The organism is Bacillus sp. FSL K6-0042, from assembly GCF_038006685.1.
Classification (GTDB): Bacteria; Bacillota; Bacilli; order Bacillales; family Bacillaceae_G; genus Bacillus_A; species Bacillus_A pseudomycoides.
In genome coordinates, this window is record NZ_JBBOVS010000003.1 from 1 (window position 1) to 89,337 (window position 89,337).

Annotated in this window: 79 protein-coding genes and 5 pseudogenes; 61 read left to right on the forward strand and 23 right to left on the reverse strand. The window is 34.8% G+C overall.

Translation table 11 applies throughout. The annotated features are described in order from the left end of the window. On the forward strand, positions 1-1,881 hold a 1,881-nt coding region (gene acnA / locus MHH45_RS26305; protein WP_340863618.1), incomplete at its 5' end, for an aconitate hydratase AcnA. A 94-nt stretch (positions 1,882-1,975) separates the two neighbouring features. Here the strand turns inward: acnA and MHH45_RS26310 are convergent. From MHH45_RS26310 to MHH45_RS26320, 3 genes are all read right to left on the reverse strand, one after another. Beyond that, entirely contained in the window at positions 1,976-2,302 is a 327-nt protein-coding gene (locus tag MHH45_RS26310; protein ID WP_016131798.1) for a YmzC family protein, read from the reverse strand. A gap of 23 nt (positions 2,303-2,325) precedes the next feature. Continuing rightward, entirely contained in the window at positions 2,326-2,538 is a 213-nt protein-coding gene (locus MHH45_RS26315; protein WP_016131797.1) for a hypothetical protein, read from the reverse strand. A gap of 114 nt (positions 2,539-2,652) precedes the next feature. Continuing rightward, positions 2,653-3,243: a YjdJ family protein gene (locus MHH45_RS26320; RefSeq protein WP_016131796.1), complete on the reverse strand. Its 591-nt coding sequence runs from the start codon at positions 3,241-3,243 to the stop codon at positions 2,653-2,655. A 199-nt stretch (positions 3,244-3,442) separates the two neighbouring features. Here MHH45_RS26320 and MHH45_RS26325 point away from each other — a divergent pair, with 199 nt between their 5' ends. From MHH45_RS26325 to tlp, 5 genes are all read left to right on the forward strand, one after another. Beyond that, a complete protein-coding gene (locus MHH45_RS26325; protein ID WP_016131795.1) occupies positions 3,443-4,018 on the forward strand; it encodes a redoxin domain-containing protein in 576 nt (191 codons plus the stop codon). Positions 4,019-4,134: 116 nt separating this feature from the next. After that, positions 4,135-5,082, forward strand: coding sequence for a 3'-5' exonuclease (locus MHH45_RS26330; protein ID WP_016115718.1), 948 nt, complete (start codon positions 4,135-4,137; stop codon positions 5,080-5,082). A 271-nt stretch (positions 5,083-5,353) separates the two neighbouring features. Further along, entirely contained in the window at positions 5,354-5,497 is a 144-nt protein-coding gene (locus MHH45_RS26335; RefSeq protein WP_077294947.1) for an FbpB family small basic protein, read from the forward strand. Positions 5,498-5,540: 43 nt separating this feature from the next. Next, positions 5,541-5,675, forward strand: a complete 135-nt coding sequence (gene sspN, locus MHH45_RS26340) for an acid-soluble spore protein SspN (RefSeq protein ID WP_003199081.1) — start codon at positions 5,541-5,543, stop codon at positions 5,673-5,675. 107 nt (positions 5,676-5,782) lie between these two features. After that, positions 5,783-6,007 carry a small acid-soluble spore protein Tlp gene (gene tlp / locus MHH45_RS26345; RefSeq protein ID WP_003199079.1) on the forward strand — a complete coding sequence of 75 codons (225 nt, stop codon included), beginning with the start codon at positions 5,783-5,785 and terminating at the stop codon, positions 6,005-6,007. A 16-nt stretch (positions 6,008-6,023) separates the two neighbouring features. On the opposite strand, the gene MHH45_RS26350 is transcribed toward tlp, so the two are convergent. Further along, entirely contained in the window at positions 6,024-7,316 is a 1,293-nt protein-coding gene (locus MHH45_RS26350; RefSeq protein WP_016131794.1) for a LysM peptidoglycan-binding domain-containing protein, read from the reverse strand. A gap of 109 nt (positions 7,317-7,425) precedes the next feature. Here MHH45_RS26350 and MHH45_RS26355 point away from each other — a divergent pair, with 109 nt between their 5' ends. Continuing rightward, complete coding sequence (locus tag MHH45_RS26355; protein WP_016115715.1) at positions 7,426-7,845, forward strand: acyl-CoA thioesterase; 420 nt, start codon at positions 7,426-7,428, stop codon at positions 7,843-7,845. 26 nt (positions 7,846-7,871) lie between these two features. On the opposite strand, the gene MHH45_RS26360 is transcribed toward MHH45_RS26355, so the two are convergent. Both MHH45_RS26360 and plsY read right to left on the reverse strand, forming a co-directional pair. Further along, a complete protein-coding gene (locus MHH45_RS26360) occupies positions 7,872-8,162 on the reverse strand; it encodes a HesB/YadR/YfhF family protein (RefSeq protein ID WP_016131793.1) in 291 nt (96 codons plus the stop codon). 108 nt (positions 8,163-8,270) lie between these two features. Beyond that, positions 8,271-8,867: a glycerol-3-phosphate 1-O-acyltransferase PlsY gene (gene plsY / locus MHH45_RS26365; RefSeq protein WP_088094275.1), complete on the reverse strand. Its 597-nt coding sequence runs from the start codon at positions 8,865-8,867 to the stop codon at positions 8,271-8,273. A gap of 226 nt (positions 8,868-9,093) precedes the next feature. On the opposite strand from plsY, the gene MHH45_RS26370 reads away from it, so the two are divergent. The 8 genes from MHH45_RS26370 to MHH45_RS26405 all read left to right on the forward strand — a co-directional run bounded on the left by MHH45_RS26370 (position 9,094) and on the right by MHH45_RS26405 (position 20,394). After that, positions 9,094-10,950: an anaerobic ribonucleoside triphosphate reductase gene (locus MHH45_RS26370; protein WP_016131791.1), complete on the forward strand. Its 1,857-nt coding sequence runs from the start codon at positions 9,094-9,096 to the stop codon at positions 10,948-10,950. Then, positions 10,947-11,399: an anaerobic ribonucleoside-triphosphate reductase activating protein gene (gene nrdG / locus MHH45_RS26375; protein WP_016115712.1), complete on the forward strand. Its 453-nt coding sequence runs from the start codon at positions 10,947-10,949 to the stop codon at positions 11,397-11,399. Before MHH45_RS26370 ends, nrdG begins: the two co-directional genes overlap by 4 nt. Positions 11,400-11,417: 18 nt before the next feature. Next, the gene (locus MHH45_RS26380; protein WP_003199064.1) at positions 11,418-12,095 is read left to right on the forward strand and encodes a response regulator transcription factor; all 678 of its coding nucleotides are present in this window, start codon (positions 11,418-11,420) and stop codon (positions 12,093-12,095) included. Positions 12,096-12,805: 710 nt separating this feature from the next. Then, entirely contained in the window at positions 12,806-14,035 is a 1,230-nt protein-coding gene (locus MHH45_RS26385; RefSeq protein ID WP_016115711.1) for a S1C family serine protease, read from the forward strand. Positions 14,036-14,107: 72 nt separating this feature from the next. Next, the gene (locus tag MHH45_RS26390) at positions 14,108-14,521 is read left to right on the forward strand and encodes a CoA-binding protein (RefSeq protein WP_016115710.1); all 414 of its coding nucleotides are present in this window, start codon (positions 14,108-14,110) and stop codon (positions 14,519-14,521) included. A 375-nt stretch (positions 14,522-14,896) separates the two neighbouring features. After that, entirely contained in the window at positions 14,897-16,861 is a 1,965-nt protein-coding gene (parE, locus tag MHH45_RS26395) for a DNA topoisomerase IV subunit B (RefSeq protein ID WP_016115709.1), read from the forward strand. A 1-nt stretch (position 16,862) separates the two neighbouring features. After that, a complete protein-coding gene (parC, locus tag MHH45_RS26400; protein ID WP_016115708.1) occupies positions 16,863-19,286 on the forward strand; it encodes a DNA topoisomerase IV subunit A in 2,424 nt (807 codons plus the stop codon). A 457-nt stretch (positions 19,287-19,743) separates the two neighbouring features. Continuing rightward, the gene (locus MHH45_RS26405) at positions 19,744-20,394 is read left to right on the forward strand and encodes a hypothetical protein (protein ID WP_016115707.1); all 651 of its coding nucleotides are present in this window, start codon (positions 19,744-19,746) and stop codon (positions 20,392-20,394) included. A gap of 43 nt (positions 20,395-20,437) precedes the next feature. On the opposite strand, the gene MHH45_RS26410 is transcribed toward MHH45_RS26405, so the two are convergent. From MHH45_RS26410 to MHH45_RS26420, 3 genes are all read right to left on the reverse strand, one after another. Further along, entirely contained in the window at positions 20,438-20,788 is a 351-nt protein-coding gene (locus MHH45_RS26410) for a hypothetical protein (RefSeq protein WP_016115706.1), read from the reverse strand. Between the two features lie 235 nt (positions 20,789-21,023). Continuing rightward, positions 21,024-21,449, reverse strand: coding sequence for a thioredoxin family protein (locus tag MHH45_RS26415; RefSeq protein ID WP_016115705.1), 426 nt, complete (start codon positions 21,447-21,449; stop codon positions 21,024-21,026). Continuing rightward, a complete protein-coding gene (locus MHH45_RS26420) occupies positions 21,446-21,886 on the reverse strand; it encodes a disulfide oxidoreductase (RefSeq protein ID WP_016115704.1) in 441 nt (146 codons plus the stop codon). Before MHH45_RS26420 ends, MHH45_RS26415 begins: the two co-directional genes overlap by 4 nt. Before the next feature lie 460 nt (positions 21,887-22,346). On the opposite strand from MHH45_RS26420, the gene MHH45_RS26425 reads away from it, so the two are divergent. Further along, positions 22,347-23,375: an oxidoreductase gene (locus MHH45_RS26425; protein WP_016115703.1), complete on the forward strand. Its 1,029-nt coding sequence runs from the start codon at positions 22,347-22,349 to the stop codon at positions 23,373-23,375. A gap of 117 nt (positions 23,376-23,492) precedes the next feature. Here MHH45_RS26425 and MHH45_RS26430 read toward each other — a convergent pair whose 3' ends face one another. After that, the gene (locus tag MHH45_RS26430) at positions 23,493-24,128 is read right to left on the reverse strand and encodes a TetR/AcrR family transcriptional regulator (RefSeq protein WP_098116703.1); all 636 of its coding nucleotides are present in this window, start codon (positions 24,126-24,128) and stop codon (positions 23,493-23,495) included. Positions 24,129-24,265: 137 nt separating this feature from the next. Between MHH45_RS26430 and MHH45_RS26435 the strand changes: the two genes are divergently transcribed. From MHH45_RS26435 to MHH45_RS26480, 10 genes and pseudogenes are all read left to right on the forward strand, one after another. Continuing rightward, positions 24,266-25,159, forward strand: coding sequence for an ABC transporter ATP-binding protein (locus MHH45_RS26435; RefSeq protein WP_016115701.1), 894 nt, complete (start codon positions 24,266-24,268; stop codon positions 25,157-25,159). After that, positions 25,152-25,958 carry an ABC transporter permease subunit gene (locus MHH45_RS26440; protein ID WP_016115700.1) on the forward strand — a complete coding sequence of 269 codons (807 nt, stop codon included), beginning with the start codon at positions 25,152-25,154 and terminating at the stop codon, positions 25,956-25,958. The genes MHH45_RS26435 and MHH45_RS26440 overlap by 8 nt, the downstream gene beginning before the upstream one ends. A gap of 430 nt (positions 25,959-26,388) precedes the next feature. Then, positions 26,389-26,922: an RNA polymerase sigma factor gene (locus MHH45_RS26445; protein ID WP_016115699.1), complete on the forward strand. Its 534-nt coding sequence runs from the start codon at positions 26,389-26,391 to the stop codon at positions 26,920-26,922. 12 nt (positions 26,923-26,934) lie between these two features. Continuing rightward, complete coding sequence (locus MHH45_RS26450; RefSeq protein ID WP_033671857.1) at positions 26,935-27,933, forward strand: hypothetical protein; 999 nt, start codon at positions 26,935-26,937, stop codon at positions 27,931-27,933. Positions 27,934-27,994: 61 nt separating this feature from the next. Continuing rightward, a complete protein-coding gene (locus MHH45_RS26455; RefSeq protein WP_016115697.1) occupies positions 27,995-29,044 on the forward strand; it encodes an LCP family protein in 1,050 nt (349 codons plus the stop codon). Positions 29,045-29,133: 89 nt separating this feature from the next. Further along, positions 29,134-29,450, forward strand: a pseudogene (locus MHH45_RS26460) (cation:dicarboxylate symporter family transporter); the annotation flags it as partial. Positions 29,451-29,803: 353 nt separating this feature from the next. After that, a complete protein-coding gene (locus tag MHH45_RS26465; protein WP_016131787.1) occupies positions 29,804-31,510 on the forward strand; it encodes a peptide ABC transporter substrate-binding protein in 1,707 nt (568 codons plus the stop codon). Positions 31,511-31,890: 380 nt separating this feature from the next. Further along, positions 31,891-33,603 (forward strand): peptide ABC transporter substrate-binding protein, encoded by a 1,713-nt coding sequence (locus MHH45_RS26470; protein ID WP_016115694.1) that lies wholly within the window; start codon positions 31,891-31,893, stop codon positions 33,601-33,603. Between the two features lie 547 nt (positions 33,604-34,150). Next, entirely contained in the window at positions 34,151-35,863 is a 1,713-nt protein-coding gene (locus MHH45_RS26475; protein WP_016115693.1) for a peptide ABC transporter substrate-binding protein, read from the forward strand. A 152-nt stretch (positions 35,864-36,015) separates the two neighbouring features. Next, positions 36,016-36,735, forward strand: a complete 720-nt coding sequence (locus tag MHH45_RS26480; RefSeq protein ID WP_016115692.1) for a class I SAM-dependent methyltransferase — start codon at positions 36,016-36,018, stop codon at positions 36,733-36,735. A gap of 234 nt (positions 36,736-36,969) precedes the next feature. Here the strand turns inward: MHH45_RS26480 and MHH45_RS26485 are convergent, their stop codons facing one another. Continuing rightward, positions 36,970-37,344 carry a hypothetical protein gene (locus MHH45_RS26485; RefSeq protein ID WP_016133195.1) on the reverse strand — a complete coding sequence of 125 codons (375 nt, stop codon included), beginning with the start codon at positions 37,342-37,344 and terminating at the stop codon, positions 36,970-36,972. A gap of 137 nt (positions 37,345-37,481) precedes the next feature. Between MHH45_RS26485 and MHH45_RS26490 the strand changes: the two genes are divergently transcribed. The 9 genes and pseudogenes from MHH45_RS26490 to MHH45_RS26530 all read left to right on the forward strand — a co-directional run bounded on the left by MHH45_RS26490 (position 37,482) and on the right by MHH45_RS26530 (position 48,066). Further along, a complete protein-coding gene (locus MHH45_RS26490) occupies positions 37,482-37,817 on the forward strand; it encodes a hypothetical protein (protein ID WP_033671409.1) in 336 nt (111 codons plus the stop codon). 13 nt (positions 37,818-37,830) lie between these two features. Further along, a pseudogene (locus tag MHH45_RS26495) lies at positions 37,831-38,034 on the forward strand (P1 family peptidase); the annotation flags it as partial. A gap of 318 nt (positions 38,035-38,352) precedes the next feature. Then, a complete protein-coding gene (locus MHH45_RS26500) occupies positions 38,353-40,452 on the forward strand; it encodes a vWA domain-containing protein (RefSeq protein WP_016115688.1) in 2,100 nt (699 codons plus the stop codon). Between the two features lie 29 nt (positions 40,453-40,481). After that, the gene (locus MHH45_RS26505; protein ID WP_016115687.1) at positions 40,482-43,844 is read left to right on the forward strand and encodes a tubulin-like doman-containing protein; all 3,363 of its coding nucleotides are present in this window, start codon (positions 40,482-40,484) and stop codon (positions 43,842-43,844) included. Between the two features lie 57 nt (positions 43,845-43,901). After that, positions 43,902-44,039, forward strand: coding sequence for a hypothetical protein (locus MHH45_RS26510; protein ID WP_016115686.1), 138 nt, complete (start codon positions 43,902-43,904; stop codon positions 44,037-44,039). A 71-nt stretch (positions 44,040-44,110) separates the two neighbouring features. Next, entirely contained in the window at positions 44,111-44,356 is a 246-nt protein-coding gene (locus MHH45_RS26515; RefSeq protein WP_016115685.1) for a DUF1294 domain-containing protein, read from the forward strand. Positions 44,357-44,661: 305 nt separating this feature from the next. Further along, positions 44,662-45,603 carry an EamA family transporter RarD gene (gene rarD, locus MHH45_RS26520; RefSeq protein WP_016115684.1) on the forward strand — a complete coding sequence of 314 codons (942 nt, stop codon included), beginning with the start codon at positions 44,662-44,664 and terminating at the stop codon, positions 45,601-45,603. Between the two features lie 77 nt (positions 45,604-45,680). Next, on the forward strand, positions 45,681-46,106 hold the full coding sequence (locus MHH45_RS26525; protein ID WP_016115683.1) for a divergent PAP2 family protein: 426 nt from the start codon (positions 45,681-45,683) through the stop codon (positions 46,104-46,106). A gap of 100 nt (positions 46,107-46,206) precedes the next feature. After that, positions 46,207-48,066, forward strand: a complete 1,860-nt coding sequence (locus MHH45_RS26530; protein WP_088094229.1) for a terpene cyclase/mutase family protein — start codon at positions 46,207-46,209, stop codon at positions 48,064-48,066. Between the two features lie 80 nt (positions 48,067-48,146). On the opposite strand, the gene MHH45_RS26535 is transcribed toward MHH45_RS26530, so the two are convergent. After that, positions 48,147-48,296 carry a YfhD family protein gene (locus MHH45_RS26535; RefSeq protein WP_016115681.1) on the reverse strand — a complete coding sequence of 50 codons (150 nt, stop codon included), beginning with the start codon at positions 48,294-48,296 and terminating at the stop codon, positions 48,147-48,149. Between the two features lie 132 nt (positions 48,297-48,428). On the opposite strand from MHH45_RS26535, the gene fabG reads away from it, so the two are divergent. Beyond that, entirely contained in the window at positions 48,429-49,169 is a 741-nt protein-coding gene (gene fabG / locus MHH45_RS26540; RefSeq protein WP_016115680.1) for a 3-oxoacyl-ACP reductase FabG, read from the forward strand. 109 nt (positions 49,170-49,278) lie between these two features. On the opposite strand, the gene MHH45_RS26545 is transcribed toward fabG, so the two are convergent. Further along, a complete protein-coding gene (locus tag MHH45_RS26545) occupies positions 49,279-50,763 on the reverse strand; it encodes an aldehyde dehydrogenase family protein (protein WP_016115679.1) in 1,485 nt (494 codons plus the stop codon). A 274-nt stretch (positions 50,764-51,037) separates the two neighbouring features. Between MHH45_RS26545 and MHH45_RS26550 the strand changes: the two genes are divergently transcribed. Then, complete coding sequence (locus tag MHH45_RS26550) at positions 51,038-51,316, forward strand: YhdT family protein (RefSeq protein ID WP_016115678.1); 279 nt, start codon at positions 51,038-51,040, stop codon at positions 51,314-51,316. Between the two features lie 3 nt (positions 51,317-51,319). After that, positions 51,320-52,756 (forward strand): sodium/pantothenate symporter, encoded by a 1,437-nt coding sequence (panF, locus tag MHH45_RS26555; protein ID WP_016115677.1) that lies wholly within the window; start codon positions 51,320-51,322, stop codon positions 52,754-52,756. Between the two features lie 292 nt (positions 52,757-53,048). On the opposite strand, the pseudogene MHH45_RS26560 reads toward panF, so the two are convergent. After that, positions 53,049-53,326, reverse strand: a pseudogene (locus tag MHH45_RS26560) (hypothetical protein); the annotation flags it as partial. A 503-nt stretch (positions 53,327-53,829) separates the two neighbouring features. Here MHH45_RS26560 and MHH45_RS26565 point away from each other — a divergent pair. The 4 genes from MHH45_RS26565 (at position 53,830) to MHH45_RS26580 (ending at position 58,763) form a co-directional block, all read left to right on the forward strand. Then, the gene (locus MHH45_RS26565; RefSeq protein WP_016115675.1) at positions 53,830-54,762 is read left to right on the forward strand and encodes a nucleoside hydrolase; all 933 of its coding nucleotides are present in this window, start codon (positions 53,830-53,832) and stop codon (positions 54,760-54,762) included. A 119-nt stretch (positions 54,763-54,881) separates the two neighbouring features. After that, a complete protein-coding gene (locus MHH45_RS26570; protein ID WP_016131781.1) occupies positions 54,882-55,991 on the forward strand; it encodes a serine hydrolase in 1,110 nt (369 codons plus the stop codon). A 179-nt stretch (positions 55,992-56,170) separates the two neighbouring features. Next, positions 56,171-57,679 (forward strand): argininosuccinate lyase, encoded by a 1,509-nt coding sequence (gene argH / locus MHH45_RS26575; protein ID WP_016115673.1) that lies wholly within the window; start codon positions 56,171-56,173, stop codon positions 57,677-57,679. A 247-nt stretch (positions 57,680-57,926) separates the two neighbouring features. Then, complete coding sequence (locus MHH45_RS26580) at positions 57,927-58,763, forward strand: GNAT family N-acetyltransferase (RefSeq protein WP_016115672.1); 837 nt, start codon at positions 57,927-57,929, stop codon at positions 58,761-58,763. A 35-nt stretch (positions 58,764-58,798) separates the two neighbouring features. On the opposite strand, the gene MHH45_RS26585 is transcribed toward MHH45_RS26580, so the two are convergent. Then, positions 58,799-59,551 (reverse strand): (S)-benzoin forming benzil reductase, encoded by a 753-nt coding sequence (locus tag MHH45_RS26585; protein WP_016115671.1) that lies wholly within the window; start codon positions 59,549-59,551, stop codon positions 58,799-58,801. Between the two features lie 50 nt (positions 59,552-59,601). After that, complete coding sequence (gene ric / locus MHH45_RS26590) at positions 59,602-60,336, reverse strand: iron-sulfur cluster repair di-iron protein (RefSeq protein ID WP_016115670.1); 735 nt, start codon at positions 60,334-60,336, stop codon at positions 59,602-59,604. Between the two features lie 285 nt (positions 60,337-60,621). Here ric and MHH45_RS26595 point away from each other — a divergent pair, with 285 nt between their 5' ends. From MHH45_RS26595 to MHH45_RS26655, 13 genes are all read left to right on the forward strand, one after another. Next, positions 60,622-61,239, forward strand: a complete 618-nt coding sequence (locus MHH45_RS26595; protein ID WP_016115669.1) for an acetate uptake transporter — start codon at positions 60,622-60,624, stop codon at positions 61,237-61,239. A gap of 301 nt (positions 61,240-61,540) precedes the next feature. Next, complete coding sequence (locus MHH45_RS26600) at positions 61,541-61,852, forward strand: flavodoxin domain-containing protein (RefSeq protein ID WP_088094230.1); 312 nt, start codon at positions 61,541-61,543, stop codon at positions 61,850-61,852. Positions 61,853-62,084: 232 nt separating this feature from the next. After that, entirely contained in the window at positions 62,085-62,285 is a 201-nt protein-coding gene (cspB, locus tag MHH45_RS26605; RefSeq protein WP_001179149.1) for a cold shock-like protein CspB, read from the forward strand. A gap of 324 nt (positions 62,286-62,609) precedes the next feature. Then, positions 62,610-63,455, forward strand: a complete 846-nt coding sequence (locus MHH45_RS26610) for an exonuclease (protein WP_016115667.1) — start codon at positions 62,610-62,612, stop codon at positions 63,453-63,455. Positions 63,456-64,457: 1,002 nt separating this feature from the next. After that, positions 64,458-66,548, forward strand: coding sequence for a right-handed parallel beta-helix repeat-containing protein (locus tag MHH45_RS26615; RefSeq protein ID WP_088094232.1), 2,091 nt, complete (start codon positions 64,458-64,460; stop codon positions 66,546-66,548). Positions 66,549-66,686: 138 nt separating this feature from the next. After that, a complete protein-coding gene (locus MHH45_RS26620) occupies positions 66,687-66,875 on the forward strand; it encodes a hypothetical protein (protein ID WP_140386074.1) in 189 nt (62 codons plus the stop codon). A 242-nt stretch (positions 66,876-67,117) separates the two neighbouring features. Further along, complete coding sequence (locus MHH45_RS26625) at positions 67,118-67,666, forward strand: AarF/UbiB family protein (protein ID WP_016115664.1); 549 nt, start codon at positions 67,118-67,120, stop codon at positions 67,664-67,666. Positions 67,667-68,426: 760 nt separating this feature from the next. Then, positions 68,427-69,083, forward strand: a complete 657-nt coding sequence (locus MHH45_RS26630; RefSeq protein ID WP_016115663.1) for a PIG-L deacetylase family protein — start codon at positions 68,427-68,429, stop codon at positions 69,081-69,083. Next, positions 69,080-70,408, forward strand: coding sequence for a glycosyltransferase family 4 protein (locus MHH45_RS26635; RefSeq protein ID WP_016115662.1), 1,329 nt, complete (start codon positions 69,080-69,082; stop codon positions 70,406-70,408). The genes MHH45_RS26630 and MHH45_RS26635 overlap by 4 nt, the downstream gene beginning before the upstream one ends. Next, complete coding sequence (locus MHH45_RS26640; RefSeq protein WP_016131780.1) at positions 70,398-71,573, forward strand: carboxylate--amine ligase; 1,176 nt, start codon at positions 70,398-70,400, stop codon at positions 71,571-71,573. The genes MHH45_RS26635 and MHH45_RS26640 overlap by 11 nt, the downstream gene beginning before the upstream one ends. A gap of 5 nt (positions 71,574-71,578) precedes the next feature. After that, positions 71,579-72,634 (forward strand): phosphotransferase, encoded by a 1,056-nt coding sequence (locus tag MHH45_RS26645; protein ID WP_170927949.1) that lies wholly within the window; start codon positions 71,579-71,581, stop codon positions 72,632-72,634. A 38-nt stretch (positions 72,635-72,672) separates the two neighbouring features. Beyond that, the gene (locus MHH45_RS26650; RefSeq protein WP_016115659.1) at positions 72,673-74,001 is read left to right on the forward strand and encodes a glycosyltransferase family 4 protein; all 1,329 of its coding nucleotides are present in this window, start codon (positions 72,673-72,675) and stop codon (positions 73,999-74,001) included. A gap of 7 nt (positions 74,002-74,008) precedes the next feature. After that, on the forward strand, positions 74,009-74,185 hold the full coding sequence (locus MHH45_RS26655) for a hypothetical protein (RefSeq protein WP_170927950.1): 177 nt from the start codon (positions 74,009-74,011) through the stop codon (positions 74,183-74,185). Positions 74,186-74,405: 220 nt separating this feature from the next. On the opposite strand, the gene MHH45_RS26660 is transcribed toward MHH45_RS26655, so the two are convergent. Beyond that, positions 74,406-75,467 carry a DUF3900 domain-containing protein gene (locus MHH45_RS26660; protein WP_016131778.1) on the reverse strand — a complete coding sequence of 354 codons (1,062 nt, stop codon included), beginning with the start codon at positions 75,465-75,467 and terminating at the stop codon, positions 74,406-74,408. Between the two features lie 162 nt (positions 75,468-75,629). Next, on the reverse strand, positions 75,630-75,956 hold the full coding sequence (locus MHH45_RS26665; protein ID WP_016115657.1) for a hypothetical protein: 327 nt from the start codon (positions 75,954-75,956) through the stop codon (positions 75,630-75,632). 405 nt (positions 75,957-76,361) lie between these two features. Between MHH45_RS26665 and MHH45_RS26670 the strand changes: the two genes are divergently transcribed. After that, positions 76,362-77,273, forward strand: a complete 912-nt coding sequence (locus MHH45_RS26670; protein WP_016115656.1) for a VanW family protein — start codon at positions 76,362-76,364, stop codon at positions 77,271-77,273. 773 nt (positions 77,274-78,046) lie between these two features. On the opposite strand, the gene MHH45_RS26675 is transcribed toward MHH45_RS26670, so the two are convergent. The 3 genes from MHH45_RS26675 to MHH45_RS26685 all read right to left on the reverse strand — a co-directional run bounded on the left by MHH45_RS26675 (position 78,047) and on the right by MHH45_RS26685 (position 79,975). Next, on the reverse strand, positions 78,047-78,499 hold the full coding sequence (locus MHH45_RS26675; RefSeq protein ID WP_016131777.1) for a DinB family protein: 453 nt from the start codon (positions 78,497-78,499) through the stop codon (positions 78,047-78,049). Between the two features lie 19 nt (positions 78,500-78,518). Then, on the reverse strand, positions 78,519-79,052 hold the full coding sequence (locus MHH45_RS26680) for a GNAT family N-acetyltransferase (RefSeq protein ID WP_088094234.1): 534 nt from the start codon (positions 79,050-79,052) through the stop codon (positions 78,519-78,521). A gap of 503 nt (positions 79,053-79,555) precedes the next feature. Then, complete coding sequence (locus tag MHH45_RS26685) at positions 79,556-79,975, reverse strand: CbrC family protein (protein WP_088094235.1); 420 nt, start codon at positions 79,973-79,975, stop codon at positions 79,556-79,558. A gap of 356 nt (positions 79,976-80,331) precedes the next feature. On the opposite strand from MHH45_RS26685, the gene MHH45_RS26690 reads away from it, so the two are divergent. Further along, entirely contained in the window at positions 80,332-81,717 is a 1,386-nt protein-coding gene (locus tag MHH45_RS26690) for an FAD-binding oxidoreductase (RefSeq protein WP_016115653.1), read from the forward strand. A 36-nt stretch (positions 81,718-81,753) separates the two neighbouring features. Continuing rightward, positions 81,754-82,257: pseudogene (locus tag MHH45_RS26695) on the forward strand (SDR family NAD(P)-dependent oxidoreductase); the annotation flags it as partial. A gap of 142 nt (positions 82,258-82,399) precedes the next feature. On the opposite strand, the gene MHH45_RS26700 reads toward MHH45_RS26695, so the two are convergent. After that, on the reverse strand, positions 82,400-83,155 hold the full coding sequence (locus MHH45_RS26700; RefSeq protein ID WP_229161828.1) for a cell division protein FtsQ/DivIB: 756 nt from the start codon (positions 83,153-83,155) through the stop codon (positions 82,400-82,402). 767 nt (positions 83,156-83,922) lie between these two features. Then, entirely contained in the window at positions 83,923-84,804 is an 882-nt protein-coding gene (locus tag MHH45_RS26705) for a VanZ family protein (protein WP_016131771.1), read from the reverse strand. Between the two features lie 990 nt (positions 84,805-85,794). On the opposite strand from MHH45_RS26705, the gene MHH45_RS26710 reads away from it, so the two are divergent. The 3 genes and pseudogenes from MHH45_RS26710 to MHH45_RS26725 form a co-directional block, all read left to right on the forward strand. Next, complete coding sequence (locus MHH45_RS26710) at positions 85,795-87,906, forward strand: peptidoglycan D,D-transpeptidase FtsI family protein (protein WP_088094237.1); 2,112 nt, start codon at positions 85,795-85,797, stop codon at positions 87,904-87,906. A 77-nt stretch (positions 87,907-87,983) separates the two neighbouring features. Next, positions 87,984-88,514, forward strand: coding sequence for a signal peptidase I (lepB, locus tag MHH45_RS26715; RefSeq protein ID WP_016131769.1), 531 nt, complete (start codon positions 87,984-87,986; stop codon positions 88,512-88,514). 525 nt (positions 88,515-89,039) lie between these two features. After that, a pseudogene (locus tag MHH45_RS26725) lies at positions 89,040-89,337 on the forward strand (efflux transporter periplasmic adaptor subunit); the annotation flags it as partial.

Here is an 89,337-nt window from a genome sequence, read left to right on the forward strand (position 1 = left end):
GTAGTTGGTAAATTTGTTGAGTTCTTCGGTAGCGGACTACAGAGCATGCCTTTAGCTGACCGTGCAACAATTTCAAACATGGCACCAGAATACGGTGCAACTTGTGGATTCTTCCCAATTGATGAAATTTCATTAGATTACTTACGTTTAACAGGAAGAGACGAAGAACAAATTCGCATTGTTGAAGAATACTGTAAAGCAAACGGTTTATTCTATACAGCAGACAGCAAAGATCCAATTTATACAGATCTTGTTGAAATTGATTTAAATACAATTGAATCTAACCTTTCAGGACCAAAACGTCCACAAGATTTAATCCCTCTTTCAAACATGAAAGATGAGTTCCATAAAGCGGTTGTGGCACCAGTTGGAACGCAAGGACTTGGGTTCAATGAACAAGAATTTGATAAAGAAGTGAAAGTTGCATTAAAAGATCAAGAAGTAACGATGAAAACAGGTGCAATTGCAATCGCTGCGATTACAAGCTGTACAAATACATCTAACCCATATGTATTAATTGGTGCAGGCTTAGTTGCGAAAAAAGCAATTGAAAAAGGACTTAAAGTACCTGGTTATGTAAAAACATCATTAGCACCAGGATCTAAAGTAGTAACGGAATACTTAGATAAATCAGGCCTAACAACTTATTTAGATCAATTAGGATTCCAAACAGTTGGTTACGGATGTACAACTTGTATCGGTAACTCTGGCCCATTAGAACTAGAATTAGAAGAAGCAATTGCGGCAAATGACCTATTAGTAACATCTGTTCTATCTGGTAACCGTAACTTTGAAGGTCGTATTCATCCGCTTGTAAAAGCGAACTACTTAGCATCACCACCACTTGTTGTGGCGTATGCACTTGCTGGTACAGTCGATATCGACTTGAAAAATGATGCAATCGGTAAAGATGCAAACGGTAACCCGATTTACTTTAACGACATTTGGCCATCAGCTAAAGAAATTGAAGAAGTGGTTCAAAGCGTCGTAACGTCTGAATTGTTCAAAAAAGAATATGCACAAGTATTTAACAGCAATGAACGCTGGAATGAAATCCAAACTTCAAATGAAGCGTTATATACTTGGGATAATGACTCAACATACATTCAAAATCCACCGTTCTTTGAAGGATTATCAAAAGAACCAGGTGAAGTAGAAACCCTTTCAGGTTTACGCGTAGTTGGTAAATTTGGTGACTCTGTAACAACAGACCATATTTCACCAGCAGGTTCAATTGGTAAACATACACCAGCAGGCCGCTATTTATTAGAAAATGGCGTACAGCCAGTTGACTTTAACTCTTATGGTTCTCGCCGTGGTAATCATGAAGTTATGATGCGTGGTACATTCGCAAATATCCGTATCAAAAACCAAATCGCACCAGGAACAGAAGGTGGATATACAACTTACTGGCCAACTGGTGAAGTAACATCTATCTATGATGCTGCGATGAAATATAAAGAAGATGGCACTGGACTTCTTGTAGTTGCTGGTAAAGATTACGGTATGGGAAGCTCTCGTGACTGGGCTGCGAAAGGTACAAACCTTTTAGGAATTAAAGCAGTTATCGCAGAAAGTTTCGAACGTATTCACCGTAGTAACTTAGTACTAATGGGTGTATTACCATTACAATTTAAAGATGGCGAAAGTACAGAAACATTAGGTCTTGTTGGTAACGAATCATTTGAAATTCAAATTGATAAAACAGTTAAGCCACGTGACCTTGTAAAAGTAGTTGCAATTGACCCAGAAGGAAACGAAAAACAATTTGAAGTAATAGCACGTTTCGACAGTGAAGTTGAGATTGACTACTATCGCCACGGTGGTATCCTGCAAATGGTTCTTCGTGAGAAAGTTGAAGAATCTAAGGTGTCAAACTAAGTAAAATGTTGTAGTAAACGAGAAAAGTAAATATTTTCAATCAAAATGAGGAAGCTGACTGATGTTAGCTTCCTCATTTTATGGGCAATTATCTTTATTCTGGTTTATTGAGCTTGTATTCGTATGTAGAATAGTTTTCGGTATTAAATTCTTTTACTAATATAATCTTATTTGTGTCCGGATCATATTTGAAAATTTTGATAGTATGTCTATCACCACTTGTAGGATCATCTTCTTGTAAAGCAAATGTATTTTCTGCAATTTGTGTCATATTATTAGTTGGTACATCCATTCTTGGAGTGTCGTGATTTGTAGAGACTTCAACAACCTTCCCTCTGTCAAAAAATATAAGGACTAAAATTAAGATGACAAAACATATGCGCATATAGCGTAGTTCTTTACTAATTGGATGCTCTCCCATAGCATTCGTCCTTTCTATGATTATTATGAACTAGAGATTGTTGTAATGGAGTAAAAGCTAATAATGCCAAGTGTAGTGAATAAAATAAACGATATCAAAGCTGTATAAATGCAAACACGGCCGATTTTTCTTCTTTCAGGATCTTTACTAAATAGGGATATAATCCATCCGATAATACCAATAGGATAGAATATGAAACTGAAAATATAGAGAATAGCTTTTTCAAATGAGTGCATAAGAACCCTCCTTATTTCAAATGAAGGTATTTGAAATAAACAATAGAAAGTAGTGGTAAAATAACAAAAATAAAAGTCACAGGATGGATGAGTAATCGCAGCAGGAGTATCACCTCATGTATTTAAATTTTTACGAAAACGTATTTGAGTGAAAATTTTAGAAACGATTAGTCCGATTATATAAAGAAAGCTTAGAATAAAAATTGTGCTAGAGATAGGCGATTTTTGCGAAGCGTATAACAACCTATCAATATAATAAATTTGATTTACATCTGTAATTGATTTTGGTGAAAAGACTAAATATTTCTCCCAATTCTTTTCCACAGCAATTATCGCACCTGTAGAATGTGTGACAAGTAATGTGTAAAGAAAAATAGGAAGAACAATCATGAGTTGTAAACCGATTAATCCTGTTTTATGTTTTCTCCAGTATAACCAGCGAATTATCATAATTCCTATTAAATAGACAATGGATAATACAAAAATTGTAGTAAAAACTGGATTATACTTAAAGGCATACAACAGTTTGTCAATTTCATAAATTTGATTGGAGCCTTCTGCTGTTTGGGGAGTGAAGACGATATGTTGTTTCCAGTCCTCTGAAATACTTAAGTAGCTAGCAGTCCAGCTTGTAATAAACAATGAGAAAAATAAAATGGGGAGAATGATAACATATTGTAACCAATGTAAAACGGTTTTATTCATAAATAATGACGCCCTTTCCAAATTATAACTATTTTTATTATATGATAAAAAGAAGTGATTTTCATTTTTATTAAGAATATTCTATTTATTTTGAAGGAGAATATTTCCAAGCTTGTCCGTATAAGCTAAAATAAAGTATAAATACTATTGTTATTTTTAAGTGATATATAAAATGAGATAAGCGATAAGGATGATGTATATGTGGCGAAAGCTTACCATTGTTGTAGTGTTGCTTTGTTTAGCGAGCTATGCAGTTTATGAACAGCTCGGAAAGAATGAGAAACAAGTAAGGGAAGAACCAGTGAAAAGCGAAGCGGCGATGAAAGAAGTCATTGCAAAAAATGGGATTGAAGTAGGCAAGATTGCACCGGATTTTGAGTTATCAAAATTAGATGGCACAAAAGTAAAATTATCGGATTTTAAGGGGAAGAAAGTTATTTTAAATTTCTGGGCAACGTGGTGTGGACCTTGTCAGCAGGAAATGCCGGATATGGAAGCTTTCTATAAGAAGCATAAAGATGATGTAGAAATCCTTGCTGTAAATTATACGGTTTCTGAACGTGCTAACGGAGAAGAAAAAGTGAAAAAGTTTGCAGAAGAGAAGGGATTGACATTTCCTATTTTACTTGATAAAGATATAAATGTTACAACAATGTATAAAGTAATTACCATTCCAACTTCTTATTTTGTGGATACAAAAGGTGTGATTCAAGATAAATTTATCGGACCGATGACACAAAAAGAAATGGAGAAGAGAATTGCGAAAATAAAATAATGAAAGAGGACAGAATTGACTATTTGTCATTTCTGTCTTTTCTTTTTCATTAAGCAGCTTGTTCGTGATATGATGAAAGAAATTTCATCGAAAATAATGATTGGGGAGCGTATATTGTGGGGAATTTACCATTGACAGGAGACTATGTTGTTATTGATTTTGAAACGACAGGATTTAACCCTTATAATGATCGAATAATTCAAGTGGCAGCGGTTCGGTATCGTAATCATGAGCTGGTAGATCAATTTGTTTCTTTTGTAAATCCAGAGCGATTTATTCCTAATCGAATTACGAGTTTAACAGGAATTACAAATTATCGCGTTTCGGATGCTCCAACGATTCAGGAAGTTTTGCCGTTATTTTTAGCGTTTTTAGGAGAAGATACCATTGTTGCTCATAATGCTTCGTTTGATATGCGTTTTTTAAAGAGTAATGCAAATATGCTTAGATTGCCAGAACCTAAAAATATAGTAATTGATACCGTCTTTTTAGCGAAAAGATATATGAAACATGCCCCGAACCATAAGTTAGAAACTTTAAAAAGAATGCTCGGAATTCGTTTAAGTTCTCATAATGCACTTGACGACTGTATCACATGTGCAGCTGTGTATCAAAAATGTGCTGCTATTCAAGAAGAAGGACAAAAGAAAACAAAAAAAGAAACGGTTGAAGAAGACGAAGTGTACACACTAATAAAAGAAATGCTTGTAAAGCATAATCGCGATATAGAATGGATTCGCAATGTGAGTGTTGGAAGTTATCTAGATATAAAGGCTTTTTATCCGATTATAAGGGTGAAGGTAAAAGGGCGAAAAAAATATGTTTTAACTGAAAAGACAGAACAAGACATATTAGGAATATATCCTACTTTAAAATGTGAGCCGGCTTTAAAAAGTGAAATAGGGACAACTAGAATTATGATTGAAAGCATAGAGGACTTCACAAAGTTAGAAAATTATATTTTAGAGAGTTATGATGCAGTCATGCAAGCGCTGAATGAGTACAAAGAAATGAAAGATAATGCGGATGAAGAAATTAAAAAGTATTTAAGTATAACGAAATGATAAAGTGAAACTTTAATCAGTGGGGGAATTCTTCATCTCCTACTTAAGTTGTTTCATTTTGCTGAATTTTGAGAGGATATTACTTGTTTGTAAATAGCAGGATAAAATGTTTGGGAATCCATTAGTTGTTTAAGAACAGCTAATGGATTTTTTTGTTAACAAAAGACTTTTCTTTGACAAAACATAAAATTTTCTTGCAAATCTGATTAAAGAGTTTTTCATTTGCTTATACTAACTATAGTAAGAAAGAGAAGGAGAAAGGATGAGCAGCATGAGAAGAAATCGTCGAAGAACATTTAAAGAACTTGTGAAGGAAAATAAGCGGCAACTACTAAACGATCGTGATGCAATTGAACGGATTGAGGAACGAATCGAGAAGCGTTATGAAATGCAACTTTTTAAGCAGGCTGAATAATTCTTATCACTAGTATGATACTAGTGATAAGGAGGCGATAAGAATGGGAAATCCAAAGAAGAATTCCAAAGATTTTACACCAGATCATATTGGAACACAGTCGAAAAAAGCCGGTGGAAACAAAGGGAAGCAAATGCAAGACCAAACAGGGAAACAACCAATTGTTGATAACGGTTAAAGAAAAGGAGAATGTTTTCATTCTCCTTTTTTTTATGTGCATACATAATCTAATTCGTTTTTGGAAAACTAACATGGTATGTATATTTCAACTAGGAGGGAATTCATATGACAGAGCAATATAAAGCGAATCCAGATGACAGAAGTGATAATGTAGAAAAACTACAAGAAATGGTACAAAATACGATTGATAACTTTAATGAGGCAAAAGAAACTGCAGAGGTTTCGAATGAAAAAGATCGCGCTGCAATTGAAGCGAAAAATCAACGCCGTTTAGAAAGTATTGATTCATTGAAAAGTGAAATAAAAGATGAATCTGAATATGATGCGTAAAAAAGGCTGACAGTTGTCAGCCTTTTTTTGTAATCGAGAAATTTTCCACAAGTAAACGCCAATTTTGCGGGAAAGGAAGCCCGATTTTCCAATAGCTAATCCCGCGAATGCCTTGTTCTTTTATTAAATTAAATTTACTCTGAACAGACCTGGCATCTTCAAACCATACTTCATGCTGTACACCATTTTCATCAAAGTAATTAAAGTGTGGTGCTTGTGCTGTAAAATCATAACGAATTGGAACATTATATTTACGGGCAAGTGCAACGGCTGCGACAGAGCTAATGGCTTTTGCTGGTGGATTTCCTTCTTTAAAGGGAAGCTTCCAGTCGAAGCCATATAAATTTTGTCCCATCATAATTTTTCGCGGAGGCATTTGAGATTTTGCATATTGAATTACCTGTTTCACGGGACCGATAGGAGATATAGCCATCGGTGGTCCTCCTTGCCATCCCCAGTCATATGTCATAATCACGACAAAATCAACAATTTCCCCCTGGGCTTTGTAATCGTGTGCTTCGAAAAATTTTCCTTTTTGCTTCGAACTTGTTTTTGGGACAAGTGTGGTGCTTAACGTATATCCTTCAGGTAGTCGTGTTTTTACATTTCGTAAAAATCGGTTATATGCTTCGCGATCTTCGGGTGCAACATTTTCAAAGTCAAAATGAATATCACGCATATTATATTTTTTAGCTGTTTGGAGGATATTTGTAATGAATTTATTTTGAATAGTAGCGTTTCTTAGAAGAACAGAGGCTAATTCAGCGCTAAAATTTCCATTTTCAATATTTGTAATAACGAGCATTGGGATTGTTTGACCTTGCACTGCAATTTGAGCAATTTTTGCGGTTTCAGTCGGCTCTTTTAACGTTCCATCGCGCAATGCTTCAAAGCTAAAGTAGGCTAAATATGTGAGATAAGGATTGATGGCCCGCGTAGCATTCACTAAACTTTCTTTAATTGGAATAGTAGAAGGTTGTAAGTAGGCAATAGATTCTATCGTTCGTTTAGAGCCATTTGGTACATATAGTTGTTGACCAACATGAAGAATGGACTTTAATGATAGATTGTTAACTTTTGCTAAGCTAGCAAGAGGAACGTTATATGTTTGAGAAATTCGATAAAGACTGTCTCCGGGCTGTACATAATAATTATTACCTCTCGTATTTACAATTAGTGCCTGACCGACAACAAGTGTCTCAGCTGGATTGAGTCCGTTGTCTTTTACAATTTCTTCGGGTGTAGTGCCATATTTTGACGCTAAGCTATATACGCTATCACCACTACGAACGGTTACAATTTGAATCATATATTCGCTCCTTTCAGTAAAAAGATCCACCGTTTCTATTTTATTTTTGATTTCACTGTATTATGATTAAATGTATGTAAGGAAACAGAAGTGAGAAGGAGATAAAGATATGTTTGTAGCAGAACACGAAATCGAGATCCGCTATGCGGAAACAGATCAAATGGGCGTTGTTTACCATTCAAATTATTTAGTATGGCTTGAATTAGGGCGTACAAAATTGATACAAGAATTAGGATTTTCATATATTGAAATGGAGAAAGAAGGAGTTATTTCTCCCGTATTAGATTTGCAAATTTCATATCGGAAAGCAATGCGTTATGGAGAAAAGGCAATCGTGAAAGCATGGATTGATTCAGTTAGTCCCCTTCGTGTTATATATGGATATGAAATTTATAACGGTGATGGAGATCTTTGTATTACAGCTACAACAACAAATATTTGTGCGAAAAAAGAAGGGTTTCGTCCTGTGTCCTTTAAGAAATTATATCCAGAGTGGTATGCGAAATATGAGGAAATTAAGAAAAAATAAAAAAGCGTGGCAAAAGCCACGTTTTTTTATTTTTCGTAATTAAATTGAGGGAAGTCATCACCGTCGTTAAAGGTAACGGATAAGTCATGTCCATCAAAGAACCATTCATCATCACCTTCAACGAAGAAAGTAATGCCGTCTTCTTGAGTTTGAACAGCAGGATGTGCAGGATCGTCTTTACGGATTCCTAAAGAAAGTCCTTTTTGAACAGTACTGCAACCGCCATATTGTACGAAAAAGCGAAGTGTATCGCCAGATTGTAAGTTTAATTCATCTTTATACCAATTTACTGCTTCTTTTGTTACGGAAAGATTCATGTATAGTTCCTCCAAGTTATGTTGCTTTTTCTTTAGTATAAAAAATAACGCAAAAAGACGCTATTAATATGCTTTGCGTTTTCTTTTTGCGTTATGTGGGTCACAACCTTACTTTTGTTTCTTTGTCAAATTTGCTTTTGGTTCAGTTTTATTTATAATTCGTCCAATATTTGCACGGTGTCTATAAATAACCATACCAGCTAATAAACACATCGCAACAATGAAGATTTTATCCCCGTCAATAATTGATGCGATAACAGCTACGATAGCTGTTACCATAGAAGAAAGCGATACGTATCTCGTTGTAAATAGAAGGGTGAAAAAGATAACAGCTAATATTGCAAAAATAACTGGCGCATAGCATAAGAGTACTCCAGCAGAAGTTGCAACTGCTTTTCCGCCGCGGAATTTTGCAAAGATTGGGTATACATGTCCAAGAACTGCAGCTAATCCAAACCAAAGGGGATGGATATCTAAGACAAAAATTAACGGCAGAGCTGTCGCTAACGTTCCCTTTAAAATGTCAGCAATTGTAACGATAAAACCTGCTTTTTTCCCTAGCGTCCGAAATGTATTCGTTCCTCCTAAATTACCGCTACCATGCTCGCGAATGTCGATTCCGTAACCAATTTTTCCAACAACAAGTGCAGATGGAATCGAGCCAAGTAAATAGGCAACGATAAATAAAAGATATGTAATAAGCATGAGTTCAGTCTCCTTTATTCAAATGTGTTGATAAAGGGTAAAAAGAGTTTTTCCCATATATTGTACCATACATTTGTAAAGAGCACATTTCTTTTTTGTAAATGAAAAATTCAAAGTTTCTTAAAAAAACTTTCACAAGAATGTTACATTTCTCACAGACTCACCAGAACTATATGTTGTATCATTTTGTTAGTGAATAAACAAGATGTTGTTGGGGGTTTGAAAAATGATGAAACAAAGTGCGCGTGGAGAAGAATTAGTGAAGATGTTTGAAACAATAGTCCACGGGAATGAGCAAGATTTAATACAAGAAAATGCAAATGTTGATGGACGGTCTCCTATGGGAATGATGGGAACATTCGCATCTGAGAGCGCAAAATATTATGCAACGGAACAGTTGCTTTCTGAACAAGTGAAAAAAGCAATCAATCAAAATATATTATACCCACATGATTTAGATTTTTATGCGACAGGTACGACAACGTGTTCGCAAATTCCTTTAGCGCAAATGCTTGAGAAAGGATTTCATACTGGGCATGGACATATGAGACAACCACAAGATATTAAAAGTGCATTGGCACTTTCTTCGATTATTTTCCAAGCGAATCAAAACATGCAGCATGGTGGTCAATCATTTGCGTTATTTGATATTGATTTAGCACCGTATGTAAGAAAAACATTTGAGAGAAATAAGAAAAGATTAGGGACGTATCCGTTAACAAAAGAGCAAGTAGAAGAGTTTGCATGGAAAGAAACAGAGAATGATACGTATCAAGCTTGTGAAGCTTTTATCCATAATTCCAATAGCATGCATAGTAGAGGCGGTGGGCAAGTTCCGTTTATTTCTATTAACTACGGAACGGACACGTCGAAAGAAGGAAGATTGTTAATTAAACAATTATTACGAGCGACGCAAGCTGGATTAGGAAAAGGGGAAACACCTATTTTCCCAATTCAAATCTTTAAACTAAAAAAAGGTGTGAATTTTGAAGAAAGTGATCCGAACTATGATTTATTTGAATTGGCGTTAGAGACGACAGCAAAACGATTATTCCCCAATTTTTCATTTTTAGATGCACCATTTAATGCAGTGCATTATGATGGGCGTCCAGAAAGCGAAGTATGTTATATGGGTTGTCGTACTCGTGTTATGTCCAATATTCATGGGGAAGAGACTGCAATTGGAAGAGGGAATTTATCGTTTACTTCTATTAATTTAGTGAAACTAGCGTTGATTAGTGGCTCGAAAGAAGCATTTTTTGAAGCTTTAAATTATTATATCGATCTTGGTATTCGTCAACTACTAGAACGATTTGCTTACCAATGTACGAAAAAGGCAAGAGATTTTCACTTTTTATATTCACAAGGAGTATGGCGGGGCGGAGAAAATTTGCACCCTGAAGATTCTGTCGCTGAAATTTTAAAGCAAGGAACATTAAGTATCGGATTTATTGGTCTTGCAGAATGTTTAGTTGCTTTAAAAGGAAAACATCATGGAGAAGACAAAGATTCATGGAATCTTGGACAGGAAATTGTTGCCTTTATGAGACAGAAAATGGATGTGGCAACGGAAGAACATCAATTGAATTTCTCTTTAATTGCAACGCCTGCAGAAGGACTGTCGGGAAAATTTGTTAGAAAAGATCGAGACGAATTTGGGGTTATTAGCGGTGTAACAAATCATAACTACTATACGAATTCATTTCACATTCCGGTTTATTACAACATTCAAGCGATAGACAAAATCCGTTTAGAAGGACCGTTTCATGCGCTTTGTAATGGTGGACATATTACGTATATTGAATTAGATGGGGCCGCGGTTCATAATCAAAAAGCATTAAAACAAATCGTGCAGGCTATGGCGCAATATGGAGTTGGCTATGGATCAATTAATCACCCAGTAGATCGTTGCAAATGCTGCGGCTATCATGGTGTCATTGGAAATGAATGTCCAAGCTGTGGAAACGAAGACGAGAATCAAATAGAAAGAATCCGTCGCATTACGGGATATCTTGTAGGTGATATGTCCAAATGGAATAGTGCAAAGCGCAGTGAAGAAGAGGATCGGGTGAAACATAAATGAGAGTAATGAATATTATTCATGATAGTGTAGTAGATGGGGAAGGATTGCGGACAGTTGTGTTTTTTGCGGGCTGTCCGCATCGTTGTTTAGGATGCCATAATCCTAAGTCATGGAATATTTGTAATGGAACTGAAATGACCGTAGAAGAAATTGTGAAAGAGATTGCCAAAAATCCGCTTACTGATGTAACATTTTCAGGTGGAGATCCATTTTTTCAGGCTGCGGAAGTGAAGAAAGTAGCAAATGCGGTGAAAACTTTGAAAAAAAACTTATGGATTTACACTGGTTATACATTAGAAGAGATACAGAGTTCTCAAAATAATGATATGATAGAGTTGTTACAGTATGGGGATGTTCTGGTCGATGGAAGGTTTGAACTTGAAAAAAGAGACTTAACACTTCCATTTCGCGGAAGCTCCAATCAACGTATTATTCGATTGAAAGAGTAAAAAGGCGGGATAGGTCAGATGAACAAAACAGTATTACTTGTTGAAGACGAAAGAAGACTACGCGAAATTGTTAGTGATTATTTTCGCAATGAAGGTTTTGAAGTGATAGAAGCTGAAGATGGAAAACAAGCATTAGAATTATTTGCTGAACATACAATTGATTTAATTATGTTAGACATCATGTTGCCAGAGATAGATGGTTGGTCTGTTTGTCGTCGCATTCGAAAAGAGTCAGCGGTACCAATTATTATGCTTACAGCACGTTCTGATGAAGATGACACATTGTTAGGTTTTGAACTTGGGGCTGATGAATATGTAACAAAGCCTTTTAGTCCAAAAGTACTAGTAGCTAGGGCGAAAACTTTATTAAAACGTGCTGATGGGGCAGTAGGAGTTGCAGAAGAGAATGCACTTTCTATGGCTGGAATCGATGTGAATCGTCTTTCGCGCACGGTATCGGTAAACGGAGAAGAAATTATATTAACGCATAAAGAATTTGAACTTCTTGTTTATTTAATGGAGAATAAAGGAATCGTATTATCACGCCAACATTTATTAGATCAACTTTGGGGATATGATTATTATGGTGATGATCGTACTGTAGATACACATATAAAAAAGTTGCGGAATAAGTTAGGTGACAAAGCAAAACATATCGGGACTGTCATTCGAGTTGGATATAAGTTTGAGGAATAGTTTTTAAATACTATGTAATAGAAAAAGCGATAGAAAAGATTTCTTTTTTGGTTGGAAGAGAGAATCCGCCCATGGATAGAAGCGGTCAGTGCCTTTTTTAGCCCCAGGCCAAGTGAAAACAGAGGGGGAAAACGAGTGGAGATCTCTTTTTATTTTCATAGTCGCGAGTAGTAAAATGGTGTGAAATCAATATATAGTGGAGAACTGATAGAAAAGCTTTCCTTTTTGGTTGGAAGAGAGAATCCGCCCATGGGTAGAAGGGTTCAATGCTTTTTTAGCCCCATGCCGAGTGAAAACAGAGGGAGAAAACGAGTGGAGATCTCTTTTTATTTTCATAGTCGCGAGTAGTAAAATGGTGTGAAATCAATATATAGTGGAGAACTGATAGAAAAGATTTCTTTTTTGGTTGGAAGAGAGAATCCGCCCATGGATAGAAGCGGTCAGTGCCTTTTTTAGCCCCAGGCCAAGTGAAAACAGAAGGAGAAAATGAGTGGAGGTCTCTTTTTGTTTTTCGTAGCAGCAACTTATATGTTGAAAATATAGTACATTTACACTCTCTTTTGTAGATGAAAATGTACAAATTACAGATTTTTTGTCTACAATAATGAAAAAAAGTATTTTTTTAATTGGATTTCACGATGAGTTCACAAGAAGGACACAAAATGTGACTATACTGAAAATACGAATTCAGCAGAGAGGGGATATCAATTATGGGATATTATGACGGACCAAATATGAATGAAGAGCATAGTGAAACGAGAGAAGTAAAAAAATCAGGTAGTAAAAAAGGGTACTTTTTTACAGGTCTAGTTGGAGCAGTTATCGGAGCTGTTTCCATTAGTTTTGCAGCACCGTATATGCCATGGACAAATGGAAATGGGACGGCATTAACTTCTAATTCAAAAGTAGAGGGAACTGTGGTTCCTGTTGTAAATAAAGTAAAGGGTGAAACAGATTTACCTGGTATGATTGAAGGGGCGAAAGAAGTAGTTGTAGGTGTTATCAATATGCAACAGAACATAGATCCATTTGCAATGGAGCAAGCAGGGCAGGAACAAAAAGCTGGAACAGGATCTGGTGTAATTTATAAAAAAGTTGGGAATAAAGCGCTCATTGTAACAAATAATCACGTAGTAGACGGAGCAAACAAACTGGCAGTAAAACTAAGTGATGGTAAAACAGTGGATGCAAAATTAGTTGGGAAAGATCCATGGTTAGATCTAGCAGTTGTAGAGATTGATGGATCTAATATTAATAAAATAGCAACACTTGGTGACTCCAGTAAAATTCGCGCTGGTGAATCAGCAATTGCGATTGGGAATCCATTAGGTTTTGACGGTAGTGTAACAGAAGGAATCATTAGTAGTAAAGAACGCGAAATCCCAGTTGATATTAATGGTGACAAACGCGCAGATTGGCAAGCGCAAGTTATTCAAACAGATGCAGCGATTAACCCTGGGAACAGTGGGGGTGCTTTATTTAATCAAAACGGTGAAGTTATCGGTATTAATTCTAGTAAAATTGCACAACAAGAAGTAGAAGGAATTGGCTTTGCTATTCCAATTAATGTAGCAAAACCAGTGCTGGAATCCCTTGAAAAAGATGGAACGGTAAAACGTCCAGCGATGGGAGTAGGAGTCGCATCTCTTGAAGAGATACAACCGTATGCAGTAGATCAATTAAAGTTACCAAAAGATGTTAGAAGTGGCGTTATTTTAAGTAAGATTTATTCCGTTTCACCAGCTGAAAAAGCGGGACTTGAGCAATATGATGTTGTTGTAGCGTTAGATGGACAAAAAATTGAAAATGCGCTTCAATTCCGTAAATATTTGTATGAAAAGAAAAAAGTAGGCGACAAAATTGAAGTTACGTTCTATCGAAATGGTGAAAAAATGACAAAAACAGCTACACTAGCAGATAACTCAGCTGCTACGAATTAATAAAGAAAGTCTCTTTCGTATTGAAAGAGACTTTCTTTATCGGCTATACTAAAAGAATAGGAGGGAGTTAATATGACAATTGAAAACCCAACTCGTACGGAAATTGGTGAAGTATTAAAAAATAGTAAAACAATTGCGGTTGTTGGATTATCTAACAAACCAGAACGTACATCATATATGGTTTCAAAAGCAATGCAGGATGCAGGGTATCGTATTATCCCGGTAAATCCAGCCGTAGATGAAGTGCTGGGGGAAAAAGCTGTTCCGTCATTAAAAGACATTAAGGTGCATGTTGATATAGTAAATGTATTCCGTCGTTCCGAATTTTTAATGGACGTTGCAAAGGAATTTGTGGAGATTGATGCGGATGTTTTTTGGGCACAATTAGGAGTACAAGATGAAGATACATATAAATTTTTAAAGGAAAAGGGCTATACTGTTATTATGGATCGTTGTATAAAAGTAGAACATGCAATGACGAGGTAGTATAGACATTGTAAACGAAAGATCGATTCAGCTCGGGGTAATACTTGAAGACTGGGTAGATGAACGAGGTGTTCATCATGAGATTTTTTAAAGGCTGTTTTTGGGGATTGCTACTTGTTATCCCATTTTGGATAATTGTCATTTGGTTAATTGCCAAATGGTGGAGTGTGTAATTGGAATACATATCCATTTTTCGTTGACAAACGATTATTTTTCTGAAATAGTAGCCTAGAGGAATCCTTGTGAAAAAACAAGGATTTTTCTATTGAAAATAGTATATAAAAGACATAACATAACTTGCCAAAAGGATGGTTAAGGCGTTATTCTATAATAGAAACATATGTTCTGACTTTGATTAGGAAAGGGGCAAGGAGTTTGGCGAAGCATCAATTTCAATATAACGAAGATGCAATTCAAGTGCTTGAAGGTCTTGAAGCCGTTCGAAAACGCCCGGGTATGTATATCGGGAGCACGGACAGCCGTGGGTTGCATCATTTAGTATACGAAATAGTAGATAACTCCGTTGATGAAGCATTAGCGGGATTTGGCGACGAAATTTCTGTCGTAATACATAAAGATAATAGTATTAGTGTTATTGATAAAGGGCGCGGGATGCCTACGGGAATGCATAAACTTGGAAAACCTACACCTGAAGTGATTTTAACTGTACTTCATGCAGGGGGGAAGTTTGGACAAGGAGGTTATAAAACGAGTGGCGGTTTACACGGTGTTGGTGCATCTGTTGTAAATGCATTATCAGAATGGCTCGTTGTAACCATTAAACGCGATGGGTATATATATGAACAACGTTTTGAAAATGGTGGTGTTCCTGCAACGACACTAGAGAAAATTGGAAAAACAAAACAATTTGGAACAACGATGCATTTTAAACCAGATCCATCAATTTTCAGTACAACAAATTATAATTATGAAACGTTATGTGAGAGATTACGTGAATCTGCATTTCTGTTAAAAGGTATGAAAATCACTATAAGAGATGAACGAAATGATTTAGAAGATGTTTTTCATTATGAAACAGGAATTGAAGCATTTGTTTCTTACTTAAACGAAGAAAAGGACTCTATACATCCAGTTGTTTACTTCGCTGGTGAACAAAATGGGATTGAAGCAGAACTTGCATTTCAATTTAACGATGGCTATTCAGAAAACATTCTTTCATTCGTAAACAATGTACGTACGAGAGATGGAGGGACACATGAGGCAGGATTTAAAACAGCGATGACACGTGTCTTTAATGAATATGCTCGTAAAGTCTCTTTGCTAAAAGAAAAAGATAAGAACCTAGAAGGTACAGATATTCGCGAAGGATTAGCGGCGATTGTTTCTGTACGTGTACCGGAGGATTTATTGCAATTTGAAGGTCAAACAAAAGGTAAGCTTGGTACAAGTGAAGGACGTTCATCTGTCGATGCAATTGTTTCGGAACATTTAGCATACTTTTTAGAAGAAAATCCAGATGTAGCAACACTTCTTGTGAAAAAAGCAATTAAAGCAGCACAAGCCCGTGAAGCAGCACGTAAGGCTAGAGAAGAAGCTCGTACTGGTAAAAAGAAAAAACGTTCAGAAGGAACGTTGAGTGGGAAGTTAACACCTGCGCAATCACGTAATCCACAGAAGAACGAACTATACTTAGTAGAGGGTGACTCTGCTGGTGGCTCTGCAAAGCAAGGGCGTGATCGCCGTTTCCAAGCTGTCTTGCCACTGCGAGGTAAAGTAATTAACACGGAAAAGGCAAAGCTAGCAGATATTTTCAAGAATGAAGAAATTAACACGATTATTTATGCAATTGGTGGCGGCGTTGGAAATGAATTTGCTGTCGAGGATATCAACTATGATAAAGTTGTCATTATGACTGATGCTGATACAGATGGTGCACATATTCAAGTGTTACTACTTACGTTTTTCTACCGTTATATGAAGCCACTAATTGAAGCTGGTAAAGTATTTATTGCTCTTCCACCTTTATACAAAGTAAGTAAAGGAAAAGGAAAAAGCGAAGTTATTGAATATGCATGGTCAGATGAAGAATTAGATGGCGTAACAAAAAAGGTCGGTAAAGGATATATGTTGCAGCGTTATAAAGGTCTTGGTGAAATGAACGCGGATCAGTTGTGGGAAACAACAATGAATCCCGAAACCCGTACGCTAATTCGTGTGAAAATAGATGATGCAGCTAGAGCAGAGCGCCGCGTAACAACATTGATGGGTGACAAAGTAGAGCCACGTCGGAAATGGATTGAGCGTAATGTACAGTTTGGTATGCAAGAGGAAGGTAATATTTTAGAAAATGAAATGATTATGGAGACGGAGGTGGAATAACATGCAGGCAGAGAAGTTTCATGACCTCCCGCTTGAAGACGTGTTAGGTGACCGCTTTGCACGTTATAGTAAATATATTATTCAAGATCGCGCGCTACCAGATGCGCGTGATGGTTTAAAACCAGTACAACGTCGAATTTTATATTCAATGTATGTAGAAGGAAACGTACATGATAAAGCGTTTCGTAAATCAGCGAAAACAGTCGGTAACGTTATTGGTAACTACCATCCACACGGTGATTCTTCTGTGTACGAGGCGATGGTACGTTTAAGTCAAACTTGGAAAGTGCGTAATGTTTTAGTTGAGATGCACGGAAATAACGGTAGTGTTGATGGTGATCCGGCAGCGGCAATGCGTTATACAGAAGCACGTTTGTCACCAATCGCATCTGAATTATTACGTGATCTCGATAAAGAAACAGTAGAATTTGTGTCAAACTTTGACGATACAAGTGAAGAGCCTGTCGTACTGCCAGCAATGTTCCCGAATTTATTGGTAAACGGTTCAACAGGGATTTCAGCTGGATATGCAACAGAAATTCCACCGCATCACCTTGGAGAAGTAATTGATGCAACAATGATGCGTATCGATAAGCCGAATAGTTCCGTAGATGACTTATTAACAGTTATAAAAGGACCTGATTTCCCAACAGGTGGCATTATTCAAGGGCTTGATGGAATTAAAAAAGCATATGAAACAGGAAAAGGGAAAATCATCATTCGTGGAAAAGCGGAAGTTGAAACGATTCGCGGTGGCAAACAGCAAATTGTCATTACAGAAATTCCATACGAAGTCAATAAAGCAAACCTTGTAAAGAAAATGGATGAACTACGTCTAGATAAAAAGCTAGATGGAATTGCGGAAGTACGTGATGAGACAGATCGTACAGGTCTTCGTATTGTTGTGGAACTAAAAAAAGAAGCAAACGCAGAAGGTATTTTAAATTACTTATATAAAAATACTGATTTACAAGTTCCATATAACTTCAATATGGTGGCTATAAATAATCGTCGTCCAACATTAATGACGTTACCCAAGATTTTAGATGCGTACATTGGGCATCAAAAAGAAGTTGTTACACGTCGTTCAGAATATGAGTTGCGAAAAGCTGAAAATCGTCAACATATTGTGGCAGGTTTAATGAAAGCATTATCGATTTTAGATGAGGTAATTGAAACAATTCGAGCATCTAAAGATAAGCGTAATGCAAAAGATAATTTAAGTGCAAAGTTTGGATTCACAGAAGCGCAGGCAGAAGCAATTGTATCCTTGCAACTGTATCGTTTAACAAATACAGATATTACAGCACTAGAAAAAGAAGCGGAAGAACTAGAGAAGAAAATTACAGAATTACAAGCGATTTTACAAAGTGAGAAAAGGCTTCTTCAGGTCATTAAAGCAGATCTAAAGAGAGTAAAGAAAACGTATAGCGATAATCGCCGTGCTGTTATTGAAGAAGAAATTGAAGAAATTAAAATTGATGTGGAAGTTATGATTCCACAGGAAGATGTCATCGTTACTGTAACGAAAGAAGGTTATGTGAAGCGAACCGGTTGGCGCTCACATAATGCATCGAATGGGAAAGACTTCGGTATGAAAGAGGGCGACATCTTACTCGAGCGTTTCGATACAAATACAACAGAAATAGTTCTCTTATTTACGAATAAAGGAAATTATATTTATCTTCCAGTATACGAAATGCCAGACATTCGTTGGAAAGATTTAGGGCAGCATGTGGCAAATATCGTTTCACTTGATAGGGACGAGACATTAATTTGGGCAACCGTTGTACCGAATTTCGAGGAAGAAAAGCGATTTATTGTGTTTGTTACACGAAATGGTATGATTAAGAAAACGGAATTAAATCAGTATAAAGTTCAGCGCTATTCAAGAGCGTTTGTAGCCGTAAACTTGAAAAAAGATGATGAAGTTGTCGATATCTTCGCAACAGATGGAACAAGTGATATTGTTCTTGCAACACATGGTGCATATGCACTTATTTTTAATGAAGAAGAAGTAAGCCCAGTTGGTGTAAGAGCAGCTGGGGTAAAAGGGATTAATTTAAAAGAAGATGATTATGTTGCTTCTGGTAGACCGTTAAATAGTGAAAAAGATCAATTGATTCTCGTAACGCAGCGCGGTGCAGTTAAGCGATTAAAAGCTTCCCAAATTGAGAAATCAACAAGGGCGAAGCGAGGCCTGGTTATCTTCAAAGAGTTAAAACGTAATCCGTACCGCATTGTCGGTATTGAAATTGTTCGTGATGATGAACTTGTTTATATGAAAACAGAAAAACAGATTGTAGAAGAAATAGATCCGAAAGCATTTCGTAATAAAGACCGGTATAGTAACGGTAGTTTAGTACTAGATGTTACTGATACGGGTGAAGTGGTTGAGACGTGGACGAAGAAACGGATAGAATGAATAAGCGATAATAAAAATTCCAATTAAATATACTCATTTTATTAGTGAAAACCATGTTCTATATTATATAGAGCATGGTTTTTTTTGAAATATTGGAAGCTTTAAGCTTATTACTATTCTAATGAATTTTAGGATTTATCCCGTATTAACGGACAGTATCACTCTCACGTCAAATTTCAGTGAAAGCAAAGAAGTGAGAGATGAACTGTCCGTAAAGGTCCGATTAGTTCAACTAACCATCAGTAGGGGATGAAGAAACCCACCATTCATGGAAGTTTTACCTTATAAAATTCCTGTTGTACAAAATAAGTATCTTTACATAAATTTTCTCAATATAGAATTACATAAATTTTTGAATTTAATATTTAAAAATTCAAACTATTAATTTACAATAACTTAAGAACTATGGAACAGTAACAAATGTATGAACTATATTCTATAATAAAGGAGTCCATAAATGAAAAAAGTATATTCCTTTTTAATGACTGTATCTGTATGTATATTTATATCTGCTTGTTCCAATCAAACAAATTCTGAAAAAGAGGTAGAATCTGATAATAAAAAAGCTCCAATAGCTGAAACTAATGTAAAAGCTAAGCCTTATACAGAACCATTAACACAAGTAGGACAAGAAGCAAAGCATCCACTTGGAACAGTGATTCTAAAGCAATTAAGTGAGCCTAATACAATGATAGAAGCAGGGTCTCTTCATATTCAAGTAGAAAGAATTAAGGTAATTCAGAGTACAGAAGTAAGTGAAATTGGGAAATACAACTTAAAAGAACGAGGACTAGGTACAGAGCAAATGAATGCAATACAATTTACAACCACTTTAGAAAATACTTCAGATCAAGTACTTGATTTGGAACAAGGGCCTTTTAAAACACTTGTTTTAAGTAATGGTGAACAAGTAGATGTATATAAAATGAATGCGGATCCAAAAAGTCGAAGCTTAAATGCGAAGGAAAAAATGAAGTTTACACTTATCTGTTTCTTATCTCAAGCTCCAAATGATGTTAAATCCGTAAAAGTAATTACTGATGCGGTACGAGATCAGCAAACAAAAAATGAAGTGAGCACAGTAACTACTACTGAGATTACTATGTAAAAAAGAAAACAGCCTGATGAGGCTGTTTTCTTGTGTTTTCCAATTAAAAAGCGCAGTATCCAACAACTGGTTTGGATGAACCAGTTTTAATGAAATAGTCAGGAGCAAAGCCTTGATCTAACTCACCACCATAGCCATTATCATCTACAAAATCCCAAACCTTACTTCCCATATAAGATTCGCCATTCACATAGCAATATAACCAAAGTTGAGTGCCATCTGGAATGTTTGATTCAGTCCGTGTGCCATTTATTGTTGGAGTTGTGCGAAGATCAAGCCCAGAACCTGTTTTTTGTACCGGATAAAAAGCAGCTTCCGTTACCGATTGACTTGCAAATAAAACCGAACCTGCTACTGCTACTGAAGCAATTGATAATGCAACTTTTTTAAACATACGTGTTACCTCCTAATAAATTATATTTTATTGCAGATGGGGAATCCCCCTCATACCTATCAAATAAAAATCATCCTTTATTCAAGATTGGTAAGCATGAGGGAGAGCCCCTTTACTCCCCTATAAATTAATAGAATGTATGGTTAAAAATAAAAAATAAAGCTAATGTTTGTTTCTTTATCAATACTCTAGTTATGAGCTTGAAAAAATAGCGTTTTTGGTAAAATAAAAACGCTTATTTGTTGTTTTCAAACCATGTTTGAAACGTTTGTAAAGACTGTTCGCCTAATATACGATTCATTTCCTTTCCATCTTTGTAAGAAATAATTGTAGGTGTTCCTTTTATCTGAAACATATCCCAACCTTGTTTATATTCTTCTAGATTCAAAACTTGCATATCAATATTCATATTTTTTGTCATAGGAACTACAATTGGTGAAATCCTTTGGCAATGCGGACAGGTCGTTTTGTAGAAATAAACTATTTTTGTTTTGTGATTTGATAGATCTTGTTGCAATTGTTCGGGGGTAATTTGATTTTTATAATAATTTACCTTCTCAGTACTTATGGTTTTTTCACTTTTTGTTCCTTTATTGGTTAGAACAAAAACAAGTGTAAATATTGATAAAATAGTAATAATGAAAAAAAGCATTTTTTTCATATACTGTTTCTCTCCTTGCTTATTTTCATAAGAATAAAGCCACAAATAATAATAAGAAGAAAGGCTATTAGAGCGAGAAATGGGATTGTAATAAATCCGAACCAATCTAAATAATCCCCTGTGCAAGGTATTCTTCCACATGATGTTCCGTTTTCAGATAAAAATGGGATTTTTTGAAGGGAATAGTGATAGGCAGCTATACATGCGCCAATGATAGCGAGAATCAAACTATAAATCCCAATTCTATAATCTTTCCGAATAATAGCTGTTCCTAGTAAAAGAACTAGTGGATACATGAGAATACGTTGATACCAGCATAATGTACAGGGCTCATATTTCATTATTTCAGACAGATACAAACTCCCGAGGGTTGCAATAAAGGAAATCGACCAGCTACTAAACAATATGTATTCTAGTTTTTTTTCTGTATTGTTCATGACTTCACCCTTCCTTTTTTAGAGATGGAAATAATGAAATAAATCCTCTAAGAAAATAGAAGATAAAAAATAAATTTTAAAAATAGTTAGCTCAAGAGTTATTATAAATTATGTTTTTGTTTTGTATATTGAGAAAATTTTAATTTTATAAAATCTTATAGAAGAATAAAGTGAGATGAATTGAAAGTGGGCGTATACTTTTTTGGGGAATGCCTATGCCTATCAAGCAAATGTTTTATAGTACTCTCAAAACGAAAATTTCTTCTCTACAGTCATTTATAAGAATTCAGCTTGTCTTGTTATTTAAGTAACGGCTAATAATCAGTGGGGTATGAAGAAATCCCCACTGATTAAAGCTTTACTTTATTTTTACCGATCTAAGAATGAGCAAATGGTTATGTAAATAAAATAAAACTTGATATAATAACTATGAAATCGTTCTCAAATGTGGAGGGAATATATGAAAAAAATAGGAGTAGGGATTGTAGGATTTGGATTTTCTAGTACAACATTTCACATCCCTTTATTACAAACGATAGATGAATTTGATATTCGTGCGATAGTATCTTCGAAAGAAGAGGTAGTGAAACAAGCATTACCAACTGCGCAGGTAGTTCATACGGTTGGAGAATTAGTAAAGAGAGACGATATTGATCTTGTTGTTATTACGTCACCAAATACAACGCATTTTCCATTTGTAAAAGAAGCTATTGTACATGGCAAACATGTCGTTGTAGAAAAACCGTTTGTTGTTTCAGTTGAAGAAGGAGAAGAGCTTATTACATTGGCGAAAAAGCATGATGTAATTGTTAGTGTGTATCATAACCGTCGTTTTGATAATGATTTTTTAACAATAAAGAAATTAATTGAGGAAAAACAAATTGGAAATGTGTGTACATATGAAGCTCATTTTGATCGCTTCCGTCCTCATGTACGTGATCGCTGGCGTGAAAAGAACTTACCAGGATCGGGGATTTTATACGATCTAGGATCGCATTTAATTGACCAGGCATTACATTTATTCGGAAAACCAGATGCTGTTAGTGCGGATATAGTAAAGCAACGACCTGGGGCAGAAACGGATGATTATTTCCATATTGTACTTTACTATGGAATCAAGCGTGTCATTTTACATAGTAGTAGTTATGTGAAACATGCAGGTCCTCATTTTAGTGTTCATGGGGATAAAGGCTCAATTGTTAAATATGGTATGGATTCACAAGAAGACCAATTAAAAGCTGGTATGAAGCCAGGTGACATAGGATATGGAGAAGATAGTGAAAGTAATTTTGCTGTTTTAGAAACAGAAGAAGAAGTAAAGCATATTCCAACAGAAGTGGGATGCTATGAAATATATTATAAAGGAATTCGAGATAGTATAGTAAATGTTGTGCAACCTCCTGTAACAGCTGAAGAGGGTTTACAGGTGATTCAACTTATTCAATTGGCAATTGAAAGTAGTGAAACAGGTAGAGTTATCTCGCTATAAGTTAAAAAGACACGATTTCGTGTCTTTTTTTATGGATTTTAGGATTGGAATATATATTTTTGTTGTGGGATATAATTTTTCTCTTCGAATGAAATATAAACAATTCAAATTATTAATCTAATTTTCCCGAGTGACATTTTCAGGGTTGGAAAGCCCATAAAAAAACATCGTAACGATATCTTTTATATGTTTTTCACGATCGTCCTCCAAGAGTTGTACACCGTAATCTTCGCCGAACTTACTAAACATTTGAATGTATAGTAATATCATTTCTTTTGAAAGATGGGGATTAATTTCATTTTTACGTTGTGCATTTTCTAATATCTCTAAAAACCAAGGCAGGACTGTTTCATTTTGGTAACGATATATAAATTCGCGAAGCTCTGGATCTTTTTGGATTACTTGCAACAGCATGTCAGGGTGAAATAAACTACCACTTTCCATTTTACGTCGGATCATCTTATGCAACATCTCTTGGAACGGCATATTTTCAGCTGCTATCTCTTGATAGAATTGAAACTCAGTTGTCGCGAATTCTTGAATAAGTTCTCGGAAAAGCGCATCTTTACTACCAAAATGATTATAAATGGTAACTTGAGATACTTTTGCTTTTTTTGCGATGTCCTCTATTTTTATTTCATTAAATCCACGCTCTGAAAATAATGATAACGCAGCGTCTTTAATGGCGCGTTTTTTCTTTTCTTTTACTTTTTCAAAACCGTTCAATACAATCACCTCATTTAAAATATACAAGAAAGTAGAGATGAAAACAATAAATTTGAAATATGAACATAAAAATATTTCAAAAAGTTGTTGCCAATTTAAATAGAGAAGAGTACAATAATTTTGAAATATAAAACATAAAATATTTCAAAAAATGAGGTGGAATAATGATTTCAGTCCAAAATGTAACAAAAAAATTTCCAAATGGAAAAGGGTTATTTGATATTACCTTTCAAGTAAAAGAAGGTGAAGTTTTTGGTTATCTAGGACCAAATGGTGCAGGAAAATCAACAACGATTCGTAATTTAATGGGATTTATAAAGCCAACTGCTGGTCATGCAGAAATTTTCGGTCTAGACTGCTGGAACGAAGCTGCAAAAATTCAAAGGGAAGTTGGTTATTTACCAGGGGAAATTTCCTTTATAGAAGGAATGAACGGATTAGAATTTTTAAAACTTATGCAAGGTATGCGCGGATTGAAAGATGTAAAGAGACGTGATGAGCTTATTGAAAGATTACAATTTGATGTGAAAACACCAATTCGGAAAATGTCTAAAGGGATGAAACAAAAAGTAGGAATTGTAGCTGCATTTATGCATGATCCAGAAGTGTTAATTCTGGATGAACCAACGTCAGGATTAGATCCACTCATGCAGCAAACTTTTATTGATTTAATACTAGAGGAAAAACAAAAAGGAAAGACAATCCTCATGTCATCCCATATTTTTACAGAAATTGAACGGACATGTGACCGGGTAGCCATTATTAAGGAGGGGCGCCTTGTAACGGTGGAAAATATTCATGATTTACAAGGCATGAGAAGACAGGTAATGGATGTAACGGTTTCATCTCAAGTGGAAATGCGTTCTTTACAAAAGGAAAATTTACAATTTGAAGCGGTGAAGGGGAATACAGCGTCCGTTATTGTACAGGGGAATTATCAGGAAGTATTACAAACGCTTGCTAGGTATAATGTGAAAGCACTTCAAACAAGAGCGATGGATTTAGAACATTTATTTATGCATTATTATGATGCGAAGGAGGGTGTGAAACATGAATAAACAGCTGTTTTTAGCTAGCTTTAAAGAAAATCAAAAAAGCATATGGAGTTATTCAATTGGTGCGGCTCTTTATTTGTGGTTATTAATTTGGATATTTCCATCGCTCGTATCTGCGAAAGGATTAAATGAAATGATAGATGCTATGCCAGATAGTGTGAAAAAGATTGTTGGTATGGAAAATTCGATTCAAAATGTAAGTGATTTTTTAGCAGGTGAATACTATAGCATGTTGTTTATTATTATATTGACAATTTTTAGTGTAACGGTTGCTACACATGTAATGGCTCGTTATGTAGATAAAGGGGCGATGGCTTATTTGTTGACAACACCTGTATCTCGAGTGAAAATTGCAATAACACAAGGGGTAGTTCTTATTCTAGGATTGCTGATTATTATACTTGCGACGTATGGAGCTGGTGTATTAGGAGCAGAGTGGCTCTTGAAAGATAACAATTTAAATCAAGAAGTATTCTTCAAAATGAATTTAGTTGGGGGGCTGTTGTTTTTCGTAGTCAGTGCCTATTCATTTTTATTCTCTTGTATATGTAACGATGAAAGAAAAGCTCTTAGTCTTTCTGCCAGTGTTACAATTTTGTTTTATTTACTAGATATGGTAGGGAAATTAAGTGATAAGCTAGAATGGATGAGAAATATATCATTATTTACGTTGTTTCGTCCAAAAGAAATTGTGGCAGGGACATGTAACATATGGCCGGTAAGTATTGGATTAACTTTTGGTGCGATTTGTATCTTTGTAGTAGCGATTGTATTGTTCAAAAAGAGAGATTTACCGCTATAGATAAAGTGAAACTTTAATCAGTGGGGGGTTTCTTCATCCCCCACTGATTATTAGTTGAACGAATCGGGCTTTTACGGGCAGTTTATCTCCCACCTAACTTCTTTGCTTTCGCCGAATTTTGAGGTGGGAGTATTACTGCCCGTTAATGCGGGATAAATAGAGTTGAAAAGATAGTTAGTTCCTTTATGAACTAACTATCTTTTTTTATTTCTGGAAAATTATAAAAAAAATGAACCTTTTTCCCCACTAAACCATCTAATAAGTGTAAAGTTTTATTGGAAGATATAAAGTGAAACTTTAATTAGTAGGGGGTTTCTTCTTCCCCAATTGATTATTAGCCCGCCCCACCTAACTTCTTTGCTTTCGCTGAATTTTGAGGTGGTGGGTCTTACTGCCCCGTAAATAGCGGGATAAAACGGGAGGATAGACAGTGAAAGTAATACCTGTATATAAAATAATGGTAAAAGAAGAGAGTAATGTTTCTTTAGCTAAAAACGGTGATCATGAAGCATTTGTCTCTTTAATACATACACATAAAGTTCAGCTCTATCGTATAGCCAAAGCAATGCTATATGATGAGAATGACGTAGAAGATGCGATACAAACAACAATTCTAAAGGCTTATGAAAATATAAAAAAGCTTAAAAATGAGGAGTTTTTCCAAACATGGTGCATTCGAATTCTGATTAATCAGTGTAATGAAATGATACGATCACGAAAAAAGGTAATCGCGATAGAAGGAAATAATGATTATATGATAGCATTTGATTCTTATGAAGATATAGATCTTCATAATGCAATTCAGTCTTTAAATGAAGAATTAAAAGCTGTAACAGTACTCTACTATTATGAAGATATGAATCAAGAAAATATTGCGGCATTATTAGAAATACCAAAAGGAACTGTTAAATCAAGGTTGTCACGGGCAAGAGAACAACTGCAGAAGCAATTACGAATGGAATAGGAGGTGTATGTGTTGGATAAGGATGAATTATTTGATGAAAAACTGAAAAAGCGAATAGACCGAGAGAAAACAATGTTACCGGAGCATTTGAATCGGAAAATTAATGATACATTACATAATCTCCCGGTTAAGAAGAAGTCTTATAGAGTTCAAGCTATGGCTGTTAGTGTGGCAATAATGGCATTGTCAATCGTTTCTATGTTTGAATTTTCTGTGCAAAGTTTTGCACAAAAAGGTGGAGTATTTGAATATGTAACGAAAAAGGCATTTTCAGATTATGAAAATGAGGAAGAAACAAAGTCTAATGTAAATTATCCTGAAAAAGAAAAAATTCACAAAAAAATGCTGGATTCAATCGATCATTTTAAAAGTGTTAAGGGGCAATTTGAAGAGTACTCTAGTTCATCTCGCCTAATTACTACTTATAAGTACGCAATTGATACAAGGAATCAGAGAGGGATTTCTTCTAAAGAGGATCGTCAGTCAAAAAAAATGACAGTTTTATATAACCAAGGGAAAAAACAAGAGTTTAATGATAAAGATTATACATATAAAGAAGTGAGATGGAAGTCAGAACCTAAAAATATAGAGTTACTAAAACTAACACCTACTGAAAGAGCATTTAATAAAGTGGGAGAGAAAAAGCGGTATGATGATGAATATGTCGGACTAGCAAAATATAGTATTCAATCGGAGTTTGCAAATTTGTTAATTCGATATAAAGATTGGAATTTTAAAGAAATAAAGTATCTTGGATTAGACTGTTATAAAATAGAGGGTGTTATAAACATAGAGATGCCTTTAAGTACATCTGAAGACTTACGAGGAAAATTCGAAATGATTGTAGAAAAAAATACGGGGATTATGTTGAATTTTCTTAGTTTTCATAATGGAATGATCCAGTATTCTATTACTACGGAAAAGATACAAATAAACAAAGGGATTGATGAAAACGTATTTCAAAAAGATGTTTCTTCATACGAAAAATTGAAAAATGTATTGAATAAATAATGATCTTGTTATTTTGATAGTTTTTAATTCGTATAGAATAATAAATATGGGGGGAACTAATATGGAGAAGAATTTACCTTCACGTGAAAAAAAGAATAAGAAAAAATATAAAAAAAGAAAAGTAATAGGGATATTTGCAGGGGTGTTGTTAGCTGTTGGAATAGGATATGGTGCGTATCTGTATAATAAAACTTCAAATGCGGTACAAAAAGCTTCTCTCAGTCTAGCACGTGGTGAGAAATCTGATTTGCGTGAGGAAGTTGTAAAGCCAATAACAAATAATGTTTCTCTTTTAATTATGGGCATTGATGAAAATCAAGAGCGTCAAAAAGAATATAATGGTGCATTTCATACAGATGCATTATTACTAGCTACTTTTAATAAGGATGATAAGACAGTCAAGTTAATAAGCATACCACGTGATACGTATACATATGTTCCAATCGAAAAGAAAAAGGATAAAATAACACATGCATATGGTAGAGGCTTTGTAAAGAACGGAAAGGATGGAGGACCGCAAGCGTCTGTTGAAGCGGTAGAAAAATTATTACATGTACCAGTTGATTATTTTGTGAAATTCAATTTTAATTCATTTATAAAAATTGTTGATGATTTGGGTGGTATTGAAATAGATGTTCCAATTGAGTTTTCTGAACAAAATAGTAAAGATGAACCGGAGGCTATTCATTTGAAAAAAGGAATGCAAACATTAACTGGTGAACAAGCACTTGCTCTTGCAAGAACACGTCATATCGATAGTGATGCTATGAGAGGACAGCGTCAGCAGCTTGTCATTGAAGCGATCTTAACAAAATTAAAAAGTGCAGGATCTGTTACGAAAATAGGAAAGATGATTGATGCTGTAGATGGTGAGTTTAAGACAAACTTAGCTTTGGCTGATATGCTGTCGTTTTATAAATATGGATTAAATGCTTCAATTGAGAAAATTCAATTAGCTGGAGATGATTTGTATTTACCGAATGGGCCGAAAGGTGAACGAGTCTATTATTATAATCCAGATACAAAGAGTTTGAGAGAACTTAGTAATATACTTCGAGTACATCTTGGATTAAGTGAACAGCAAATTAAAAAAGAAGATGGGGAGAGTTAAAGTATATGAAAAACATAATATAAAATATTTTTTAGTAAAGCAGATCATTATAAATATCTGCTTTTTTGTTTGAATGATACAGTGAAGGTTTTTACGTCGATCTTTCGCTTGGTCAACAATTAACAATAATAGCTATTTTGTTAGTTACTTCAAAAGGGGAAGACGCTGTAACTGGAGAGGGCTTTATGTATTGGCATCAACTTTATCAGCGATGCATGTTATTCCGTTAGAAGGATTAGCTCTTCTATTAGGGGGAGATCGTTTTCTGTCAGAAACGCGCGCTATCGTAAATTTAATTGGTAATGGTATTGCAACTGTAGTTGTTGCGAAAAGCGAAAATGAATTTAACGAGGGGAAAGATAAACAGATGCTAATAGGTATGCAAAAAGAAAAAATAGCCGGATAAAAAGGTCAGTAAAGCTGACTTTTTTTATTTTGTCAAGAAAGGATTTACCAGAATTATATATTATTTATTAAGAATAATTCAGAAGAGTTTTCTTTACAATTGGAATAAATAGAAGAAAAATCAAATGCATATAGTAATACAAGAAAACTCTATATCAACGTGATAGAATGTTTATGAATATTACTGCAATAAAATAATTTTTACAAAATTTTTAATAATAATACTTTACAAAAAACAAAAAATTAGTAGAATAATAGTTAATAGGAATCTTTTGATAAGAATATAAAGAAAAACAGAATTATCAGAAATTTCTTAATCTAGAAACGTACAGGAAATTAGGGAGGGTACAAAAAGTGAAAAAGAAAAAGATGAAAAAACTAACAGCAGTCGTAGCACCAGTTTTAGCAATGAGTATGGCATTAACAGCATGTTCTACAGGTGGAGACAAAAAAACAAGTACGAATTCAAGCGGAAGTGATAGCAAATCGGATGCTAAATTAGCGGCAAAGCAAGTACTGAATCGTACAGAAACAAACGAAATTCCAACGATGGATACTTCCAAAAGTACAGATACTCTTGGATCACAAATTCTAGGGAATACAATGGAAGGGTTATATCGTCTTGATAAAGATAATAAGCCAATCCCAGCTGCAGCTGAATCAAGCACGAAAAGTGAGGATGGCAAAAAATATACATTTAAACTTCGTAAAGACGCAAAATGGTCAAACGGTGACCCAGTAACAGCAAAAGATTTCGTATTTGCATGGCAACGTTTGTTAGATCCAAAGACAGCTGCAGAGTACTCATTTATTGCTTATTATATTAAAAATGCAGAAGCAATTAACAAAGGAAAAGCGGAAGTGTCTACACTAGGTGCAAAAGCGATAGATGATTACACACTCGAAGTTGAACTAGAAAGCGCAGTTCCATACTTCTTAAACTTAACGGCATTCCCATCGTACTATCCACTAAATGAAAAGTTTGTAAAAGAAAAAGGAGATAAATTCGGTTTAGAATCGGACACTGTAGTTTATAATGGACCGTTTGTTCTAACTGATTGGAAGCATGAAGAAGGCTGGAAGCTGAAGAAAAATGATAATTACTGGGACAAAAAGAGTGTGAAGTTAGACGAAGTTAACTATAGTGTTGTAAAGGATATGGCAACTCGTGTAAATTTATATGATAGTGGCCAAATTGACTTTACTTTATTAGCTGGAGAGTTTGTTGACAAATATAGAAATAAAAAAGAAGAATATGGAGTATATTCAGAACCAAGTACGTTCTACTTACGTTTAAATCAAAAACGTGCTGGCCAAGATACACCACTAAAGAGCAAAAAATTACGTGAAGCAATTGCGTTGTCAATTAATAAAAAAGATTTAGTGAATGTAATCTTAAATGATGGTTCTAAACCTGCTGATTACTTAGTGCCAAAAGGATTAGCGAACGGACCAGACGGTAAAGATTTCCAAGAAACGTTTAAAACTGGCCTGAAAAATGACACTAAAAAAGCAGCGACAGCTTGGGAAGAAGCGAAGAAAGAGCTTGGTAAAGATCAAGTGACACTTGAGTTCTTGAACTATGATACAAGTAATGCGAAAAAAGTTGGAGAATATGTAAAAGACCAAATTGAGAAAAACTTAAAAGGTGTAACAGTTAATATTAAAATGCAGCCATTTAAACAAAAATTAAAATTAGAATCTGAGCAAGATTATGATTTCTCATATGGTGGTTGGAACCCAGACTATGCGGATCCAATGACATATTTAGATATGTTTGAATCAACAAATTCTCAAAACCAAATGGGTTACTCAAATCCAAAATATGATGAAATCATCAAAAAAGGAAAAACAGAGTTAATGGCAGATGCGAAGAAACGTTGGGAAGAGTTAGGAAAGGCAGAAAAACTGTTGCTTGAAGAAGATGTAGCGCTTGTACCGTTATACCAAAGTGCTAAATCGTATGTAATGAAACCAAACGTAAAAGGTGTTGTAAAACATAACATCAGTCCAGAATACAGCTTCAAGTGGGCTTATGTAACTGAAAAAGACGGAAAGTAATAGAAAGATAGAAAAGCATTTCTAAAAGTAGGACATCTACTTTTAGAGGTGCTTTTTTCTATGTAATGAATCTTGTTTAAAGAGACTTCAGATATTAGAGGTGATGTTTGATACAAAATTTAAATATGAATAATTTCATATTAATTTAAATAAATGATAAGAAGGATATTGCTGTCATATAGTGAATGGAGAGATTTTGTAAAGTAGTGTGACTAAAATATACCATCATTATAGTAGAAAATATTTTCGAGATTTAAAAAAATAACTTTACAAAACATAAAAAAATAGTAGAATATTAACTAATAAGAATTTTCTGATAATGCTAATATATCAGAAATCTATCGAGGGTATCATCGTACATATAATTAGGGGGGGACACAATGAAAAAGAAAAAGTTGAAGAAGTTAACAGCGGTTGTAGCACCAGTTTTAGCAATGAGTATGGCATTATCGGCATGCTCGGGATCAGGTGGGGATAAGAAGACAAGTACAACGTCTAATAGTGGTGAAGAGAAAAAATCTGATATTAAATATGCAGCAAAACAAGTATTAAATCGTACAGAAAATCAGGAAATTCCAACAATGGATACTTCAAAATCAACAGATACACTTGGTTCGCAAATTTTAGGGAATACGATGGAAGGGTTATATCGCCTTGATAAAGATAATAAACCAATCCCAGCTGCAGCTGAATCTAGCACGAAAAGTGAGGATGGTAAAAAATATACATTTAAGCTTCGTAAAGATGCAAAATGGTCAAATGGTGATCCAGTAACAGCGAAAGATTTCGTGTTTGCATGGCAGCGCTTACTTGATAAAAACACAGCTTCTGAATATGCGTTTATTGCTTACTATATTAAAAATGCAGAAGCAATTAATAAAGGAGAAGCAGACATATCTACATTAGGTGCTAAAGCGGTTGATGATTATACCCTTGAAGTGGAATTAGAAAAACCAGTTCCATACTTCTTAAATTTAACAGCATTCCCATCGTATTACCCGTTAAATGAAAAGTTTGTGAAAGAAAAAGGAGATAAATTCGGTTTAGAGGCGGATACCGTTTTATATAATGGACCATTCGTAATGTCTGAATGGAAGCATGAGCAAGGTTGGAAGTTGAAGAAAAACGATAATTATTGGGATAAAAAGACTGTGAAACTTGAAGAAATAAACTATAGTGTTGTAAAAGACGTAGCTACAAAAGTGAACTTATATGATACTGACGCAATTGACTTTACATTATTATCAGGAGAGTTTGTTGATAAATATAAACCGAAGAAAGATGAATATGGTGAGTATGCAGAATCAAGCACTTTCTTCTTACGTTTGAATGAAAAACGTGGTGGTCAAGATACACCGCTGAAAAGTAAAAAATTACGTGAAGCAATTGCGTTATCAATTGATAAAAAAGGTTTAGCGAATGTTATCTTAAACAATGGATCCAAACCAACGGATCAATTAGTACCAAAAGGACTTGCAAGTGGACCGGACGATAAGGACTTCACAGAATCATTTAAAAATGGTTTGAAACAAGATACAAAAAAAGCAGCTGCAGCATGGGAAGAAGCGAAAAAAGAGCTTGGTAAAGACCAAGTGGCAATTGAATTGTTAAGTTATGATGATGGAACAGCGAAAAAAGTTGCTGATTATATAAAAGACCAAATTGAGAAAAATTTAAAAGGTGTAACGATTAATACGAAAATTCAGCCGTTTAAACAAAAATTAAAACTAGAGACAGCACAAGACTATGAAATCTCTTATGCTGGATGGAGTCCAGACTACGCAGATCCAATGACATTTATCGATATGTTTGAAACAAAGAGTTCTTACAACCAAATGAGCTATTCAAATCCAAAATATGATGAAATGGTTAAACAAGCAGGAAATGAATTAATGTCTGATGCGAAAAAACGTTGGGAAGTGTTAGGAAAAGCAGAGAAATTATTGCTTGAAGAAGACGTAGCAATGATTCCTTTATATCAAAGAGGCAATGCGTATGTAATGAAACCAAATGTAAAAGGAATTGTAAAACATAATATCAGCCCAGAGTACAGCTTCAAGTGGGCGTATGTAGAGGAAAAAGGCGGAAAATAATATGGAATTAGAAAAACGCCTCCGGAAGTAGGCCAACTACTTTTGGAGGTGCTTTTTCATGGGAAGAATCTTGTTTATAATTTGTCTTATTGCTAAAAGGATAAAAATTCATAAATACTACAATAAAAGTAGTATTTATGAATTTTTAAGATAATATAATCTCAAATTGATTAAGAATGGCAGTGAGGGATTAAAGGGCAATAAGACCCCCTACCACAAAAGTTAGTGAAGGTGGGGGATGAAGAAAACCCACACTAATTAAAGTTTCACTTTATAGAGAGAAAGGAGGTTATATATAATTCGAAAAAATAGAGATGAATAAGAAAGCTTTAGTGCTCATATAGTAGATGGGGAGAATCTTGTAATTGTGCTATTAAAAAGTAAATCATTATTATAGAAAAACTATTTTCGGAATTTTTAAAAATAACTTTACAAACTCGAAAAAAATAGTAGAATATTAATTAATAAGAATTTTCTGATAATATTATAAGTATTAGAAAATCTCTCAAATGTAGCATCGTACATATAATTTAGGGAGGGTACACAAATGAAAAAGAAAAAGATCAAGAAACTAACAGCGGTTGTGGCACCGGTTTTAGCAGTAAGTATGGCGTTATCGGCATGCTCGGGGTCAGGTGGGGATAAGAAGACAAATACAACGTCTAATAGTGGTGAAGAGAAGAAATCTGATATTAAATATGCAGCAAAACAAGTACTAAATCGTACAGAAACAAACGAAATTCCAACGATGGATACTTCTAAAAATACAGATACTCTTGGGTCACAAATTTTAGGCAATACAATGGAAGGGTTATATCGCCTTGATAAAGATAATAAGCCAATCCCAGCTGTGGCAGAATCAAGTACGAAAAGTGAGGATGGAAAAAAGTATACATTTAAACTTCGTAAAGATGCAAAATGGTCTAATGGAGATCCTGTAACAGCAAAAGATTTCGTATTTGCATGGCAACGGTTAGTAGATCCAAAGACAGCTGCTGAATACGCATTTATTGCTTATTATATTAAAAATGCAGAAGCAATTAACAAAGGAAAAGCAGAAGTATCTACTTTAGGTGCAAAAGCAGTAGATGATTATACACTTGAAGTTGAGCTGGAAAGCGCAGTTCCATATTTCTTGAACTTAACGGCATTTGTATCGTATTACCCACTAAATGAAAAGTTCGTAAAAGAAAAAGGAGATAAATACGGTTTAGAATCTGATACGGTAGTTTACAATGGGCCGTTTGTTCTAACTGACTGGAAGCATGAAGAGGGTTGGAAGTTAAAGAAAAACGATAATTATTGGGATAAAAAGAATGTGAAACTAGAAGAAATTAACTATAGTGTTGTAAAAGACGCAGCTACTCGTGTGAATCTATATGATAGTGGTCAAATTGACTTTTCTTTATTAACTGGGGAGTTTGTTGATAAATATAAATCGAAGAAAGATGAATTTGGAACATATCTGGAACCAAGTACATTCTACTTACGCTTGAATCAAAAGCGTGCTGGTCAAGATACACCACTAAAGAGCCAAAAATTACGTGAAGCAATTGCGTTGTCAATTAACAAAAAGGATTTAGCAAATGTAATTTTAAATGATGGTTCCAAACCTGCCGATTTCTTAGTTCCAAAAGGATTAGCGAATGGACCGGACGGTAAAGATTTTCAAGAAACGTTTAAAAACGGTTTAAAACAAGATTCTAAAAAAGCAGCGGCGGCTTGGGAAGCAGCGAAGAAAGAGCTTGGTAAAGATCAAGTGACACTTGAATTCCTAAACTATGATACGAGTAATGCAAAAAAAGTTGGTGAGTATGTAAAAGATCAAATTGAGAAAAATTTAAAAGGTGTAACAGTTAACATTAAAATGCAGCCATTTAAACAAAAATTAAAATTAGAATCTGAGCAAGATTATGATTTCTCATATGGTGGTTGGAACCCAGACTATGCAGATCCAATGACATATTTAGACATGTTTGAATCAACAAATTCTCAAAACCAAATGAGTTATTCAAATCCAAAATATGATGAAATAATTAATAAAGGGAAGAAAGAATTAATGGCAGATGCGAAGAAACGCTGGGAAGAATTAGGGAAGGCTGAAAAACTGTTGCTTGAAGAAGATGTAGCGCTAGTGCCGTTATTCCAATCAGGTAGATCTTATGTATTACAACCAAATGTAAAAGGAATTGTAAAACACAATATCAGCCCAGAGTATAGCTTTAAGTGGGCATATGTAACAGAGAAAGATAGCAAGTAATAAAAAAAGCATTTCCAATGGTAATTACTTTACCTTGGAAATGCTTTTTTTATGAGTAATGTGGGAGCTACTTTGAGAAAATAGTACGTTATTTTTGCACAGTACATTACGTTTATGCATATAGGTATTCTAGAAAAAAGAAGGAGAATCTTATGAAACGGAATGTATACATTGACTTTTTAGCTTATTACGGAATTGGAAGCGCACATCCTGGTGGTTTTACGCTAACAAAACAGTTATTGGCACAGTTACCATTATACCGTGAAGCAAATGTGCTTGAAATAGGATGCGGAACAGGGCGTACAGCAGCTTATATGAAAAAACAATATGGTTATAACGTCACAGCAGTTGAAAATAATGAAATTATGATTCAAAAAGCAAAAAATAGATGGTCACAAGAACAATTATCCATTGAACTGATTAAAGGAACTGCTGAACAGTTGCCGTTTTTAAATGAGAAGTTTGATCTTGTATTAGGTGAATCTGTACTTGCTTTTACAAACAAAGAACAGTTGATTCCTGAATGTTATCGTGTCTTGCAAAAGAACGGGAAACTTGTTGTCATTGAAATGATAATTGAGAAGCACTTAACAAAAGAAGAAGAGGAGAAAATACTACAATTTTACGGAATAAAGGAGTTACACACAGAAAAGGAATGGATTGATTTATTTCAAACGACAAACTTTAAAAGGATAACGATTGTAGGTGGAGGAACGATTGCCGAAACGATTGCAGGACAAATGGAACAGCCAGAATGGAACCTGTCACATTTTATTCCGGCTGAATTGTACGATGCATGGGTGCAGCACGAACAGGTATTGCAAATGTATCAACATATTTTAGGGCACCGTGTATTTATTTGTGAAAAATAAAAAGCAGATTAAAAAATCTGCTTCATTTATCCTACTATTTGTGGGCAGTAATATTCTCACCTCAAAATTTAGCAAAAGCACAGAAGTTAGGTGAGAGATAACCTACCTTACCCGTAAAGGCCTGATTGATGGGGGCTGATTAAAGTTTCACTTTATTCGCGTATGATAGGATAACTGTATTTCATTATTTTTGAAAAGGAGTTGACTAAAAAATATAGTCGACTTCTTTGTATATTAGATGAAAAATAATGCAGCTAAAGCAATACCAAAAATAAATCCGAAACCTAATTCAACGGCACCACTTCCGCAAAATCCTCCTCTACAGCCTCCATCAAAGCCACAGCCTCCATCAAAACCAAAGCCTCCATCAAAGCCACAGCCACAATGGTTACATTGACCTAAACCACCACAAAAATCACAGCCACCACCTGCATATGCATCATGGTAACCAAATCCTGTATCAAAAGATGATCTATAGGGTTCAATCCAAACAGAATCATTTGTCACATCAACAATCTTACCGATATGAACATAACCATCTACATCTTCAATACGTACAACTTTACCAAAATAACGATGACAAGTATTGTAACATTTTTGACAATGCATGTTCTTGCCTCCTTCCATATACAGTAATACGATATGTCATCGGGACAAGTGCGGCTTGTACGATTGACCTAAGTTTCATAATTGTTACGAGAAAGGGGGAATATATGGTGAAAGTGTATGAAAAAGGAGTGGGAAGTATGGAACCTAAAGATCAATTTCAAACATATGAAGTTCCTTGGAATGAATTTACGAATGCCCTTCGTAGTGAAATGGAAAAGCAAGTAGGAGCAGATATTATTGACCAAGTCGTTTGTGATTTAAAGGATGGGTTTGAAGTGTATACATATATACAAGGAGATTTAGATTTTGAATATAAAGAAGAACTTGAACGAAAACTTGGGAGTGATGGGAAAATTCCTAATTTATTAACTGTTATGTTATTAGCAAGTATTTATCATACAAGCGAAGAGAATATTCGTTTGTATGCGGATCGTAAAGACAATCCTATTGTTGAAGTATATGTGAAACAATAAAACACGCTGTTATAGGCGTGTTTTTATTTGTATGGAAAAATGTAAGGAAATTCACACTTTAAGGAGAGGGGATATTGTGATTGCTTTTTCAACAGCGCATCGTATTCCTCATACCATTGCTACAGAAACTTTACAATATTCTTTTTTACGTGAAGATGGTAAGGAAGTTTCATATCTGTTTACGATGACTGTAGAAGTGATAGAAGAGGCTATTTAGAAAGCTTTATGCATAGCAAAAATGACAAGTGGAAGTAGGGGATATTTAGAAAAAACACCGTATTCAAAGGTGAAAAGTTATTTTTAATAGAAGAGAAAATCAAACTTTTTTATAGGGATTTTTTGTATGAAGAGTCTGTTTTGATTAATTCGCTTTCAAAACAAGATCGTTACTGAAAAGGAGGTTATCATTCCAGTAATTTAGTTTACATAATGACATTATAATGATCTACATATCCCAAAATACAAGTCATATATCTTGTTTCTTTTCATAAATTTAAACATAGGAATTTGTCTACAAAGGTGGCGAAGCCTCATCATGAAGATTCGAATTTGTGCCACATTCATCTTTTTTCTATTATTGTGTTTGAATCCTTTTTCAACTTTTGCAAAAGGAGAGGAGGCAAAAGAAAGGGTCGTTTCACTTGTATATGATGATTCTGGCAGCATGAGAAATAACGATCGCTGGAAATATGCCAACTATGCTTTGCAAAGTTTAGTTGCATTATTAGATGAAAAAGATAGATTTTCATATGTTCCAATGAGTCGTCCTACTGAAGCGTTAAATATCACACTAACAAATGAAAAAAGACAAACAGAAATTGATCAAATTGGAGCGTGGAAGAATTATTTAAATACGCCGTTTAGCGCAGTAGAGACCGCGATGCAATCTATTAAAAAGGAAGCGGACATAAATGGAAAACGTGAATTTTGGCTTATTGTATTAACTGACGGGGCATTTAATGAATTAGAAAAAGAAAAGACCGGCGGTAAAGAACAAATCACGCAGAAACTGGAACAGTTTAAAAAAGAAATGGAAGCGAAAAAAATATCATTGCATCCAGTTTTAATAACAATGGAAGAAAACTTAGGACAGCAAGAGCAACAACAGATGAATACGTTTAAAGAAATTTGGAAGCAAGAAATAAATGGTATCGTTATGCCAACGAGTGGAGAAGATGGAGTCATTCAAAGTGTAAATCAAGCTGCTGCCTTGGTTGCGAATCGAGATCCGTTTTCTTCTGTTGAATCTGTCGTGAAAACGACTATATCTGGTAACAAATTAGAGATTACTACACCATTCCCATTAAAGCGAATGACGCTCGTACAACAATCTTCTAATACATCGCGATATCGGATAGACCAACTTGCCAAACCATTAGCAGTACAATCGTCCTTTTCGATTCATGCACCAGGAGAATCAAATTTATATGGTGGTATTACTCATATTGGTGCTACGAATCATGAAGTGATTAAACCAGGGACATACACGTTAGAAATTGATAGAGATATTGTGAAAGAAGGATCGAAAGTACTTGTTGAACCAGCACTTGATTATACCATTGCTACTTATGATAAAGAGGATAAAGCGAAAAAAAACGTCGAGAAAATGTATGAGGGAACGAAAGCAGTGATTGAAGCGAAACCGACGGATTTACCAATACAATCTTCTTATTTCCAAGCAGAAGTAGAACTAGATGGAAAGCTGTATCCGATGAAATGGGATGATAAAAGGCATGTGTTTTACTATGAATTACAAATTAAAAACCAATTTGTACGTGGGAAAGTTCATATGAATATAAAAGGGTTTTACAGGCAAACGAGAGAATTCCGAATTGATCCGATGCCAAAGGCAAAATTATCTTTACAGGTCATTACGAAAGATTATGAAGAAAAGGTAACGAATTTAGAAAAGAGTAAACCACTTGTCCTGCAGCCATTACTGAATGGTGAACCAATGACAGAAGTGGAGGTAAAAAAGCTACTGCAATCTACTGGTGTCACATCTCATCAATCGATTAACTACGAATTGCGGCAACATGAAAATCAAATTTATGTGTATCCTCGTCCTTACTACTCCGATACATTCAATTTTACAGATACCGGCACCATAGAAGCTACCATCACTATAAACGATTCAAAGTTACAAGAAGTGAAGAAAACGATTTCGTTTTATATTCAAAATGCACCATTTTGGGAACGTTATGCGCTAATTTTTCAATTTGTAATACCGATTGGGTTACTGCTTTTGCTTTTTGCGATTCTTGTTTTAGGATGGATTGTCCGACCAAGGTTTCATCGTAAAGCAATGTTGTACTATGAATGGGATCAAGAAGTAGCAAAAGATTGGCTCTATCAATCTGAACCAGAATTACTAAGAAACAAGTGGTGGAAACATTATTTTGGCATTCCATTTCGAGCAGAACGAAAGACGGTACAATCAGTAACTTTTATAGCGAAAAAAGGTTCGAAGTCTATATTTGTAGCAAAGGAATCACAAGTGATTGGTATGATTATTGACGGTATGTTTATAACAGAGGAAGAGGCCGGAAATGAGCATAAGACATTATATCCGAACGAGATTTTACTAATTGATCGTGGGTATGGAAAAGAAATTTATCGATATGAATGTGAATAATAGGAAGTTCAAATAGGAAGGTGGTTCACATGACATTACAAGTTCCAACAATTTTAATTGGCTTAGGTGGAATCGGGAGTACCGTTACACACCAAATATATGAGAAATTGCCAGAGGAACGACGTAAAAAGGTAGCGATGCATGTCTTTGATACAGATGTGAATACATTAAGTAAATTTGAGCATATTCGTAAGTTCAAGACACAAACGAGCTCTAGTAAAACGCCGCGAGAATATATTGCAGGGGATCCAACGATCCCGGAATGGTTTCCAATGGACCCTACTATTCTGGATAAGCCGTTAACTGAAGGAGCTGGTCAACTGCGTGTGATTTCACGCTTAGCTCTTCGGGCAGCGATGAAAGAAGATAAATTGACTGCTTTTTGGCAAGAAATCGAAAAGATTTTTCCTGTCACAAGTGATCAAACAGAGTATGGTGTTCGAGTTATTATCGTTACATCATTAGCTGGTGGCACTGGCTCGGGTATGTTCTTACAAATTGCGTTGTACCTACGTGAAATGCTTCGCAAGAAATTGCAACATCATAACATTTTAATTCGCGGTGCGTTTTTAATGCCAGATGCACTTGTTAAGACGCGCACCGTTAGTGCGAAAGAATTTGAAACTGTTCAGGCAAATGGTTACGCGTCATTAAAAGAACTTCATGCAATTACACTTGGCTCAACGGGTGAATTATCAAAGCGGGGGGGTGTAACAATTGAACTAGAGTATCGTCCAGATCAAGTGGATGAAGACGGAAGAACGAATCATACAATTAAAGAGCATCATTTACCATATAATTATTGTTTCTTATATGATTATGAAAATTTACATGGTCATCATTTACACAATCTATCAGATTACATGGAACAAATGACAAATACGATTTATTTACAGTTATTTAGTCCGATGTCCACAAGTCATTTTGCACAAGAGGATAATCAAATTCAGCAGTTGGCGGAATCGAACGGAAAAGCACGTTATTGTGGTGCTGGAACTGCAAAGCTTATTTATCCATATGAGCATGTTTTAAAATATTGTGCCTTGAAATGGGCTGTGCAAGGATTAGATGAATCCTGGCTACATTTAGATCAATTGTTTCAAGAGAAAAAACAGCGGTATGAACAAGATGTTCGTCGTGGTATGCAGCGTGAGAAGCCAGAGCGGGGAAAGAGTTATTTAGAAGATTTAGAGCATCTTGCCACTCGCCCAGAACAAGCACATATTTTCTATAGACAAATGTACAATGAAACACGCGAAGGTGCAGAAGGTGGTAAGGTAGGCGTCGCGAAATCAAAATTATTTTTAGAAGCGGTCGAAAGTTACGTGCAGCGTACAGTACAAAAAGATGAAGAGTTAAACAGATTACAGCATGAGTGCAAAATATCTGCTGCGAAGCTTAAAATGATGGAACAAATGAAGGGCGAAGTAGCAAGAGTTGATCACGCTGTCAGGTTGTATGCCTATGCGATACCGAGCCGTGTGCATGAGCATGTGACGACACTTTTATATGACATGATAGAATCAGACCGCTATACGCCTAGTGGATCAGAGGGGCAGTCATATCAACTAAATACATGGTTTTTAAAGAAAACAGAAGCTGTTCATCCAGTGGCTGCTCGTTTCATGCTGTATGAGATTCGAAAGCAATTAGTAGAGAAAATGAATCGATTACATGAGAGCAATGAACAGAAGCGTAATCTAATTCAAAACTATGATAAGAAATTTAATGTGAGCAATATTGATGGTACAGTAACAGCTGTGCGACGTGTTGAACTTGCACAGCAACAAGGTTGGTTTGGCAAAATGTTTTATAATCAGCAGCGTATGTTCCGAAAAGAATTTGAAGATATAGTGACGCAATACGTGCATAAGTTAAATGAATATCGCAAAGAAATGCTACTGGAACTCGTTTATCAATCGCTATATCAGGCAGTAAATAAAATGATCCAACATTGGGAAAGATTCTTTGATAATTTACAAGAAACACGTGAAAATTTGCTGTTTGAAATTCAAAAACGCAGCAAAGAATTTGAAGGGAAAACAAATCCGACGAATGTATATGTGTTAGCAGATGAAAAGCTACAAGAAAAAATATGGGAAGATATGCAGCAGCATTTAAACTTAGGTGTGCTTCCAAAGGATATATCAGCAGAGATGTATATGAGCTTGTATGCGGAATATTGCCGCGATGCACAAGCAGAGGAAAGTCAATCGAAGAAAGTAGAGGATTTTTATCGGGAGCATATTTTAACGTATTGTTATAACGAGCTCCAAGTCCGATATCGTGACAAATTAGAACTCAATATTATTGAAGCATTGCGAAAAGAAGCTGATTTTAAAAAGCGTGATCGTAATGAATATGTGAGAGAAAAAATTGAAGATCTCTTCCATCTAGCAAGCCCATTTATCCCGAAGGTAGCCCATCATCGAGAGTTACAATATTGGGGTATACATCCATCACTAAAACAGGAACTACAGGAAGAACTATTGCAAGAAATGTTTCAAGAAAAAGATACAGTGAATGAAGCATTTTCACCATTTGAAGTAATTTGTTACCGAGCTCATTATGGATTATCATTACAAGATTTTCCTAAACTTTCATCGGGACATCTTGCAAATGGTTTTATGAATGATAAAGGAGATTATTTTCAGTCTTATTATCGTCGTGTGAATAAATTGAATATTAAAAAATCTAATTTAACACCACATTTAGATAAATATTGGCACTTACCAGCCTTCATGCCCGATTTAAATGCAACGCAAACGAAGCTAGATTATGATAAATGTAATCGTGCTCTTCTTTATGCATATATGTACCGGTGGATTAGTCTTGTCGCTGTCGATGGTCAATTTGTATATCAATATAATGGTGTAGGGCGAAGCTTTTTAATTCAGTCAATGGGGAAAAACATTTCAAGTGAAAGCTATAAATTACATCGAGCATTACTTCATAATCCGTTTATTTATGAAAATATTTTGTCCCGTTTTGAAGAAGAGCAGGAAAAAGCAATGCTCCAAGGCGGACATTTGTATACACAGGCCTTTGTATTAGGGGCTCAGGATGTGAGATGGCTTAGAAAAGAGCACGTTCATAATATTTTAGATATCATTTTAATGTATGACCGTGAGGCAAAGTATGATCCAACGCTAGAAGAAACATCAGATGAATTATTGCGTTTACTTATGGATGAGATTGGTCTGTATTTTCAAAACTATTATGGTACAGGAGCAGAAATGGTTGCGAAGAAAGAGGCAGAGATGTTTGTAAAACAACTATGGGACCGTTCGTATGCGAAAGGGTATGTTGATCCAAATAGTGCGCCTTATAAAAAATGGCAGCACTTATTACATGTTCAAGATGAAGAACAAGATACAAAAACGAATGTGTAGGGGAAAGATAGGGAACCTTAAGTATGGAAATGCTATTTATGAAAAGAGGGGTTCCAGGTGCCATTTTTAGGAAGTGTGTATCAAATATTTGGATTATATCCGGAGATTTACCATGCGATGATTTCAATGGAAATAAAAGAGCAACGATTTATGGATGAAAATACAGAACAAGAAGAACAAGAAACAGAAGCATGAATGACCATGCAGGTTAGCCTGCATGGTCATTCATGTTACAATAAAGGGAATTTTTTTAGGGAGAGAAAGAAATGAAATGGATTTATTTTATTATTAATGCTATAGCATTTAGTCTTATGGGATTGGATAAACAAAAAGCAAAAAAGAAGAAATGGAGAACACCAGAAAGTACTTTGTTTTTAGCAGCAGCAGCTGGAGGAGCAGTTGGTGCATGGATTGGTATGTATGTATTCCATCATAAAACACATAAAGGTAAATTTGTTTTTGGTATACCAGTACTTGTTGTAATTACACTAGGTTTATTTTGCTTCATATAAGGAAAGGAATCTATATATATATCCATTCTGATTTTCCAACATATAAGTTGCTACTATGAAGAACAAAAGGTGACCGCTACTTGTTTTCTCTTTTTGTTTTAACTTTGCCTGGGGCAGGAAGAGAGTCTGACCACTTCTATGTATGGCTGGATGCTCTCTCCCACCTAAAAAGAAAGGTTTTATTTCGGTTTTTCAATTTGTATATAGGTACGAGGAATGTCGAAAAAGTTATAAGAGTAATATTGGTAAAGTAGCTCTGTGACAACGTATAATGAATAGAAAAAGAGAAGAGGAGAAAAGGGAAGATGGAGAGTCAAAAAGCACTGGAAAAGAAAGGGGTTTTATATGCGGCTGGTGCTTATATGATGTGGGGGGTTCTTCCTGTTTACTGGAAATGGGTAGGGGAAGTTCCTGCAGAAGAAATATTAGCACATCGTATAGTTTGGGCATTTGTTTTTATGCTGCTGATTTTGGGGGTCTCAAAGCGATTAAGGCAATTTCTTAGCGAGCTTGTGAGCCTTTTTAAACGACCTAAATTATTAATCTCGTTAACAATCGCCTCCATTTTAATTAGTGGAAATTGGTTTGTGTACATATGGGCTGTGAATCAGAATCATATAATTGAAGCGAGTCTTGGCTATTATATTAATCCTCTTGTGAGTATTTTACTTGGTACTGTTGTTTTGAAAGAAAAACTTAACTTTTGGCAATATGTTGCAGTTGGTTTAGCGGGAATAGGTGTTATTGTTTTAACGTTTCGATACGGTTCGATTCCATGGATTGCCCTTTCACTGGCGTTTACATTTGGATTATATGGGTTGACCAAGAAATTACTGAATTATGATGCAATGATAGGTCTTACAATGGAAACAATGATTGTGACGCCCCTTGCGGTTATTTACTTGATTATGATTGGTGAGCATGGTTTTGGTTCATTTGGTTCTATTTCGATCACTTCAACGTTACTATTAATGGGAGCGGGGGTTGTTACGGCATTGCCACTTTTTTATTTTGCAAAAGGAGCACAGCTCATTCCACTCTATATGATCGGTTTTTTACAATATATTTCACCGACCATCAATCTGATTTTAGGTGTCTTTATTTTCCATGAGCATTTTACGTCGGCTCATACGACAGCCTTTTTCTTTATTTGGATGGCATTATTAGTATTTTCAATGGCAAAAACAAAATTTTTACTTCGTAAGCAACCGAAATTTCTTAAAAATAAATCAGCAAAAGTATCATAAAGCGTAGTATTTTCTACGCTTTTTTCTTTATACTTATAGTATGGAATTTCCATTACCGAAAGTAGGGAGCTGGAAATATGGAGACAATTTTACATAATGATCCGCTTATGGCAGCTGTAATGGCTTGGTTTTTGGCACAACTAACGAAAGTCATTTTTAAACTAGTAAAGACGAGAGAATTTGATTTTGCACAATTTTTTGCTTCTGGTGGAATGCCAAGCTCTCATTCTTCAACGGTTACAGCGTTAGCAACAGGAGTTGGCATGGTGGAAGGAGTTACGAGTGCAGTGTTTGCTGTAGCAGCCATTTTTGCCATTATTGTCATGTACGACGCTTCAGGAGTAAGGCTCGCAGTAAGTAAACAGGCGAAGATTTTAAATGATTTTTTTCATGGTAGACAAACAGAATATAAGAAATTAAATGAACTTGTCGGACACACGCCTTATCAAGTTGTTGTCGGAGCTATTTTAGGAATTGTTGTTGGAATTGGATATTGTTTATGAACAGAATGTGTATTTACATGTTCTGCTTTTATTTGTTTTATACATAATTGCGTGCGAAGTGGAATATCGTATACGGATTTAGAAAGGGTAGGTGAAAAGGGTGTTATTATATGAAAAAGTGCGTGAGAAAGTTAAGAAGGAAATTACTGCACTGCAGGCGATGCAACAACAAGATGGCATGTGGTGCTTTTGTTTTGAAGGTTCACCGTTAACAGATTGTCATATGATTTTTTTACTTAAATTGTTAGGCCAAGATCAAGAGATAGAGCCATTTGTTGCAAGACTAGCATCTCTGCAAACAAATGAAGGAACTTGGAAGCTGTACGAAGATGAGCCTGTTGGTAATTTGTCAGCCACCATTCAGGTGTATGCGGCTTTACTTGCTTCTAAAATGTATACGAAAGAAGATATAAATATGAAGCGTGCAGAAGCGTTTATTCGGAGGCAGGGTGGGATTACAAAGGCTCACTTTATGACGAAGTTTTTATTAGCGCTTCATGGAGGATATGAATATCCTTCTTTATTTCACTTCCCAACACCCATGTTATTTTTACCTGAAGATTCCCCGCTTAGTATATTTGAGCTAAGTAGTTCCGCACGTATTCACCTCATTCCGATGATGATTTGTATGAATAAACGATTTACTGTGTCCAAAACGATTCTTCCTAATTTAGATTATATTTCAGGTGGGAGTAAAAAGCAGTGGTTCCGTGAAGAACGTTCACCATTGTTTCAAACGCTTCTTGGAGATGTGAAGAAGTTTTTATTATATCCTTTATCTTTGCATCATAAAGGGGACAAAGAAGTAGAACGTTTTATGATTGAGCGGATTGATACAAATGGAACATTATACAGTTATGCGAGTGCTACATTTTACATGATTTATGCATTCCTTGCACTGGGGCATTCCATTCAATCGCCGCTTATTTCCAATGCAGTATTAGGATTGAAAACTTATGTATGGAATATGGATAGGGGAACTCATCTTCAAAATTCACCATCTACAGTGTGGGATACCGCTTTACTAAGCTATTCGTTGCAAGAAGCAGGTGTACCACATGATCACCAAATGATTCAAAAAGCGACAGATTATTTACTGCAAAAACAACATAAAGAGAAAAAAGATTGGAGTGTGCATGCTCCATCACTAGACGCTGGAGGTTGGGGCTTTTCAGATATTAATACGACAATTCCTGATATTGATGATACGACAGCTACACTTAGAGCGTTAGCGCGAAGTAGGAAAGGGAATCAAAAAGTAGAAGAAGCTTGGAAAAAAGGAATTGAATGGATGAGGGGATTACAAAATATTGATGGGGGCTGGGCTGCTTTTGAAAGAGGTGTAACAAGTAAAGTTTTAACACATTTACCTCTTGATAACTCAGGGGACATGGTTACGGATCCGTCTACGCCAGACATTACAGGTAGGGCGTTAGAGTTTTTTGGAACGTACGCTCCAAAAGAGTTACAAGGTGACCCAAAAGATCGAGCGATTCGTTGGTTAATTCATACGCAGGGGAAGAACGGATCCTGGCATGGGAAATGGGGTGTGTGTTACATATATGGTACTTGGGCAGCTCTCACTGGTTTACGCTCTATAGGAGTTTCATCTAATCATATAGCTTTACAAAAAGCAGCTACATGGTTAGAGAGTATTCAGCATAGTGATGGAGGGTGGGGCGAGTCTTGCAGGAGTAGTATAGAGAAGCGATTCATTTCGTTACCTTTTAGTACACCATCACAAACAGCATGGGCGCTCGATGCACTTATTGCTTATTATGATACGGAAACGCCTGTTATTCGAAAAGGGATTTCTTATTTACTTACACATCTAACTCAGAATCAAGATTATCCTACAGGCATAGGGCTACCAGATGGATTTTATATTCGATATCATAGCTATCATCATATATTTCCACTCCTTACTTTTGCTCATTATATAAAAAAATATAGAAAATAAACCGAGAAATGATCTCGGTTTATTTCGTTTTTTATGGGTAGTAGGTCCCAATTGCAAAAGGATAAGGGCGAGATAGCGCCTTATTTTTGTTCTGACTGGCGTTTTTGACGTGCATCGGCGGCGTCAGCACGTGCGTTTGCTTCTAAATCATCATGATCAGCGAGTTCACGAGAAAACTCTACATCAATACCATCAGAAGTTTTGTTTCGTCCTAGGTGCTTTTTGTTCATTCGACACAATCTCCTTGTGTGTATGCTATGTTGCAACTTTAGTTTGACACAAATAGACTTTTTTATACAAAAAGGATTTAGAAAGGAAAGAGCCGAAATATACAGTATAAGTAATAGAAATGGGGGAGAGTAATGGAGTTTTTACATGGGAAAACAGCTGTTATAACAGGAGCTGCACAAGGGATAGGAAAAGAAATTGCTTGTACTTTTGCAAAGTTAGGTGCAAAGGTGTTAATTAGCGATGTAAATGAGGAGAAATTAAAAGAAACAACAAGAGAATTTTTAGACCAAGGATATGAAGTAAGTTTATACGCATGTGATGTGAGTAATCAAAACGAAGCGAAGTCATTAATTGAATACGCAGTTCAAACATTTGGGAAATTACATATTTTAGTGAATAATGCAGGGGTTACAAGAGATGCGATGTTACATAAAATGGAGAAATCAGCTTGGGAGCAAGTAATGCAAGTAAACTTAACCGGTGTGTTTTATTGTATGCAACCGGCACTTCTTTATATGAGACAGCAACAATTTGGACGTATCATCAATATTTCTTCCATTAGTAGGGAAGGGAATATTGGGCAAGCAAATTATGCTGCAACGAAAGCGGGTGTCATTGGATTAACAAAAACGGCAGCAAAAGAAGTGGGTGGATTTGGTATTACTTGTAATGCCATTTGTCCAGGGTTTATGGATACAGATATGACAAAAACAATACCAGATAAAGTGAAAGAGAAGATGGTTGGTGCAATCCCAGTTGGAAGAATTGGAACGCCACAAGATATCGCGAATGCAGCGGCCTTTTTCGCTTCAGAGTATGCTTCTTATATTACAGGCGAGGTATTAAATGTGAGTGGTGGCTTGCAAGTGTAAGAGATAGTTCCATATTTTTAAATATGTTACGGAATAAAATATTTGGGCTCTCTAAACGAGTTGTTACATAATAAGTAGAGCCTGACCAACTTTGGTCAGGCTCTTTCATTTAGTTTAGGTTCACCCAAACACTTTTCACTTCTGTATAGTTGTTTAATGCATAAGATCCCATTTCACGACCAAGGCCAGATTGCTTAAATCCACCGAATGGAGAAGCTGCATCAAATACGTTATAACAGTTTACCCACACTGTACCAGCACGGACTTTGCTGGCAATGTAATGTGCATTTTTCACATTTTCTGTCCATACACCAGCAGCTAAACCAAATGATGATTTATTTGCACGTTCAATTACTTCATCAATATCATTAAATGGCAATGCGGAGATGACAGGACCAAAAATTTCTTCTTTGGCGATTGTCATTTCATCATTTACATCTGCGAATACTGTTGGGGCAACAAAATACCCTTGCTCGTATGGTTTGTTTCCACCAACAAGTACTTCTGCACCCTCTTCAATACCTTTTTCAATGTATCTCATAACGCGTTTTTGTTGTTCTTCGGAAACGAGAGGCCCAATTGTAGTTTGAGGATCTAATCCTGCACCTTGTGTTAATTTTTTCGAATATAGAACAAGGTCAGCCATAACGTTATCATACATTTTCTTTGGAATAAATAAACGTGACCCTGCACAACATACCTGACCTTGGTTAAACATAACGCCAGAAAGTGCAGCTGGAATGGCACGAGATAAATCAGCATCTGGTAGGATGATATTTGGTGATTTGCCGCCAAGCTCTAACGTAACTCGTTTCAGTGTTTCAGATGCTTGTCTCATAATTTGTTTACCGACAGGAGTCGAACCTGTAAATGCAATTTTATCAACGAGAGGATGATTCACAAGAGCTTGTCCAGCTGTTTCACCGAATCCTGGTACGATGTTAACAACACCTTTTGGGAATCCAGCCTCTTCAAATAATTCAGCTAAGTATAGAGCGGAAAGAGGTGTTTGTTCCGCTGGCTTCAACACGATTGTACAACCAGTTGCAAGAGCAGCCCCCATTTTCCACATTGCCATTAGAAGAGGGAAGTTCCATGGAATAATTTGACCAACGACACCAACTGCTTCATGGCGTGTATAGTTGAAATATTCTCCAGAAACTGGAATTGTTTGGCCGACGATTTTTGTAGCCCAGCCAGCATAATACCGCATATGTTCAATTGCAAGCGGAATGTCTGCTGCTAATGTTTCACGAATTGGTTTTCCATTATCCAACGTTTCAAGTTGTGCAAGTTCCTCTTTGTGTTCCTCCATTAAATCTGCAAGTTTATACATAAGACGGCTGCGTTCAGCGCCGCTCATACGCGACCAAGGTCCTTCATCAAATGCAACTCTAGCAGCTACTACAGCTTTATGAATATCTTCGCGACCAGCTTCGGAAACAATCGCAAGTGTTTCGCCAGTTGCTGGGTTAGGAGTTTTAAATGTCTTTCCGGAAGCGCTTTCGACGAACGCCCCATTCACATATAATTTTTTTGTTCCTTGAAGAAACTTTTCTACTTTTTCATGAAGATTTACAGCTAGTTGACTCATTGTATAACCCCCTTGAAAATATAATGTAAACGCAGTACGAGACGGCGTTTATTCCAATAGCAAGGTTGTAAAGAGACTAGGTGAAAGACCTCTAATTTTAATCATAAATAAAAAATACTGAAAATTCAAATTTTATTTACGTTACAATTGTAAACGATATGTAATAAAGAATTGGATTCTACATAATTATAAAAATTCCTGTTCGTTTTTGTTTTCTAGTAGGAAAAACTAGAAAAACAGTGGTACAATTATACATCGTGAGAGGAGGGGGAAAATGAAGAATCAACATGATGACCCACGTTTTCGAATTGCCCATAGAGAAGCGTTAATCGGTCTTGGACTTGCTTTTATTAATTTTATAATATGGTATGGTTTTGCTTATGGGCTTGGTAGTAAGGATCCAAGTGAATATACATATGTATTAGGTTTTCCAGCATGGTTTTTTTATAGTTGTATAGTTGGATTTATTGTAATGGTTATCCTTCTTATTTTAGTTGTACGTTTTGTATTTCAAGATATTCCGCTCGATGAGGAAGAAAAAAGTGAGGAATGATAGATGAATTGGTATGTAATAATTCCAATGATAATTTGTTTTATCGTTGTATTTTTAATTGGTGTATATGCATCAAGACGTGTACAAGCAACGGCTCATAATAAATTTTTACAAGAATATTTTCTTGGAGGTCGTGAGCTAGGTGGCTTATTATTAGCTATGACAATGATTGCTACGTACGGTAGTGCGAGTAGCTTTATTGGGGGACCTGGTATTGCATACAATATGGGACTTGGATGGGTATTGTTGTCAGCGATCCAGGTTGTAACGGGTTACATTGTCTTGACAGTACTTGGCAAAAAGTTTGCGATCATTGCAAGAAAAATGGAAGCAATTACGCTTATTGATTATTTAAAAGGAAGATATAATCATAAAGCAGTGGTCATTCTTTCAGCACTATGTATTATTATCTTTTTATTTTCAGCAACAGTTGCCCAGTGGGTTGGGGGCGGAAGGTTAATTGAATCGTTAACAGGCCTTTCGTATACAACGTCTTTATGTCTTTTTACATTTTCTGTACTTGTATACGTTTTAATTGGTGGATTCCGTGCTGTTGCTTTATCCGATACATTACTCGGCATGATTATGTTAGCGGGTACAACAATTATTTTAATTGCAACGGTGATTGCTGGAGGCGGAATTGAAAAGATTATGCAAGAACTCGTTCAAATTAATCCGAACTTAATTACGCCGTTTGGAGCGGATGGTAGTTTAACAAAAACGTATGTGACATCATTTTGGATTTTAATTGGTGTTGGTGTTGTTGGTTTACCGCAAATTAGTGTACGAGCGATGTCTTATAAAAATTCAAAAGCAATGCATCAAGCGTTAATAATTGGCACAGTTGTTGTTGGTACAATTATGATTGGCATGCATTTAACAGGTGTGTTTGCTCGCGTGGTGCTCCCAGGCGTAACTGTACCAGACAAAGTAATGCCACTTCTTGCACTGGAAGTATTACCACCTTGGCTTGCTGGAATCTTTTTAGCTGCCCCAATGGCAGCAATTATGTCCACTGTAAACTCACTATTACTACTTGTGAGTTCTTCAATTATTAAGGACATATATGTAAATTACATAAATGAAAATGCCGCTGACACGGTTATTAAAAAAGGAAGTTTGTGGATTACTGGCATTGTCGGCTTACTCGTGTACGCAGCAGCTATTAAACCACCTGATTTCTTAATTTGGTTAAATTTATTTTCTTTTGGTGGATTAGAAGCAGCTTTTATTTGGCCGATCGTTTTAGGGTTATATTGGAAGAAGGGAAATGCAACTGGTGCACTTGCTTCAATTCTCATTGGTGTTGGTTCTTATATGATATTTCATCTTTGTTTCCCAAAACCATTTGGTCTGCATACGGTCGTGTTTCCCATTTGTTTTGCTTTCATTGCGTATGTAATAGGTAGTATGTTAACGTCAAATAAAGTGAAACTTTAATCAGTGGGAGGCTTCATTTCCTAGCTAACTTCTTTGTTTTGGCTGAATTTTGAGGTGGAAGTGTTACTGTCCGCAAATAGCGGGATAAAGTACCATAAAGATATAGGTTTGAATAAAATATACAAGTTGGATAGGTTCTATATTTTTTAATCAATGATAGAAAAAGATGATTAGGTTGGGGCAAAAGAGTTTATGCTCCAACCAAATAAATTTGTTGGAAAAATAGGCAATATAAAAAGTAGGGCTCTTATAGATTCAATAAGAGCCCTACTTTTTATAATTAAAAACTTAATTATGATGCGAATTTATGTGTAGGATAGGTTGGATAGTTATTTTTGTTTTTATGGAAAGTTTCTGAAAAACAAATCCGTCTAGACCGACACGCCCAGCGTTATGTCCTGCTACTAAAATAAGTATAGACAATAGTATCATATTTGGATTTGTACTTACAGTTCCACTTAAAAGAAAAGCAGTGTTTATAATAATCCCGAAAAATACAGCGGTTTTAGTTAGCCTTCCTAAAAGAAGTCCAAGCCCAACTAAAATTTCTCCCCATTGTACGAGAAAGCTAATTGAACTACCCCCACCTTCACTTCGTTTAGAGGAGGGGGTCTTCTCGGTTAAAATGATAAATAAAGCTTTTTTGTTATTACGTAAAAAATCAATAAACATAATAAATTCCTCCGATACATAATAAAATGTATTTACAAGTTTATTCTGTATTTTTGTGAATCGAATCACAATGAACGAAATTTGAACAAATGGTTTAATCCAGTGGCTTTTTGAATAATTCATCGTTTATTCAAAAAGCAGTGTGTGAATACAGTGTGATTTTAATTTATCCCGCATTAACGGGCAGTAAGACCCCCACCTCAAAATTTGGCAAAAGCAAAGAAGTTAGGTGGGGGATATGCCCGTAAAAGCCCGATTGGTTCAACTAATAATCAGTGGGGGATGAAGAAACCCCCCCACTGATTACAGTTTCACTTTATGGCGTATATGGTTTGAAAAATAGTTAACATGTATTTTGGTTTATACCATAATAAGAGGTGAAGGGATGGGGGGGAAGTGCCATGAAAAAGGTGCTTTTTTTAGGAGATCCAGGTATTGATGATTCTTTAGCCATTATGTATGGGCTATTACATCCTGAGATTGAAATCGTTGGGATTGTAACTGGATATGGAAATGTAACACAAGAGCAAGCAACGAGCAATGCTGCGTATTTAATGCAACTAGCAGGCAGAGAGGATATACCAATTATAAATGGAGCAAAAATGCCGTTGTCGGGTGAATTTATAACATATTATCCTGAAATTCATGGAGCAGAAGGGTTAGGACCAATTCGCCCTCCAAAAACCATTCAACCAAATATTAAATCGTTTTGCACAATCTTTGACATTATTAAGCGTTATAAAAAAGAAATTATTATTGTTGATGCAGGAAGATCAACAAGTTTGGCAACGGCGTTTATTTTAGGGAAAGATATAATGAAAGATGTAAAAGAGTATTACTGTATGGGTGGAGCATTTCTTGTTCCAGGGAATGTTACGCCTGTAGCAGAGGCGAATTTTCATGGCGATGCACTTGCTGCAAATGTTGTGACACACTACGCAAAGAATTTGACACTAATTCCACTCAATGTTACAAAGGATGCTATTATTACACCAGAAACTGTTCAATATATAACAAAACATTCAAAAACAAAATTTAGAGAATTAATTGACCCTATTTTTAAGTATTATTATAAAGCATATAAGAAAATAGATCCGAAAATTACTGGAAGTCCCATTCATGATGTTGTTACGATGATGGCAGTTGTAAATCCCTCTATTATTGAATATGTATACCGGAAAGTAGATGTGGACTTAGAAGGTAGTGCAAAGGGGGAAAGTATTGCTGATTTCCGACCGCAACCTGATGCAGTAGCTCTTAAAAATTGGGTGAGAATTGGATGGAAATTAAATTATAAGAAGTTTGTTGAAAACTTTGTTCGATTTATGACATAGACATAATAGGAGATTACAAGTTACAATAATAGAGATAATTATTTAGACAATTGTCTCTATTATTTTGTTTATAACTGTATATAATAGAGAAAAGATATAAATTAGGAGAGGGATTTCACTTGAGAAAAGTTATAATATGTGCAGGAATCATTGGTGTATTCATAGTACTTATATCCGGTAACTTTTTAGTGAAAAAAGTTTGGAGTTCCAATAATGACGATGCTCAATATGTTGCCTCATTTGTTGAAGAACATAAAGATGAAAAAAATAGTGCCCTACTTATAAAGCGAAATGATAAAGTTGTTTATTCTGTGAATCCAGATGTCGTGTTACCAGTTGCGAGCACGATGAAGTTAATTGTTGCACTTGAATTTACGAAACAAGTTGTAGATGGGAGAATTGACCCAAATAGTTATGTGTCAATTGATGATGTAAATCGTTACTATATTCCAAATACAGATGGTGGTGCGCAGGATCGTTGGCAAAAGTATTTAATGAAAACTGGTAAAATGGATGAAAATGCCGTTTCTTTAGAAGAAGTTGCGAAAGGGATGGTGAAATTTAGTTCAAATGCAAATACAGAATATTTAATGGATCGACTTGGACTAGATTATATTAACCAAAATTTACAAAGCCTATCACTTCCTTCACATCAACCGTTATTTCCTATTGTTTCTTCTCTATACATTCCGGGATATTTGCAGAAGGAACTGCATATTCCAAAATCTAAATTAGAGAAAAAGTTAAAAGAAATGTCTTCAGAAGAATATCGTCGTTATGCCATGTTAATACATGAACGGTTAAAAGAGAAAGGACCGTTATTACAAAAAGAAATTCCGCTCTATTTAGAAGGGAAATATGAAAAAATATGGTCAGATAGGCTGCCAGCTGCATCCGCAAATGATTATATGGTGCTTCTGGAAAAAGCGAATCATAAAAAAGGATTTACAAAGGCTGGAGAAAATGAGTGGGCAAATCTCGTTGAAACGGACATGAAAGCAAAGAAGTATCGTAAGTCATTCCGGCATGCTGGACAAAAAAATGGGTATACACCATGGACATTAGCAAAAGCAGTTTATGCCACTGATAAACTTGGGAATTGTACAGAAATTGTATTTTTAGCAAATCAATTGGATGAAGATGATAGTACAGAGCTTCGTAAGCACTTGCTAAATTTACATTTCCAGGTGTTAAAAAGTGAAAAATATGATGCCACTGTTATTAAATAAACCCGATGCGTGAAGCATCGGGTTTATTTTTATCCTGTAAAGGCCCGATTGGTGAGGGCTAATAATTAATGGGGAGATGAAGGGATTTCCCACTAATTATAGTTTCACTTTATACAAGCACCTTTTCAAAAGCTCAGGGTATGATGATTAGTAATAACTGGGCGAAAGGAGAAAAGGTGATGAAACAAAATAAGGAGGAATTTATAAAGGGTGAGGGCGCTGATTTCCCTGGGGAAACCTATGCAAATTGTGTGCTACAGCATGTGTTTCAATTTCAGCGAGATTACTTATTGCAAGAGATGTTTATGATTCATCGTGCTCATATTATCATGCTTATTGAGCAAAAATTAATGAAACAAAAAGATGCAAAAGTTATTTTAACAGCGTTAGAAAAAGTGGCACAAATTCCAAAGAGTCAATTACTGTATGAGAAGGAGCATGAAGATCTCTTTTTTTTAGTGGAGCATTTAATTGGGCAAGAAGCAAATCATAATTTTGTAAGTAATATGCATATTGGCAGGAGCCGGAATGATATGGGGGTCGCGATGTATCGGATGAGTTTGCGTCGCTATTTACTCCGTTATATAGAGCATTTTCTTCTTTTACAAGAAAGTATGTTAGAAATTGCGAATGAACATATGGAAACAATCATGCCTGCTTATACGCACACACAACCTGCCCAGCCGACAACATTCGGTCATTATATGTTAGCAATATATGATACAATGCATCGGGATTTAGAGCGTGTTTGGAAGGTATATCATCTTGTCAATCAATCTCCTTTGGGTGCAGCTGCTCTATCTACTACAAGCTTTCCTATAAATAGACAGCAGGTTGCAAAGTTGCTCGGTTTTTCAAGTGTTATTGAAAATTCATATGACGCTATTGCAAGCGCAGACTATTTATTAGAAACAAGCGCGACACTTATGGTAGCGATGACGAATAGCAGTAGATGGCTCCATGATTTCTTACTACTAGCAACAAAAGAATACAATGGGATTACTGTCGCAAACCCATACGTACAAATCAGCAGTATAATGCCGCAAAAACGGAACCCTGTTTCCATTGAACATGCTCGTGCTCTCGCTAGCAGTGCACTTGGAGAAACTTTCACTGTATTTCAAATGATTCATAATACACCGTTTGGAGATATTGTTGATACAGAAGATGATTTGCAGCCTTATTTGTATGAAGGAATCGAAAAGGCAATTCGTGTGTTTTGTATGATGAATGCAGTAATTCGAACGATGAAGGTGGAAGATGAAGTTTTAAGAACTCGCTCGTTTCAACATGCGATTACAATAACAGATTTTGCAGACGCATTAACAAAAAATTATAAGATTCCTTTTCGGCGTGCTCATCGTGCTGCAAGTGATATTGCAACAATGTCTATACAGCAGAAAAAAGAGTTACATGAACTGAATTTCACAGAAGTAAATATATATTTACAAGAAAACTTTCATGTAATACTTTCAGAAAAAGAATGGGATGATATTATATCACCAGAATCATTTGTTGAAAAACGGACTGTATATGGTGGGCCGAGCAAAAAAGAAATGGTACGTATGATTCAAAAGAGGAGAGAGTGTTTTAAGAACGAAGAAATTAAATTCGAAAGGGAAAAACAACGGATCTCACAAGCTGAAAAAGAAGTAATGACGATAGTCTTGAATATTATTGAATCGTAAAAGCAGGATTTAATGAATGAATCGCCAATATTCTATTTAAATATAAAAATATAAATCCAAATAAACCCCTTCTTTTTAGGTGAGAGAGAGTATCCGGCCATGCATAGAAACGGTCAGATCCTTTTCCTGCCTCATGCCAAGTTAAAACAGAGAGAGAAAATGAGTGTAAGTCACCTTTTCTTCTTCGTATCAACGACTTATATGTCGAAAAATCAAAAGGGATTTATATAGAAAGAAGAGATTGTCGATGATTCAATTACAGGTATATGAAGATGTTTCTTATTTTAAGAAGGAAGTCACCCCCATTTTGGAAATGAATGAGCAAGAAAATAATTTATTGTTAGGGGTGTTACAGTCTACGGAGAATCCGTTGTTTATGGCAATAGCAAAGCAAAATGAAAAAATTGCTCTCATACTTCTTCAAACTGAGAAAAAGCAAATGATTGTCGCTAAATCCGAGATTTCGCAAGAGGCTATAGAGGGGATAGCGAAACAATTAACAAAGGTGTATCCAGATATACCGGGATTGATTGGTGAAAAGCGAGTAGTGAAACAATTAGCTGAAGAGATTGCAAAATTAGAACAAAAGAAGCTTTCTATTCGTATGAATCAAGGTGTGTATGAATTAAAAAAAGTAAAGAGGCAATGGGGGGAATATGGAGTTTTCCGGCGAGTAAACAGCGTTGAACTACCATTAATTGAAAAGTGGGTGCACCAATTTTGTGAAGATGTTCATTTGCCCACTACGGAAGAAAAAGCAAAACAAACTGCAAATACATTAGTAAGTACAAATCGGTTGTTTGGATGGGAAGTAGATGGGAGATTAGTTTCAGTAGCTGCAATTACAAGGCCTACTAAGAGTAATATTACAATCAATTTTGTATATACACCGAAAGAAGAACGTAAACAAGGGTACGCTTCTAATTGTGTAGCTGCTCTCAGTCAGCTCATGTTAGACCGAGGTTATAAAACAACTACTTTATATACAGACTTAGCAAATCCAACGTCGAATAAGATTTACCAAGAGATAGGATATGAACCAATAATGGAATCTGTATTAATATTTTTAGAACCGATAAGATAAAAGGCTCGCTTATATGCGAGCCTTTTGCTATGAAACTATTTTTCATCAATGCGAAGTACGCCGCCAGATTCGAAATGGGGTGTATCTAAAAGATGGATAATCGCTTTAGCGACATATTCAGGGGAGAGTAATTTTCCTTCTTCTTTTAAAGCGATAAATCGATCTAAGTTAGTAAAATCTTCTTTTTCTGTTTGCCGAATTTGTTGCTGCATGTCTGTGTCAACAACACCTGGGGCAAAAGCAATTGTTTTTACTGGATATTCTTTTTCAGCTTCCTCTATAGCGACACATTGTGTAAACATGTTCACGCCAGCTTTCGTTGTACAATATGCTCCCCATCCAAAGTATGGTTTTTGACCGGCTCCTGAAGAAATGTTAATAATACGTTTGTCCACGTTCCAATTTTTCGTATGTTTCATAAACGAAGAAGTAAGGATCATCGGTGCAATTAAATTAATTTGTACATTTGCAATCAAAAGTTCACTTTCTGATTTTTCAATCGGTTTCATTGGTGCGAGGGTACCGGCATTATTAATCAAATGGATAGACGATATGTTTTCTTTTTCAATGGATGAAAAGATTGTTTCAAAATGAGTTTCTAGATTATGTACATCTTGGAGATCGATTGAGTGAAATGTTAAAGGAATATCTTTTTGTTTTGCTTTTTCAATAAGTTTTTCATTTTGTCTTCTAGAAATACAAATGAGTCGTGTATTTTCCTCTAATAATTGTGTAGCGATTGCCTCGCCTAATCCTTGTGAAGTACCTGTTACAATGACGTAGCGCATTTCTTTAAAACTCCTCCCATATATGTAATAAGTGGTATCGATAAGGTGTTTTATCTACATGGTATAGTATAGAGCATCTTATATAAAGAAAGTAATCTTTTGAATAAAATGTTGTTTTCAAGATGTACATGCTGGAATAAATCAGATTCAAAATCTTCTAGACGATTATAAACCATACGATATGTGCGGCATGCATGCTCTGGGGGAGTAAAATCATTTGTAATGATTCGTAATTCTTTTATAAGATCGCCAGCTCCATCATGCTCTTGTTCTAATTCTTCAAGCCTTTCAATTGCCAAAATTAAATTTTCTTGAGATGAATTTTGTTCGTATTTTTTGATAAGCGGGAATACAAGAGTTTCTTCTTTTATTATATGTTGTTCAAGTTCTAATTTTAATTCATGAAAAAGTCGGTGAACGGTACTTAAATGCGACTCTGTTTGACCATGTACGCGAAATACTTTTGTTACATATGGGCTCAGCTGTGGCAATTCTTCTTGAATATATCGATGATGTTTTTGGATAATATGGTCAATTAGTATAGAAAAATTAGCCTCACTCCAGTTTGTAGATTCATTATTTTTTGATTTATATAAAATATATTGTTCATTTAATAGTTTTAAAAGTTCATCAGGAGAAATTTCTTTTGTTTGTGTCGCTATTTCAATTGTTTTGTCCCCGCCACAACAAAAATCAATACGATGTTTTTTAAACAAATCACTTGCTTGTGGAAAAGTGGTAACTATTTCACCAACAATAGATGTTTTAGTAAAAGGTGTAGCCATATGAATCACTCCTCTGTTCATTTGTATGTTTTTAGCTTAATGGATAAGAAAAGAGATCGAGGTGATTATAATCACAAATATAATGTAGAATTCATGCATGTTTTGTAGATGCGGGGAGGAGTTGTTCAATCTGTTTGAAAAAGTAATGGTGGTGATTCTTCTTTTGAAAATGATATTTCATTGTTACAAAAATGTGAAGTCTGACGACATACAATAAAAACCATTGACATACATATCTGAATTCAGTATTGTATTCAGGTATGTGTTCAAAATCAGGAGGTTTTTATGAGTAATCAAACTACACATCATGTAAAAATGACAACAGCGGATCCATCTGGAATTGGTCTATTTGGATTAGCAATGGTAACACTTGTAGCATCATCACAAAAGCTAGGATTAACTGATGGCGTTTCATTTGTATTACCATGGGCAATCTTTTTAGGAGGATTTGCACAACTTTTTGCTTGCGTTCACGATGCAAAGCATAATAATACGTTCGGTACAACTGCTTTTGGTGCGTATGGTCTATTTTGGTTAGGTGTTGGGACATCATGGTTAATTCAACTTGGTGTATTTGGCGAAAAATTGGCACAAGCTGTAGATCCAAAGCAACTTGGTGTTGCATTTATTGGGTATCTAATCTTTACAATTTTTATGACTATTGGAGCAATGGAAACACATAAAGTATTATTTATGATTTTTGTACTTATTGATTTCTTATTTATCGGTCTTTCATTTAGTACTTTAGGTGTTATGCCACATGCTATGCATAACTTAGCAGCGTATTCTGAACTATGTATTTCATTACTATCTTTCTATGGTTCAGCAGCTGCTGTATTAAATACACATTTTGGAAAAGTTGTATTACCAGTAGGAAAGCCATTTGGCATTTTTAAAAAATAAAAATAGAGGAGCACGAATGACAAGAAGAGTCATTCGTGCTTTTTTTATAGCGTGCCCAGTTAAGCTAAGTATTGCTTACTGGTGAAAGTCTAGGTAAGAACCAATTCGCCTAGTAGCTGCTAGGCAACTAGTGGAGAAATTCTAAAGTTGAAGCCCTGTGACAAAATAACCTCTAATAGATAGCCGAATTGCTGATTGTCTAAAGGGTGATAGGGAAGTTGAATAAGTAAACAAGTAAGTGTATTTAATGCGGTAAGGAGAAAAATAAAAAAGATAATCAATTGTAAAAAGGGGTGTCAACATGGCGGAAATTTTAATAGCATTTGCAAGTATGTCAGGAAATACAGAAAGTATCGCTGATTTAATTAAAGTGAGTTTGGATGCATTTAATCATGAAGTGGAATTGAAAGAAATGGAAGGGATGGACGCAGAAGAACTATTAGAATATGATGGTATCATTTTGGGGTCTTATACGTGGGGAGATAGGGAACTACCATTTGAAGCAGAAGACTTCCATGATGATTTAGAAGGTATAGATTTAGCTGGGAAAAAAGTTGCTGTATTTGGATCTGGAGAATCGAAAGTGATGCACTGGGAGGAAAATGTTGTGTAAAATGTAAAAAAAAATAGAGAATTTAGCTTTACTTTTATTATATTGGTATGATATAGTGATTATAAACCATTTTACTTTTAATAATATAGAGATTTAAATGAGCTGTAACTTCAGAAGAGGATAGCAATGTTAAATCTCCTCTGCGGTTGCAGTTTTTTAATGTCGTTATTATTGTTGTAAAGTGGTCGAAAATGAATATGTACATATAGGTACATTGTAGGAGGATTTTTTCATGCAAAACGGTAAAGTAAAATGGTTTAACTCAGAAAAAGGTTTCGGATTTATCGAAGTTGAAGGCGGAGAAGACGTATTCGTTCATTTCTCAGCTATCCAAGGCGACGGATTCAAAACTTTAGAAGAAGGTCAAGAAGTTACTTTCGAAGTAGAACAAGGTAACCGTGGACCACAAGCTACTAACGTAGTTAAGAAGTAATTGAATTGAAAAGAGAAGGGCTTGCCCTTCTCTTTTTTTTATTGTGCCTGATTCATTTCATTCTTTCGAATGTATGTTTATCCCGCTATTCGCGTGCAGTAATACGCTCACCTCAAAATTCGACGAAAGCAAAGAAGCTAGACGAGAGATAAAGCAAACCTCGCTGATTAAAGCTTTACTTTATATACAAAAAAATTTAGTTATTTTTGACTGAATATTCAAAAAAGAAATCTCAGGATCTTTTTTATAAATTTTGTTTTGTGTATTTGTACAGTGGGGAATATATAATTAAAAATATAATCAGATAAGGAAGAGGGATATGACTTGAATGAACTTAAATATTATATTGTCTTTGATGTTGAACGGAATTTTCGACCTTATAAATTGCAAGATCCCTTGGAAGTGGTTGATATTGGGGCAATCAAGGTAGAAGCAAGTACAATGCGTATAATAGGACAATTTTCTTCACTTGTTAAACCAACCGCACCTCTAACTCGCCATACAACAAAATTAACAGGCATTACAAAGCAAGATCTAAAAGAGGTAGAAATGTTTCCAGAGGTAATGGAACGATTTCTTCAATTTGCTGGGGATGATTATATGTTTATAACATGGGGAAAGGAAGACTATAAATTTCTTGCGCAAGATTGTAAGCTACATCATATAGAATGCCCTAATATAGAGAATGAGAGAAAATTTGATTTGCAAAAATTTGTATTTCAAGCATATGATCAATTATTTATACATACACCAAGTTTAAAATTTGCGGTGGAACAATTTTCTTTAGAATGGGAAGGAAAGCAGCACCGTGCCTTTGCAGACGCTAAGAATACCTTGAATATCTTTCTTAAAGTATTCAAGGAAAAGGATATTTATAAGCGGTATAAACGAAATGAAGAACTCGTACTTGTAAAGAATGGTTTATTAACTGAAAAAGCAAAAAAGAAAATGAAAAGATGGGTATTTAAAGAATTAAAGAAAAAAGAACACAGTCCATTTACTTGGGATGATTTTCAAAATAGCAAGACATGGGGGAATATAACGGAACGATATTATATTGATAATAACACAATACGACTTTTACAAAATTATTTTACTATGGCTGTAAAGAAAGGTGAGCAGCAGTTGCGAGTGTTAGAAGAGATAAATAACAAAATAAATGATGCATAGTCAAAAGTTAAAAGTGTTCGTGTAAATGAATATAAAAAGATTTATTTTTTTAGTCGAGCTTCTTTGATTTGAAGAACGATGATTATAAATGTTAGAATTTTCCGGAATTTAATGTATGAAATTGCATTGTTTTTTGAGGTGAATAGATGAAAAAATTGTACTTAGTAATAAGTGTGCTTCTAAATTTTATTTTTGGTTTTCTTTTTGGGTATGCTCTTTTAGGGGTATTAATAACTGTTTATTCAATCAATTGTCTATTTAATGGTTGCTCAGATATGGTAGAAGAATGGGTGGGTATTGTTATGGGTTTAGTTATTACTTTGATAATAAGTGGTATTCTTTTTCCGATGATTATATTTACGAACAGAAAGTTTTTACATGCTGTGAAGATGAGAAAAAAACATTATTTCCTTGTCATTCCCCCTTTTTTTATTCTAGGTACTTTTTTTAGTTTTTATTTAAGATCGAGCCATATCGGTCCATTTTAAAGAAAGTGCGGCATTTCCCGTGATTATTCCCCTCTCATCAGTTGTTTCTTACGGACAATTCTCCTTGAGCTGTCTTCCTTAAATTCTGATATATTTTATTGTAGTTTAAAGATAACTGCTTTTCTTCAGTTCTAGTAGTTATACAAACAATAGCCTGATAGGATATATTGAAGAAATGTCATCTTTTTGAATTCTAATAGTAGGTTTTCGTGTCCGGATATGTATAGTAACTAAGGTACAGGCAAAAGGATGTGAGTAAAAATAAAAGAGCGCTACAGAATAGCGCTCAATAAAAACTATAATATGGAAGAGGGGATGCAATTGTAAAATAAAACTGGTCTTTAAAAAGGTGATTCAATCTTTTAAACATTGTTAAATCTAACGAGAGAATATAACTGTTTTTTTATGAATAGGACTGTAAATTTTAGTGATTTTTAAAACAGTTTCCTTTTATAGGGACGGTTTCTTTTATCAATGAATATACTATTTTAAGAAAATGAAGGGGTGAAGAGAATTGGATTATTTAATTGAATTAAATCAGTGGGGTATAAAAGAAGGATTCCCCACCAAGCCCTATGCAGATGCTGATTATATACAAGCTGATAAGAATATACAGGGAATAAACAGTGCATTACAATTTGCGGCGGCTAACAATTATGCTGAAGTGACTCTTCCAAAGGGGAATTATGCGATCTGTTACCCTCGTGAAATCGCTATGGTTTCTAATATTGACTTTAATTTAAGTGGTTCAACACTAAAAGTAATATATGATTCTAACAAAAAATCACCATTCGATAATAGAACAACTACTGATTATTACAACTTTAAAGGAAATAGTGTTGTTTTTAGCAAAAACACTAATTCTCATTTATTTGGCGGAACCGTCATTGGATGTAGGGATGATAGGAGTTTCTCGAATCCTTTAGAAGCAGCAATGGAGCACACATATGGAGTTCTCTTTCAAAGAAGTTCAAGTTATTGTTCTATGACAAATTGTACAGTTCGCGATTACATGGGTGATAATGTTTCATTTAGCTCAGATTCTATATATAACTATGGTGAATTTGATCAAGGACTTACATTAAGTGCTTTAGATTACACAACTGGACAACCAATCACCTCGGCTAATACACTCATAACAAAACTGTTAAACATACCTCAAGATTTAACACCAAAGATAAATTCTTTCCTTATAGCTGGCGCAGGATACGCTAGAAAAACTAATTTGAATACTAAAGAATTGGACATCTTCTTTTACGACAATAGCAACAAATTCATAGGGGTTATGAAGAAAAGACGAATTTATACCGATATTTCTATTCCTGTTACTGCAACTAAGTTTAGATTGCAGTATTACAATGAAACTAACCCAAGTAAGAATATGCAGATTACTATTATGTTTGGCGGGATTCCCCATCATAATACAGTGAAAAAGTGTGAAATATTTAATGGGCATAGGGGCGGTATTACTTTAGGTGGTAGCTATAACAAAATTGTAAACAATAAAATCCGTGATAATGGAAAAGGTTTGGTTAGGTTTTTGGATGGAAAACCGCTTTTCAATGACCCGACTAGATATTCGATAAATATGGAAGATAGTTATGGGGCAAGTTGTACGATAATAGATAACGAAATTTACGGTAGTTATCATGGTATCTTAGTCGGGTGTTACGATGTTTTAATAGAGCACAATCACATTTACAACATTGATAATATTGCAATCAATTTGTATTCTCTCGTGCATGCAAACATTAAGGATAACTTCTTATACAACTGTCAAAACAACATTGGCCTTATGACTTCTAATTTCAGTGCGGCGTTTGTGAATATCGAAGGCAACAGCTTTACAGGTGGCATCATGAATGTAACTAGTGATTCATACAGGGTTTCATTATCAAACAATCAATACGTAAATCCTGACATGATTGCAATGGGCGATAATTGCACGTTTGATAATAATTACATTATTTTTACAGAAAATCTAGTTACTGCACCGTGGCTAAAGGCAAACAAAATAAGCAGATGTACCTTTAAATCTGTCCCTATACAAAAGGAAATGACGTTTAAAGTGAAAGAGTATGATAATTGTAGATTCGAAAACTTACGAGTCAGATCTGAAAATCCAAATCCTAAGAATGTAGATGTCTGTGAATTCACTAGATCAGAATTTATTAATTGTGAGCTGAGAAATCATATGTTTAGCGGACGCCCCATGAACGTTAAGGTTACTAAATCAAAGCTTATAGATACGACCTGCGAAGGCGGTATTACAAATGTGGACAACCAAGTATCATACACGTCATTAGAAGAATGCGATATCACTATCAATACCAAAAATAATCTGTTTTTATCAGATACAAACAGACCCTATACAATTTATAAAGCAGCAAATTGTATAGTCACGATAAACAATACATCTTTTGGTGCCTTATTAGCATCTGGCTCAGCTAATGCAGCGAATGAACTAGTTCTAGAAGGAAATGAGTTTGTTTATACAGGCTCTACACCTTTGAATTTAAAATACTATACAAATAAAAATCATATACGTAACTTTGTTGATTCAGACAATATTTTTACAAATATCACTTTACCTACTGTTTCCTAATGAAGACTAAGTGTATGTGAAGCAATAAAAGAAACCGGCTATGTAATAAGAGTCGGTTTTTAATACATAACGTATTTATTCCATGTTAAGCGGGGGCAACCGGTTTAATAGGGTCAGTCACCCCTGGGAAAATTGTCCATGAAGGACGGTATCCTCATTCCGTTTCAACTCGTTCGAATCATTAACGAAAGATATCCATACTTAGGAAATTTGTTTGCACCACAAGTATTTTGCCAGTTGGTTATCGATACGGTTACGGTTTGTGGCTGGTCAGTTTGGTTGAAAGTGAAAATTTGGATGAAGTTGGTTTTTACTGAGTGCAAATAAGATTGAAGTAAAGGATAGAAAAGTAATTTGGCTTGATGACAATGGGATGAAGCCCCCCCACTGATCAAACTTTCACTTTATTGCATTTCAAGGTTTTAAAATAATATCTATTAAAAAACCATATGAATTGAATCAAGTTATCAAAATATATATTAGTCTAGGTTACATATGTAAGTGATGAATCATAGAATATGAGGTGATACTATTGCAAAAACACGAAATCCTTATTAAGGAGCGATCAAATGAAGACATACTTTAATAAAAGAAAAATCAGCAGAAGAGACTTGAAGGAATATAAGCTCATTGGGGATGGGAAGGATGGAGAGGTATATCAATTAACCCATGATAAATGTGTGAAAATGTTTTTCCTGGAAGAAACTCAAAAAAAAGAGTTGAAAGCTCTGGTAATTGGACAATCATCACCTATTATTCCACGACTTTATGAATATGGAGAGAATTATATTGTCATGGAGTATATACATGGAATTTCACTTGCACGTCACTTAAAAAAAGAAAAACAGATCACTGAAGAATTAACTGAAAAAATATTAATAATGTTGGATGAATTGAAAAAGATCGGATTTACCAGATGGGACACGGAAGTAAGACACGTTTTAATAAATGAAGAAGGTCAGTTAAAAGTTATTGACCATAAAAGAGCTTTTACCTCAAATAGCAAGGCTCCTATTAAATTATTAAAGGGGTTTAAAAAATTTGGATTGTCACAGGATTTTTTAAATAATGTGAAGAATATACCTTCTTCTGTTTATAATACATGGGTGAAACATTGATAAAAAACAGAAGTGTCTTGCGCATAACGTTTTTTTATATTGAAACCAACACTTTGTTTTTTGATCACTTCCTTCTAGAATTCATCGCATAGAGGCAGAAATACACATGCAAATCTTGATAGACTATAAGGCTGTATTAAAGATTGATTAGTAGTAATGAGCAGTCTTTAATACAGGCTTATTTTATCCCGCTACATTAAATTTGGGCAGGGAGTAAAGAAGTTAGGTGGGGAATAAACTGTCCATAAAATCCTGATTGGTGCGGGCTAATGATCAGTGAAGATGAAGAAAACCTCCATTGGTCAAAGTTTCACTTTATTCTTTAACAAATGGCAGGACCAGTGAATGACCCCTCTCTAACATTCTAACGAGCTGTTTGAAGAAGGCGCTTCCTGTTTCATAGAGCGTTGCTGATTGGATACCCAATCAGTCTGACGTACTCTCCACAGGAGTCGTTTATACTGTTCGGACACAACCTTGCCCTACATTTAATACGAGAATGTATGTTCGTTTTTCTTCCTGTCACTAGCGTATACTATGTTGCAAAAAAGGAAATAAAAACTTCGTGCTATCTACGACCACCATTCATCCCCTCCCTACGACCTGGGCCATGCCCTGCACATGCTTAAGGAAGGGGACTTCTGTTGGAATCCTGTTAAAAGATGATAAACAATAGAACAGGCTCTCCGCTAATGACAGTTTCTTTTTGCAGCATCAATCATAAGTTAAGTAGTACACGGTATAAGGAGTGATAAAAAAAATGAGAGAGTGTGTTTTAGTCATTGGTGCTCACCCTGACGATGAGCTATTAGGAGCCGGCGGGACTTTAAAAAGACTAGTAGAAAATGGCTATCGGGTAATTTCAATCATTACTGCTTTAGGAAGAAAAGAGGAAGCCCATCACATACAGCAGCTAAGCCGGTGTGCAAATAAGGTAATTGGTATTGAAGAAGTGATATTCCTCAAGCATGCTAATTTAGAGTTAGAATTAATTCCGCTGCATCAGTTAACGAAAGAAATAGAACAATTAATACAGACCTATAAACCAAGTAAAATCTTCACCCACCATTATGGAGATGTCAATATTGATCATTTAATTACTTTTCAAGCGGTTTTGACCGCGACTCGACCTCTGCCGAACCAAAAACCGATAGAATTAATTACATTTGAAACGGTTTCCTCTAGTGAGTGGAATATCCACACGAATGATAAAGTTTTCAAATCTAATTATTTTGTCGACATTACAGATCAAATGGATTCCAAAATTGCGGCGCTCAAACATTACGATGTAGAAATGAGAGATTTTCCTCATCCTCGTTCATATGAAGGAGTTCAGTATTTAGGAAGAGTTAGAGGAATGACGATTGGCGTACAATACGCTGAAGCGTTCGAAGTGGTAAGGAGGATCTGGCGATGAAAAAGAAGCTTATGTTTCCATATCCCTATGTAATTAAAGAAATGGATAAATATTTTGGAATTCGTTCGTTCTCATTTCAAAAAAAGAAGAATGAAATGTACGAACGTTATACAAATACAGGGCCAAAGACAGTCCGAAAGAAAAGCCTTTCTATATTAATTGCTACGTTTTGGGACTATCCTCATACTGGAGGTTTATCTAATTATATTACAGCACTTAGTGAAGGGTTAAGACAACAAGGACATCAAGTCGACATTATCTCTCCTAATCAATTTCCTCGGAGTAAAGTAGAGACCCTGCGTGAAGTAATTGTTCCCAGCTTAAAAGATTTCTTTAATACACGTTATGGAAGTTATAATAGCATGATTTTGAAAAGTCACAGACATATGTATATCTATGAAAAGATGCTTCTTCACAATATCGACTTAAAAAAATATGATATCTTCCATGCGCAAGATTTGTTTACAGCGAATATATTAGGAAGAATCAATGTATATTACGGAAAACCTTTGTTGTTTACACCCCATGGGATGTTTACCTTTAACCGGCTGAAATTTGGTATATTTAAAAAAGGTTCGCTGGAAGAAGTCTATTATCAAACATTAGAAAGAAAAGCCATTGAATTTGCCAATCACCTTATCATTCTCAGTGATTCATTTCGTGATCCGTTAATGCAGCTAGGGACCAAACAAGAGAACATGACAACTGTACTTACGGGTATTGATTACCCTGAGAAGTATCGCACAAAAAATACATCAGCACACAAGAAGGTCGTTATTACATGTGTAGCGAGATTAGGCCCAAGAAAAGGCCATAATGTATTATTTGACGCACTTTCAAAGCTGAAAAGAAAATATACTGATAACATTAAAGTGCTCATTGTCGGAGATGGTGAGATGAGAGACACTTTAGAAAAGCAAGTCGATTCTTTGGGTCTTTCCATGGTGGAGTTTTTAGGGGCAAGGGATGATGTGCCAAACATTTTAAGCAAAACCGATGTTTTTGTACTTCCAACCCTAAACGACAGCCTGCCTATTTCTATCATTGAGGCCATGCATAGTGGAGCTTGTGTCATTTCGACAACATCGGGAGGCATACCTGAATTGGTGAATCACTCCAAGACAGGCATTCTAGTCGCTCCAGGAGATACAGCTAAACTGGCACGTGCATTAAAGTTCGTCATTGCAAATCAGGAAGGTCGGGAGCAGTTGGGTGAAAATGCAAGAAACTTTGCTAAAAAACATTTAACTAGAGAGACAATGACAGCTCATATTGAAAAGATCTACAAAAAGTATTTGAGTGAGGAAGAATTCTATGAATCATGAACACGCAGCAGTTGTACTGGACTTAAGTGCCAATGGAATCGGAATCATCAGAAGCTTAGCGAGAAAAGGGATCAACGTTTATGCGTTCGATATAGAGAAACCTTATAAGATAGGAAAATCACGTCTTGCTTCATGTGGAGTATGCCCAAGTCCTTTATCAGATGAAAAGGAATTACTAACTTTTTTAATCAATTTGGCTAAAGAATTTAAACTGAAACCGATTTTGTATACAGGTGCGGATGATTATGTGGTGTTCATTTCAAAATATCGAATGGAACTGTCTAACTACTATTTATTTTTGTTTCCTGAACATTCGCTGATTGAAGAAATACTGGATAAACACAAAATGTATGAATTAGCAGTGAAGCATAATATTCCATGTCCTAAAACGTATGTGATCGAACATAAAGAACAAATTGAAGAAGCGATATTGTCTCTGGATTTCCCATGTATATTAAAGCCGACTTTGGGCCATGAGTTTCGAAAAAAAATAAATAAAAAGGCCATATTCATAAAAGATCCAGATCAACTAAGAAATGAGTATGAATTGTATCGGCAGCATGGAAAGCTCATTATTCAGGAAATCATTCCTGGCGACAATCAGCATTTTTATAAAGTGGCCACTTTTTATGACGACAATATGGAGCTACTAGCGTTATTTTCTTTGCAAAAGAATCATCAATTCCCAGCTGAATTTGGAACGGGAGCTCATATTGTTAGTAAACAAATTCCAGAATTGGTGGATATATGTTTACCATTTTTAAAAAAAATGAACCTTAAAGGTATTGGTATGGCAGAGTTTAAAAAGGACCCCCGAGATGGGGTTTATAAGTTTATTGAAATAAATCCTCGTTTTTGGTTAACGCATAGCTTGACAGGACCTGCTGGCGTGGATTTTGTTTATATGTATTATTTATATTTAACCAAGCAAAACCCCGTGCCGAGGCTCAAACAAATAGACGGTGTCAAATGGATTTATCTTGTGCGGTATTATTTAACGTTCCGCCACAAGAAAAAAAGAGCCGAAATGACGTGGAAAGATTTTTATGAAGGCTTGCGAGGCAAAAAAGAGTTTGCTTTGTTTGCATGGGATGATCCAATGCCGTTCATTAGAAGCACGTGGTCTCATTTGAAGAACGCCTGGAAACAAAAACGAAAGGAATGAAAACGTTGTACGAGGCAAAAGTATTATTCCATCATTTTGAGAAGTTGAAGATTTCAGAAAAGCTTTCTTATTCAATGGCTGAGAGGGTTGTAATAGACCCTGCTAAAATCGAGTGTCTAAAATCAACAACAAGAATGAGTATCTACAAATTATCTCTTCGAAAAAAAACGAATCATTATCCCATTATTTTGAAAATATATTATTCAACAAACTATAAAAATGAAGTAGAGATTAATGTATATCAGAGAGCTTATCCTATATTGAAAGAGTTTCTTCCTCAAATATACCATGTTGAAAAAAGCGAAAATGACACCTGGATATTCATGGAATTTGTTCAGCAAGTACGCGGCCAGATCACCTTCTCCCCGAAACATTTTGACTACATTATCCCCACCGTTGCCAAACTTCACGCACACACATTTGAAGACAACTTTAAAAAGCATAAAGATGTTTGGAAATCTTGGCTTCCTATTTATGAATCAAGCCACATGAGAAGTAATCGAGCCAAATATATTGGAAAGACGATTGCTTTTCTCGATGACGCAGCGAAAGACGACCGGTTAAGGGAGATCATTAAACCCTATCATAAACCGCTAATAAAACTATGTCATAAGGGACCGGATTTTTTCCCGGAACTATTTGAAAATGGTTCATCTATAACGCATGGTGATCTTCATATGCAAAACATATGCAGCAACAATGTGACACCAGGTGCACCATGGAATATCCAGTTTATCGATTGGGAGTCCATTAAGTATGCACCCGTCTGGTTTGATATGGTTGTTTTAGTCGAAATATTATTAGGTTTCAGAAAAGATTGGCAGAGTCATGCAGAAGAAATTCGCACGCATTGTGTGAAATCATATACAAAACAAATGCAGAAGAATGGCATTCAATTTAAAACGGCTCCAATTGACCTTTATAAAATGGCGTATTTGCAGAGAACATTAGAAAAGGGGTTGCATACCCAGCTACGAAGAATATTCGATAACCGCGGTGGCGAGCTATTAACGTATCATCTTGAAAAAGTTTCAACTTGGGGAAGAGAATTAGGTTTATAAGATAAATAAAATTTTCACATTAGCAGAGTTAGGAGGAGATGCTTCTGAATACAATAAAGGAAGAGCGAAATGAATACATCTGTCCTTTCCATGCGAGCCTGCTAAAAGTCATGGATGAATACTATAAAATAGATAGTAAAAAGAATCATTTAATGGAACCATTTCAGACATTTGGAATCAAAAAGAATCGCATACCAAGTAAAACAAATAAACTAAAGATCCTCTACGTAACGTTTTTGCGATATCCAAATACTGGAGGGTTATCAAGTTATATTACTTCCTTAAAAACAGGTTTTGAAAAGTATGGTCATGACGTAGATGTCATCTCACCTACTCAAATGACAGCAGTTCATCTAGAGCAAGATATCCCGCAGGCTGCCGAACATGCAAGGGACTTTCTGCTGCAACGATATGGTACAGTCAATGAAAAAATTATAAAAAACACTAGTTTCATGAACGTGTATAAGTCTTTCTTAAGAGGAAGAAATCTAGAACAATATGATGTGTTTCATGCACAAGATTTATTTTCTGTCTTTTTATTAGGACAACTAAATCTAGAATATAAGAAACCTCTTTTTTTTACACCGCATGGACATTTTACAAAAAGCCGGTTAAAGTTCGATAAAATAAAAAAAGGATCAATTGAGGAAGTTTATTTTAGTGAAATTGAAAAACAGGGAATAAGAGCATCCGATCAAATCATAACGATCAGTAATTCTTTTCATTCCCCTTTAAAAGAGTATGGCGCAAAGATAGAACAACTGGTTACTGTTCATACAGGCATACATTTTCATCAAGCTTCTATACCTAAACAAGAGTATAATGATAATCTTGTAATTTCCTGTGTTTCCCGCCTTTCTCCCAGAAAGGGTCATGACATTTTTCTGAAAGCGCTCTCGCGAATTCAACAAGATTTATCTAATGTAGAAATATGGATTGTTGGTGATGGTGTCATGAGAGAAAGACTAGAAGACCAAGTACTACAACTTGGTCTCGACAATATCAAGTTCTTTGGCAGAAGAACAGATATACCAGAAATCCTTTCCTCTTCTGCTATCTATGTCTTACCTACCATTAACGATAATTTTCCGATTTCAATTATTGAAGCTATGTTTTCTCGTCAAGCTATTGTTACAACAAATTGCGGTGGTATACCAGAAATGATTCAAAACGGAAAAACAGGGATCATTTGTGAACCGGGAAATGTACAACAACTTTCCGATGCTCTTAAATTGCTTTTAGCAAATAAGAATCTTCGTGAACGTTTAGGAAGAAATGCTCAGGAATATTCACGACAACATCTAACTCAAGGTGGGATGATTTCAAAGATAGAAAGAATCTATCACTCTTTTATAAGCGATATGTAGAACATGTATGGAATGTCGTAATAAAAGGAATGATGACTCAATCTATAAAGGAGAAATTCTTCATAGCCAGTTAAATATTAGTAAAGCGATTGAAGTATTAAAATGGAAGCCTGCTTCAGACGTCTCATTTGGTTTAGACCAAACGATTTCTTACTTAAAGAAAGCAAATCAAAGTAAAAGCTGACTTGAAGAAATTTGTATGTATGAAGAATGAATAGATAACTCATATGTGAGGAGCTAGTGTATTTGTCAATTGAAAATCCAGCCATTTTGTCATTAAAAACCCAGTCGTTCTTCTTCGAAGTAATCGAAGAAGAACGGCTGGGTTTTTAACGATTATACGGGCTTACTTTTAGATTATCAAATACAAAAATCGTTTTAGTGACACTAAAATTTCTTTTATTTTACGTCTTACTCGCAATCCGCTCCATTACTTTCTCTAACTCATCCGGCTTCAAAAACTCAATAGGAGAGAATCCCTTCTCAAACGTAAGTGTATCCGCCTCAATCATTAGTACATATTTATCATTAACCTTGGCAATATGAATCTGTTCCCCAAAATCTGCAAGCAATGCCTTCACAGAAATATGATCTGCCTTTAGCTTTAATTCTATCTCAGGGGTATGCTCCACAATTTGCGCTGTAGCTTCCATTACTTCTTCCGTTGTGAAATGTTCCATAATTTCACGCTTAGGACTGGCAGCCCATACTTCCATCGCTTGGTCGAATTGTTCTCGTTCTTCCGTACCTTCTTCAAACACGTCTTCGATTTGGTCGTATACCATGTCCATAACTTGTGTTTTCATAATTTCTGGCATAGAGCGTTCGTATTCGACGAATTTTAAGAAATCCTCAAAGTAGCGTGCGTGTGATGCTTGGTGGATTTTTAGTTCGCCAGGCTCTACAATGCCTTCTTCTGGCATGTATGGGTATTGAATAGATTTCATATTTTTTGTCGTAATTGCCATTTCAACGTTGCGAATAAGTGTTGTTTCGTCGGAAATGGAAGCAACTTTTGGCTCGAAGTCACACTTCATAACGAATACGAATGGATCGTCAAAGTATTTCCTCAGTTTTGCTTGAGCAACTAAAAATACACCACCGCGTACTGCACTTGTATCGATATATGTATAAACGAGAGGTTCACTCATATCTTTAAAATTCTCTTTCGTTTCTGCAAAACGGATACGATTAAATAAATTATAATGAGGGTTGGAATCGAATTCGTGCCCAGTTTCTACAATAAATCGACCAATCTTTGTTGGGGCTTGTTCGGTTTTTGCATGACGTTCTACTTTTCGTTTAGATATTTTTAATAATTCACCATCTAAGAACTCTTTTAAGGGGCTGTCCTCATATTCTTCAGCATCCAACGTTTGAAAATGTTTATATCGCTTATCTGCTTGTTCACCTTTTCCTTCTACTTGTATAACATAGAAGGAGAGGAAGTTTATTTCAAAATCCATATTTATCACCTTGTTTCATTTCATTGACTCTTATCAGTATAGAGATGGAGAAAACTTTCGTCAATTTAATAAAATAAAACGGATAACAGGGGCTTACTATTTGTTAATTTGAAATATAGGAAGGGAGAGTCCCTTCCTTATATAGTTCTTTGTTTTACTAATTTAAAATCCATCCTCAAGTGCTGAAAATGGAATGTTTAGTCGATTCTCTACAGTACGTAAACGCTGATTTAATCGATTGAGTCTACGTGTATGACGTTCTACTGTCTGCTGAAGTTGATTTACTCTTTGTTCTAGCTCATTTACTCGTCTTTCTAACTGACGGCCGCCACTACCTGGAAAGGAAATTGGAATTTGAAATTGTCTATTTGGATCATATGGATCAATTTGTTCTGTTTGTTCTATATATGGTTGATATTGCGATTGCCCGTCATATGATTGTTGATAGTTATAAAGGTTGTAGGGGGCATATGAATTGTAGGGATACATAAACATCCTCCGTTCTCTAAATTTGCTTGAATTCATCATAATGTATGTGTAAGAGCGGATAGGTGGCACGGCAAATACCTATTTTGAATAGGGTGCTTCATCAAATGTATTCAAGAGAATTTGTGATAAGTTTTTATAAATGAGAATTGCCTATGAAGAATTCCAAAATATTAATGTATTAAAATTGTTTTTGAATAATCATTTGGTATATACTGGTTAAATAAGAGGAGCATTACAAACTTAAGTTTCTAAGTAAATATGTGTAGACATTTCTTAAAGAAAAGAGTAATTTTAATATAGTGGAAATCAAATTGTAATATTTTGTAGTCATATTGCAAAGTCATGTAATTATACATACATAAAATTGAAAACAAAGAGTAATGGTAGGGAAAGGGAGAGAGTATATTGTTACGTAAGGTACAAAGTATAGTAATAGGGGCACTATGTGTAAGCATAGTGAGTGGATGTGGTACAAAAATAAGTGAAGTTTCATTGGTAAGTGGCATAGGAGAGCATGCAGTAGAAGCTAAGACTGGTGTCAATGAAAGTGTAAGTTTAGTAGATGCTAGAAGTGGTAAAGAAGTAAAAAATGTTAATATAGCAAGCTTAGGTTATTTTGAAGATGAAAATAAGTTTGAAAAAGAAGTAACGAAGGTTGCTAAGGAAGTCGGAAAAACTATTGATCAAAAGATGGTCCCTTCTCGTATGGCAAGTGATGGAACATGGCAAGAAGGTAAGCCTTCTTATGAGTTAATGGAAAAAGAGCTAGTAGATAAACTAATGAACGTAGGAATGTGGGATTCTTCGTACCAACTACCAATTGTTGAGAAAAAACCTGTAGCGAAGCCGGAAGATGCAAGTGGAAATGGTGCAGTTTTAGGAAGATATGAAACAAACTTAGGTGGTTCTACAGGTGGTAGAATCGAGAATATTCGTTTGTCTGCAAGTAATATTAGTGGTGTCGTATTAGGAAAAGGAGATCGTTTCTCTTTTAACGCATTAATTGGAGATACAACACCAGACAAGGGATATCAGTTAGGAAAAGAGATTGTTGACGGCAAACTAGTAGATGGTTATGGCGGAGGAGTATGTCAAACATCTTCTACTCTTTTTAATGCTGCAGATCAAGCTGGTTTAAAAATGGTGGAGAGAACTACACACTCCAAAACAGTAGGATACGTTCCACAAGGCCGAGATGCTACGATTGCATATCCATATTTAGATTTAGTGTTTGAAAATACAAATGAAGTACCTGTGAAGCTTTATATGAGCATAGAGGGTGGAAAACTTGTTGCTGAGGTACGTGCAGCAAGATAAGAATTACCGTACATAAAAGTCTTATAGATTCAACTAACGATTAGTGGAAGATTAGGGGAATCTCCACTGATCGAAGTTTCACTTTATTATGATCTGAGCCATTCTTTCTAGTATTTTTCTAGAAGGGGTGGCTTTTTGTATACATATAAATCAGTAATGAAAATTTATTCGCTATTCGCGGGCAGCAATACTCCCACCTCAAAAATCAGCAAAAGCAAAGAGATTAGGTGGGAGATAAACTTCCTGTAAAAGCTCGATTTTTGAGGGCTAATAATCAGTGGGGATGAAGCCCCAACCGATTATTAAAGATTTACTTTATCTACTGATTTAAAAAACTTCTTTTGATAAACTAGAATAAATAGGAAATAGGGTGTTTTAAAAGTATATTTACAATGAGACAGCTATAATTTGATATAAAAACGCCAAGTGAACCAAATGAAAGTTTGTCTAAATAGATAACAGTTTTAATAAAGGATAATAGGCATAATTTTGAGGAGGAGAGAACTATGCAATTCATTTTAGAAATGGTAGCAATTGCTGGAATAATATTTATTATTTTGATTTTAGGATTTAGTAAAACGTTAAAAGATGTCAATAGAAGGAAGAAGAATAAAGAAAACAAATGACTCATAATGCATAATGATAGAGAAAAAAGGTGCTTATGTATAGAAAGCATAAGTTTTTTTATAACAAAAATAAGGAGGAGGTGGGGCTGTGAGCTGTCCTCCTTATTTTGGATATGTAATCCAAATCGGGCAAGGGTGAAAAGGAATTTAGTTTTTATGTTTTGTAAATATTTGATTAAGATGATGGTTCATATGATTAATATAATCTGTAACAAGCCATTCTAAAGTTACTTCCTGTTGGTCTTCCAACTTACATGTAAGTTGCCAGTGTTCATTCTTTACATTGCTTAGTAATTTTATCATTTGTATGTTAATAGCTTCCCATAATTTTAGAATTTCATTTGCTGAAAAAGATTGTTGATAATTATGTACTTGCACCCACAAATCTTGATCATAGCCAGTGAGTATAATTGTTTCCTTTGAAGTAAGAATATCAACAAAGCGTCTATGGTTTACCGTACCGGAATCGCAAAGATGACCTAATATTTCTTTTTTAGACCATTTTATTGGGGCGAGTTTTATATCCATGTCAGAAAAAAGTATAATTTTTTGAGATGCAGTATGAATTATATGTTCTAATTGGGTTGCTAATGTAGACATGTGAATCCCTCCATTTTCATTAATAACTGAATGTTTGCAGCTCAATCCAATACCTTTTTACAACATTACCATCTTCTTCGATAAAATCATTATCACGAAGTCCTCTGTTATGCAAAATTGTTTTTTCTGAAGCAGTATTATCTTCATCGCAAACGACAAGTACTTTTGTAACACCTAATTCTTTTATTTTTTCTAATGATAAAGCTAATAATTTTGTAGCATATCCTTTTTGTCTTGCTGAAGGACGAATACCATAACCGATATGCCCACCAGCATTGAATAGATGCTCAGTTAAACGATGGCGAATATTTACAGCACCAACGATCTTGTTATCATTTGTGATAAGCCAATAGGTAGAGTCCGGTACCCAACTATCGGGAATGTTTTTACCTTTCGCTGCATCTAGCAACTCTTGAATCATTGCTGGAAAATTAGAAGGATCTTTTGTGATAACCCAAGGAATCATCGTTTCACCACTATTTTTCCATTCTTGATAGAATTCTAAATATTCTTCTTGTAAGTCAATTGTGGGTTGTACTAAGTAGACATCCATTATTATTAGGCTCCTTTTATATGTTTTTCGAAATATTAAAATAATCTTAACATAATTTGGATGGTAGAGAAATAAAGTACTTGGAGATATTGATGTTTATGAATTTAAAGGATATAGATTAGGAAAAGATTTCTACTCTAGAATCCCTTTTTTCTGAAGTTAAATATTTTGAATTTATGTATGTATAACACCTCTTAAACATGTATTCCAGCATTATAGGGATGAAGAGTGGCCTGCTGATGAAAGGAAGTTTTCTATTCTCTGTGATTCTAGTTCAGCTTTAATTGGTAGTTTCGGAGGAGAGATTAAGCCATCTGCATTAGAGACGAATCATTCAGCAGTAATTGAAGTAATAAAAAATGCTTTTTACCATGATATGATGATGCAGCACATCGAAGAGGATTTTGGGAAAGAATTTCAAGAGAAGTATGGGGAGAATTACCGGAAAATGTTAAGCTATTTCAAAGAGAAAGGCTGGCATATTTAATGACGGCAATTGATATTCAATTTTGTAGCGAACTAATAAAACGTGTAGGAACCCGTTTATATGAAATTGCTAAATGAGCGATTTCTTCCCATTCCACATATCCAATAAATGCACAAAAATCATTACAATGACTCAGCCAATACTCCTGTTGCCATCCACCATATCCAGGCGTTCTATGGATAAGTTCTTTTATTTTTTCTTCATTATTTACTTCCTCACAGGAGTGTGGATCTTGAAATTCTTCATCAAATTTTTTAGATGCATTTCCATTAGCGATACACCAAGGGCAGATGCTTTCTACATTTTCTATAGAATAGAAAGGACCACTATAAACATATTCACGTTCGTTTTTGCAAACAGAACAAGTCGTAAATTCTTTTTTTATAATTCCTAGTTCTAGTGCGTTTGGATTATATTTAAAGGTCGGTAATTGCACGTCTGATTCCCCCTATAAATGATATTTGTATTTATACTGTATTCCTATTGCCAAATTGTAATCAGGTTAATTTGAATATAAACAAAATATCTTTATTTTACAAATATTGCTGGGGATGATTTGACTGGCAAATTAACGAGAAAGAAGATTTTTTCTAATTTCATGTTACATATTTTTGTGAGTTGATTAACTTATGGATGTTCAACTTAATAGTAATTGCGCGGTGTTTTTTATTTAGGACTTGAATTATTAGTTTTTTCAGATTATTATTTATGAAATAGTTCATCAGATGAATCGTTATAAAAAGATCTTAAATTGTATATGAAATCTGTAACAGAATGGTGGGAGAGAATGAAATGAAAGCTGTAACTGCAAATCTGATAATTGCTTTAAAAGAGGTACTTCCTGAAACACAAGTAGTAGTAAATGAAACGGTGAGAGAACTGCACAGTAAAGATGAATCTTATCATCCTAGCAGTCTGCCTGATGTTGTTGTATTTCCAACAACGACAAAAGAGGTTAGTGAGATAATGAAACTAGCGAACAAGTACCAAACACCAGTTGTACCATTTGGAGTAGGCTCAAGCTTGGAAGGTCATGTAATTCCATATGAAAATGGCATTACAATTGATTTTTCACTGATGAATCAAGTGCTGGAGGTAAGAGAAAAAGATTTTCTAGTTAAAGTGCAACCTGGAGTAACTCGTTCACAGCTTAATAAAGAATTAAAAAAGTATGGATTGTTTTTCAGTGTGGATCCAGGGGCGGATGCAACATTAGGTGGAATGGCTGCTACAAATGCAAGTGGAACGACTTCAGTAAAGTATGGCGTTATGCGTGATCAAGTTCGTGATTTAGAAGTTGTACTTGCAGATGGAACGATTATACATACAGGGAATTTAGCTGCAAAGTCATCATCTGGTTATCATTTAAATGGTATTTTCGTTGGATCAGAAGGAACACTTGGTTGTTTTACGGAATTAACGCTAAGAGTATATGGAATACCTGAGCATACGATGGCAGCAAGAGCATCTTTTCCGACAGTGAATGATGCGGTAGAAGCTGTAATTGATATTTTACAAGCTGGCATTCCGATTGCGAGAATTGAGCTTGTTGATGAACTTTCAATGAAACAAGTTAACAAATATAGTGAAACAAACTATAGGGAAGAGCCAACGTTATTTTTAGAGTTTCATGGAAATGAAGCGGGATTAAAACAAGATATTGATTTCACAAAAGAAATTGTTAAAGATCACAAGTGTAAGGCTATTTCATTTGAAACAGAAACAGCAGCAAGAAATAAATTATGGGAAGCAAGACATAATTTAGCATACGCTTATGTTCATAGTTGCCCAGGGAAAAAACTGATGAGTATGGATGTTTGTGTACCAATTTCAGAGTTAGCAAGTGCAATACAGTATGCAAAAGAGACTTTAGATGCTATGGGAATTGTTGGGGGAATACTTGGACATGTCGGAGATGGGAATTTTCACGTTCTATTAATGGTGAATCCAAATGATACAGAGGAAGTGCATAAAACAGAAGCGGCAAATGAAAAAATTGTGATGTATGCTCTTGAGCGCGGTGGAACATGTACAGGTGAACATGGGGTAGGGATTGGTAAACAAAAATATCAAGAAAAAGAGCATGGAGCAGCACTTCTTGTGATGAAAAAAATGAAACAAGCTCTTGATCCGAAAAATATTCTGAATCCAAATAAGATTTTTAAAATTAAAGAATAGGGAATGATTCTGTCAATGATCCACGACTGAAGTCGCGGGTTTGGAAACTTTGCTTCCGTTGGGGAACAAAATTTAAATAAAATTGAGACGATGCTTCACTTGAATATTGAAGCCTTAACCGTTCTGTCCTCTCTTTATGTACGTGACTATGCAGATGTTGAAGGAACGCAAATCATCAATGTTTCTTCAGGAGGAGGATACTTGATTGTTGCTGATGCTGTGACCTACTGCGCGACAAAGTTCTATGTAAGTGCCTTTACAGAAGGTCTCGCACAAGAATTGAAAGGAAAAGGAGCAGCCATGCAAGCGAAAGTCTTGGCTCCTGCTGCAACAGAGACCGAATTTGCGAAACGATCCTATGATGTTGATAATTTTGAATATAATGGTGTTGTTCCTAAGTTCCATACAGCTGAACAAATGGCCGGTTTCTTGCTCGATTTATATGACAGTGGGAAGATGGTAGGAATTGTGAATGGAGAAACGTATGACTTCGAATTAAGAGATCCGATTTATCCGTATGTGACCAGGACAAGAAACTAGTTTTTGAAAATCCCAACATAACAAAAAGCCGATAGTTTTGAAGTGCCTCCCAAAAGTTAGACACATTCTAACTTTTGGGGGGCACTTCAGAACTACAAGTTCTTTTTTCTTTTTCCTATAATAGCAAATGTAATTTCAAGGCTTATAATTTGTTATTTGCAAATATAGAATCTTCTAAGTGAATTACAGGGTATTGTTTAGAATCTAAGTTTTTAGTTATGACTGGATATAGTTCCATTTTTTCAGACAAATCAGTGATTGAAGCGCTCACTGTAAACCCGTTTTTCGCATATAAATATATATGGAATTTATCATTCTTAGTTGGCAAAAAATTAATCTCAGATATTATACTTTGTATTTCGCTTGGTAATTTATTTAACTCCGAAATAAGTTCTCTAAGTTGTTTTTCATCATTTCTAGTAAATTGTTTTATTACAGGTACACTTTTGGAGATTTTATTATTTGTAACTTTATCCAATATTGTACCATTTTCAAGTAGAAGATAATACTTATTATCTTTAATCATATATGCAACAGTGCTATTTTCTTTAACATTAATAGTGACTCGACTTGGAAAGTTCTTTGAAATTTTGACTTCTTTAATCAGATTATTTTTCTGTATTCTTTTTTTTATATCTTCTTCATGTAAATTCCAATAATTATCTTTGTCGCTTAAATTGGATAGACTTATAATTTCTGCTTTTGAAATTATTTCATTTCCAGTTACATATATTGTTGAAATTTTTCCAAAGCGATTAAAAAATAATAACAAAATAAAAGTTATTAATACACATATACTTAATGCTTTTTTCCTTCTAGCTGCTTTTAAATTTCTACTTTGTATTAGTTGTTGATGACGAACCTGTTGGTTAAATGGATATACATTATTTTGATTCATAATACCTTCCTCTAGTAGCCTACTATATTCCATTTAAAAAAATGCTCTAACATTTGTTGTTTAGTATGTTAATGGCCATCATGTACATATTTTGACTTTTTTTACACTGCAGGGTGTATCCCCTAGCTCCTAAAACGGACATAAATTCCTAAAACATTATATACATAATAGAATAATTTCTCAATATAGTTATAATATACAAGTGATATTCTTCACAATTAAATAAACAGATACAGCATTTTAGATTTCTAATTAAAAAATTAGTAACATTTAGTGATATAGTAAATCATCTCTAAGTGTTCTTAAAAAAATATCACCATTTTGTAAATTAATCAAGGTGTCGAAAGAAATTTCATTCTCCCGATATCTAATATAGGGAATAAGGGAAGTAATGCTAAGAAAGATAAATGATTATTTTCGTCGCGGGACTGAGAAGATTCTACCTCTAAGCGTAGGTGGCGAGTAGTTCACAAATGCTTCGTAAAAAATCACATAAACAAAGGGAGAAGAGTGATAAACATTCTTCTCCCTTTGTCTGTAATTAGGGTTAGCATTATACTAATAAATATACGCTGTTGTGAACTGCTAGATGAACAATCCACTTCTAAGATTTTAAAAGAAAGAAATAAATAATAATATGATATGCAATATTGAATATTAAGATATAGGTGTTCGGTATATACCTAAATTGGAAGACTTGTATTTTATATTAAATATATACAAATAAAAAAATACACAAGTATCTAAATTAGCGGATTTCAAATCCATTATTTTTGCCATTCTGTAAGTGTAACATCCCATAGTAATACATCGGTATCAATGAACTTGATACAAAGTTCATTTGCTTTATCCAACTCTATTTCAAAGGAACTTTTTGATGTAGATATGTTTTCTTCAGAGAATTGAACCGTTTGTACATCTTTTCCATCCACAGAAATAATTATCTTTCCAGAACGTTTGCTAGCACCATCTGGGATACCAAGATAGCCCGAAATTTTTACATATTTACCCTTTAACAAGTATTTAAATTGCTGAAAATCTGTGCCATTACTACTATACATATTTAATTTAGATTCAATTTTTTTATGAGCAATTTCAAAACTATGGAAATTTTTATCTTTCGGTGTATATCCATTAGTTTCTGTCAGTTGATTTAGTCCTATAATAGTTCCGTTTTTGAGAGATTGTTGCTGCTTTTCTAATGATTTGTTAAATTCAGCTACAACAACAATCAATCCTAAGGTAAGGATTGATGCTGTTACACAAGTAATAATAAGTTTTTTTAAAAAAGTATTTGAACGAAATCCAATTTTATATGCAACAAATCCTATTGTAGCACCCATTGCATTCACAATCACATCATCAATGTCAAAACCCCCAAGAAAAGTTAGCATTTGTAAAACTTCTAGTATAAGGATTGAAATACAAAATGAGGTAATGAATCGAATGAAGCTACAGCGGTATAACAAAGGAATTAGTACTCCAAAAGGTATGAATGCAGTTAAATTCCCAAAATTAAAAACCCATAGGTTAAAGTCTTCTTCACTTGTCATATTTGGTAATCCTAAAGGAATACTAGTCGGAATTAACTGGTATTGGTATTCATAATTAATATATTTTAATCCCAACCTATCAAAACCAAGAAACATAAAGTAAAGTATTAAAATTGAATAAAAGCCTAATATTGTGAGGACAATCTTACGATGTTTACCTTTGATAATAAAACCTCCTATTACTCAAGAATATTCTTATTGTTTTTATTAAATATGTATTTTTAAAATATAGCAATAAAAACATATTAATATAAGTAATAATGATGCATCAACAAAAAAATAATTTGTCAAAAAGTTAAATTGATAAAGGTGGTGAATAAGTATATCGGAATCAATTTTTGGTGATTTATTTATTTTAAATGTCGTTTAAACGTAATTTATATTTTTGAATAAAACTTATACACTACACTAAAAAGGTATTTTATACAGTTCATTCATAAAACGATTATTAACAATTCGATAAAATGTGTGAGGATTCAAAAAACATTTTTCAAAAAATAACAAAATTGTGGAACACGCTTGTTGAGGAGATTGAACATGAAATGTGTATAATCCGTAGGACAGGGTGCTTACAATTTAGATTTTGGATAAATTTATTGTGGAATAAATTTCATAAAACTTATATATAGAGATATAAAAGTATTGTCATTAAAGATATCTCTAAAGACTCTAAATAGAGAAAGTGTTCTTTAATTTTGTTTGACAGGAAAATTTTCATTTGTATAATAAAGAAATGAGTTTATCTAGGTATTGCTATTTTATTTTTTATTTGAAAATGGATCTGTCGCCCTCACATTAGTAGTTATGTTAGTAACAAACGGATTGGAAACGTTTAATATAATGTCGTTTTTATTTGATTTATAATAATGTTTATTGTTTCTGAAAAGTACGAATACTCCCGTTTAATCACATATTAATAAGATTACTTGGGTATTTGAAGTTGTATTATCGTTAATCGTAAAATGCAATATACTAAATTAGTTAATGATTTTTTATTAGAAATCTATCAGCTGTAATAAACTTATTATTTTTAATTGCATTTAGAACTGTATTATTTTAATATATTGTACTTAAGAGGAGAATGAAATGAAACAAAAACAGAAAAAAAATACTAAAAAAAGTATGATTCCCTTAAGGTTGAATATATTGTTTTTCTGTGTATTTTTACTATTTTCAGCTGTTATTATTCAGCTAGGAAAAGTACAAATCGTTGATGGAGAGAGTTATAAGAATATAGCGGAGAAACAAGGGAATTCCACAATCAGTATTCCCGTTCCACGTGGGCAAATTTTTGATCGAGAAGGAGAAAAAGTTGTTAACAACAATGCTATTCGTACTATTACATATACAAGGATGAAGGGTGTAGATTCAGAAGGCATTCTAAAAACAGCTAGAGATCTTGCAAACGTACTTGAAATGCCAGAAGAAGACATAAATAAGTTAACCGAAACAGATAAAAAGGATTTTTGGGTAAAGTTAAATAAGGAAAAGGCTCAAAAAAAGATTACGAAACAAGATGAGGCAAAATTCCGAGCCAAAAATATTGAAGGGAAAGAGCTTGATAAAAAAATAGAGGAATTAAGACGAGAACGTATCACAGATGAAGAACTAAGCGAATTAACACCAAAAGATTTAAAAGTATTAGCTATTAAAAGTAAAATGAGTTCGGGCTACTCAATGACACCTCAAATTATAAAGAAAAATGTGCCTGAGAAAGAATACGCCATTATAAGTGAAAATTTAGCTAAATACCCAGGGGTAGATACAACAGTTGAATGGGAACGTAATTATGTAAATGGTGATTTATTTCGTTCGGTATTGGGTAATATAACAAATTCTGAAGAAGGACTGCCTAAAGAACAATTAGACTCTTATATGGTACGTGGTTATAGCCGTAATGATCGCGTAGGAAAAAGTTATATTGAACAACGATATGAAGATGTATTACATGGAACAAAAGCAGAAATTAAAAATATTACTGATAAAGAAGGAAACATTATTCGAACGGAAACCGTTTCTAAAGGGAAAAGCGGAAACAATGTAACGTTAACAATAGACATGAAATTACAGGAACAGGTAGAAGAGATTATTGAAAAGCATTTAAAAGCTTTTAAAGGTTCAGAACGTTTATTAGACCGAGCATTTGTTGTTATGATGAATCCAAAAACGGGGCAACTTTTATCTATGGCAGGGAAAAAATTAGTCAAAAAAGATGAAAATATAGAAGTAGAAGATTATGCTTTAGGCACAATGACAAGCTCCTATGAACTTGGATCTACTGTAAAGGGAGCAACACTTTTAACAGGATATGAGACAGGTGCCATAACACCAGGAACATATTTTTATGATGCACCAATGAAATTTAAGGGAACAGCAAAAGCTAAGAAATCTTGGAAAGACTTTGGAACTATTGATGATATAAGGGCATTACAAGTTTCATCTAACGTGTATATGTTTAATACAGCTTTAAAAATTGCAGGTATAAATTATATACCGAACAGTTCTTTAGATATTAAAGCGGCTACATTTGATAAGATGAGATATTATTTTGGGCAATTTGGATTAGGAGTTTCGACTGGAATTGATTTACCAAATGAAACGTTGGGACAACAAAAAAAACAAAATTATCAACCAGGTTTTTTACTAGATTTAGCTATTGGGCAGTTTGATACATATACGCCGTTGCAACTTGCACAGTATGTTTCTACCATTGCAAATGGGGGGTATCGAATGAAGCCACAGATTGTACAAGAAATTCGGGAGCAAACAACGAAAGAAGAAGATATTGGTAAAGTTGTACAAACTATGCAACCCATTGTGCTGAACCGCGTAGATATGAAAAAGGAATATATCGACCGAGTACAAGAAGGCTTTAGGCAAGTGTTCCAAGAGGGTGATGGAACTGGTGTGAGGTATTTCCAAAAAGCTCCTTATAAACCAGCTGGTAAAACAGGAACAGCGCAAACAGTTTATGGAGGCGAGGACCCTGTTGGTAGAGATTCAGAAGGGAATCGTATTCATTGTTACAATTTAACTTTAGCAGGATATGCCCCATATGATAATCCAGAGGTTGCATTTTCCGTTGTTGTACCATGGGTAAATGATGATAAAGGTGGAATTAATTCAATGATTGGTAAAGATATCTTAGATGCATATTTCGCTTTAAAAAAGAATCAAGGAAATAACGTTTCTCCATAAACAAACAAGTTGAATGCTTCTAGTAAATATATATAAACGAAACGCCCCTACATTAAAATTTTGTAGAGGCGTTTTTCATGAAAATAATCAATAAGGAATGGAAAAGCATGAAGCAAAAGAACCCCAAATATTGGCGTAATATAACATTGTTTTTATGGATTACAGTGATGCTTATGATAATAAGTTTAAACTTTTTATTATGTAAAATAGAAGGGAGATCTATGTATCCTACTTTACAAAATGAAGAGTATATACTAGTTAATAGAGCAGGTGCAGCAATTTTTCCATTACGTCATGGAGAAATTGTTATTATAAAAAAACCCAATGATCCTAAGTATTATGTGAAAAGGATAATTGGATTGCCAAAAGACAAAGTTAAAATAGAAAATGATATTCTGTATATTAATGGAAAGGAAAAAAAAGAAAACTATATTTATAAAGATTTAAGTAATAAATCCAAATATCTTGCTAACTTTGAAGAAAGAGAAGTACCTTCAAATAAATTATTTGTAATGGGTGATAACCGTTACCATAGTAAAGATAGTCGAAATGGTCTGGGATATATTGATAGATCTAGTATTGTAGGAACAATAATATATCAATTTTAGTTATTTGAATTTTGATTTTTTCCTTGAAAGTTATTTTAAGTTCATTAACTGTTTGATTCATCGGTAAACACTTTAGATTTGGTATATTTTTTTAAAAAAAACGTGTATAAATATGAAATATTGCATATTGAAATACGTTGATATCCAAATGAATTCTCGCTACTATAAAAGTATAAAAATTTACCACAATTCAATACTCCAAAAAGAGGAGGAAATCATATGGAAATCGCAATTGCAGTTTTGAAATTCATTGGTGGAGTAATTCCATTAGTAACAGAATTATTAAAAGCAGTAATGTAGTTTAGTTTTTGCAATTATTTATATTATATGAAGCACAAAATAAAGGGGTCAGTTTCTTTACAATAAAGGATCGACCTCTTTATTTTGTGCTTCATATAGCCTAAGGTATTAAAAGGTTCTTAGCTTTTATTTTTTGGTTTATAGACAGTTGCTTTAGGGGTTGTCCATATAAATTGTTCAATAAATGTAGGTACTAAATTATATCATCATTAAGGGGAATACATTATGTTACCAACTACAACACATCGATCAACTAAAAAGAAAAAATGGGTTATTATCGGAGTTACTGCATTAATTATTGCCATTGCAGCCGTCAATATTTTTGTTATGCAAGGTAAGAAGAAGGAGACAGCAAAGGGAGACGCTGTTAGCTTTGAGAAAGTAACAGAACGTACACCCAATAATACAAAATTGATTTCTGGACAAGTAAAGCCGGGAAATATCGAGAGCTTCTATGCAGATCCAACAAAAGGAAAAGTGAAGGATATTGCGGTGAAAGAAGGGCAAGAAGTAGAAAAAGGAA

Coding starts and splice junctions, on each gene's coding strand:
- MHH45_RS26640 (WP_016131780.1), top strand. CDS start 70,398: ATGAATCATGAACACGCAGCAGTTGTACTGGACTTAAGTGCCAATGGA.
- MHH45_RS26350 (WP_016131794.1), bottom strand. CDS start 7,316: ATGATTCAAATTGTAACCGTTCGTAGTGGTGATAGCGTATATAGCTTA.
- MHH45_RS26705 (WP_016131771.1), bottom strand. CDS start 84,804: ATGTTTCTTGGTTTTGATAGGTTGGGATTAAAATATATTAATTATGAA.
- tlp (WP_003199079.1), top strand. CDS start 5,783: ATGACAGAGCAATATAAAGCGAATCCAGATGACAGAAGTGATAATGTA.
- MHH45_RS26390 (WP_016115710.1), top strand. CDS start 14,108: ATGACAATTGAAAACCCAACTCGTACGGAAATTGGTGAAGTATTAAAA.
- MHH45_RS26335 (WP_077294947.1), top strand. CDS start 5,354: ATGAGAAGAAATCGTCGAAGAACATTTAAAGAACTTGTGAAGGAAAAT.
- MHH45_RS26425 (WP_016115703.1), top strand. CDS start 22,347: ATGAAAAAAATAGGAGTAGGGATTGTAGGATTTGGATTTTCTAGTACA.
- MHH45_RS26525 (WP_016115683.1), top strand. CDS start 45,681: ATGGAGACAATTTTACATAATGATCCGCTTATGGCAGCTGTAATGGCT.
- MHH45_RS26665 (WP_016115657.1), bottom strand. CDS start 75,956: ATGTATCCCTACAATTCATATGCCCCCTACAACCTTTATAACTATCAA.
- MHH45_RS26440 (WP_016115700.1), top strand. CDS start 25,152: ATGAATAAACAGCTGTTTTTAGCTAGCTTTAAAGAAAATCAAAAAAGC.
- lepB (WP_016131769.1), top strand. CDS start 87,984: ATGAAAATAATCAATAAGGAATGGAAAAGCATGAAGCAAAAGAACCCC.
- fabG (WP_016115680.1), top strand. CDS start 48,429: ATGGAGTTTTTACATGGGAAAACAGCTGTTATAACAGGAGCTGCACAA.
- MHH45_RS26545 (WP_016115679.1), bottom strand. CDS start 50,763: ATGAGTCAACTAGCTGTAAATCTTCATGAAAAAGTAGAAAAGTTTCTT.
- plsY (WP_088094275.1), bottom strand. CDS start 8,867: ATGCTTATTACATATCTTTTATTTATCGTTGCCTATTTACTTGGCTCG.
- MHH45_RS26710 (WP_088094237.1), top strand. CDS start 85,795: ATGAAACAAAAACAGAAAAAAAATACTAAAAAAAGTATGATTCCCTTA.
- MHH45_RS26435 (WP_016115701.1), top strand. CDS start 24,266: ATGATTTCAGTCCAAAATGTAACAAAAAAATTTCCAAATGGAAAAGGG.
- MHH45_RS26630 (WP_016115663.1), top strand. CDS start 68,427: ATGAGAGAGTGTGTTTTAGTCATTGGTGCTCACCCTGACGATGAGCTA.
- MHH45_RS26675 (WP_016131777.1), bottom strand. CDS start 78,499: ATGTCTACATTAGCAACCCAATTAGAACATATAATTCATACTGCATCT.
- MHH45_RS26580 (WP_016115672.1), top strand. CDS start 57,927: ATGATTCAATTACAGGTATATGAAGATGTTTCTTATTTTAAGAAGGAA.
- MHH45_RS26655 (WP_170927950.1), top strand. CDS start 74,009: ATGGAATGTCGTAATAAAAGGAATGATGACTCAATCTATAAAGGAGAA.
- MHH45_RS26475 (WP_016115693.1), top strand. CDS start 34,151: ATGAAAAAGAAAAAGATCAAGAAACTAACAGCGGTTGTGGCACCGGTT.
- MHH45_RS26360 (WP_016131793.1), bottom strand. CDS start 8,162: ATGAATCTTTCCGTAACAAAAGAAGCAGTAAATTGGTATAAAGATGAA.
- MHH45_RS26385 (WP_016115711.1), top strand. CDS start 12,806: ATGGGATATTATGACGGACCAAATATGAATGAAGAGCATAGTGAAACG.
- MHH45_RS26600 (WP_088094230.1), top strand. CDS start 61,541: ATGGCGGAAATTTTAATAGCATTTGCAAGTATGTCAGGAAATACAGAA.
- MHH45_RS26700 (WP_229161828.1), bottom strand. CDS start 83,155: ATGAATCAAAATAATGTATATCCATTTAACCAACAGGTTCGTCATCAA.
- parC (WP_016115708.1), top strand. CDS start 16,863: ATGCAGGCAGAGAAGTTTCATGACCTCCCGCTTGAAGACGTGTTAGGT.
- MHH45_RS26470 (WP_016115694.1), top strand. CDS start 31,891: ATGAAAAAGAAAAAGTTGAAGAAGTTAACAGCGGTTGTAGCACCAGTT.
- nrdG (WP_016115712.1), top strand. CDS start 10,947: ATGAGAGTAATGAATATTATTCATGATAGTGTAGTAGATGGGGAAGGA.
- MHH45_RS26485 (WP_016133195.1), bottom strand. CDS start 37,344: ATGCATTGTCAAAAATGTTACAATACTTGTCATCGTTATTTTGGTAAA.
- MHH45_RS26565 (WP_016115675.1), top strand. CDS start 53,830: ATGAAAAAGGTGCTTTTTTTAGGAGATCCAGGTATTGATGATTCTTTA.
- MHH45_RS26410 (WP_016115706.1), bottom strand. CDS start 20,788: ATGTTTAAAAAAGTTGCATTATCAATTGCTTCAGTAGCAGTAGCAGGT.
- MHH45_RS26455 (WP_016115697.1), top strand. CDS start 27,995: ATGGAGAAGAATTTACCTTCACGTGAAAAAAAGAATAAGAAAAAATAT.
- MHH45_RS26310 (WP_016131798.1), bottom strand. CDS start 2,302: ATGGGAGAGCATCCAATTAGTAAAGAACTACGCTATATGCGCATATGT.
- MHH45_RS26585 (WP_016115671.1), bottom strand. CDS start 59,551: ATGCGCTACGTCATTGTAACAGGTACTTCACAAGGATTAGGCGAGGCA.
- ric (WP_016115670.1), bottom strand. CDS start 60,336: ATGGCTACACCTTTTACTAAAACATCTATTGTTGGTGAAATAGTTACC.
- MHH45_RS26480 (WP_016115692.1), top strand. CDS start 36,016: ATGAAACGGAATGTATACATTGACTTTTTAGCTTATTACGGAATTGGA.
- MHH45_RS26515 (WP_016115685.1), top strand. CDS start 44,111: ATGAAATGGATTTATTTTATTATTAATGCTATAGCATTTAGTCTTATG.
- panF (WP_016115677.1), top strand. CDS start 51,320: ATGAATTGGTATGTAATAATTCCAATGATAATTTGTTTTATCGTTGTA.
- MHH45_RS26415 (WP_016115705.1), bottom strand. CDS start 21,449: ATGAAAAAAATGCTTTTTTTCATTATTACTATTTTATCAATATTTACA.
- MHH45_RS26690 (WP_016115653.1), top strand. CDS start 80,332: ATGAAAGCTGTAACTGCAAATCTGATAATTGCTTTAAAAGAGGTACTT.
- MHH45_RS26320 (WP_016131796.1), bottom strand. CDS start 3,243: ATGAATAAAACCGTTTTACATTGGTTACAATATGTTATCATTCTCCCC.
- MHH45_RS26380 (WP_003199064.1), top strand. CDS start 11,418: ATGAACAAAACAGTATTACTTGTTGAAGACGAAAGAAGACTACGCGAA.
- MHH45_RS26535 (WP_016115681.1), bottom strand. CDS start 48,296: ATGAACAAAAAGCACCTAGGACGAAACAAAACTTCTGATGGTATTGAT.
- rarD (WP_016115684.1), top strand. CDS start 44,662: ATGGAGAGTCAAAAAGCACTGGAAAAGAAAGGGGTTTTATATGCGGCT.
- MHH45_RS26625 (WP_016115664.1), top strand. CDS start 67,118: ATGAAGACATACTTTAATAAAAGAAAAATCAGCAGAAGAGACTTGAAG.
- MHH45_RS26635 (WP_016115662.1), top strand. CDS start 69,080: ATGAAAAAGAAGCTTATGTTTCCATATCCCTATGTAATTAAAGAAATG.
- MHH45_RS26680 (WP_088094234.1), bottom strand. CDS start 79,052: ATGGATGTCTACTTAGTACAACCCACAATTGACTTACAAGAAGAATAT.
- cspB (WP_001179149.1), top strand. CDS start 62,085: ATGCAAAACGGTAAAGTAAAATGGTTTAACTCAGAAAAAGGTTTCGGA.
- MHH45_RS26315 (WP_016131797.1), bottom strand. CDS start 2,538: ATGCACTCATTTGAAAAAGCTATTCTCTATATTTTCAGTTTCATATTC.
- MHH45_RS26660 (WP_016131778.1), bottom strand. CDS start 75,467: ATGGATTTTGAAATAAACTTCCTCTCCTTCTATGTTATACAAGTAGAA.
- MHH45_RS26500 (WP_016115688.1), top strand. CDS start 38,353: ATGAAGATTCGAATTTGTGCCACATTCATCTTTTTTCTATTATTGTGT.
- MHH45_RS26550 (WP_016115678.1), top strand. CDS start 51,038: ATGAAGAATCAACATGATGACCCACGTTTTCGAATTGCCCATAGAGAA.
- MHH45_RS26505 (WP_016115687.1), top strand. CDS start 40,482: ATGACATTACAAGTTCCAACAATTTTAATTGGCTTAGGTGGAATCGGG.
- MHH45_RS26420 (WP_016115704.1), bottom strand. CDS start 21,886: ATGAACAATACAGAAAAAAAACTAGAATACATATTGTTTAGTAGCTGG.
- MHH45_RS26490 (WP_033671409.1), top strand. CDS start 37,482: ATGGAACCTAAAGATCAATTTCAAACATATGAAGTTCCTTGGAATGAA.
- MHH45_RS26405 (WP_016115707.1), top strand. CDS start 19,744: ATGAAAAAAGTATATTCCTTTTTAATGACTGTATCTGTATGTATATTT.
- MHH45_RS26325 (WP_016131795.1), top strand. CDS start 3,443: ATGTGGCGAAAGCTTACCATTGTTGTAGTGTTGCTTTGTTTAGCGAGC.
- MHH45_RS26355 (WP_016115715.1), top strand. CDS start 7,426: ATGTTTGTAGCAGAACACGAAATCGAGATCCGCTATGCGGAAACAGAT.
- MHH45_RS26620 (WP_140386074.1), top strand. CDS start 66,687: ATGAAGGACGGTATCCTCATTCCGTTTCAACTCGTTCGAATCATTAAC.
- sspN (WP_003199081.1), top strand. CDS start 5,541: ATGGGAAATCCAAAGAAGAATTCCAAAGATTTTACACCAGATCATATT.
- MHH45_RS26370 (WP_016131791.1), top strand. CDS start 9,094: ATGATGAAACAAAGTGCGCGTGGAGAAGAATTAGTGAAGATGTTTGAA.
- argH (WP_016115673.1), top strand. CDS start 56,171: ATGAAACAAAATAAGGAGGAATTTATAAAGGGTGAGGGCGCTGATTTC.
- MHH45_RS26595 (WP_016115669.1), top strand. CDS start 60,622: ATGAGTAATCAAACTACACATCATGTAAAAATGACAACAGCGGATCCA.
- MHH45_RS26650 (WP_016115659.1), top strand. CDS start 72,673: ATGCTTCTGAATACAATAAAGGAAGAGCGAAATGAATACATCTGTCCT.